The sequence below is a fragment of the Novosphingobium sp. Fuku2-ISO-50 genome, from assembly GCF_001519055.1.
Taxonomy (GTDB): domain Bacteria; phylum Pseudomonadota; class Alphaproteobacteria; order Sphingomonadales; family Sphingomonadaceae; genus Novosphingobium.
Genome location: NZ_KQ954291.1, coordinates 111780 through 198653, shown reverse-complemented (window position 1 = coordinate 198653; position 86874 = coordinate 111780). Strand labels below are relative to the sequence as shown.

The window sequence follows — 86874 nt, the reverse complement described above, 5'->3', positions numbered from 1 at the left end:
CCAGCGGTTTGTCGCATCTATTGACAGGTTATCCACAGTTACCACACAGGATACCCTGCAAGTTGTTCTCACAGGATCGTTGGACGCGGCAAAAAATGCCGCTCCAAACTCCGGCAAGACTAAAAGATTTAATTGGCTATTTGGAACCGCATGGCACTCATGCGAATCAGGCCAGCAAGTCCGCCCATTCGGGGTGGCGCTTGAACGCGGCGGCGACGTAGCTGCATTGCGGTTCGATCGTCAGGCCCTTGTCGCGGGCATGGGCGATCAGCGCGTCGACCAGCCGCCCGGCAACGCCGCGTCCGCCGATCGCCGCAGGGACCAGCGTGTGGTCCGCCACCATGACCGATCCGCGCATGCTATAGGTCAGTTGCCCGGTCGCCGCTTCGCCGGGCACAGTCGCGACGAATTCGCCGCCCTGCGCGGTCGCGTGATGCGTAATGGCCATGTCGGACATGATTCCCTCTCCTCGGCTCGACCGGCGCAGCTTGACCAGCGCATCGGGGCGCCCCATTCGATGCCCCCATGAAGTTCTTCTCCGACAACGCCGCCTCTGTCCACCCCCGCGTCTGGGCCGCGATGCAGGCCGCCGATGCGCCCGATGCCGGGTATGACGGCGATGCGCTGTCGCAACGGCTCGATGCGGCGTTTGGCGATCTGTTCGCCCGGCCCGTCGCCGCGCTGTGGGTCGCGACCGGAACGGCCGCCAATTGCCTCGCGCTGTCGGCGATGGTGCCGCCCTATGGCGCCGTCCTCTGCCATCGCGAGGCGCATATCGAAACCGACGAAGGCGGCGCGCCGGGGTTCTATACCCATGGCGCCAAGCTGATCCTCGCCGAAGGCGATGGCGCCAAGCTCACGCCCGCAACGATCACCGCCGCCCTCGCGCCGATTCGCAAGGATGTGCATCGGGTTCAGCCGCACGCGATCTCGATCACCCAGGCCACCGAATATGGCCGGGTCTACACCCCCGGCGAAGTCGCCGCGATCGGCGCGCTGGCGCGTGAACGCAATCTGTGGCTGCACATGGACGGCGCACGCTTTGCCAATGCCGTCGCCGCGCTGGACTGCCATCCCGCGGCCATGACCGTCGAGGCCGGAGTCGACGCCCTGAGCTTTGGCTGCGTCAAGAACGGGGGGATGAGCGCGGAGGCGATCGTGTTCTTTGCCGACGACCTTGCCGAAACCGTGCTTCACGCCCGCAAGCGCGCCGGGCACCTGCAATCAAAAGGGCGCTATCTTGCCGCGCAGATCCTTGCCCTGATCGAAGACGGCCTGTGGCTGGAAAACGCGCGCGCCGCCAATGCCGCCGCCGCCGAAATTGCCGCCGGCGCGGGCGACCGATTGCTCCAGCCGGTCGATGCCAACGAAGTGTTTCTGGTGCTGTCCCCGGCAGAAGCGGCGGCGCTGCGCAAGGCCGGGTTCGATTTCTACGACTGGACCGCGCCCGCAGGCGCCCCGGGCGCGGCGCGACTGGTGACGGCGTGGAACAGCAATCCCGCGCATGTCGCCGCGCTGGCGCGCGCCATCGCCGCGCTGTGAGCACACATAATCGGAGCAGCGATCCGCGCGTGATCGCCGCCTTTGTGGTGACCGCGCTGGTCTGGGGATCGACCTGGCTGGTTATCAAGGGGCAGATCGGCCCCGTTCCGCCCAGTTGGTCGGTGACCTGGCGCTTTGCCGGGGCCGCGCTGGGCATGTTTGCGCTGGGGCTGGTGCGCGGCGACATTCGCCTGGGCGCGCTGGTCCCCGAACGCCCGGTGCTGATCCACGCCGGGCTGATCGGGGTAAGCCTGTTTTGCGCCAATTTCCAGTTCGTCTATCGCGCCGAAAGCCATCTGACCTCGGGGCTTGTGGCGGTGGTTTTTGCGCTTCTGCTGCTGCCCAATGCGGTGTTTTCGCGGATCTTTCTCGGCACCCCGGTCACGCGCGGCTTTGCGCTCGGATCGGCCATCGCGCTGAGCGGGATCGTGCTGTTGATGATCGCCGAATATCGCACCGCGCCTGTCGGCAGCGATGTGCCGCTGGGCGCGGCGATGACCGGGCTGGCGCTGCTGTGCGCGTCGACGGGCAACGTGTTGCAGGCGGCGCAAGTCGTGCGGCGCGTGCCGGCGGCAATGCTGCTCGCCTGGGCGTTTCTGATCGGGGCCGTGGTCGATTTCGGCGTCGCCTGGGTGCTGTCGGGGCCGCCGGTGTTCGACTGGTCGCCCGTCTATATGGGCAGCGTCGCCTATCTTGCGCTGATCGGGTCGGTGCTGACGTTTCCGCTCTACAACTTGCTCTTGCGCGAAATGGGGCCGGGGCGCGCGGCCTATAACGGCGTGGTCGTGCCGGTCGTCGCGATGCTGTTGTCGACCGCGTTCGAAGGCTATCGCTGGACCGGGCTCAATCTGGGCGGTGCCGGGCTGGCGCTGATCGGGCTGGTCGTCGCGCTGAGATCGCGCAAGCCTTCGCGGTAGGTCGGAAAAGCAGGGCGCCAGCCGAGAATGCGCCGCGCCTTGCCATTGGCGATGCGGCGATTTTCGGTATAAAACGCACGCGCCATCGGCGACAGCCCCGCTTCATCGAGCGGCACGAGCGGCGGCGGTTCGATGCCCATCAGCCGGGCCGCCGCTTCGATCACCGCATTCTGGTCGCAAGGTTCGTCATCGGCCAGATTGTAGACCCCCGGCGGCCCCGCCATCCCGGCCATCACGCCCCCGGCAATGTCATCGACATGCACACGGCTGAACACTTGCCCCGGCGCGATCAGCCGCCGCGCGGTGCCGTCGCGCAGCCGGTCAAACGCGCTGCGCCCCGGGCCATAGATCCCCGGCAGGCGAAACACCCGCACCCGGCTGTCGAGCGCCTGCCAGCCGCGATCAGCCTCGCTGCGCGCGCTACGTCGGCCAAGCCCGATCGCGGCGCTTTCATCGACCCAGGCGCCGCCGCAATCGCCATAGACCCCGGTCGACGAGAGATAGCCGATCCAGCCCGCCCGCGCCGCGCGCAAGGCTTCGCCATAGTGGTCCAGTACCGGATCGCACCCGTCGCGCCCCGGCGGCACGCTCGACAGGACATGCGTCGCCGCGCCCAGCGCAGCCCCGACCGCCGCCCGATCGTCAAACGCGATCGTCCCGCCGCGCCCGGTGCCCGCGACCTGCCAGCCCAGCGCCGCCAGCCGCCGCGCCAGCACCCCCGCGCTATAACCCAGACCGAAAACGAACAGATTCACGCGGCTAGTGCCCGATGGGATCGGGCAGCGGCGGCGGCACGACTTCGGTCGCACCGGGGACATGGTCCTTTTTCCACTGCATCGCCTTATGGACCCGTGTCTGCCCCGAAGGATGATCGTAAAACAGCGCTTCTTCGAGCGGCGGCGGCGCGATCTTGCGATAAGTCGACAGCTTCATCGCGGCCAGGGCAAAGCCATCGGGCTCGCGCGCGGTTTCGAGGCCAAAGCTGTCGGCCTGGCTTTCCGCGACGCGCGTGACGGTATTGGACAACGGCAGGAACAGCAGCGAAAGCAGCGACAGGCCCCCGATCAACACCGGCAGCGCCGCCGGATCGTCCAGCCCGCGCAAGCCATGGCGTCGCCCGCCCAGCACAATCGCCGCCGGGCCCAGCCGGGCCAGCAACCACAGTTCCAGCCCGGTCAGAATCGTCATGGCCACGATCGCGCGCCACACATGGTGCAGCACATAATGGCCCATTTCGTGCCCGACCACGGCGGCGGCCTCGGCCACGCTTGTCCGTTTGACCAGATTGTCGGTCAGGCTGATCCGCACGGTCGGCCCGATTCCGGAGACATTGGCCGAAATCCGGTCGCTCTGGCGCGAGGCGTCGAACACCTGGATATGGTCCGCCGGGATATGGTTGGCCCCCGCCATGGCCACGATGCGGGTCCGCAAGGGGCCGGCGGGCAACTCCGAATAGGTGTTGAACAGCGGCATGACGAACACCGGCGTGAGCAGGCTGATCACCGCAACCATCGCACCGACCACCCCGGCCCCGACCAGCCACCAGCGACGCGGAAAGGCGCGCATCACCGCGTTGATCACGGTCAGCCCCGCACCACCGACAATCAGCGTCAGCAGCGCGGCAATCGCCTGATCCCCCAGCCAGCCGCCAAACGACTGATTCATGAGCCCAAAGCGCCGTTCGCGGAAAAAATCGATGATGATCGACCAGGGCAGTTCGAGCACCATCAGGCAGGCAAGGAACACCACCGCCACCGCCAGCATGACCACCCACGGGCGCCAGCCGCGCCGCCGCATCGCATCGCGCAGGCGCACCAGCACCCCGCTGCGCAGGATCAGCCAGGATACCAGCACGGTCATCAGCGCGGACACGGCATTGAGCCACACATGGCCGTCAAAATAGGCATCCGAGCGGGCCCGCGCCGCCGGGCCGAGCGCCGCGAGATAGAGCGCGGTCGCATGATCGACATCGAACGTCGCCGCGCGGGCGAGCGAAGGCAAAAAAGCGCCCGACATCGCCATCGCAGACCCAATCTTGCGCACGCTGGTCATCCCCACCCCCGGTTTGTCGTTCCGGGGCATGGGTGCGGCGGCAGTGCGCTGCAAGTCAAGCCGAAAGGCATTTGCCATTGGCCCATGCCGACAGAGCCCCTACATTGCCCCCATGAACGATATGTCCAGAACCCCCGCCGCCGCCCCCGCCACTGCCCCCGCCACCGCCACTGCCCAGCCGGAAGTGATCAACCGCCTCGATTACAGCCCGCCCGACTGGCTGGTTCCGCAGATCGCGCTCGATTTCGCACTGTCGCTCGATGCGGCGCGGGTGCGTTCGACGCTGTCGGTAACGCGCGCGGCCGACGGCGCGCCGCTGCGGCTCAACGGCGACGGCATCGCGGTCGCCACGCTGCTCGTCGATGGCCATGCGCACAACGCCTGGGAAATGGACGGCAAGGATCTCGTCATCACGCTGCCCGGCGATGCACACGAAGTGACGATCGAAACAGTGATCAATCCCGTCGCCAACACGCAGCTTTCGGGGCTCTATGCCTCGGGCGGGCTGCTGTGCACGCAATGCGAGGCCGAAGGTTTTCGCCGCATCACCTTCTTCCCCGACCGGCCTGACGTGCTCAGCCGCTATCATGTGCGGATGAGCGGGGACAAGGCGCAGTTTCCCGTGCTCTTGTCCAACGGCAATCCGGTCGCCACGGGCGAAGGCGGCGACGGGACGCATTGGGCCGAATGGAACGATCCCTGGCCCAAGCCTTCGTACCTGTTTGCGCTGGTCGCGGGCGATCTCGTCGCGCAGCGCGACAGCTTTGTCACCCGGTCGGGCCGCCATGTCGATCTGGCCATCTATGTCCGCCCCGGCGACGAAACGCGCACCGATCATGCCATGCGCAGCCTGATCGCCTCGATGGCGTGGGACGAACGCGTCTATGGCCGCGAATACGATCTCGACTTGTTCAACATCGTCGCCGTATCCGATTTCAACACCGGGGCGATGGAGAACAAGGGGCTCAACGTCTTTAACACCCGCTATATCCTGGCCGATCCCGAAACCGCCAACGACGGCGACTACGACGCGATCGAAGGCGTGGTGGCACACGAGTATTTTCATAACTGGTCGGGCAACCGGGTGACCTGCCGCGACTGGTTTCAGCTTTCGCTCAAGGAAGGCTTTACCGTCCTGCGCGATCAGCAGTTCAGCGCCGATCGCGGATCGGCCCCGGTCAAACGCATCGAAGACGTGCGCGTTTTGCGCGCGGCGCAGTTTCCCGAGGATTCGGGGCCGCTGGCGCACCCGATCCGCCCCGATTCCTATCAGGAAATCAGCAACTTCTACACTGCGACGGTCTATAACAAGGGCGCCGAAGTGATCCGCATGATGACCGTGCTGGCCGGGCCCGAACGGTTCCGGCGCGGCACCGATCTCTATTTCGAGCGCCACGACGGCGAGGCGGCGACGTGCGAGGATTTCGTGCGCGCAATCGAGGATGGCGCGCAGATCGACCTGACCCAGTTCCGCCGCTGGTACGAACAGGCCGGCACGCCGCGCGTCGATGTCGCCATCGCGCATCACGGCGATACCGTTACGCTGACACTGAAGCAGACCGTGCCGCCCACCCCCGGCCAGAGCGAAAAACAGCCGATGGTGATCCCGTTGCGCACCGCGCTGTTCGACCGTGCGACCGGGCGCCATCAGGGCGAACACCTGGTCGTGCTGACGCAAGCGGAACAGAGCTTTACATTCACCGGCCATGCCACGGCGCCGGTGCTGTCGATCAACCGGGGCTTTTCGGCGCCGGTCGCAATCGGCAACCCGGCGCCCGATGCCGATCTGGTGTTCCTTGCCGCCAACGATGACGATCCCTTTGCCCGCTATGAAGCGATGCAGCAGCTGGTCGTGCAGCACCTTGTCGCCGCTGTCACCGATCGCCTGAGCGAGGCGCAGCGCGCTGCCGGACGTGCGGCGATCGGCGAAGCCTTTGCCAAGGTTCTCGCCGATCCCGCGCTGGACGACCTGATGCGCGGCGAATTGATCATCCTGCCGGGCGAGGCCTATCTGGCCGAGCAATTGAGCCCGGTCGATCCCGGTCGCGTGCGCGCCGAGCGTGAAGCGCTCAAAGCCTGGCTCGGCGCGACATTGGCCGACGCCTGGCGCACATTGCACGATCGCACGTGCGCGGTGCCCTATAGCCTCGATGCCGCCGCACGCGGCGCGCGCAAGCTCAAGACGCAGGCGCTCGTCTATCTCGCCCCGGCAGACCCTGCCGAAACGATCCGCCGCGCCGCCGCGCAATATGCCGGTGCCGACAACATGACCGACCGGCAGGGCGCGCTGATGGTGCTGTGCGGGCTCGAAGGACCGGAACGCGAGGCCGCGCTGGCCGATTTCCACCAGCGCTTTGCCGACAATGCGCTGGTCATCGACAAGTGGTTCTCGTTGCAGGCGGGATCGCTTCACCCGAACGCGATCGCGCACGTCAAGGCTCTGGCGCGTCATGCCGACTTTACCCTGACCAACCCCAACCGCGTGCGCGCGCTTTACATGGCCTTTGCCGCCAATACCGCCGCGTTCCACGATACAGGCGGCGAAGGCTATCGCATGATCGCCGACCTGATCCTCGCGCTCGATCCGATCAACGGCAATGTCGCGGCGCGCTTTGTCCCGCCGCTGGGGCGCTGGCGCAAGATCGAACCGGCGCGCGCCGCGCTGATGCGGGGCGAACTCGAACGCATCGCCGCGCAGACCGCCCTGTCGCGCGACGTGCGCGAACAAGTGTCGAAGAGCCTGGGCTGATGCGCGAACCGGTCGAAGTGCTCACGCATCCGGCGCTGGCGGGCGCCGCGCACGGCTTTCTGGGTCGGCGCGGCGGGGTCAGCACGGGGCTGCATGCCGGGCTCAATGTCGGCTGGGGCAGCGAGGACGATCCCGCTGCCACGGCGGAAAACCGCGCCCGCGCCACGGCGGCGGTCCTGCCCGGCGCGCGGCTGACGTGCGCCTGGCAGATCCATTCGCCCGCCGTGGTGACCGTAACCGAGCCCTGGACCGATGACGCCCGGCCGCAGGCCGACGCGCTGGTGACCGACAGGCCCGGCGTGCTGCTCGGCATTCTGACGGCCGATTGCGCGCCGGTGCTGTTTCATGATCCCCATGCCGGGGTGATCGGCGCGGCACATGCCGGGTGGAAAGGCGCGTTGACCGGGGTAACCGATGCGACGCTCGCCGCGATGGAAGCGCTCGGTGCGTGCCGCGACCGCATTGCCGCCGTGGTCGGCCCGTGCATTGCGCAGAAAAGCTATGAAGTCGACGATGGCTTCGAACGCCGCTTCGTCGAAGCCGATCCCGCCAATGCCCGCTTCTTTCGCGCCGGGCGCGCGGGCCATGCCTGGTTCGATCTCGAAGGCTATGTCGCCGAACGCCTGCGCGCGGCGGGCGTCGGCACGGTCGCGATGCTCGGCGAGGACACCTATGCCCAAGCCGACCGCTTCTTTTCCTTCCGCCGCGCCACGCACCGTGGCGAGCCGGGATACGGGCGCGAAATTTCGCTGATCGGGTTGGGTTGACCGCCCCCGCGCAACACCCGCTCACCCTGAACCCGTCGCAGGGTGCGCGCGACATCAGCCCTTGCGCGCAACTTCATCCTTGATATTCGCCAAGACCAAGGAGCATCGCGCATCCTTCGACAGGCTCTGGATGAGCGGGTCTTTGCTGTTTTGGCAGTGAGCGTCAGAGCAGTCCGCGCGCGACGAAATCGATCTCAAGCGCCGATGCATCGCCGGTGAAATGGTGCGCCTGCCAGCCAAGGCCTTGCGCCGCCGCGATATTGGCAGCGTTGTCGTCGATGAACAGCATGCGCGCCGGATCGTGGCCGAATCGCTGTGCGGCAAGGTCAAAGATCGCGGCATCGGGCTTGGCGAGATGTTCTTCGCCCGAGACCACGATGTCGATCATGTGATCGAGAATCGGGAACGTCGGGCGGAATAGGGCAAAGGCATCCGCGCCGAAATTGGTGATCGAAAACTGCGGCACCTTGCGCTGCGCCAGCCGTTCGATCAGCGGATGCGTCCCCTCGATCGGCCCCGGCACCGACAGGAGCCAGTGCGTCTTGTAGCGTTCGATCAAGGCGCGATGTTCGGGATAGCGCGCGATTCGCTCGGCGATCAGCGCATCCATCGATTCGCCGGCGTCATGGCGGGCATGCCATGCTTCGCTGACCACGGTCGAGGTAAACGCGGCACGCTCTGCGTCGTCGGGGATGACGTCCTGCCAGATCCGCGGGAAATCCCACTGCACCAGCACGCGGCCAATGTCCCAGACCACGACATCGACACGGGCCATCATCGCGCTCCCAAAAACGACCAAAACCCCCGCCTTTGGGGCGGGGGTATCAGGATCCCGTGACGGGATTACGCGCCGAAAACGGCGCGTATCGGATCAGACCCCGAAGGATCAGCCCTGGCGCGCCTTGAAGCGACGCTGGGTCTTGTTGATCACATAGGTCCGGCCGCGGCGACGGATCACGCGGTTGTCGCGGTGGCGGTCCTTGAGCGACTTCAGGCTGTTGCGAATCTTCATGACGAATCCCTTTGCCCGATGCGACCGGGCTCGAAAACGGAAGAGCGGCGCCTAGATGCGGCACCGGCGAAAGTCAAGCTTCGGAGCGGATCTCGGTCAGCCGCCGTTCCCAGGCGAGCGCATGGGCGACAATCGTGTCGAGATCGGCATGGCGCGGCACCCACGGCAGCGTCGCCTTGATTCGCCGGTTGTCGGAAATCAGCGAGGCAGGATCGCCTGCGCGGCGCGGCCCCATCTGGCGAACGATCGTGCGGTTGGTCACGCGATCGACCGCATCGAGCACTTCGAGCACCGAGAAACCCCGGCCATAGCCGCAATTCATCGTCAGCGAGCGCGCCGGATCGGCAATCAGCGCTTCGAGCGCAAGGACATGCGCGGCGGCCAGATCGCTGACATGAATATAGTCGCGCACCCCCGTCCCGTCGGGCGTGTCGAAATCGGTGCCGAACACCGCGACATGATCGCGCTTGCCCAGCGCCGCCTCGACCGCGACCTTGATCAGATGCGTCGCCCCGGCGGTCGATTGCCCGGTGCGCGCCTGCGGATCGGCCCCGGCAACGTTGAAATAGCGCAGCGCGCCGTAATTGATCGGATGCGCCATGGCCGTGTCGGCCAGCATGATCTCGGTCATCAGCTTCGACATGCCATAAGGATTGATCGGCAGTTTGGCGCTATCCTCGCTGACCGGCGAAACCTCGGGATTGCCATAGGTCGCGGCCGTCGAGCTGAAAATGAAATGCGGCACGCCCGCCGCAACCGCCGCCGCGATCAGCGACCGGCTCTTGGCGGTGTTGTTATGATAGTATTTCAGCGGATTTTCGACCGATTCGGGGACGATGATCGAACCGGCAAAATGCATGATCGCGCGCGTGCCCTGTTCGGCAAATATCCTTGCCAGCAGCGCCTCATCGGCAATGTCGCCTTCGTAGAACGGCACATCGTCGGGCACGGCAAAGCGAAACCCGGTAACCAGACTGTCGATCACCGCGACCGGCCAACCGGCATCCTTGAGCGCAAGAACCGCGTGGCTGCCGATATAGCCGGCGCCACCGGTAACGAGAACGGGAACCTTGCTCATGCTGCGCGAATCACCCCTGTTGCCTGTGCATTTTGGCCTAGTGGATTGTTTTTGACATTTGCTTCCCGCCATCCGGATAGCACGGTCGCAAATGTCAGAATCGGACCACTAGCAGGCGTTACCATAGAAGGAATCCCCCTAAGCATCCGTTGTAGTGTGACAAGGTCCGGGCTTAAGATGCCGCCTGCCCCTTCAGGATGACACCGATCATGCGCCATTCCCGCCTGTTAATTCCTTTCGTCGCCGCGCTGACACTGATCGGGCCCGTGCAGGCGCAGCCGTTTCCCGGCGGCTGGGGCGGCCATCGCGGCGGGCCCTGGCAGGAAGGGGGCGATCGCGTCGCCACGCAGGGCAATGCAGAACCGTCGAAAAAGATCGATGTCGAAACTTTTCGCGCCGCCGATGCCGCCGACCTGCTGGGCAAAGGGCGGATCGTGGTGACCGATGCACCGCCGCCCGCCAACGCCATGGCAGACGACGATGATGCCAACCAGCCCCCTGCCGGGCCGGACGAGAAACTGCCGGTCTATGAAGCCGCCGTGATCGATCAACTGGCGGGCAAAGGCTATGACGTCGCCCATGTCAGCGATCCCGGGCAACTGGTCGAAGTGGCGATCAGCAGGGACATCGTCGTGCCCGAAGAAGCGCCGCACAAGCCGGTCAGCGGCGAAGTGAGCGTCGGCGTGAGCAACCGGGGCACATCTTATGGCATGGCGCTCGCCGTCGATCTGTCAAAGCCGCGCAAGGCGATCACCGCCACCCGGCTCGACGTGCGCATACGCGACAAGGCGACGCGCCGCGTGCTGTGGGAAGGCCATGCCCAGGGGCAGGCCCGCGTGACCGATGGCGGCGATGATGACACACGTATGGCCGGACGCCTGGCCGGGGCGTTGTTTGCCCGGTTCCCCCAGGGCAAGATCGTGCAGCCCGTGCCCGGCGCAAACCCGCTGACACCGCCCAACGGCGCCGGGGAGTAAACCGACGGAGCGGATTGCGCCGCGCGCGGCGTTCGCCATAGTGCCGCGCATGTCACGATTCGCCCTCTTGCTCGTTGCCGCCGCACTCGTCGGCACCCCGGCCCTTGCCGATCCGGTCAGCGTCACCCGCTTCATCGCCGCCGATGCCGCGCCGACGCATGGCACGTATGCCGTAACCACCACACCGGGCATCGATCCGACCTCGCTCGAACAGCGGCCCTGGCTCGACGCGGTGGCGCACAGCCTTGCCGGCCTCGGCTTTACGCCAAGCGCCGACACCAATCCCGACTTCGTCGTCGAAGTCCACGTCGAGCGCCAGACGCGGCATATCGACCGCGCGCATCCCCCGGTTTCGGTCGGCATGGCGGGCGAAAGCGGCACCTATCACTCCGGATTCGGCATGGGTGTCGGCTTTACGCTGGGCGGCGGGCCCAAAGACCTCGTGACGACACACCTCGTCGTCACCGTCCGCGAGCGCGCCAGCGGCCGCCCCTTGTGGGAAGGCCGCGCCGACAACACCGAAAACGCCCATGGCAAGCGCGGCGGAATCGACATCGCCGCGCCGCGCCTCGCACAGGCGGTGTTCACAGGCTTTCCCGGCAAGTCGGGCGAGACTATCACCGTCAAATGAGCACCGTCAAATGAGCGAAACCCCGATCCTGATCGATGCCGCCTTTGACAGCGGCAATATCGAAGTCCTGTCCATCGCGGGCACGAGCGCCACGCTGGCGATCCGTCACGATGCGCATTCGCCGTTTTTCCAGTGGTTTCATTTCCGCGTCGCGGGTGCGGCGGGGCGTATGCTGGAATTGCGGCTGACCGGGCTGGCTGCGGCGGCCTATCCCGACGGGTGGCGCGGCTATCGCGCGGCGTTCAGCGAAGACCGCCGGTTCTGGGGCCGCGCCGAAACGCATTACGATCCCGCGCTGGACGGCGGCACTTTGACCATCCGCCACTGCCCGGCGGGCGATCTGGTCTGGTTTGCCTATTTCGCGCCCTATTCATGGGAACGGCATCAGGATCTCATCGCACGCAGCGCCGCCGCGCCGGGGGTTGCGCATCGCGTGCTCGGCAACAGCCTCGATGGCCGCCCGATCGATTGCCTGACATTGGGCGAAGGCACGCGGCAGGTCTGGCTCTATGCGCGCCAGCATCCGGGCGAATCGATGGCGGAATGGTGGATGGAGGGCGCGCTCGCGCTGCTGACCGACCCTGCCGATCCGCATGGCCGCGCGCTGCGCCGGGCTTGCACGTTTCATCTGGTGCCCAATGCCAATCCCGACGGATCGGTGCGCGGGCATTTGCGCACCAATGCCGCCGGGATCAATCTCAACCGCGAATGGCATGCCCCCAGCCCGGAACGCTCGCCCGAAGTGCTGGCGATCCGCAACGCGATGGATGAGACCGGGGTTCACTTTGCGATCGACGTCCACGGCGACGAGGCGATCCCCCATGTCTTCATCGCCGGGTTCGAAGGCATCCCGTCGTGGCGCGAAGAGCAAGGCGCGGGCTATCGCCGCTATCGCGCGATTCTCGAACGCCGCACTCCCGATTTCCAGACCCGGCGCGGCTATCCCGAAGCGCGCGCCGGCACTGCCAATCTGACGATGTCGACCAATCAGGTCGCCGAGCGCTATGGCGCGGTAGCGATGACACTGGAAATGCCGTTCAAGGACAACGACGATTTGCCCTGCCCGGCGCAAGGCTGGAGCCCGGAACGCTCGGCCCTGCTTGCCCGCGCCTGCCTTCAGTCGCTGCATGAATGGTTGCTGGCGTAACAGCGTTTACGGGTTTTTAACCGCTTGCCGTGTAGAAAAGGCGCATGGTTCATGCCCTGCGCCTTTCCCCGGCCCTGTTCGAAGAAGCGCTGCGCTTTGCCGTGGTGATCGGCTGCGCCGCCGCGCTGATCGGCGCCGGCCGCTTCCTGCCGTTCTGACCTCTCAGAGAATCTCCAACACCTTTTCCTTGGGTCGGCACAAGCGCACGCCCTTGTCGGTTTCGACCAGCGGGCGTTCGATCAGCTTTGGCTCGGCGGCCATGGCGGCCAGCACGGTCGTATCATCGGCCTGGGGCAGCCCGCGCTCTTCGGCATCGGTGCCGCGCAGGCGCAGGCCCTGTTGCGGGGTGATCCCGGCATCGCGGTAAAGCTGCGCCAGCTTCGCGGCGCTGGGCGGGGTGGTCAGATATTCGATCACGATCACGTCCGCTCCGGCCTCGGTGAGGATGGCGAGCGTGTTGCGCGATGTGCCGCACTTGGGATTGTGCCAGATCGTGGCCTTCATGGGTGATTCCTTCAAAGTCCGGGAGTGGTTGCCGTGGCCGGAACGGGGACGCGCACGCCCTTTTCCTCGCCGCGCAGGATGCGCCCGGCGCGCTGGATCGTGCGCACCAGCCGGGGTTGCACGCCGCAGCGGCAGATATTGGTGATCGCGCCGGTAATGTCGGCCTCGGTCGGATTGACATTGCGCGCGAGCAAGGCGGCGGCGGCCATGATCAGGCCGGGGGTGCAAAACCCGCACTGAATCGCCTGTTCGGCGACGAAAGCCTGTTGCACCGGATGGTTGCGATCGCCCGACAGGCCCTCGATCGTGGTGACGCTGCGCCCTTCGGCCTCGCCCAGCGAAAGCGTGCAGGCGGGCATCGCCTGCCCGTCGACAATCACCATGCAGGCGCCGCATTCGCCCGTGCCGCAGCCATACTTCGTACCCGTCAGGTTCGCCGCATCGCGCAACGCCCAGAGCAACGGGGTATCCGCATCGAGCCGGAATTCGACCGGCTGATTGTTGACTACAAGGCGCGCCATGCCCGCGTGTCTAGAGCAACACGCGCTCAGGACCAATCGAGATTCAGGCCAGACGGAGCCGAGAATGGTGCTTTTTCGCGACCCGGAGCGCAGCGTACTTTAAAGTACGTGAGCACCGGAAGCGCGGAAAAGTGCCGTTCGCAGGCCCGTATGGGCTGAATATCGGTTGGTCCTGCTCAATCCCGCCAGCTGCGGTCGATTTGATCAATGCGGCGGACCCAGGCGGAAAAGTCGGTGCCGCCGGGCGCAGTTCCCGGCACCTGCACTTCACGCAAGTCGCGCTGGTGCACCGCGACCACATCATCGGAAATGTGAATCGCCGGGCGCCCCATAGACAGCGTCGCCACCTGAATCTCGCAGGCGCGTTGCAGTGCCCACATCTGCACGAACATCGACTGCAGCGTCGGCGCCAGCACCACCGGGCCATGATTGCGCAGCATCAGGATGTTCTTGTCACCCAGATTGGTCAGCAACCGCTCGCCCTCTTCGGCGCGCACCGTCACCCCTTCGAAATCGTGATAGGCCAGCCGCCCGATGAAATTGCAGGCGTAGAAATTGGTCGGCAGCAGCCCCTCTTCCAGGCTGCATACCGCCATCGACGCAGTGGTATGGACATGGCAGATCGCATTGGCCCAGTGCAGCTTGCGATGAAACAGCCCGTGCTGGGTAAAGCCCGCCTTGTTCACCGGATACTGGCTCGGCCCGATATTGTTGCCGTCGATGTCGATCTTGACGAGATTGCTGGCCGTGACCTCGCTGTAGAGCAGGCCATAGGGATTGATCAGAAACGCTCCGTCCTGATCGGGCACTTTGACCGAGATGTGGTTATAGACCGATTCAGACCAGCCAAGCAGGTCAAAGATCCGGTAGCACGCGGCCAGTTCCTGCCGCGCATGCCATTCGGAATCGCTGCATTCGATGTTGGGGCGGATCTGGGTGGCCATGGCATGCTCTCCTTTTATGATTGGTCAGACGGCGGCGGCAGCCTCCGGCACAAGCGCCATGGCAGGTTCTACCGCCATGTTGTCGATCAGCCGGGCCTTGCCGATATGCGCCGCGACCAGCAACCGCGCGGGTTGCCCCTTCCATTCGACAATATCGTCCAGCGTATCGGCTGTCCGCAACTCTGCATAGTCGATGCGCTGAAATCCCGCCGCCATGATCGCCCGGCGCAAGGCATCGAGCGCGCAGCCGACTGCCTCTCCGCCGAGAATCGCCCCGATCGCCGCGCGCATCGCCCGGTTGAGCGTGGCCGCCCGCGCGCGCTCTTCGGGCGAAAGATAGCGATTGCGGCTGCTCAGCGCCATGCCGTCCGCCTCGCGCACGGTGGGCACGCCAATGATCGCATCGACATGGGGAGAGGCAAGGTCGAGATCGCGCGCCATGCGGCGGATGATCGTCAACTGTTGCCAGTCCTTTTCGCCAAACAGCGCCACATCGGGGCGGACCTGGTTGAACAGTTTGAGCACCACGGTCGCCACGCCGTCGAAATGGCCGGGGCGATGCATCCCGCACAAAACGCGATCGAGCCCCGGCACGGTGACTGTCGTGGCAAAGCCGTCGGGATACATCTCCGCCACGGTCGGCGCCCACAGCAGATCGGCCCCCGCCTCGCGCAACAGGCGGCTGTCCTGCGCCAACTGACGCGGATAGGCGGACAAGTCCTCATTCGCGCCAAACTGCATCGGATTGACGAAAATCGACACCGCCACACGATCGGCAAGGCGTCGCGCCTGGCGCACCAGCGTCAGATGCCCTTCATGGAGCGCGCCCATCGTCGGCACCAGCGCCAGGGTTTTTTCCCCGGATTTGAGCGCCGTCAGGGCTTTTCCCAGCTCCGCGCGGGTCGAGACGGTTTGCATGGGCCTGGTCTCTCCTTTACCATGCGGCCAAGACGTGGACGGCCATGATCGGGCCCGGAAAGAACCGATTCCGGTTATGACCAATGGGTTGACGACCGGGGCTTGTGATCCGGTCCTTTGCGTTATAGCCGGAAATGCCTAGCCACGCACCTGGTCGCATTCAAGCGTCCGATTAAGTGCAACCGCCCAAGAAGGAAGTGACTGTGTCGAACGGCCCACACCGCATCGTTTTCGCCAACGAGAAAGGGGGCACGGGCAAATCGACCACAGCCGTGCATGTCGCCATCGCGCTTGCCTATCAGGGCGCGCGAGTCGCCGCGATCGACCTCGACAGCCGTCAGCGCACGCTGCACCGCTATCTCGAAAACCGTGGCGAAACCCAGCGCCGCCGCCAGATCGCGCTCCCCACGGCGCAGTTCACGGTGTTTGCCGGAGACAGTGTCGAAGAGCTCGACGCGCTGACCGAACAAATGGGCCAGGACGCCGATTTCGTGATTTTCGACACGCCGGGCCGCGACGATCCGCTGGCGCGCCATGTCGCCACCCGCGCCGATACGCTGGTCACCCCGCTCAACGACAGCTTCGTCGATTTCGACCTGATCGGCCAGGTCGATGCCGAAACCTTTCGCGTGCGTCGCCTGTCATTCTATGCAGAACTGATCTGGGAAGCGCGCAAGAAGCGCGCGATGTCGACGATCCGCGATGCCCGCCGCGAGATGGACTGGGTCGTCGTGCGCAACCGCACCGGCTATACCGAAGCGCGCAACCAGAAGCGCATCGATCAGGCGCTGACCGAATTGTCAAAGCGCGTGGGCTTTCGCATCGCCAGCGGCCTGTCCGAACGCGTGATCTATCGCGAACTGTTCCCCAGCGGGCTGACCTTGCTCGACAAGGGGCACCTCGGCGAACTCGGCACCAGCCATCTGGTCGCGCGGCAGGAACTGCGCACGCTGATCGCCGGGCTCAACCTGCCGGCAGCCAATGGCAGCGCCCAATTGGCGCTTGAAGGGGTGGCATGATCCTTCGCCTTACCGAGCTGGCGCTGCTCGGCAGCCTCGTGATCCGGTTCATGACCGGACAATGGCCGTGGGTGTGGTGGCAGGCGCGCGATCTGCGCAAGGCCGAAAAGCATGCGCGCGTGTTGCTCGGGCTGCCCCATGATGCCGCGCGCGAAGACATCATCGATGCCCATCGTCGCCTGATCACGCGGGTCCATCCCGATCGCGGCGGAAGCAACGAAGCGGTCTACGAGGCCAATGCTGCGCGCGATGTGCTGCTCGAACGGCTCGGCCCCAAAAATCGTGGCTGAACGGGTCGCACCTGCGACGGTGCGATGCGATCGGCACCGGTTCGACCCGAGCCTGCTGCGCGAATACGACATGCGCGGGGTCTGGGGCGAAACGCTCGGGCCGCGCGATGCCTATGCGCTGGGCCGCAGCTTTGCCACGCGCGTGCGCCGTGCCGGTGGCACATGCGTGGCGGTGGGCTACGACGGGCGGCTGAGTTCGCCCGCGCTCGAGGCGGCGCTGGTCATGGGGCTGGTCGAAGGCGGCGTCGATGTGCGACGCATCGGGCTCGCGCCCACGCCCTTGCTCTATTACGCGGTTGCCTCAGCCGGGGAAGTGGATGGCGGCATAGAGGTAACCGGCAGCCATAACCCCAAGAATCACAACGGCTTCAAGATGGATCTTGGAGGTCAGCCATTCTTTGGCAATGACATACTCGATCTCGGCCGGATCGCTGCCGAGGGCGACTGGAGTGTCGGCAGCGGAGCGATCGAGGACATCGACCTGGCCGCTGCCTATTGCACGCGCATCCTCCATGCGCTCGACGGGATAGACCCGGCCCGGATCGAACCCTTGCGCATCGGCTGGGATGCGGGCAACGGCGCCGCCGGGCCCCTGATCGAACGGCTGGTCGCGCAGCTCCCGGGGCAGCATGTCCTGTTTTACACCACTGTTGACGGCCATTTTCCACACCACCATCCCGACCCCACGGTCGCGGAAAACCTGGGCGACCTGATCGCGGCTGTCGCGCAAGGAGAGATCGACTTCGGTTTTGCTTTCGACGGCGATGGCGATCGGCTGGGCGTGGTCGACGGGCGCGGACGCATCCTGTGGGGCGATCAGCTCCTACTCATCCTGGCGCAGGACTTGATGGCGCGGCGGCCCGGATCGCTGATCATGGCGGATGTGAAGTCCAGCCAGATGGTGTTCGACACGGTGACCGCGCTCGGCGGAAAGGTGCTGATGGCCCCGACCGGGCATTCGTTGATCAAATCGGGAATGAAGCAATCCGGCGCCGTGCTGGCCGGGGAAATGACCGGGCATCTGTTCTTTGCCGATGATTACTACGGCTATGACGACGCGCTTTACGCCGCGCTGCGCCTGCTGGCCGCTTCGGCGCGACTCGGGCGCTCGCTGACCGCGCTGCGCGATGCCATGCCCGAGACGCATGCCACGCCCGATCTGCGTTTTGCCGTGCCGGGGGTCGATCCCTTTGCCGCCGTCGCACAAGTGACCGCGCTGTTGGCCGAGGCGGGCATGGCCTTTGACGCGACCGACGGCGCACGGGTCACAACGCCAGACGGCTGGTGGCTGCTGCGCGCGTCCAACACCCAGGCGATGCTGACCGCGCGCGCGGAAAGCCCGACCGCCGCCGGGCTCGACCGCCTGCTCGCCGATCTTGATGCGTGGCTCGCACGAATCGGCATTCATCGCTAGACCGGCCGGCGTGAACGCCGTCGACCTTCCCCCCGAAATCGCCGCGTGGTTTGCCGCGCGGGGGTGGAGACTGCGACGACATCAGGCAGATATGCTGGCGGTGGCGGCGCGCAGCGAGCATGCCTTGCTGGTCGCCGATACCGGGGCGGGCAAGACGCTCGCCGGGTTTCTGCCGACGCTCGCCGAATTTGCGCCGTCGCGGCTTGCCGGAGCACCTCCGCCCGATGGATTGCACACGCTTTACGTCTCGCCGTTGAAAGCGCTGGCGCATGATGTGAAGCGCAATTTGCTGGCTCCGGTGGACGAGATCGGGCTGCCGATCCGGATCGAGACGCGCAGCGGCGACACGCCGAGCGAGCGCAAGGCGCGCCAGCGCGCCCGGCCGCCGCATATCCTGCTGACGACGCCCGAATCGCTGTCGCTGCTGCTCAGCTATCCCGAAAGCGCAGAGCTGTTTGCCGGGTTGCGCCGCGTGGTCATCGACGAAGTCCACGCCTTTGCCAGCGGCAAGCGCGGCGATTTGCTGACGCTCGCATTGGCCCGGTTGCAGGCACTGAGCCCGACGATGCAGCGGGTTGCCCTCTCGGCAACACTCGGCGACCCCGAAAGCTATCGGCGCTGGCTGGCGCCGGGCGGCGATGCCTATGACGTTGCCCTGGTCGAAGGGGAGACAGGGGCCGCGCCCGAAGTCGAGATCCTCGAGCCGGTCGACAGCCGCGTGCCATGGGGCGGCCACGCCGGAACATGGGCGGTGCCCCAAGTCTATGACCTGATCCGCAAGGCGCGCACCACGCTGGTCTTTACCAACACACGTTTTCTCGCCGAATATCTGTTTCAAAAGCTGTGGGATGCCAACGAAGACACGCTGCCCATCGGCATCCATCACGGATCGCTCAGCCGCGAGGCGCGCGCCAAAGTCGAAGGCGCAATGGCGCGGGGCGAATTGCGCGCGCTGGTGTGTACGGCCAGCCTCGATCTCGGCGTCGATTGGGGTGACATCGATCTGGTCGTGCAGATGGGCGCGCCAAAGGGGTCGTCGCGTCTGTTGCAGCGTATCGGCCGTGCCAACCATCGGCTTGACAGGCCGAGCCGCGCCGTGCTGGTGCCGGGCAACCGCTTCGAATTCCTCGAAGCACTGGCCGCCTGCGATGCCGTCGCCGCAGGGCAGCGCGACGGCGATGATTTCCGTCCCGGCGGGCTCGACGTTCTGGCCCAGCACGTCATGGCCTGCGCTTGTGCCGGCCCCTTCGACGAGATCGCCTTGCTCGCCGAAGTCCGTTCAGCGTCGGCCTATGCCTGGCTTGACGACGAGGTGTGGCGCCGCGTCCTCGAATTCGTGGCGACAGGCGGCTATGCCTTGCGCGCCTATGACCGGTTTCGCCGCATCGTGCGCGATCCCAACGGGCATTGGCGCCTGGCCCATCCCGATCAGGCGGCGCGGCACCGGCTCAATGCCGGGATCATCGTCGATTCCGAAATGCTCGAAGTGCGTTTTCGCAACGGGCGCGCGCTCGGTAAAGTGGAAGAAGGCTTCGGCGCACAACTGGCACCGGGCAACACGTTCCGCTTTGCCGGATTGGATCTGGAGGTCGAAGCCTTGCGCGACAGTGCGATCGTCGTTCGCGCGGCAAAGAAGGCGGGGCAGATCCCCAGCTACATGGGCGCGCGCATGCCGCTAACCACGCATCTCGCCGATCGGGTACGCGGCCTGCTGACCGATCGGGCCGGCTGGGCACGCATGCCCGACGATGTGCGCGAATGGCTGGAAATGCAGGATTGGCGCAGCTGCATGCCCGGCCCGGACTCGCTGCTGGTCGAAAGCTTTCCCCATGCCGGGCGTGCCTATAGCGTATTCTACACGTTCGAGGGGTGGAACGCGAACCAGTCGCTCGGCATGCTGATCACCCGCCGCATGGAGCATGCCGGGCTGTCCCCGCTGGGCTTTGTCGCCAACGACTATGCCCTGGCCGTCTGGGGCTTGCGGGCGGCGCCCGATCCTGGCGTCTTGTTGTCGCCAACGATCCTTGCCGACGAATTCGACGACTGGGTGCAAAACTCCTATCTGCTTCGGCGCGCGTTCCGCGAAGTGGCGGTGATCTCCGGACTGGTCGAGCGCCAGCACCCCGGCCAACGAAAATCGGGTCGGCAAGTGACCTTTTCGACCGATCTGATCTACGATGTCCTGCGCAAATACGAACCGGGGCACTTGTTGATCGAGGCGGCCTGGGCCGATGCTCGGGCGCGCCTGACCGATCTGGGGCGACTCGCCGCCTTGCTTGAACGAGCCGCGCGCCAACTGGTCCATGTCGAGCTTGACCGGGTCAGTCCGTTGGCCGTGCCGGTGCTGGTGATGATCGGGCGTGAAAGCCTGCCGCTCGGTGCGGCGGATGAAGACCTGCTGATCGAGGCAGAAAGCCTTGGCGCGATGGCCATGCAGTCCGATCGTCCCTCAGCCGATCTTCCCCCGCCCGATCTTCCCCCGCCCGATCTTCCATAGCAAAAGGGGGGAACGGCACGCGGCCATTCCCCCCTTTCAGGCGCTTCCGCCGGACCGCTGTGCGTTGCGACACGCACCGGCGATCACTGTTTCGACATGGGCGCTGTTACTGTGCCTTGCCGAACGTGGCGTAGTTTTCGTTACCCACGAACCCGAACTTGGTCACCTTGGAATCGGTGATGATCTTGAGGATCTCGTTCGCAACCTCATAGTTGGCATAAGCCTCGGGCTGGAACTGAAGTTCCGGCTCGACGGGCAGCGCCTTGGTCGCCTGAAGCAGCGAGACGAGGTTGCCCTGAGTGATCGGCGAACCATTCCACAGGATCGTGTTGGCTGCCGTCAACACCAGCTTGTTCTTCACCGGGTTGACGATCGGGTTGTTGGTCGGGGGCGTCGCCTGAGGCAGGTTGACGCTCACCGAGTGGGTGGCCACGGGGATGGTGATGATGAACATGATGAGGAGAACGAGCATGACGTCGATCAACGGCGTCGTGTTCATTTCCATCATCGGCGAGCCATCGTCCTTGCCGCCGCTCATTGCCATGGGTGGTACTCCTTGATCCCTGGATCCCGCTGAGGCGATCCGATGGTGGTCAGGTCATCAGGCGCTATGGCCGTCAGCCTTAACCGTTCGGATCGACCGGGGTCGAGATGAAGCCGACCTTGGGATAACCCGCAGCCTGCACGTTATAGATGGCCCCCGCGATGCACTTCCACGGAACGTGGACGTCGCCGCGGATATGGACTTCGGGAACTTTTTCCGGGTCCATGTTGGCCGCGCCGCCTTCGCGCTTCACGATCGCATCAAGCCGCTCGAACGCTTGCTTGTAGAGTTCGCTGTTATCGACCGGCGTGGTGTTGTTGATATAGACGCGGCACTCGCCGGTCGGCGAAGAGCCGAGGTAGCCCGGCTGATTGGGGCTGCGACCGGCAGTATCGGTCGAAACCACCGCAAGCAGAAGGTTTTCCACTTTGTCCTGGGTCTCTTCAGACTTGAGGACGGGAACTTTCAGCTTTTCGACGGTCTGGATCGCCACCGGCACCGCAATGAGGAAGATGATCAGCAGCACGAGCATCACGTCCACGAGCGGCGTGGTATTGATGTCCGACATCGGGCGTTCTTCGCCGCCGCCGCCTACAGACATTGCCATTGGTTAAATCCTATCCGAGTTGCCCCGCGTGAAACTGGCGGATGGTCCGTTGCATCCCACGCGCGTTTCCGGACAGGGTCGACCCGACAGGACCGACCCCGGTGTAGAAACTTACTTCTTCGGCGCAGCAGCCGGGGCAGCCGGCTTGGCAGCGGGGGCAGCCGGGAGAACCGGCTTCACCGCACCGTGCGACGCAATGTTGGCGAGCACGTCGGTGCTGAACCCGGTCAGCAGCTCGGCGATACGCTTGTTGCGCGCCTGCAGGAAGTTGTAGGCAAGAACGGCGGGAACTGCGACGAGCAGACCGAGCGCGGTCATGATCAGCGCTTCACCAACCGGACCCGCGACCTTGTCGATCGAAGCCGAACCGGCGAGACCGATCGCGATCAGGGCGCGATAGATGCCGACCACCGTACCGAACAGACCGATGAACGGCGCCGTAGCACCGACGGTCGCGAGGAACGGCAGGCCGCCGGCGAGCTTCGCGTTGATCGAAGCTTCCGAACGAGCGAGCGAGCCATGCAGCCAGTCGTGCGCTTCGGTCTGGTCGACCAGCTTGGTGGTCTGGTCTTCAGCGAGGAGGCCGTCGTCGACGATCTGGCGCCAGGCGCTGTTCTTGTCGAGCTTCGTAACGCCTTCCTTGAGCGAGCCGGCGCGCCAGAACGGGGCGATCGCCTTGTACTGGCCGCTGATCTTCGACTGTTCGTAGAACTTGGTGAACAGGATGAAGAACGAGCCGAACGACATGATGCCAAGGATGGTCACGGTCGCGTAGGAAATGAAACCGCCGGCCTGAAGAGCTTCGACGAAGCCGAACTTGTTCTGCGGCGCAGCACCGGTCGCGGCCGCAGCGAGCGTCTGAATGAGCATTCCGATCTTCCTCTACAAGAATTCAATATGAAGGGTAATAATCTGGGCGATAGCGAGACTTCACGTCTCAGATAGGCTGGGCCCGGCAGGGCCGAAGGGGACCACGCGCAAGGTGCGCGATCAATCCTTCGGAATCTGCCAGCGGACCGAACTGGTATAGCTGCCCGTGGTCGGGTTTCCATCACCATCCGAGGCCGGAGTAAAGCGCGCGCGGCGCCGCATCAGGTCGCAGGTTGTCTTGTCCAGCTCGGCGCTGCCGCTGGACTTGGTGATTTCGCAGTTCGTGACTTTCCCGTCGGTGCCAACGCTCAGGTGGAAGCCGGTAACGCCTTCCTGGCCAAGCTGCAGAGCACGCGTTGGGTAATCGTTATCCGAAGCCCATTCGCCCGGACGTCCCTTCGGAGCAGCCCCCTTCGGCGTAAAGCGCGGAGGCGGCGGCGCAGGCGGCGCAGGCACAGCGACAGCAGGCGGCGGCGCCGGAGTCGGCGGCGGCGGTGTCGTCACGGTCTGAATCGCAGGCGCCGGGGCGTTAAACGAAATAGGTGGAGGCGGCGCCACAATCGGCGGAGGCGGAGGTGTATCCGTCTTCGGCGGCGGTGGCGGCGGCGGTGGCGGCGGTTTATCCGGGTCAATCTTGACCGCGGTTGTCACCTCCTTGATCTTCTTGAAGGCCGAGTACGCAAGGCCAGTGACCAGCGCGTAGCCGACAACAACATGAAGAAGAGCAACGATGATGAGCGCGGTGATCTTGTTACCGCTCATCTGTTGGTCAGCGTAAGCCATTCAGCTACTTTACTCCTGATCTTCCCCAAGAACCCCGGCGCAGAGAGATACCCCCACGCAAAAGCCCAAGACGGAGCCACGTGCGAAATCACCGTCCCGCACGCTTGGCCAATCCAGCGATATCATTCCACCCTGCCGGCAACCCGGTCCACCGACATCGGGCACAAGGGAGCCCGGCGGCGGCATTTGTCGAGCATTGGTTTATGGTTTGCCCGATCTGGGCCAAGCTTTAACGCCGAAGGCATGGGCGCGCAATTGCTTTATCGGTTCACATCTGATTCACCTGTGATCGCCTTCATGACACGCCTTGCGGGGCTGTCGCGAGGCCCGATTCGCCATCAGGATTGCCCATGCCCACGCCCCTTTGCCGCCCCTTTGCCACAGCTGCATCAAGGCTTGTGCTGACCCTGTTCGCGGCGGCTCATGCACATGCTGCGATCGCACAAAATGTCACGGATTCCGCGCCTTCTGCGGCTTTGCAGAGCATGCCTGCGGCACCCGTTGCGGCACCCGGCCCGATGGGCGAAACCGGGGGCCAAACTTATGCCGACATGGTCGATCTGGCGCTTGCCAGCCCGGTCGTGGCCAAGGCCGTGATCCACCGCCAAAGCAAGCTGAAACCGGAAGAGTCACCGGGTCTCGCACCGGGATTTGTCCGCCTTTATATCGAAGCGGATACCTCCGCGCTGCTGTTCGGGCCCGCGCTTGGCGAATCACTCCGCTTCCTTGCCGACGTCCGACTTGATGCAAATGGCAAGGTGCCAAAGCTCAACAAGTCACAGGTGTTGCTTTTTGGCAACGTCGTGCCCGGCAAGCCCGGCGAACTGCAACTGACCGCTGCGGACACGATGCTTGCATGGAGCGCGGATCTCGAAACACGGACCCGCGCGATCCTGACCGAGCTGGTCAGCCCCGATGCGCCGCCGCGAATCATCGGCTTGCGCGAAGCCCTGCACGTTCCCGGCAATCTGGTCGGCGAAGGCGAGACGCAGTTCTTCTTTGCCACCGATAATGCCAAGCCGGTGTCGATCTCGGTCGTGCGCCGTCCGGGCGAGGCGGCACGCTGGGGCGTCAGCTTCAGCGAAATCGTCGATCAGGCCGCCCAGCCGCCGCGCCCCGAAACGCTGGCCTGGTATCGGCTGGCGTGTTCGCTGCCGATCACCATTCCCGACAAGGCGGCGATTTCATCGACCGATGCCGACAAGCGGATTGCCACCGAGGACTACGCGCTGGTGCAGCAAGAGCTCGGCCCCTGCCGGCGCAATCGCCCCGGTCCCTGAGTGCGGGAAAGCCCGCACCGGTCCGCGGCAGACCGTTTCGGCGCAAAAAACCGGTTCCCGTTTCCTCGCCTCATGCTTTAAGGCTCGCCACCGGTAAAGGGCGGCAGCCGCCCTTGGCGAGGCGCGCTGACAGGCGCGCCCAATTGAGGATAACATGAGCGAACCTTTGCGCATCGCGCTGGCCGGCCTCGGTACTGTTGGTGGTGGAGTGGTCCGCCTGATCGAGGCCAATGCGGACCTGATTGCCCGCCGCGCCGGTCGGCCGATCGTGATCACCGCGATCAGCGCCCGCAACCGCTGGAAGAATCGCGGCTTTGACGCAAGCCGTTATGCCTGGGAAGACGATATGGTGATCCTGGGCGAACGCGGCGATGTCGATGTCGTGGTCGAACTTGTCGGCGGCGCCGATGGGCCCGCGCTGGCATTGGCGCGCACGACATTCGAAGCGGGCAAAGCGCTTGTCACTGCAAACAAGGCCATGATCGCCCACCACGGGATCGAACTGGCCAAACGGGCAGAGGCGGCACACTCCGCGCTGAAGTTCGAAGCGGCAGTGGCCGGCGGCATCCCGGTGATCAAGGGGCTGAAGGAAGGCGCGGCGGCCAACCATATCCACCGCGTCTACGGTATCCTCAACGGCACCTGCAATTACATCCTGTCGACAATGGAAGACACCGGCCGCGACTTCGCCGATGTCCTGTCCGAAGCGCAGGCCAAGGGCTTTGCCGAATCCGATCCGAGCTTTGACATCGACGGGGTCGATGCCGCGCACAAACTGTCGATCCTGTCATCGATCGCGTTCGGCACGGCGATCGATTTCGGCGGGGTGGCGATCACGGGCATCCGTCGCGTGCTGGCCGCCGACATCGCGCAGGCCGACGCATTGGGCTATTACATCCGCCTGATCGGGCTGGCCGATGTCGAAACCGGCCCCGATGGCAAACGCCGCCTGTTTCAGCGCGTGCATCCCCATCTCGTCCATCGCGATCATCCGCTGGCGCATGTCGACGGCGCGACCAATGCGGTCGTGTCCGAAGGCGATTTCGTCGGCCGCCTGCTGTTTCAGGGCGCGGGCGCGGGCGACGGGCCGACCGCGAGCGCGGTCGTCGCCGATCTGATCGACATCGCGCGCGGCGACATCGGTGCGCCGTTCTCGATCCCCGCTGCGGAGCTTGACCAGGCGACCCGCGCCGACAGCGGGCATCGCACCGGCAAGGCCTATCTGCGCTTCACCGTCGCCGACCGCCCCGGCACGCTCGCCGAAATCGCGGCGGCCATGCGCGATGCCGGGGTTTCGATCGAAAGCCTGATCCAGAAGGGCCGCGTCGAAGTCGGCGGCGAAGACCGCGCCCTGGTCTCGCTGGTCACGCATCATGGCCCCGAAAGCGCGATTGCCGAGGCGCTGCGCCTGCTCGACGGATCGCCCAGCCTCGCCGAAGCGCCGCTGGTAATGCATATCCTGCAAGAATAAGCGCGAAGCCGTTCGCGGCAATAGTCAATTGCCGCGAATTTCGCCCTTGCCGACCCGGTCTGCATCGGAGCCATCGGGCGCCGCAGGGAGCCCGCGGAAATCGATGTTCGGCAGCATCCCGGGCGGGCACCCGCCGAGGAAGCAACTGCCAAATTTGATGCTGTGGCCGGTGATCCGGTTGGACATGACGTCGGGCGCGCGGGGCAACCCGTCGCCCAGCGCTGTGGCCGCTTGCAATTCGCCCGGAATCGGCAGGCGATCCTTGGTATTGTCCTTCTTCTTGCCGCAGACGGTAATCCCGGCGACGACGCCTTCGTCCGCGCAGCGCGGCTCGCGCGGAGACACCAGCAAGCGTTCGGCCAGATTGGGCTCGTCCTTGGAACTGTCATCGTCGGCGTTTACAGGCAGCGACGGCGTCTTTGCGTTTGACGGTGCGGTTGATTGGGACACGTTTTGCTGCGTCCCGCTTGATTGTGCTTGGGCATTCGCCACCGGACAGACCAGCAACGACGCAACACAAAGGACGTGCGTCACTCTCGACAAAACCGTCATCCTCAGTCTAGGGCAGTGCATACGTCTGCACTACCATCTTCCACGCCCACCTCGACAGGGAACTACCGTGACCCAACCCATTGCACAACCCGCCCCATCCAAGGTTCTTGACCGTGTGCTCGTGCTCGAAATGGTGCGCGTAACCGAAGCGGCAGCGATCGGCGCGGCAAAGTTGATCGGGCGCGGCGATGAAAAGGCAGCCGACCACGCCGCCGTCGAAGCCATGCGCGCCGCGCTCAACGAGCTGTACATGGACGGCACCGTGGTGATCGGCGAAGGCGAACGCGACGAAGCGCCGATGCTGTTCATCGGCGAAAAGGTCGGCCTGGCGCCCGGCAAGGGCCCCAAGATCGACATCGCGCTCGACCCGCTCGAAGGCACCACGATCACCGCCAAGGCCGGTCCCAACGCGCTCGCCGTGCTCGCCGTTGCCGAAGAAGGCGGGCTGCTCAATGCACCCGACGTCTATATGGACAAGATCGCGGTCGGGCCGGGCTATCCGGCAGGGATCATCGATCTCGACAAATCGGTCACCGAAAACGTCAAGGCCGTGGCCGCCGCCAAGGGCGTGGAGCCGGGCGAGATCACCGTCTGCGTGCTCGACCGGACTCGCCACGACGACATCATCACCGAACTGCGCGGGCTGGGTTGCGGCATCATGCTGATTTCCGACGGCGACGTTGCCGGCGTCATCGCCACCACCGATGAAGAAACCGGCATCGACATGTACATCGGCCAGGGCGGCGCCCCCGAAGGCGTGCTCGCAGCAGCCGCGCTGCGCTGCGTCGGCGGCCAGTTCAAGGGCCGCCTCGTCTTCCGCAACGATGACGAACGCGCCCGCGCCAAGAAGTGGGGCATCACAGACCTCAACAAGCAATACGACCTGACCGAACTGGCCAAGGGCGATTGCATCTTCGCTGCGACCGGCGTCACCGACGGCTCGCTGCTCGCGGGCGTCAAGCGTCACAAATCGGGCATGCTGACCACCGAAAGCGTCGTCATGCGCGCAAGCTCGGGCACCGTGCGCTGGGTCAAGGGCGAACACCGCCGCCCCAAGGGCTGATCACGCCAGATCACGAATGACAAGACACCCGCCGGACTGGTTTCGGCGGGTGTTTTTGTTTGCCTGCGGCGGGCTTGGTTTTGCTTCCGGCGGGCATTCTTGGTGCCTCCGGCGGGCAAGGGCCATGCCCTTGCATCCCGTTATCTTGGCGTTGGTATCCTGCGCAAACGCACTGCCCGACTGGCAGGAATTGGAGGAAAGCAGACATTCCGGTCTTGGCGGCGATTGGCTAACTTTCCTATCAATAGAGCCGCATCAGCGAGGTTTGATTGGGCGTTTTCGGAATGTTAAGTTTTCTCCGCTAATCAAGCGATATGATTAGAGAAATACCCTCCCTGTATTTTCAGGCAACGCGAGCGAAAGCGGTTATCGGCGCGCTTATATTGGCTCCGTTCGGGTTGGTCGCTGCTTGCTTGTTTTACGTCACGATATACATTTTGCCTTCGGCGACGGCAGAAGGAAGCATGAGCGTCATAGGAATATTCAGTTTTCTCGTCGCGATAATCATAGTCGGGGCAATGACCATTGCAGTTTTGGGAGTTATCTTTCCCTCACAGATTGCAGTCTCAGCAGATGAAATCCGGTTTAAAAAACTGGGATTTTTTATGCGGACGTATAATTGGTCACAACTGGGACAGCCTTTTCTGACGGGAGATGATCTCGGTCGAGCGCGCCTTGGGATGGATGTGCTTGGGGCAAGAAGTAAGCTCATTTTCTCACCAGTGGACTATCGTTTAGATTCAGAGGAGATGCTGAAAATTATTCTGAATGCTAGGGATGGGAAATTGGCTGGCTCAGGTGAAATTGGATCAGCTAAAATCGGAAACATTGGCTGGAAAGTGGGCCTCATTTTCGTCGCTGTGATTATTTTGAAAGCCATCCAGTTCGCGCTTATTGCTCAGCACTAAAAACATCATTCGCCTCATCTTTCGGCATATACCAATATTGTGCGCATGGCAGGAATTCGGGCAACCGCGTCCCGAATGACGTTTTTTGGGGCGCAAGTTGCCATTTGACCAGAATGCGCGTTTGCAAACGCGGTATTCCGCAAGACTCTGGATCGACGCGCAGCCGGCAGGGCGCGTCAGAGGTTGCGTCGGGAGACTGTATTGCCGCTTTGCGCCAGGACGCAAGGCCGGCCTGGCGCGCAAACGAAGCCAGTTAACGGGATGCAAGGGCAATGGCCCTTGCCCGCCGGAGGCAGAATGCTCCCGCAGCCAAACAAAAACCCCCGCAGGACCGATCCTGCGGGGGTTTTCAGTTGTCTGGCAGAGCCGGAAACCCCTTCCCCGCACTGGGGAAGGGTATTCAGCCTCAGGCTTCGTCGCCCTTGAGCAGGTAATCTGCTGCATCGGCGTCGAGGCCGTGGGTTTCGCCTTCGACGGCGGCCAGCGGATCTTCACCGTACAGCGCCGCTTCGCGACCCTGCTTCAGTTCGGCGGCATGTTCCTCGGCTGCCGACGTGGGCGCGACCAGGGCCGTTTCGAAACGGCGTGTGGCGGCGCGCAGGGCGGCATCGCGGCTGGTGGCCACGACGCGCAGGCGGTTCATGCTGGCGCCGGTCCCGGCGGGGATCAGACGACCGACGATGACGTTTTCCTTGAGCCCGATCAGGCTGTCGCGCTTGCCTTCCACAGCCGCCTGGGTGAGCACGCGGGTGGTTTCCTGGAACGACGCGGCAGAGATGAACGAACGGGTCTGCAGGCTCGCCTTGGTGATGCCGAGCAGGACCGGCTTGCCTTCGGCCTTTTTCTGGTCGGGGGCGAGCTTGGCGTTGTATTCGTTCATTTCTTCAAAATCGAGCTGTTCGCCGGGCAGCAGGGTGGTGTCGCCGCCATCGGTGATTTCCACCTTTTGCAGCATCTGCCGGACGATCACTTCGATGTGCTTGTCGTTGATCTTCACGCCCTGGAGGCGATAGACTTCCTGGATTTCGGCGACGAGGTATTCGGCCAGCGCTTCGACCCCGAGCACTTCGAGGATGTCGTGCGGGTCGGGCGAGCCCGAGATCAGGTTGTCGCCCTTCTTGACGTAGTCGCCTTCCTGGACGTCGATCACCTTGGACTTGGGGATCAGGTATTCGACCGGATCGCCTTCTTCCGGGATGATCGCGATCTTGCGCTTCGCCTTGTAGTCGCGGACGAATTCGATCCGGCCGGAAATCTTGGCGATGATCGCGTTGTCCTTGGGACGGCGCGCTTCGAACAGTTCGGCAACACGCGGCAGACCGCCGGTGATGTCGCGCGTCTTGGCGGCTTCGCGGCTGGCACGGGCCAGCACGTCACCGGCTGTCACCATCTGTCCGTCTTCGACCGACAGGGTGGTGCCCGGCGCCATCAGATAGCGCGCGGCCTCGCCCGAATTTTCGTCGAGCAGAGTCAGGCGCGGGCGCAGATCTTCCTTTTTGGCGCGGCCACCGGCGCGGTTTTCGGTCACCACGCGCTGGGCGATCCCGGTCGCATCGTCGACCAGTTCGGTCAGCGTGCGGCCGTCGACCAGATCCTGATAGCGCACGATACCCGTCTTGTCGGTGATCACCGGGGTGGTGAACGGATCCCATTCGGCCAGGCGTTCGCCCAGTTTGATGGTGGCGCCGTTCTCGTTGATCAGGTGGGTACCGTAAGGCACGCGGTGGACTGCGCGCTCACGACCATCGCTGTCATAGACCGCGATTTCACCGTTGCGCGCGAGCGAAAGGCGACGCCCGCGGCTATCGGTGATGGTCGGGATGTCGCGATATTCGACGGTACCGTCGCACAGCGATTCGAGGTGCGACTGTTCGTTGACCTGCGCCGCGCCACCGATGTGGAACGTGCGCATGGTCAGCTGCGTACCCGGTTCGCCAATCGACTGCGCCGCGATGACGCCGACCGCTTCGCCGATATTGACCGGAGTCCCGCGGGCGAGATCCCGGCCATAGCACTTGCCGCACACGCCGACCGCGGATTCGCAGATCAGCGGCGAACGGATGCGCGCCGACTGAACGCCCGCTGCTTCGATCCGCGTGATCGCCGCTTCGTCGAGCAGGGTGTCCTTGGTGACGAGCACTTCGCCGGTCTTGGCCTCGATCATGTCTTCGGCCAGCGTGCGACCGAGGATACGTTCGCCAAGCGAAGCGATCGTCGAACCGCCCTGAACGATCGCGCGCATTTCAAGCGCGCGCTCGGTGCCGCAATCTTCCATCGTGACGACGCAATCCTGCGACACGTCGACCAGACGGCGGGTCAGGTAACCCGAGTTTGCCGTCTTGAGCGCGGTGTCGGCCAGACCCTTGCGGGCGCCATGGGTGGAGTTGAAGTATTCAAGGACGGTCAGGCCTTCCTTGAAGTTCGAGATGATCGGGGTTTCGATGATTTCGCCCGACGGCTTGGCCATGAGGCCGCGCATACCGGCAAGCTGCTTCATCTGCGCCGGCGAACCACGCGCGCCCGAATGGCTCATCATGTAGATCGCGTTGACCTGGCGTTCGCGGCCGTGTTCGTCGATCGGGCAGGCGCGCAGTTCGTCCATCATGGCCGCCGCGACCTGATCGCCGCAACGGCTCCAGGCGTCGATGACCTTGTTGTACTTTTCCTGCTGGGTGATCAGGCCGTCCTGATACTGCTGTTCGTAGTCGGCGACCAAAGCCTTGGTTTCGTCGACCAGCGCATCCTTGCTCGGCGGGATGATCATGTCATCCTTGCCGAACGAGATCCCGGCCTTGAACGCGTGACGGAAACCGAGCGACATGATCGCGTCGGCAAACAGCACGGTCTCTTTCTGGCCGGTGTGACGATAGACCTGATCGATGACGTCGGCGATTTCCTTCTTGGTCAACAGGCGGTTGACCAGTTCGAAGGGAACCGTGTGGCTTTTCGGCAGACATTCGCCCAGCAGCATGCGGCCCGGCGTGGTGTCATAGCGCTTGAGGTAGGTCTTGCCCGCTTCGTCGGTTTGCGGAACGCGCGCGACGATCTTGCTGTGCAGCGTGACCGCCCCGGCGTGGATCGCCTGGTGCACTTCGGCCATGTCGCCGAGCAGCATGCCTTCGCCCGGCTCGCCCTTGCGATCCATCGACAGGTAATAGAGCCCGAGCACCATGTCCTGCGAAGGCACGATGATCGGCTTCCCGTTGGCGGGCGAGAGGATGTTGTTCGTGCTCATCATCAGCACGCGCGCTTCGAGCTGGGCTTCCAGTGAAAGCGGCACGTGGACGGCCATCTGGTCACCGTCGAAGTCGGCGTTGAATGCCGAGCAGACGAGCGGGTGCAGCTGGATCGCCTTGCCTTCGATCAGCACGGGTTCGAACGCCTGGATGCCCAGACGGTGGAGCGTCGGCGCGCGGTTGAGCATGACCGGGTGTTCGCGGATCACTTCGTCCAGGATGTCCCAGACTTCCTTGCGTTCCTTTTCGACCCACTTCTTGGCCTGCTTCAGCGTCATCGACAGGCCCTTGGCGTCGAGCCGGGCGTAGATGAACGGCTTGAACAGTTCGAGCGCCATCTTCTTGGGCAGACCGCACTGGTGCAGCTTCAATTCCGGCCCGGTCACGATGACCGAACGGCCCGAATAGTCGACGCGCTTGCCGAGCAGGTTCTGGCGGAAGCGGCCCTGCTTGCCCTTGAGCATGTCGGACAGCGACTTGAGCGGGCGCTTGTTGGCGCCGGTGATGATACGGCCGCGACGACCGTTGTCGAACAATGCGTCGACCGCTTCCTGCAACATGCGCTTTTCGTTGCGCACGATGATGTCCGGCGCGCGCAATTCGATCAGGCGCTTCAGACGGTTGTTGCGGTTGATGACGCGGCGATAGAGATCGTTGAGATCCGAAGTCGCGAAACGGCCGCCGTCGAGCGGCACCAGCGGGCGCAGTTCGGGCGGAATGACCGGAACCACGTCGAGGATCATCCATTCGGGACGGTTGCCCGAATCGATGAACGATTCGACGACTTTCAGCCGCTTGATGATCTTCTTCGGCTTCAGTTCCGACTTCGTCTCGGACAAGTCCTTGAGCAGGTCTTCGCGTTCCTGGACAAGGTCGAGATCCATCAGCATGTGCTTGACGGCCTCGGCGCCGATTCCGGCCGAAAAGGCGTCTTCGCCATATTCGTCCTGCGCGTCGAGCAGTTCGTCTTCGGTCAGCAGCTGATAGCGTTCGAGCGGGGTGATGCCCGGCTCGATGACGACATAGCTTTCGAAGTAGAGAATGCGTTCAAGCTGCTTCAACTGCATGTCGAGCAGCAGGCCGATGCGGCTGGGCAGCGATTTCAGGAACCAGATGTGCGCGACGGGCGCGGCCAGTTCGATATGGCCCATGCGTTCGCGACGGACCTTGGTCACGGTCACTTCGACGCCGCACTTTTCGCAGACGACGCCCTTGTACTTCATGCGCTTGTACTTGCCGCACAGGCATTCGTAGTCCTTTACCGGACCGAAGATGCGTGCGCAGAACAGGCCGTCGCGTTCGGGCTTGAACGTGCGATAGTTGATGGTTTCCGGCTTCTTGATTTCGCCGAAGGACCAGGAACGGATGCGCTCGGGGCTGGCAAGGCCGATGCGGATCTGGTCGAAGCTTTCCGGCTTCGCGATCTGGTTGGTGAACTTGGTCAGGTCGTTCATTGCGTGTTCCTCGCTGGGAGGGAAATCTTTGGAATTCGGCGGCAAAGGAGCTGGCCGACGGGATCACCCCGCCGGCCCGCCGGTCATTCCGCTGCGTCGGCCAGGCTGTCGTCATCATCGTCAAACGATGACAATTCGACATTGAGGCCGAGACTGCGCATTTCCTTCACAAGCACGTTGAAGCTTTCGGGAATGCCGGCCTCGAACGTATCGTCGCCCTTGACGATCGCTTCGTAGACCTTGGTGCGGCCGACGACGTCGTCCGATTTCACCGTGAGCATTTCCTGCAGGGTATAGGCGGCGCCATAGGCCTGCAGGGCCCAGACTTCCATTTCCCCGAAGCGCTGGCCACCGAACTGCGCCTTGCCGCCCAGCGGCTGCTGGGTAACGAGGCTGTAGGGCCCGATCGAACGTGCGTGGATCTTGTCGTCGACAAGGTGGTGCAGCTTCAACATGTAGATGATGCCCACCGTGACCTTGCGGTCGAACGCTTCCCCGCTGCGCCCGTCATAGAGCGTGACCTGGCCCGATGTGTCGAGCCCGGCCTTGGCCAGCATCGCCGACACGTCGGGTTCGCGCGCGCCGTCGAACACCGGGGTTCCCATCGGCACGCCGGCCTTCAGGTTTTCCGCCAGTTCGACGATTTCGAGCACGTTGCGGTTTTCGATCTCGGCGTAATACTTTTCGCCGTAGATGTCCTTCAGCTTGTCGACCAGCGCAGTCGGCGGCGGAGCCACCGCCGGATCGGGATTGGCATGGCGCCAATCTTCGAGCGCTTCGCCGATCTGCTTGCCAAGGTTGCGCGCAGCCCAGCCGAGGTGCGTTTCGAAGATCTGCCCGACGTTCATGCGGCTCGGCACGCCCAGCGGGTTGAGCACGATGTCGACATGGGTGCCGTCGGCCAGGAACGGCATGTCTTCGACCGGCAGGATGCGGCTGATCACACCCTTGTTGCCGTGACGACCGGCCATCTTGTCACCCGGCTGCAGCTTGCGCTTCACCGCGACGAAGACCTTGACCATCTTGAGCACGCCGGGGGCGAGTTCGTCGCCCGCTTCGAGCTTGGCCTTGCGGTCTTCGAACTTTTCCTGGATCGCCTTGACGGTCGCATCGTACTGCGCCTTGACCGCTTCGAGCTGCGCCTGACGCGCATCGTCGGCCACCGCGAACTTCCACCATTCGTGACGTTCGACCTCGGCGAGCACTTGCTCGTCGATCTCGACGCCCTTCTTGACGCCCTTGGGCGCGGCAGCGGCGACGTGCCCGATCAGCATGTCGCGCAGGCGGTTGAACGTGGCGCGGTTCAGGATGCCGCGTTCGTCTTCGCGGTCCTTGGCGAGGCGTTCGATTTCCTCGGCCTGGATCGCGCGGGTACGGTCATCGACCTCGATCCCGTGACGGTTGAACACGCGCACTTCGACGATCGTGCCCGACACGCCCGGCGGCAGACGCAGCGAGGTGTCGCGCACATCGCTCGCCTTTTCGCCGAAGATCGCGCGGAGCAGCTTTTCTTCCGGCGTCATCGGCGATTCGCCCTTGGGCGTGATCTTGCCGACGAGGATGTCACCCGGATGCACTTCGGCGCCGATATAGACGATGCCCGCTTCGTCGAGGTTGCGCAGGGCTTCCTCGCCGACGTTGGGAATATCGCGGGTGATGTCTTCGGGCCCGAGCTTCGTGTCGCGGGCCATGACTTCGAATTCCTCGATGTGGATCGAGGTGAACACGTCGTCCTTCACGATCCGTTCGGAGATCAGGATCGAGTCTTCGTAGTTGTAGCCGTTCCAGGGCATGAACGCGACGAGCACGTTGCGGCCCAGCGCCAGCTCGCCAAGGTCCGTCGAAGGACCATCGGCGAGAATGCCGCCCTTTTCGACCAGCTCGCCCACTTTCACCAGCGGGCGCTGGTTGATGCAGGTGTTCTGGTTCGAACGCTGGAACTTTTGCAGGGTATAGATGTCGACGCCGGACTGGCCGGCCTCGATGTCGCCCGAGGCGCGGATGACGATACGCGTCGCATCGACCTGGTCGACGATACCGCCGCGCAGCGCGGAAATCGCGGCGCCCGAATCGCGCGCCACGGTTTCTTCCATGCCGGTGCCGACAAACGGTGCGTCGGCCTTGACCAGCGGCACCGCCTGGCGCTGCATGTTCGAGCCCATCAACGCGCGGTTGGCGTCATCGTTTTCCAGGAACGGAATGAGCGACGCGGCCACCGAGACGAGCTGTTTCGGGCTGACGTCCATCAGCGTGACCGTGTCGCGCGGAGCCATCACGAATTCGCCGTTCTGCCGCGCCGAAACGAGTTCTTCGGCAAACGAACCGTCGGGATTGAGGCCAGCCGAGGCCTGCGCCACGGTGTGCTTCTGCTCTTCCATCGCCGACAGATAGGTGACGTCGCTGGTCACCTTGCCGTCGATCACCTTGCGGTACGGGGTTTCGATGAAGCCGTACTTGTTGACGCGGGCAAACGTCGAGAGCGAGTTGATCAGACCGATGTTCGGCCCTTCGGGCGTTTCAATCGGGCAGATGCGGCCATAGTGCGTGGGGTGAACGTCGCGGACTTCGAAGCCGGCGCGTTCGCGAGTCAGACCGCCCGGCCCGAGCGCCGAAACGCGACGCTTGTGCGTCACTTCGGACAGCGGGTTGGTCTGATCCATGAACTGCGACAGCTGCGACGAGCCGAAGAATTCGCGCACCGCGGCCACCGCCGGCTTCGCATTGATCAGGTCGTTGGGCATGACCGTCGACACGTCGACCGAGCTCATGCGCTCCTTGACCGCGCGTTCCATGCGCAGAAGGCCGACGCGATACTGGTTTTCGAGCAATTCGCCGACCGAACGCACCCGGCGGTTGCCGAGGTTGTCGATGTCGTCGACTTCGCCCTTGCCGTCCTTCAGGTTCACCAGTTCCTTGACCACGGCGAGAATGTCGTCGGTGCGCAAGGTGGTGACGGTGTCGGGGCAATCGAGGCTGAGACGCATGTTGAGCTTCACGCGGCCGACCGCCGAAAGGTCATAGCGGTCGCCGTCGAAGAACAGGCCGTCGAACAGCGCTTCGGCGGTTTCGCGCGTCGGCGGTTCGCCGGGGCGCATGACGCGATAGATGTCGGCCAGCGCGTGATCGCGATCTTCGGCCTTGTCCGCCTTCATCGTGTTGCGGATCCACGGACCCGTGCTGACATGGTCGATGTCGAGCAGTTCGAGCCGGTCGATGCCCGCGCGGTCGAGCACTTCGAGGTTTTCAGGGGAAACTTCGTCGCCCGCTTCGATCCAGATGCGACCGGTCGATTCGTCGATCAGGTCGAGCGCGGAATAGCGGCCAAAGATTTCCTCGGTCGGGATCAGCAGCTGTTCGAGCCCGTCCTTGCCCGCCTTGTTGGCGGCGCGGGGGCTGATCTTGGTGCCCGCCGGGAAGATCACTTCGCCCGACTTCGCATCGACGATGTCGAACGTCGGCTTGGTGCCGCGCCATTGATCGAGCACAAACGGCACGCGCCAGCCGCCTTCGGCACGGACCCAGATCACTTTCTGATAGAAGTGGTCGAGGATCTGCTCGCCGTTGAGGCCCAGCGCATAAAGCAGGCTGGTGACCGGCAGCTTGCGCTTGCGGTCGATGCGGACGTTGACGATGTCCTTGGCGTCGAATTCGAAATCGAGCCACGAACCGCGATAGGGAATGACGCGCGCGGCAAACAGGTATTTGCCCGAGGAATGCGTCTTGCCGCGGTCGTGATCGAACAGCACGCCCGGCGAACGGTGCATCTGGCTGACGATGACGCGCTCGGTGCCGTTGATGAAAAAGGTGCCGTTGTCGGTCATGAGCGGAATGTCGCCCATGTAGACATCCTGCTCCTTGATATCGATGAGCGACTTGGTTTCGGTTTCGGCGTCGACTTCAAAAGTCGCCAGCTTCAGCGTCACTTTCATCGGCGCGGCATACGTGATCCCGCGCTGACGGCACTCGTTGACGTCGTATTTCGGCGATTCGAGGACGTAACCGTCCTTTTCCTTGATATCGAGGCTGGCGGTGCCCGCGAAATCCTGGATCGGGAAGACCGAGCGCAGCGTCTTTTCCAGACCCGAAACATAGCCGGTGGCCGGGTCCGAGCGCAGGAACTGTTCGTACGATTCGCGCTGGACCTCGATCAGGTTCGGCATCTGCACGACTTCGTGATTGTCGCCGAAGATCTTGCGGATACGCTTCTTCACGCCGGGGCGTGAGCCCGTGAAGACGGGGGGCTTGGTCGCCATAGGAGGGTCGTGCCTCTTTGCTCGAATCGCCGGAAAAACCGACAGAAATGTTGCCACGCGCGGCTGGTGGCACCATCAAACGGGAAAAGGCCGCAAGCCTGGCACGCACCCTTTCCCGATGGTAATCCATGGAAAAAAGATGGCACCGGCCGCAGCCTGCCGCGTCAGATGGATGACCTGCGTTTCCTTCCCTGGCCTTCCCCCGCGCATGGGAAAGCCTTGCTCGAAACGCTGGACTTGTTCCGTTACCTAGGCCTGCGTCGGGCGGTTGTCAAATGGGGGGCTCCCGCACCCAAATCGGCAATGTCAGTTCGCCCCAGCGTTTTCGGCCTGATGCCAAGTTTCCATAAACGCGGCGAATCCTTGACTCCGCCCGCGTTGCTGCTATTGGCCCGGCGCTGACCGGGGTTCGCCCCGATCATCCGTCCGAGACAGTTGGTGCCATCCTTCGATGGCTTAATCATCCAGCCTAGGCGGGGAAAAGAGTTTCAACGGCCCGTCGCTCCCTTGCGGATGCGTGGTGCCCGCGCCGGATTTCGGCGCTTCTCCTTCCCTTGTCGATACGGACCCGCCCGCAATGGCGCGCATTTTCGCGTGACCGGCGCGGACAAACGTAGCCGGCCGCGCGGGGGCAATCCCCAAGCGGTCACATGTGAAGGAGTAAGGCATGGATCGTTCGCAGAAAGCCGAATCGGTCGCCTATCTCAACGAGCTCTTCAACGAGGCCGGCGCGGTGGTCATCACCCGCAACCTCGGCTTGACGGTGGCGCAAACCACCGCTCTTCGCACGAAGATCCGCGAGGCAGGCGCGACCTACAAGGTGGCGAAGAACCGTCTTGCCAAGCTTGCCGTCCAGGACACGCCCTATGCGGGTATCGGTGATCTTTTCACCGGCCCGACTGCGGTTGCCACGTCCAGCGATCCCGTCGCCGCCGCCAAGGTGATCGTCGATTTCGCCAAGACCACCGACAAGATCGAAATCTTGGGTGGCGGGATGGGTTCGCTCGTTCTCGATGCCGACGGGATCAAGGCTTTGGCCACGATGCCCTCGCTCGACGAACTGCGCGCCAAGCTCATCGGCCTCATTCAGGCTCCGGCGACCAAGATCGCCCAGGTTGTCACCGCTCCGGCGGCCAAGCTGGCGCGTGTCTTTGCTGCCTATGCCGAAAAAGACGCCGCGTAAGACACCGTTCGCACGATTTTCGCCCGGGCAACCGGGCACCACATATCTCAGGAGTGAAACATCATGGCTGATATCGCCGCTCTCGTAGCTGAACTTTCGAAGCTGACCGTTCTCGAAGCCGCCGACCTTGCCAAGGCTCTCGAAGAAGCATGGGGCGTCAGCGCCGCCGCCGCCGTTGCGGTTGCCGCTGCTCCCGCCGAAGCCGCCGCTGCGGTTGAAGAAAAGACCGAATTCGACGTCATCCTGACCGGCGACGGCGGGAAGAAGATCCAGGTCATCAAGGAAGTGCGCGCGATCACGCAGCTCGGCCTGACCGAAGCCAAGGCGCTGGTCGAAGCCGCTCCGAAGGCTGTCAAGGAAGGCGTCTCGAAGGCTGAAGCCGAAGAGATCAAGAAGAAGATCGAAGAAGCCGGCGGCACCGTCGAAATCAAGTAATTCGGCTACGTCCGCCCTTACCGGGGCGGGTACGAATTATGCAAAAAGGGGCGGCTCCATCACGGGGGCGCCCCTTTTTTGTGCTGCGAAGCATGCGCGGGGGCAAACAGACGCAGTTCAGCAAAATAAATGTCTCTCCCCGCTGTCAGCCATCACCATACACGTCTATCAGCGCCAGCATGACCAACCACGGCGACCCCCAAGACATCGCCAATCGACCGGCTCCCGCAACGACAGGGAGTTTGTGGCAAAAGATCCGCAATCATCCGCTGGCCCGGGTCGGCCCCGGGCTGATTACCGGCGTCGCCGATGACGATCCCAGCGGAATCGGGACGTATTCGCAGGCCGGCGCGCAATTCGGCCTCAACATGCTGTGGACGATGCCGCTGTGCTATCCGCTGATGTCGGCGGTGCAACTGATGTGTGCGCAGATCGGCCGGGTCACCGGCAAGGGGCTGGCGGCCAATATCAAGGCGGCGTTTCCGCGGCCCGTCCTGCTCGGCGTGATCGCGCTGCTGCTGATCGCCAACACGCTCAACATCGCGGCGGACGTGGCGGCGATGGGCGAAGTCGGCGAACTGGTCACCGGGATCGACCGCCATGCGATGACGCTGCTGTTCGTGGGCGTCACGCTCGGGCTGCAGATCGGCGTCGCCTATCACCGCTATGTCGTCTATCTGAAATGGTTGACGATCTCGCTGCTGGCTTATGCGGCGGTGCTGTTCACGGTGCATGTTCCGTGGGGGCAAGTGGCCTTGCGCACGTTGTGGCCCCGGTTTTCGCTCGATTCGGCCTCTGCCGCGATGATTGTCGCCGTGTTCGGCACGACGATCAGCCCCTATCTGTTTTTCTGGCAGGCCTCCGAAGAAGTCGAGGACATGAGACGCGCAAAGGGGCATGCGTTGATCGGCGCCGATCCGGTCGTCGCGCGCAAGGAACTGCGCCGGATGAGCTGGGATACCTGGTCGGGCATGGGCTATTCAAACCTTTCGGCCTGGTTCGTGATTTTGGCGACCGCCGTCACGCTCCATGTCGCGGGCATCACCGACATCAACACCGCCGCCCAAGCGGCCAGCGCCTTGCGACCGCTTGCCGGGAACTTTGCCTTTGCCCTGTTTGCGGTCGGATTGCTGGGGGTCGGGTTGATCGGCGTGCCGGTGCTGGCCGGATCGGGCGCTTATGCTGCGGCCGAGGCGATGAACTGGCGCGAAGGGCTGGAAGGGGACGCCCGCAAGGAACCCCGCTTTTACGGCGTGATCGCGGTCAGCGTCCTGCTGGGCCTGGGCATTCAGTATTCCCCGATCAGCCCGATGAAAGCCCTGTTCTGGAGCGCGGTGATCAATGGCGTGGTGGCCGTGCCGCTGCTCGCGGTGATCTGCCTGCTGGTGGTGAAAAAGGCGATCATGGGCGAATATACCGCCAGCCGCTGGCTGGTCGGCATGGGCTGGGTCACCACGGCGATGATGGGGGCAGCCGCCGCCTGCATGCTGTTACCCGCCTAAGGCAAGGCTGTTGCGAAAACCACCGCGCCTGCGGCACTGACCAATCCCGCAAAGGCAAAGGCCCAGGAAAAGCTGCCCGTCGCATCGACGATCATCCCGGTGACGACCGGGCCGATGATCCCCGACAGACTGCCGATTGCGTTCTGCACCCCGATCCAGCCGGCGGCATCGCGCGCGCCCGCATGGATCTGGCCCAGCGCATAGACCATCGTCGGCAGGCAGCCGAGGAACAGTCCGGTGCCGATCAGCGCGGCAAGCAATTGGGCCTGTCCTTGGGCGAGGGCGATCGCGGCGACCCCCGCAACCGAGCCCAATTCGGCAACGACGCAAAGCCACCGCTTGACTGTCGCGGGGCGTCCGCCGCGCCGCACGAGCACATCGGCCAATTGCCCCCAGCCAAGCGAGGCAAGCGCCTGCGCGGCATACGTCGCGCTGGCAAACAAAGTCATCGTCGGGATCGACAGGCCGCGCGATTTGACGAGATAGAGCGGCAGCCAGATCGAAACGAAGAAAAAGCCATAGTTCGCCAGCGCATGGGCCATGCCCATCGCCCACAGCGTGCGCCGCGCGAGCAAAGCCCCAAGCCGCGAGGGCCGATCCGCCGCCGCAACCATCGGCGCAGGCAAGCGCGCCTGAAGCATGAGCCAGGGCAGCACCCAGGCGAGCGTCGCCGCGCCAAACGCGAAAAACACCATGCGCCAGCCATGCCGGGCAAGGATCATTCCCCCCGCCAGCGTGCCCAGCGCGGGCCCGAGCGCCAGCCCCACCGCGACAACCGCATTGGCCAGCCCGCGCCGCGCCATGGGGACATGGGCGGTGATCAGCTTTGACGTGCACGGAAACAGCGCCGCTTCGCCCAGCCCGAGCAGGAGACGCAAGGTCACCAGCATGGCAAGCCCCGAAGTCAGGCTGGTGAGCAAGGTCGAGGCCGCCCAGAGCGCGACCGAAATCGCCAGCACGCGCCCCGCCGGCCAGCGGTCGGCAAGCGCACCGATAAACGGCTGGGTCAGCCCATACGTCCAGAAAAAGGCCGAAACGGCGAGGCCGAAGCGCGTCGCCGAAAGTCCCAGCGCCTGGCTCATCAGCGGCGCGGCAATGCCGATGGCGCCGCGATCGACGAAATTGAACAGGACCGCCAGCGCCAGCATGGCGACCAGAGCGGGAACGAGCCGGCGATCCATGCTCCGGCCCTGCCCGATCGTCTGTACGTTCATGAACCCCGCCCCGCTGTCATGGCGGTGGGCTTAAAGACCGCAGCGCAACAAGTACAGAGGCGGGGAAGGCATGCCCTCCCCGCCCTGTCCGATCAGAAGAAGCCGAGCTTCTTGGGGCTGTAGCTGACCAGCATGTTCTTGGTCTGCTGATAATGGTCGAGCATCATCTTGTGCGTTTCGCGGCCAATGCCCGACTGCTTGTACCCGCCGAACGCGGCATGCGCGGGATAGGCGTGATAGCAGTTGGTCCACACCCGCCCGGCCTGGATCGCCCGGCCAAAGCGATAGCAGGTATTGGCATCGCGGCTCCACACCCCGGCGCCAAGGCCGAACGGGGTGTCATTGGCGATGGCAAGCGCTTCCTCGGCATTGCGGAAGGTCGTCGTCGAGACCACCGGGCCAAAGATTTCTTCCTGGAAGATGCGCATCTTGTTGTGGCCCTTGAACACCGTCGGCTGGATATAAAAGCCGCCGGCAAGTTCGCCGCCAAACGTCGCCGCCGCGCCCCCGGTCAGCACTTGCGCCCCTTCATCGCGCCCGATCTGCAGATAGCGCAGGATCTTTTCCTGCTGTTCGGCGCTGGCCTGCGCGCCGAGCATCGTGGCGGGATCGAGCGGGTTGCCCTGCACGATCTGGTTCACGCGGGCGATCGCGCGTTCCATGAAGCGGTCATAGATCGATTCGGCGATCAGCGCGCGGCTCGGGCAGGTGCAGACTTCGCCCTGATTGAGCGCGAACATGACAAAGCCTTCGATCGCCTTGTCGAAGAAATCGTCGTCATGCGCGGCAACGTCTTCAAAGAAGATGTTCGGGCTCTTGCCACCCAGTTCCAGCGTCACCGGAATGAGATTTTCGCTGGCATATTGCATGATCAGCCGACCGGTCGAGGTTTCGCCGGTGAACGCGATCTTGGCAATGCGCTTCGACGACGCCAGCGGCTTGCCCGCTTCAAGGCCAAATCCGTTGACGATGTTGAGCACGCCTGCCGGCAGGAGGTCGGCAATCAGTTCGGCCAGCACCAGAATCGAGGCCGGGGTCTGTTCGGCAGGCTTGAGCACGACGCAGTTGCCCGCAGCGATCGCCGGGGCCATTTTCCACGCGGCCATCAGGATCGGAAAGTTCCACGGAATGATCTGCCCGACAACGCCGAGCGGTTCGTGAAAGTGATAGCCGACGGTGTCGACGTCGATTTCCGAAATCGAGCCTTCCTGCGCACGGATACACCCGGCGAAATAGCGGAAATGGTCGATCGCCAGCGGAATGTCGGCGGCCATGGTTTCGCGGATCGGCTTGCCGTTGTCCCAGGTTTCGGCCGTCGCCAGCAATTCCAGATTGGCTTCAAGCTTGTCGGCGATGCGCAATAGCGCCAGCGCACGATCGCCCGGCGCGGTGTGGCCCCAGGCTTCGCGGGCGGCATGCGCGGCATCGAGCGCGAGATTGATGTCAGCTTCGTCCGAGCGGGCGACCTGGCACACGACTTTGCCGTTGATCGGCGAGACATTGTCGAAATAGCGACCGGCGACCGGCGCCACCCACTTGCCACCGATGAAATTGTCATAGCGCTTCGCAAAAGGCGAAACGAGCGCAGCTGTCTTGTCGGCTACCAGAGTGTTCATGGGGAGATCCTCTCGACTGCATGCCGGGCCCTGAATCGGCCGGCGTTTTGGTTGTTCCGTGATCGCGCCGCACGGTCCGGCAGGAAAGCCCCCCGATGCCGGTGACCCGCTGCGGCTGTATCATCGGCGAGACAGCCTTGTGAGCGGCACCGGCCTGCGGGCCATCAATGCAGGGCCATCAATGCAGGGACGGGGTCATCCCGACACGTTCCATGCGGCGATAGAATGTCGCGCGACCGATGCCGAGCAGACGCGCCGCCGCCGCGACATTGCCCCCCGATCGCGCCAGCGCCTGACGCAGCACGGCGCGTTCGGCATCGCCGAAACCGGCCTGTTCCGACGCTTCGCCCAGGACATGCGCCAGCGGCAAGGGGGCCAGCCCGCCGCGTGCGGCAAGGCCGAGCTGGCGGCGCGCAGTGCGGGTCGCCCCGATCACCAGGTCATCGCGATCGACCGCGAGCAGCGCGCTGCCTTGCGCCGTCGGCCCTTCGTGACCCGCGCCGACATAGACGATCCGCGAAGCGGCATAGCGGCTGCAAAAGAAATCGCGCTCGATCGAACGCGCCGCATCCTGCACCAGCGCGGCGACCATCCCCGCCACGGCTTCCGCCTGATCCGCACGCGCAGTCGACACATCGAGCGCGGCGACCAGCTTGCCGGTCGGGTCGAAAATCGGCGCATCCATGCACGAAACCCCGACATTGCGGCTGGCGAAATGTTCATCGCGCATGATCGTGACCGGGCGCGCCTCGACGAGGCAGGTGCCGATACCGTTGGTGCCCTCGGCCTGTTCGCTCCACGCGGCGCCGGGGACCAGCCCGACCGAATCGAACAGCGCGCGCTCAGCCGCTGTGGCGCGCGCTTCGAGCACGACGCCGTCGAGATCGGAAATGATCACACAGGCCCCGATCGCACCGACATTGCCGAACAATCGGTCGAGCGTCGGCCGCGCGGCGGCAAGCAGTTCGCCGTTGGCTTCGCGCAACCGGGCAATCTCGGCCGCATCGAAGCGTTCGCGTCGCCGTTCGGTCGCCGGATCGAGCTTGTGATGCAGCGCCGAGCGGCACCACGATGCCGCAACCGCCGAACGCGCCGCCGCCTGCCCCGAGGCAACGGTATCGAGCACGACCTCGCAATGATCCTTCGGCTGATTTCGTGAAGTCGCCATGGCGTCAAACCTCTCCGCCGCGGCATTGGACCTGCGAATCGGAATTCGCGGATGCTGCCTTCATGGGTTTTGCCGGGCGGCCTTAATCCTTGCCCGGCACCGCAAAATTGCAAGCGCCGTGCGACGAAGGGTGCCCGATACCTGTCCCATTAACGAGACAGGCGCCCAAAAGCCGTTCCCAAACCCCCTTCAGTGCAGCGTTTTGAGATAGGCGATGATCTGCCGCCGCTTTTCGGGATCGGGCTGCCCGGCATAGCCCATGCGCGTACCGGGAACGAGCGCGACCGGATTCGCCAGCCACTTGTCGAGCGTGGCATCGTCCCATGTCAGCCCCGACCCTTTCAGCGCCGGCGTGAAATCATAGCCGGGGACATCGCCGGCGCGCGTGCCATAGACCGCAAACAGGCTCGGCCCGACCACGGTCTGGCCCTTTTCGACCGAATGACACGAACGACAGATCCCGAATGCCCGCGGCGAGGCGCCGAAGGCCGCAACGGCAGATGCCCCACCAGCATCTGCGCCAGATGTCATGGCAGAGGCGGGGTCGGCGGGATCGCCGGCATCGACCGTGACGTCGGGCTGTGGTTCGCCGCAAGCGGCGAGCGGCATGGCCAGCGCAAGCGCAAGCCCCAGGCGTATCGATCCGATGGTCATATCCGACAAGGCTCCCGGTCAGATGATTCCATCTGACTTCAAATCCCTCTATGGCATCCGCACAATGTTTGAAAACCCGCCTCGCACCGTGTTCGATGAAGCGCGCGCCACGGTCAGCCTCGCCGCGCCGCTGGTCGCGGCAAACCTTTTGCAGATGGCCGTGTTTGCGCTCGACGTGGTGTTTGTCGCAAGGCTGGGGCCTTCGGCGCTGGCGGCATCATCGCTGGCGGTGTCGGTGTTCGGACTGTTGATCTGGAGCCTGACCGGGCTGGTCGGCGCGGCCTCGCCCCTGATCGCGGCCGAACTCGGCCGGCGCAGCCATGCCGTGCGCGAAGTGCGCCGGTCGGTGCGCATGGCCGGCTGGGCCGGGTTTGGCGCGGCGATCGCGGCCATGGCGGTCTGCACCATGCTCGGGCCGATCCTGACGCTGACCGGGCAGGAACCCAAAGTCGTCGCGCTGGCCGTCCCGTTCATGCACATCCTGATGTGGGCGGCGGTCCCGACCGTAATCGGCGCGCTGTTGCGGGGCACATTGGCGACACTGGGTCGGCCCGGTGTGGGCACGGCGGTCTCTGCGCTGGCGGTGCTGCTCAATGGAACGGGCAACTGGTTGCTGGTGTTTGGCCATTGCGGCCTGCCCGCGCTCGGCCTCGAAGGCGCCGCGCTTGCCAGCGTGACGACGAGCACGGTGACGATGCTGGTCTTTGCCGCGGTCATCCGGTTTGACCGTCGGCTGCACCGCTATCGCCTGCTCGGCCGCTGGTGGCGCGCGGATTGGGTGCGGCTTGCCGACGTGTTGCGCATCGGCCTGCCGATCATGGCGACGATCATTGCCGAAGCCGGGCTGTTCAACGGCGCGGCGTTTCTGATGGGGCGGATCGGGGAATTGCCGCTGGCGGCGCATACGCTGGCGCTGCAATTCGCCTCGATCACGTTTCAGGTGCCGTTTGGCATTGCCCAGGCGGCGACGATTCGCGTGGGCCGCGCCTATGGCGCGCGCGATCCGCACGGGATCATGTTGGCGGGCCGGGTCGGGCTGCTGACCGGAGTCGGTTTCATGTCGCTGGCGGCGGCCCTGCTGCTGTTTGCGCCGCGCGCGATCATCGCGCTCTATATCGACCCGTCCTTGCCCGCCAATGCGCCGCTCGTCGCGCTGGCGACCCGCTACATGGTCGTCGCCGCCGCATTCCAGCTGTTCGACGGGGCGCAGACGGTGGGCTCCGCCCTGCTGCGCGGGCTGCAGGACACGCGCGTACCGATGGCGATCGCGCTGTTCGGATATTGGGTTCCGGGGCTTGGCACGGCGATCTGGCTCGGGCTTTATACCCCGCTCGGCGGCGTCGGCGTGTGGATCGGGCTGCTGATCGGGCTGGTGGTGGTCGCCGCGCTGCTGATGGGGCGCTGGTTTCGGCGCGATGCGCTGGGGCTGGTGCCGCATGCCGCGCCCCATCCGATGCCCATCGCTGTCCCGGCGCGCGACGAATCTGTCATCGCCCCCTCTTGACGCCCCCCTTCGACGCACCCATATCCCGCCTGCTGGCACTCGGCAGCTCCGAGTGCCAGACAGTTTTGCAACACCGATCCGGCCCATTGCGGCCGATTGATGAATTGGAAGAGGGAGCAATCCATGTCATTCCGTCCGCTGCACGACCGCGTGCTCGTGCGCCGCGTCGAAGCCGAAGAAAAAACTGCCGGCGGGATCATCATCCCCGACAGCGCCAAGGAAAAGCCGGCTGAAGGCGAAATCGTCGCCGTTGGCACCGGTGCCCGCGCCGAAAACGGCACGATCACCCCGCTCGACGTGAAAGTCGGCGATCGCGTGCTGTTCGGCAAGTGGTCGGGCACCGAAGTCAAGGTTGCCGGCGAAGACCTGCTGATCATGAAGGAATCGGACATCCTCGGCGTCATCGGCTGAGCTTTTCCGACCCCTTAATCCCGAATTCAAAGGAATACGCACAATGGCTGCCAAGGAAGTCCGTTTTTCGCGCGACGCGCGCGAACGCATCCTCAAGGGTGTCGACATTCTCGCCGACGCGGTGAAAGTCACCCTCGGCCCCAAGGGCCGCAACGTCGTCATCGACAAGAGCTTTGGCGCGCCGCGCATCACCAAGGACGGTGTGACGGTTGCCAAGGAAATCGAACTCAAGGACAAGTTCGAAAACCTCGGCGCGCAGCTGCTGCGCGAAGTGGCTTCGAAAGCCAACGACAAGGCCGGTGACGGCACCACCACCGCGACCGTTCTCGCCCAGGCGATCGTTCGCGAAGGCCTGCGCTCCGTCGCCGCCGGGATCAACCCGATGGACCTGAAGCGCGGCATCGATCTCGCCGTGCTCAAGGTTGTCGAAAACCTCAAGGCGCGTTCGACCCCCGTCAGCGGCACTTCGGAAATCGGCCAGGTCGGCGTGATTTCGGCCAATGGTGACGTCGAAGTCGGCCAGAAGATCGCCGAAGCGATGGAAAAGGTCGGCAAGGAAGGCGTGATCACCGTCGAGGAAGCCAAGGGCCTCGAATTCGAGCTCGACGTCGTCGAAGGGATGCAGTTCGACCGCGGCTATCTGTCGCCGTACTTCATCACCAATCCCGAAAAGATGGTCGTGGAGCTGGAAAATCCCTATATCCTGATCCACGAAAAGAAGCTGTCGAGCCTGCAGACGCTGCTGCCGATCCTCGAAGCGGTGGTGCAGTCGGGTCGTCCGCTGCTGATCATCGCCGAAGACATCGAAGGCGAAGCGCTGGCCACTCTGGTGGTCAACAAGCTGCGCGGCGGGCTCAAGATCGCCGCCGTCAAGGCGCCGGGCTTTGGCGATCGTCGCAAGGCGATCCTGGGCGACATCGCCACGCTGACCGCCGGTGAGCTGATTTCCGAAGACCTCGGCATCAAGCTCGAAACCGTCACGCTCGGCATGCTCGGTCAGGCCAAGAAGGTCACCATCGACAAGGACAACACCACGATCGTCGACGGCGCCGGTTCGGCCGAAGACATCAAGGGCCGCGTCGATCAGATCAAGGCCCAGGTCGAAGTCACCACCAGCGACTATGACCGTGAAAAGCTGCAGGAACGTCTGGCGAAGCTCGCCGGCGGTGTTGCCGTGATCAAGGTTGGCGGCGCTTCGGAAGTCGAAGTGAAGGAACGCAAGGACCGCGTTGATGACGCGCTCCACGCGACCCGCGCTGCGGTCGAAGAAGGCATCGTTTCGGGCGGCGGCACGGCTCTGCTTTATGCCACCCGCGCTCTCGAAGGTCTGACCGGCGTCAACGAAGCCCAGACCCGCGGCATCGACATCATCCGTCGCGCGATCACTGCCCCGCTCAAGCAGATTGCTGAAAACGCGGGCTTTGACGGCGCCGTGGTTGCCGGCAAGCTGCTCGACCAGAGCGACGAAAGCATCGGCTTCAACGCTTCGACCGATGTCTATGAAAACCTGAAGGCTGCCGGCGTGATCGACCCGACCAAGGTCGTGCGCACCGCGCTGCAGGATGCGGCCTCGGTCGCTGGGCTCCTGATCACCACCGAAGCGGCGATCGTGGAACGTCCGGACGACAAGCCCGCCCCGGCCATGCCCGGCGGCATGGGCGGCATGGGCGGCATGGACTTCTAAGGTCCGCGCCAACCTGCCGAACGGTACAAGAAACAGGGCCGGAAAGGGGAAACCTTTCCGGCCCTTTTCTTTGATCTTTCGCGACAAAAAAAGGCCGGGCAACTCCGCTTGAGGAAGCTGCCCGGCCTTTCACGCGGCGGTGAGGGGACCGCCGAGAGGGGATCAGAAGCCGAGCCCGAAAGTCAGGAACCACTGACGCGGGGCGATCGGATAGGCCGAATAGCTGTTGGTCGCCGATCCGACCGAAATCGTCGAGGTGCCGGTGGCATCGGCGATATTGGTGACATTGAGGCTGAGATCGGCCTTGGCGACATGCAGCGCTTCGGCGGGCAGGTGTACCGTTACCCGCGCCGAAGCGAGGAAATACGACGGCACGCTGGTATCGTTGGTATAGGTCGCATAGCGCTTGCCGACATAATCGCCGATCGCCTGCAATTCGACCGGGCCGATATTGAGCGAGGCGACCGTCTTGTTCATCCAGGTCGGCGTGCCGGGGATGACTTTGCCGCACGTCGGCACAACGCCGCCCGTCACGGCATAGCCGCCGATGCAGCTGCCGGTCGCCGCGCCGATGCCGTAAGCGGTCGTGTTATAGTCGCTCTGATAAGTCGAGCGGTTCCACGATGCCGCGTTGTAGAGCGAGGCGTGCGGCCCGAAGTGCAGCGTAAAGGCGCCGTCGATGCCGTCGGTATGGACCGAGCCGACATTGACCAGGATCGAAGTGCCGCCGGTGATGCCGCTGCCGGCGATACCGCCCGGGTTGGTGCTGAGCGCCAGCTGGCGGTTGCTGAAGGCCACGTGGTAGTAATTGACCTGGGCCTCGATGCCCGAAAACACCGCGCTGTCAAAGTTGCGGCGAGTGCGCAGGCCGACTTCGTAGGTCCAGCTTTCTTCGGGTTTGCCCTGGCCGGCAAAAGCATCAAACGCGGCCTGGCCGCCGGCGGCCCACGGCGACAACCCGCCGCCGCCGAGATAGGTCATGTACTGGCGCAAGTTCTTCTGCACGTTGAGATAAAGCTGCTCGTGCGGCGTCAGGTCATATTTCGCGCCAAACGCCGGCAGGAACCAGCGCAGCGTATTGATCCGGCCCTGCGGCAGGCCGCCGACCGACAGGCCCGACAGCGATCCCTGCGCAGGCTGGATCGGATACCAGCCATTGGCCCATTGCGCGCTCGTCTTGAGCCCCGCTTCGATCGCCAGGCGCTCGGTCACGCGCCAGGCGTCCTGCAGATGGAGTTGCAGCTCTTCGACCCGCGCTTCGCCCTGATACTGCGTGAACAGCGGGTTGGTGGGGCGGATATATGGGCTGAAGCTGCCGGGATTCGTCACGTCGGCGCCATACCAGCGGCGCCATTGCGTTGCGCTGTTATGTTCGAACCAGCCGCCCAGTTCGATCTGATGCGCGCCAAGATCGAGATGGAGGCTGGACAGGAAACCTTCGCGCTCGATGCGATATTCGGTGGTGCGGATCACCAGCCCCGAACCGCCCGTCGCCGCGACCAGTGCAGCGCCAAGCGCGGCATTGGTGGCCGGGTTGCCGGTGGCAGCGCTGCCGTTGCTGTTGCCGCCGAAATGGGCATCGGTCGCATAGTTCGGGTCGAGATAGGCCTGAACCACGGTGATCGACTGGCCCACCGGCCCGGCGACGACGCCCACGCCGTCGTTATGGTGGAAATAGACCTGGTTCGACCAGGTCAGCTTGTCCGAGACATGCGCTTCGTACTTCAGATAGCCGAGATAGTCGGTGCGCTGCGCGTCGGAGTAATAGTTGTTGTAGTTGCCGCCCTGCGCCGCGGGCGTGTTGCCATAGGCATCAAGATACGACTGATAGGCCGAAAAGTTGGGATAGCCGTAAGGCCGGGTATACGGCGTATAGCCTTGCGCTGCAGTCGTCGCCGGAATGCGAAAAGTGGTCGCATCTTCGTTCGGCTCGGTCTTTTGCGAATAGTCGAAATAGGCGGTCAGCTTGCCCACGCTGTCGTCATGCACGAGCTTGGCATTGACCTGCCAGCCGCCCTGCACACCGTTGAAATCCCATGCGCGCGCGCGCTGGCGCGCCACCGCGATATAGGCGGTGGTGTTCTTGCCTTCGCCAAACGTACCCAGATCGAGGCGGCCATACGTGCGCGAAGTGCCGTAGCTGCCAACGGTTTCCGCCAGATCGAGCCCAAGCTTTGCCTTGGGATCGGCGGTAAAGGTCTCGATCGCGCCGCCCAGATTGCTGGTCGAGGCGGTGCCGAGATCGCCCGCGCCGGTCGAAACCACGACCCGGCCGACCGCTTCGGAAATCACCGCGCGCTGCGGCGACAGGCCGTTGTAATTGCCATAGTTCTGATCACCCAGCGGCAGACCGTCGAGCGTGTAGCCGAGCTGCTGGTAATTGAAGCCGTGAATGAAGATCTGGGCGTTCTGTTCGTTGTTGCCCCAGGGATCGGCGGAAATGTAGAGCACGCCGGGCAGCGTTTCGATCGCCTTCAAAGGCGAGACGCCGGGCAGGATCTTCTGAATTTCCGCCGCCGTGACGGCCGTGGCCGAACGTGTCGTCTTGGCCGTGACGACAATCGCTTCGCCCGCGTCTGCGGCAGGAGCGGCGGTCACCGGAGCTTCGTCGGCGCGGGCAAGGCCGGCTTGCGAAGCAACAATCAAGGCGGCGAGAGACAGCGACGCGCGAAGCGTCTGCGAAAAAGTCATGTCATGCTCCCTGGGGCAAAGGATGCGCCGTCTTGCGCGGCGAACCGGGCGATTAGGCAGCGGGCATGACAGGATGGCGACAGTTTGATTGCGATAACTGTCTTATTTAATGGAATAATATCAAATCAAGGCACGCTAGATGAAGCGTTCGAGCGCGTGCAACGCCAATCCGACCAGCCCGCCGACGAGCGTGCCGTTGATGCGGATGAACTGCAGATCGCGCCCCACCGCGCTTTCGATCCGGCGGGTGACCGTGCGCGCGTCCCAGCGGCGCACGGTTTCGGACACGATCCGCACAATGTCGTCGCCATGACGACTGGCGAGGCCGGTCAGCGAACGGCGGGCAAAGCGATTGACCATCGCACGCAAGGCGCCGTCTTCGCCCAGCGCGCGGCCAAACCCGGCCAGACCGGACATGCCCTCATGCACGCCCCCGGGCGCGCGCAACATCGCGATCAGGCCGGTGCGGCTGCGCTCCCACAAGGCATCGAGCCAGGCGGTAAAAGCGGGATTGGCCAGCGCCTCGGCCTTCAACCGGGCCACCCGCGCAGCCATCGCGGGATCGTGGACCAGATCGTCGGCAAGTTGCGTCAGCGTTTCATCGATCTTGCGCCGCAAGGGATGATCCGGATCGACCACGGTTTCGGCAAGCACCGCATAAAGCGCATCGAGCAAGGCATTGGCCAGCCGATCGTCAAGCCGCGTCCACCGCATCAGCGTGCCCGCGCGATCGCGGATCATGCCCCGGAGCACAGGCTCGTTGGCTTCGAGCAGTGTGCCGGCGCGGCGCAACAGGCCTTCGATGACCGGCATGTGCCGCCCGTCGGCCATCATCCCCGCCAGGATCTGACCAAGCAAGGGGGCCAGATCGATCCGGTCGATCTGCCCCTTGAGCAACGTCTTGACCGGACGGCCGACTTTGTCCGGATCGAGCGTTTCCAGAACGTCGGCGACCAGACTGGTCAGGCTGTCGCCGATCCGCCCCGGCACGATCGTGCCCGAATTGGCCAGATAGCCGCCCAGCACACCCGCCGCGTCAAAGCGATAGAGCCGCCGCGCGACCACCTGGGGAGTCAGGAAATTGGCGCGCAGGAAAGCGGCCATGCTGTCGGCGATGCGATCCTTGTTGGCGGGAATGATCGCGGTATGCGGGATCGGCAGGCCGAGCGGTCGGCGAAACAGCGCGGTTACCGCAAACCAGTCGGCAAGCCCGCCGACCATCGCCGCTTCGGCAAATGCGGCGGCATAGCCCCAGCCGGCCTCGCGCACGGCCAGATGGCGGGCCAGCACGAACAGCCCGGCCATCAGCACCAGCAGCGCCGTCGCGACCATGCGCATACGCCGACCGGGATCTGCCGGAAACAGCGCCACCGCTGCGCGGGGAGGTGGCCCCGGCGAGGCTTGCAGGGGTGTCACTCCGCCGGGTTCTGAGCCGCTTGCAATCGGGGCGGCGACGCCCCTTCGTGATGCCCATGCGACAGCACGCGCCGCGCCAGCCAGGGCCCAACCCGCTTTTCCATCCCGTCGGCCAGACTGAACCCGGCCGGTACGATCAGCAGCGTCAACAGCGTCGACAGCGACAACCCGCCCATCACCACGATCCCCATCGGCGCACGCCAGCCGCCATCGCCGCCCAGCGACAGCGCGGTCGGCACCATCCCGGCGACCATGGCCACCGTCGTCATCACGATCGGCTGCGCCCGTTTGTGCCCGGCTTCGATGATGGCCTCGTGCCTCGGCTTGCCCACGGCCATTTCCTCAAGCGCAAAGTCGATCAGCAGGATCGAGTTCTTGGCGACAATGCCGAACAGCATCAACATGCCGATGAACACCGGCAACGAGATCGGACTGCCCGTAATCGCCAACAGCACAAGACCGCCAAGCGGGGCCAGGAACAGCGAGGCCATGTTGACCAGCGGCGAAATGAAGCGGTGATAGAGCAGCACCAGCACCGAAAACACCAGCAGGATCCCCGCCCCGAGCGCCGCCCCGAAATTGCGCATCAGTTCCGCCTGAAACCGGTCTTCGCCGGCGGCGGTGTTGGACACCCCGTCGGGCAAATGGAGCATGATCGGCAGGCGATTGATCGCGTCCATCGCGGAGCCCTTTACCACGCCCGGCGGCAAATCGGCGCCGACGAACACGCGTCGGCTTTGATTATAGCGCTGGATCGAGGTCGGGCCTGACCCGAAACCGATCGTCGCGACGCGGGACAACGGAACCGAATCGCCGGACACGGTCGGCACCGGGAGGTTTTCCAGCGTGGTCAGATCGCGCCGCGATTCGGCCGGCAGCTTGACCCGGATCGGCACCTGACGGTCCGACAGCGAGAATTTCGCGCTGTTCTGGTTGATTTCGCCCTGTGTCGCGATGCGGATCACCTGGCTCAGGGTCTGTGTCGTCACCCCGAGCGAAGCGGCAAGGTCGAAATGCGGGGTGATCACGATTTCCGGCCGACGCAAATCGGCGCTGATGCGCGGGCCGACCACCTGTTTGAGCCCGGTCATCTGGGTGACGAGCGTTTGCGCGGTGCGCTGAAGCAAGTCGGGGTCGGATCCCGCCAGCATCACGCTGATCGCGCGGCCCGATCCGCTGCCCGGCCCTGCCCCGTTCTGGTTGGCAAAGCTGACCCGCGCATCAGCAACCTTTTGCAGCACGGGCGTCAGATCGCGTTCGAACCGGACAGACGTGCGATGGCGGTCGGGACGCAACTGGATATAAATCTGGCCTTTGGCTTCCTTTATGGCCTCCAGCGCGATTGCGACTTCCTGTTGATGCGCGATCAGGCCGAGCACTTCGTCGACTTTGGCCTCGGTCTGCGCAATCGTCGTGCCGGGCACCATCTCGATGTCGATTTCACTCTCGTTGACATCGGTATCGGGAAAAAACTGCGTGGGCAGCGCCGCCATCAGCACGAATGTCAGGACCAGCGCGCCAAAGCCGATGCCCATCATCCACAAGCGGTGATCGACCAGCCGCGCCCTGATGCGCAGCCGGATCCAGTTGAACCAGATCGCGAGGGGCCCGCCGCCGATTCGCGCCAGCGCGCTGCCGGCGATCATCGCCAGGATTGCGCCCAGCGCCCCGCCGGTCAGCGCCGCGACCGGTGCAACCGCCCCTGGCAGCGTCATCAGCGACAGCGGCTTGTAGATCGCCCTGAACGCGGCGACGAACACGCCTGTTGCAACAACGCCGATCAGCGCAGGCACCGCCGGATACCACCACGCGCTGCGCCGCGGCTCCAGACCGACGCGCCGCGCCGCCGCCTTGCCGGTATCGAGCGACCAGTGCAGCACCGCCATGTAGCGGTCCATCCAAACGCCGCCGCCATGTTCCTCTTCGCCCTTCGACGTCATGAAATAGGCGGCGACCATCGGTGTGATCATGCGCGCGACCAGCAGCGAGAACAGTACCGCGACAACCACGGTCATGCCGAAGTTCTTGAAAAACTGCCCCGAAACGCCGGGCATCAGCGCCACCGGCAGGAACACCGCGACGATCGAGAATGTCGTGGCAACCACCGCAAGGCCGATTTCGTCAGCAGCGTCGATCGCCGCCTGATACGGTGTCTTGCCCATGCGGATATGCCGCACGATGTTTTCGATCTCGACGATGGCATCATCGACCAGCACACCCGCCACCAGCCCGAGCGCAAGCAGCGACATCGTGTTGAGCGTAAAGCCCATCAGGCTCATCACCCAGAACGTCGGAATCGACGACAGCGGGATGGCCAGCGCCGAGACGATCGTCGAGCGCCAGTCGCGCAGGAAGAAGAACACGACGATAACCGCCAGCACCGCGCCTTCGACCATCGACGACATCGACGTGTGATACTGATCGCGAGTATAAGTCACGGAATTGAAAAGATTTTCGAAATGGACGCCGCCGGATTGATCCTTTTCGATCTTTTTCAGCTCTTTGACCGTCGCATCATAGACCGAAACGTCGGATTCGCCGCGCGCGCGGGCGATGCTGAAGGTCACCACCGGCTTGCCCTTGAACTTCGAGATCGAGGTGATCTCGCTATAGGCATCGCGCACGTCGGCGACATCGGCCAGTCGCACGGTATGGCCCGCCGCCAGCCCGACTTCGATCTGCGACAAATCGAACGCGGTGCGCGAATTGCCGAGCACTCGCACGGCCTGGCGCGATCCGGCGACTTCGGCGCGGCCGCCTGCGGCATTGATATTGACCTGCCGCAGCGCGGCGTTGATCTCGGTCGCGGTAATGCCCTGCGCCATCATCCGCGCCGGGTCGAGCGTAACGGTGATTTCGCGATCGACGCCGCCCAGCCGTTTCACTTCGGCCATGCCCGGTATCGTCAGCAGCCGCTTGGCCACGGTGTCATCGATAAACCACGACAGCTGTTCGATGGTCATGTCGTCGGCCGAGACCGCGAAATAGGCGATCGGCTCCGACGAGGTTTCGGCCTTGAACACTTGCGGTTCGAGAATGCCTTCGGGCAATTCGCCGCGCACCCGGTCAACCGCGTTCTTCACTTCATTGACCGCAGCGTTGATGTCCTGCCCGATCTTGAACTGGACCTGGGTGGTGGTCTGCCCTTCCTCGGCGGTGGACGTGATCGTGTCGACACCCGCGATGGTGCGAACGCTCGATTCGATTTTCTGGGTGATCTGGTTTTCGATCTCGGTCGGCGCAGCGCCCGGCTGCGTGATCGAGACGATGACCATCGGAAATTCGATGTCCGGCTGATTCTGGACTTTCATCATCGCGAACGAAAACACGCCCAGGATGGTCAGCCCGAAGAACAGCACGATCGGCACCACCGGGTTGCGGATCGACCACGCCGACAAGTTGCGAAAATTCATGGGGCTATCCTCGCCGCCCGGTCAGTGCGCCGCCGCAACGGCGCCACCCGGTCCTGTTATGGGCGGCCCCTTTACCGGCCGCACTTTGTCGCCCGGATTGAGGAACCCGCCAGCCCGCAGCACGATGCGTTCATTGCCGGCCAGTCCTTTGAGCACGGTAATCCCCGCCGGGGTGACATCGCCGGTTTCGACCGCGCGGCGCTCGACTTTGTCGCCCACCCCGACAACAAAGACAAAGGGGCCGTTGGCATCGGACAGGATCGCCGATTCGGGCAGGACCGGCGCGATCGTCGTCCCCGAACGCAATGTCGCAGTGGCAAATCCGCCGGGACGCAGCGCCTTGTCAAAAGGCAGTGCAATGCGCGCAATCCCCTGACGCGATGTCGCATCGATCGTCGGCGCCAATTGCCAGACATGCCCGGTATAATGCTGCGTCGTCCCCACCGGCACGATATCGGCGGGATCGCCGACCGCCATGCGCGCAAGATTGCTTTCCGACAGGCGCGCCTGCATTTCCAGCTCGCCGTCCTTGGCGATACGAAACAGCGTACCGCTGCCCGAGCTGACAATCTGGCCGGGTTCGACCTGCCGGGTCAGCACCAGCCCGGCTTCGGGCGCGACGACATTCAGACGCGCCGCGCTGGCGCGCAATTGGGCCAGCGTCGCGCGCGACACGCGCACTTGCGCCGCCGCGGCATCACGCGTGGCGACAAGCTGTTCGATGTCGGCATTGGAAATGAACCCGTTGGCGACAAGTTTGAGCGAGCGATCCAGCTTGCTTTGCGCCAGGCGGGCGTTGGCCTCTTCGACCTGAACATTGGCGGATTGGCTGGCGATCTGTTCGGCCTGCACCGACCGATCGACCACGGCAAGCACCTGACCTTTGGCGACCCAACTGCCCGCATCGACCAGCACCTGAACGACACGCCCGCCTTCGCCGGCAATGCCGACCGGCAAATCGCGCCGCGCAGCCAGCGCACCGCTGGCATTGACAGTGCCCTGTACGGAAATCCGGCCGGGAACGATCACCGTCACGGTCTGCGCACCGGCCTCGCCCTGCGCCGAGGCGACCGGCGCAAGAAACCGTTCGAGACCATACCATCCGGCGGCCAATGCCAGCGCCGCGCCGATACCGATGACCAGCAGGCGCCGCGATGGACCCGACGCCGACAGATCGGCATCGGCGCGAAGCGCTTCATCCGCCGCAGATTCGACTCCGGTGCTGAAATGCCCGGTATCGGCAAGCGCTGCAGACACACCAGACTCTGCGGACTTCACGGCTCCGGCTCTGCTCGTCATCGTATCCACCAAACACCCCAGTCGACCCGTCAAGTCGCCCACTTAAATCGACCGCCGCCCCGACTGTCGCGCACGAAAAAGGCCATAAAGCCAGACCGGTCAGAACAGAAATGCCGCATCGGCCCGACATGGATCATGCCTATAGCGCATGCCCACAGGCCACGCGATCCTTTCATGCCAAGCCATACCGATCCCGGCCAAGACATAGAGTGCGATCCGACAAGTTGCAATTCGCTGTCTACGAACGACTTGTCTGCGATCCGCCGCCGCCCCACGGCCCAGATCAAACACGACTCAAACACGACAGGACCGCCTGTCGTTGCCGACAGGCGGTCCTGCAAAGATCGGGCACGCGTACCGGCCATGCGCCGGCAAAATCGCGCGATCAATATTTCTGCTGGCGCTCGTAAAGTTCGCGATAATGCTGGATCCGCGTCACGCGCAGACCCTGCATTCCCGATCGATCGACCGCTCTTTGCCATGAGGCAAATTCTTCGAGCGTCAAATTATAGCGTTCGCAGACCTCATCGATGGTCAGCAAACCGCCGTTTACGGCAGCAACCACTTCCGCCTTGCGGCGCACGACCCAGCGGGTCGTCGTCGGCGGCGGCAGGCTGTCCAGGGTAAGTGGCTCACCCAGCGGCCCGATCACCTGGGCAGGCCGGATTTTCTGGTTTTCAATCATGACAGTTCTCGTCGGCTTGGCGCAGCGAGCAAGCGCTCAGCGAAGTTTGGCGGCTGTCGACAGATGTGCCTTGATTGTCTTTTCCATAGGTTGAAGAGGTTGGGTTAATGCAATCCTTACCCGCATCAAAGTGCTCCAGCATGCGGGCAGCGCCCCGGTGAAAACTGCCAGACTCTCGCTCGCCGGCCTCTCGCCCAGATGACATGGCCGCCCCTGCGCCGAGCACGACCTGGCCAAGCTGCCCCGCCTGCGCGCGACGCAAGTCCTGCGCTGCGACCAGACGGGCGCATAATTCGCTCCAGCCGAGCGGGCGCAAGGCCGCTTCGACAGCGTTCGCGTCAAAGGCGCGGGAATCGGTAAAACCCATGTCCATGAACCGGGCTTACCCCCAACGTGGATAAGGGACGGTAAAAGCCGCCTTTACCTGTAATTAGGCATCATTAAGCGCCGGCAACCTGTTCGCCGCCCCGGATCGCGTCCATCATCCGGCCATGGCGCGCCGGGGCAAAAACGCCTATGGCGCGGGGATGACTGCCCATTTCACCCCGTTTTCTGCCGATCTCCCCGTCGATCCGGCCGCTCTGTTCGACCTGCCAAGACCTGCAAAATCGTGCCGGATCGTGGTCGCGATGTCAGGCGGGGTCGACAGTTCGGTGGTCGCCGCGCTCGCTGCGGCCAGCGGAGCGGAAGTGATCGGCGTCACCTTGCAGCTTTACGATCATGGTGCCGCGACCGGGCGCAAGGGCGCCTGTTGCGCCGGCGACGACATCCGCGACGCGCGCGCCGTCGCCGATCGGCTCGGCTTTGCCCACTATGTTTTCGACCACGAATCCGATTTCCGCGAAGCGGTGGTCGACCGATTTGCCGACGATTACCTCGCCGGGCGAACCCCGATCCCCTGCATCCGCTGCAACATGGGGCCCAAATTCACCGACTTGTTGCGCATGGCGCGCGATCTGGGCGCCGATTGCCTGGCCACCGGGCACTATGTCCGCCGGATCGCCGATGAAACCGGCGTGACGCTCCACCGCGCGCTCGATCCGGCGCGCGACCAGTCCTATTTTCTTTACGGCACGACCGAGGAGCAGCTCGCCTTTTTACGCTTTCCCCTCGGCGGCATGCCCAAAAGCGATGTGCGCAAGATTGCCGCCGCAATGGCTTTGAGCGTTGCGGCCAAACCCGACAGCCAGGACATCTGTTTCGTTCCCGATGGCGATTATGCCCGTGTGGTCAGCGCGATCCGCCCCGAAGGCGCGGTGCCCGGCGACATCGTCCATGCCGCGACCGGCGCGGTGCTCGGCACGCACAAGGGCATCATCCATTATACCGTCGGCCAAAGGCGCGGACTGGAAATCGGCGGTCAGGCCGAACCGCTCTATGTCATCGCGCTCGATGCGCCGGGGCGCCGCGTTCTGGTCGGCCCGCGCGCAATGCTGGGCATTGCGGCTGCGCACATCGGCGAAACCAACCGGATCGGCCGCTTGCCCCACAGCGAGCCCCTGACCGCAAAAGTGCGTTCGCTGGCAAAACCCGTGCCGATCGTGCTCGAAGGCCCGCTGGGCGAAGGCGCGGCAACCACGATCCGCTTTGTCGCCCCGGAATACGGCGTCGCGCCGGGGCAGGCGGCCGTGATCTATGCAGGCGACCGCGTCGTCGGCGGCGGCTGGATCGAAGGCACCGAAAAGGCCTAGCGCGGGCCAGACCAAGGCTCGAGCTGGCATCCCCAGCCTTCGCGATAGGTCGCGGTCTGGCGTGCCAGCAGCGGATAGCTTGCCGTCACGCTGCGGGCAGCCGGGTCTTCGCTCAGGCTGACCCAGGCGACCGCGCCCTCCATGTCCTTGCGGCAATCGCCCAGACTGCGCCCGCCGAGATAGCGGCACGAACAGGCCACCCGCGCGCCATACGAGGCGCCGGTCTGCGCATAGCGCCGCGCCGGGGTCCAGACCCAGGCCAGACCGCCCACGACGATCAGCGCCAGCACGAGCCACAGCCCGCGACGCCAGCGCCGGCGCGGCTGGCCGGTATGCGCAATCGCAGCCGCCTGAACCGCAGCGAATTGGGGAGAACCTGAATCAGGATTGGTGTTTGTCATTGCCCGGCGGATCGAACTCGGTGAAGGGTCAGGGACGATGATTCCCGACCGGCTTGTCCTTATCGCTCCCCTCGCGCTGGTGCCAGCGCTGATCGCCTGTCATTCGGCACCGGCGCCGCCCCCGCTTGCCCCGGCGGCACTGGCTGCCGTCGTTGCCGACCCCGGCGATGCCGGTCGCGAGGCGCTGGCGCAGCGCATCGATGCCCTGTTTACCGCGCCCGACGCAGGCGAGACCCGCGCGCTGATCGTGTGGCACGAGGGCAAGCTGGTCGCCGAACGCTATGCACCGGGCTATGATCGCAATACCCGCTTCATCAGCTGGTCGATGGCCAAGTCGGTGACCGGAGTGCTGATCGGCATGCTGGTGTCCGACGGGCGCCTGCGGCTCGACGATCCCGCGCCGATCCCGCTGTGGCAGCGCCCCGGCGACCCGCGCGGCGAAATCACGCTGCGCCAGCTCCTGCAGATGCGATCCGGCCTGCGCCATGTCGAGGCGGGCAATCCGCCCTATGAATCCGACGAAGTGCGGATGTTGTTCCTCGATGGCCGCGACGACATGGCCCGCTATGCCGAGGCACAGCCGTTGCAATACGATGCCGGGAAGAAATGGGTCTATTCGACCAATACCAGTGTGATCCTGGCCGATCTTGCCGCGCGCGTCCTGGCGCCGGGCGGCAGTGCCGACATGCGGCGCCGGGCAGTGCTCGACTATCTGCGCACGCGTCTGTTCGATCCGGTGGGCATGCATTCGGCCGCGCCCGAATTCGACGCGGCCGGCACGATGGTCGGGGGCAGCGCGATCCATGCCACCGCGCGCGAGTGGGCGCTGTTCGGCGAATTTCTGCGCCATCGCGGCGTGGCGGGCGGGGTGCAGCTGGTGCCGCGCCAATGGATCGATTTCATGACTGCGCCTTCCCCGCGCGAGGCGCAATATGGTGCGCAGATCTGGCTGAACCGCCACGCGACAAGCGGCACCGCCTCGCTGTTTCCGGACAAGGGGCCCGCCGATCTGTTCGCCTGTGAAGGGCATTTGGGCCAATACGTGCTGGTTTCGCCCTCGCGCCGGCTGGTCGTGGTGCGCCTCGGCATGACGCCTGAGGATCACCTCGATCAGGTAACATCGCGCCTTGGCGACATCGTCGGCCTGTTTCGCTAGATTTTGGGCCCGCCTTGCGCCGCCAGGGCCGGGCTTTCGTCATCGGACCCCGCTGCCAGAAGATCCTGCGCGGCGAACGAAACTTCGTCGACCAGCCCTTCGGGATCGGGATGAATCAGGATCTCGGTCCCCGGGAATTCCTGCGAAAGCGCCGCCTCGACTTCATCCATCACGCGATGCGCCTCGGTCACGGTCATCGCCCCATCGACCCAGACGTGAAACTGCACGAAATCGCGATGGCCGCTGGTGCGCGTACGCAAATCGTGAATGCCCCTCAGCGCGGGGTGACGCGCCGCCACGGCCAGGAACCGCTCGCGCTTTTCCAACGGCCATTCGTGATCCATCAATTGTTCGATCGCATCTTGCGACGCGTTCCATGCGCCCCAGCCGAGCCATCCCGCAATGCCGAGCGCAAAGACCGCGTCGGCCCCCTGGACATGGCCCCAATGATCGATTGCGAGCGCCGCGATCACCGCCAGATTGAGCACCAGATCGGCACGGTAATGCACATGGTCGGTGGCGATCGCCAGACTCCGCGTCCGCCGGATGACATGATGCTGATAGGCAACCAGCGCCAAAGTCGCACCGATCGCCACGACCGAGACGGCAATTCCCGCGCCGGGATCTTCGACCCCGCCATGGCCGAACATCTGGCCCACCGCCCGAAACGCCAGGCCGATCGCCGACAGCGAAATCAGCACGACCTGGAACATGGCCGCCAGGGCCTCGGCCTTGCCATGGCCGAAACGGTGGTTGGCATCATCGGGAATCGCCGCGATCGATACCCCCAGCAGCGTCGACAGGCTGGCGACAAGATCGAGCCCGGTATCGGCAAGGCTGCCGAGCATGGCCAAAGACCCGGTCGAGATCGCCGCCCATATCTTGAGCGCGAGCAGCAACGTCGCCACCGCGATCGAGGCGAGCGCGGCGCGTCGGTTCAGGCGCCCGTGATGACGGGTGGCATGATGATGCGCGGAAACTGTCCGGGATCGGGTATCGGTCATCGCGCAAGCGTTTAGGGGTAGAGCATGGTGCTGGTCCAGCCACCATCTGCGCTCTGCACGAATCGGCGTCGTTCATGCAGGCGGAATTCGCGATCATGCCAGAATTCGATGGCTTCGGGCCGCACGCAATAGCCCGACCAGTGCGCCGGGCGCGGCACATTGCCATCGGGATAGAGCGCGCGCACCGCCGCGACCCGGTCGAGATAGACTTGCCGGTTTTCCAGCGGGCGCGACTGGTCCGAAGCAGCCGAACCCAGCCGCGATTCGGGATGGCGGCTGGCGAAATAGGCATCGGCCTCAGCCGGAGTCACTTCGCTGATCGGCCCTTCGATGCGAATCTGACGGCGCAGGCTTTTCCAGTGAAACAGCAGCGCGACATGGCCGTTGGCAGCCAGTTCGTGGCCTTTGCGGCTTTCGAAATTGGTGTAAAAAACAAAGCCGTCCGGCCCGTGCCCTTTCAACAGCACCATCCGCACCGAGGGCCGGCCATCGGGCGTTGCCGTCGCCAGCGCCATGGCGTTGGGATCGTTCGGCTCGGTAACCCGCGCCTCGGCAAACCAGTCTTCGAAAATGGCAAAGGGGTCGCCATGGGGAATGGTGTCGGCAGGTGCGGCTGGTTCGGACATGACAGGATGATTTCCGTTGGATTGACTGGTGGGGATGCTTTGGGCCCTGCGATCGTCATCGGCCATGACCATCGTCAACGACAGGCCGGTGCGTTTGGTTTAAGGGAAACCGGCCTGCCTGCCCAGCCGCCCCGATGGGAAAGCTTGCAGGAACAGGGTGGAGAACCTAGCTATCAGTACCATGGCAGACCCTTACACCACCCTCGGCGTCGATCGCAGCGCAAGCGAAAAGGACATCAAGGCCGCTTATCGCCGCCTTGCCAAGGAATTGCACCCCGATCGCAACAAGGACAACCCGCGCGCGACCGAACGCTTCGGCGAAGTGACCAACGCCTATGACTTCCTGTCCGACAAGGACAAGCGGGCGCAATACGATCGCGGCGAGATCGATGCCGATGGCAACCCCACCGCACCGTTCGGCTTTGGCCGTGGTGCCGGCGGAGGCCAGGGCGGTTTCCGCCACGACGGTTTCGAAGGCTTTTCGGGCGGCCCGGGCGAAGGCGCCGGGCCCGATCTGAGCGATCTGTTCGAAGGCCTCTTCGGCGGTCGCGGCGGGGCCGGTGGTGGTGGTGGCGGCGGCGGTTTCGGCGGGCGGCGCGGCCCCCCGCCGCGCGGGGCCAATGTGCCCTATCGGCTGGTCGTCCCGTTCATCGACGCCGCGACCCGTGCGCCGCAGCGAATCACGCTCCGCGACGGCAAGACGATCGACCTCAAGCTGCCCAGCGGACTTGAAAATGGTCAGCAGATGCGTCTCGGCGGCAAAGGCGATCCGGGCCCGGGCGGCTTTGGCGATGCGCTTGTCACGATCGAGATCGCAGCCCATCCGTTCTTTGAGCGCGACGAAGACAATATCCGCCTCGATGTGCCGATCACGCTCGACGAAGCGGTCGGCGGCGCGCGAATCAAGGTGCCGACGGTCGACGGGCCGGTCATGATGACCATTGCGCCGGGGACAACCGGCGGCAAGACTCTGCGGCTCAAGGGCAAGGGCTTCAGCCGCAAGGACGGCGAGCGCGGCGACCAGCTGGTCACGCTGCAGATCGACCTGCCCCCCGACGACGCCGATCTCAAGCAGCGACTCGAAGGCTGGCACGATACGCGCAATCCGCGCGCGCGTCTGGGCCTTTGAGCCATGACGCCCGGTCCTGATCCGGGCGATCCCGGCGCCCCCCACTCTCGCATCCCCGCCCAGCCCCGCATCCTGCGCGTCGCCGTACCCGAATCGCAGCTTGCCAGTCTGTCGCCCGAGGCGCGGCGACAACGCGCGCTGCGCTGGCATGATCATTTCGACGGAGCGCGGCTGAATTTCCGATCGCGGCTGCGCGCAGTGCGCGTCTTGCGCCGGGTCTGGGCCGGGGTTTTCAACGACGGCACCATCCACGCCGGCAATTTCGCCTACATGGTGCTGATTTCACTGTTTCCTTTCTGCATCACCGGGGCAGCATTGTTTTCGCTCGTCGGCCGGGCCAGTGCGCGCGAGGCAGCGCTGCGCACGGTGCTTTCCGCGCTGCCGGGCGATGTCGCGAGCGTGCTCGAACCGGTCGCGCACGGCGTGCTCGCCGCGCGCACCGGCTCGTTGTTGTGGATCGGCGGCGCAGTCGGCTTATGGACCGTCGGCAGCCTTGTCGAAACGATTCGCGACATGCTGCGCCGCGCCTACGGCACGCGCGTCACGCGCGCCTATTGGCGACGCAGACTTGCCTCAACCGGGCTGATCATCGCGTCTGTCATATTGATTTTAATGGCAATTACCGTGCAGGTCGCGCTCGGCGCGGCGCAGGAAACGCTGTTTGCGCTGGCGCCGCAGCTCGATGGCTGGATCACCGGGCTGGCGCTGTCGCGCTTTGCCCCGACCCCCTTGCTGTTCGGGGCGCTGTGGGTCTTGTTCATTACCTTGTGCCCCAGCGATTATCGCCCGCGGCGCTATCCCAAATGGCCCGGCGCGCTGTTCGTCACCGTCTGGTGGCAGGCCATCACCATCGCGCTGCCAAAGCTCATGCGCTATCTTTTTACCTACGATCTTACCTATGGAAGCCTTGCCGGAGTGATGATCGCGCTTTTCTTTTTCTGGCTGGTCGGCTTAGGGATGGTGGTAGGTGCCGAACTCAATGCCGCGCTGGCCGAAACGCCGGAGGAACGCGATCTGTTGGGCCAGGCTGATGACAAGCGAACATGAGGGCGCATGACCGGACTGATGGAGGGTAAGCGCGGCCTGATCATGGGCCTCGCCAATGACAAGTCGCTGGCTTGGGGAATTGCCAAGAGGCTGCGCGAGGCGGGCGCCGAGCTGGCGTTTTCGTATCAGGGCGATGCCCTGGAAAAGCGTGTGCGCCCCTTGGCGGCAAGCCTCGACAGCGATTTCCTGATCGAATGCGACGTGTCCGACATGGATGCGCTCGACACGGCCTTTGCAACGCTGGCGGAACGCTGGCCGACGATCGATTTTATCGTTCACGCGATCGGCTATTCGGACAAGAGCCAGCTGCGCGGGCGCTATTACGACACCACGCTCGACAATTTTCTGATGACCATGAACATCTCCGCCTACAGCCTGGTGGCGGTGACCAAGCGGGCGCTGCCGCTGATGTCGGCGGGCGGTTCGATCCTGACGCTGACGTATTACGGCGCGGAAAAGGTTGTGCCGCATTACAACGTGATGGGCGTCGCCAAGGCCGCGCTCGAAGCCAGCGTGAAATATCTCGCGAACGACTGCGGCCCCTCGGGGATCCGCGTCAACGCGATTTCCGCCGGCCCGATCAAGACTCTGGCGGCTAGCGGGATCGGCGATTTTCGCTATATCCTCAAATGGAACGAACTCAATTCGCCGCTCCGCCGCAATGTCACGATCGAGGATGTCGGGGGCGCAGGCCTCTATTTCCTGTCCGATCTCGCATCGGGCGTGACCGGCGAAGTACACCATGTCGACGCGGGCTATCACCTCGTCGGGATGAAGCAGGAAGACGCGCCCGACATCGCTTTGGGTTGATCGGACGCTTCCACGAAAAAGCCCCGGCGTCCATGCGGCGACCGGGGCTTTTTCGTGCGTTACTGGTGTCCGCCCTGTTCGACATCGGCCGGCGGCGCGGCCAGCGATCCCGGCGCGGGGCGAGCGCCGGCGGGCGGTGCATCGCCCTGGGTGCGCTCTTTGGCGAGCCGGGCGTCATATTCCTTTTCCAGCGATTCGACGCGCGCCTGTTCGGCGGCGGCATCGGCATCGACGCTTTCAAGGCGCTTTTCCCGCTCGGCTTCGATCAGCTTGCCGAAACGGACACTGCTCGACTGCTTGCGTTCGGCATAAGCGTTGTTGATGAGTTTCGCGAGACAGCCGGTATCGCCGCTGGCGCCCACCGGCGAGCACGAATTGGTGCCGAACGCGCCGACCGTTTCATAGGCCTTGACCCGGTCGGTCCAGGCCTGGTTCGAGCTTTGATTGGGGTTTTCGCGCAAGTCTTCGGGAATGCGAAAGCGCTCGCCTTCGTCCTTGCGCGCGCAGACGGTGATCTGGTCATCGGTCGATGCAGGGCAGGGATCCTTGCCATAGACGATCAACTGGTTGACCTTTTCGCCCCCCTTTTCAGCGGCGAGCGCAGGCAGCGGCGCGGCCATGGCGAATGCCGCAAGCGCGGCGCACGCGGCGGGTAGGATCAAACGGTTCATCACGGCAACCTCCGACTGGGATCGTCCCCCTATAGGGGCATCCACCCTTGAACGGTAGATGAAGTCCGATCCTTGGCCATAATCAATTAAACCGGCACTACAGCTTTGCCGAAAGCCGGATTGCCGCGCGACAGCCGAAGCGGATGGCATGGAACAACAGCGGATAGGCGGGTGCGCGCTCGGCCCCTGCGGCCAGCGCGGCGTCGCGGTGCTCGCGCTCGTCATCGCGGAATTCGCGGATCGTGTCGGCCAGCTCGGCGTCGTGATCGCCCAGTTCGTCAAGCTGCTGCGTATAATGCCGTTCAATCTCGGTCTCGATCGCGGCGGTGCAGGCCATCGCCGCCTCGGGCCCGATCAGCGCGGTTGCCGCGCCCAGCGCAAAGCCCGCCGCCGACCACAGCGGCTGCAACAGCGTCGGGCGCACGCCGCGCGCGACGATCATCGCATCAAACCGCGCGCGATGCGCCTCTTCCTGTTGCGCCATGTGCAGGATGTCTGCCGCATGGGGCGCGCGGTCGCCCATTACCGCCAATTGCCCGGCATAGATTCGCGTCGCGCCATATTCGCCGGCCTGATCGACCCGAATCATCGTATCGCGCTGTGTCTTGTCCATGAACCGTCCTTATCGACCGCGCCGGGCGAGCAGGCCGATCACAGCCGCAGCGCCCAGCGAGCCGATGAAGTTATACCCGGCCATGCTGATCCCGAACAGCGTCCAGGCGGGCACGTCGCAGCGGATCACCGGCGCGTTGAGAATGGCATCAAGCGCATCGCCGCCCGACAGCCGGATCGTTGAACACGTCGTGATCCCCTGCCACCAATGATATTCGACGCCCGCATGATAGCCGCCGATCAGCCCGCTGGCCGCAATTCCCGCAACCGCCAGCCAGAACAGCAGCCGCGAAGCACGCGGATCGCGCACCACAAGCGCCAGAAGCGCCGCAACGAATGCGGCGATATGGGCATAGCGCTGCCACCAGCACATTTCGCACGGTGCCAGCGCAAAGCCGTATTGCGCGACGAGCGCCGTCGCCATCGCGCCCGCCGGAACGAGCATGGCCAACAGGCGGGCGAGCGGCGAGACGGAAGGAGATGCTGTCATGTCAATGCTTTCGCGCGGCCAGCGCGGCAGGCGTGGTGCGACCGATGGTCTGCAGCGCATACCACAGCTGGAAATCGTCGATCCCCTTGGCCTTGAGCTCTTCGGGGGTCATCTTGAAACGTGGATCGGTGACAGCGTCCTTTTCCAGCTCCTTGTCGTCCTTGATCTCGTTGACGAGATGGCCGCGCAAGTCGCTTTCGCGATAGGACCGCGCCGCACGCTTGCGCAGATCCGGATCGGAAATCTGCGGCACGGCGATGTCCGGGCTGATCCCGCCTTCCTGCACCGAACGGCCCGAAGGCGTGTAATAGCGCGCGGTGGTCAGCTTGATCGCGGTATCCTTGCCCAGCGGGATCAGCGTCTGGACGCTGCCCTTGCCAAAGCTGCGCTGGCCCATGATCAGGCCGCGATGCTGATCCTGCAGCGCCCCGGCGACGATTTCCGATGCCGAAGCGGTGCCTTCATCGACCAGCACGACGATCGGAAGCCCGCGCGCGATGTCGCCCGGCGTCGCGTTGTAGACTTCGTTGTCGCGGGCATAGCGCCCTCGCTGCGAGACGATCGTGCCTTTATCGAGGAACAAGTCGGACAGCGCCACCGCCTCATCGAGCAAGCCGCCCGGATCGCCGCGCAAGTCGAGAATCAACCCCGCCGGATGGCCCCCCGTCGCCGCGCGGACTTTGGCCCAGGCGTCGTTGACCTGGGTGGCGACATTGGCGCTGAAGCTCGATACCGAAATCACGCCGATCCCGTTGACGACCTTGAAATCGACCGGCTGCAATTCGATGATCTGGCGCGTGATCATCACCTCGATCGGATCGTCGCGTCCGGCGCGATAGAGGGTAAGGCTGATCTTGGTGCCCGGTGCCCCGCGCATCTGATCGACCGCATCGTCGAGCGTGCCGCCATAGATCAGCTTGCCGTTGATATGCGTAATGAAATCGCCGGCCTTGATCCCGGCCTTGTCGGCGGGGCTGCCCTTGGTCGGGGCAATGACCTTGACCGCGCCGTCATCCATCGTGACGCTCAGCCCGAGCCCGCCATAGGAGCCTTCGGTCTGCGTCTTGAGATTGGTGAAATCGCGCGCGTCGAGATAGGCGCTGTGCGGATCGAGCGTCGCCAGCATGCCGTTGATCGCGCCCTTGAGCAGCTTGTCGTCGTCGACCGGATCGACATAGCTTTCCTTGATCCGGTCATAGACCGCGATCAACTTGCCGAATTCGGGGCCGGAGCGCGCGTCGATCGCGGCAAGGCCAGCCGTCGCAACCGGCACCAGCGCGATCGCGACGGCAAGGGCAGAAGCACGAAAGACAAGAGTGAGGCGTTTCGCCATGGGGAACTTTCGCTTGGGTTCGGTCGCAATTGCGGGGCGCTTTATCTCAGGCATGTAACCGCGCCGCGCGACGAATACCAGATGGCCGATGGGGGAAGGGTGTCGTGAAGCAGACGATCACGGGTGCAGAAATTCCATCGGGTTGACCGGCGCGCCGTCCTTGCGCAATTCGACCATCACGCGCGGATGGCCTGGCTCGGCCACGCCCAGCGGCGCGCCCTGAACCACCGCGTCACCCACCGCGACATCGATCCGCCCAAGCCCGGTGACCAGCGAGGACCACCCGCCATCATGCGCGATGATGACGATATGGGCATAGCCGCGATAGGGCCCGGCAAAGGCAATCCGCCCCGCCGCCGGGGCCACGACTTGCGCTCCGCCCGAGGGCGCCAGCACGATGCCGTGTTGCGGCCCGGTCGCGCCGGTCTCGCCAAAGCCGCTGAGCAGACGGCCGGTGACCGGCAGAATCCCGGTGAAATGGGCCAGCGGCGGCCCGCCATTGGTCTGTTCGACCATCAGCAGGCGCCCCGGAACCACGCCTGCCCCGCCGAGATTCGCCCCGCCGAAATTCAGGGGGCGCGGCATCGGACCGGGCAGCGCGGCCAGCCGCCCGGCCAGCGTATCGTCCTGTTCCAGTTGTGCGACCAGCGCGCCGAGATCGCGCGTCTGTTCGGCAAGCGCGAGCGCGCGATCGGCCTCGCGTCCGGCATTGCCCGTTGCCGCGCGCGAGGCGATGCGCTGGCGGCTTTCCATCGCGATCAGGTCTTTCTGGCGGGCGCCGAGGTCGCGTTGGCTTGTTTGCAGCCCGGCGGCCAGCGCCCGCGCCTGATCCTGCAATTGCCGCAAGTGCGCGATTTCGGCGCGCAGCGCGGCCGTGCGCTGCGCCACTTGCGGAAGCATGGTTTCGAGCGTGGCGCGCAGCCAGACGGTTTCGCGCAAGCTGTCGGCGCGCATCAGGCTGAACGCCAGCGGCCGCCGCGCGATCATCTGCAAGGCCGCAGTCAGCCGCACCAGCGGCTGTTCGCGCCGCCCGATCCCGGCGCGCAAATCGGCGCGTTCATGATCGATCACCGCAATGCGCGCATGGGCGAGCGCGATTTCCGCTTCGGCCTGCTGTATTTTCGCGGCAATTGCAGCGGCTTCGCGCGCGGTGCGGTCGGCGGCCTGCGTCGCAAGGGCGGCTTCGTGATCAAGCCGCGCGGCGCGGGACTGCGCATCGGCCAGCGCACGCGTCGCCTGCCCCAGCGCAGCGCCCGCCTCGCCCCGGCTGGCATAAGGCGCATCGAGCGCCAACGCACCGCCCGCCACGCAGATCAGCATGGCCGCCCCGGCCAGAACGGGACCGATCAGATTGGGGCCGATCGGACCGCGCCGCATCGCGCCGTCAGCCTTCACGATGATAAGGGTGGCCGGCAAGGATGCTGGTCGCGCGCCACAATTGTTCGACCAGCATGACCCGCGCCAACATGTGCGGCCAGGTCATCGGCCCAAAGCCGAGCAGCAAGTCGGCATTGCCGCGCAAGGCTTCGTCATGGCCATCTGCCGCGCCGATCAGAAAACGCGCCTCGCGCACCCCGTCATCGCGCCAGCGTTCGAGCACGCGCGCAAATTCGCCCGAGCCCAATTGACGCCCGCGTTCATCGAGCACGACCGTGCGGAGCGCGCCGGTCGGCACGGGCGGCAAAGTACCGCCCCGGTCGGGCAATTCGGTGATCCGCAAAGCGCCCAGCGGCCCGGTCGCCATGCGCCTGGCATAGCGTTCGACCAGATCCGCCTCGGGCGAGCGGCCGATCCTGCCCCGAGCGATGACGTGCAACTGCATCCTCAGGCCCTAGCCGAGTTTTGCCCCGACCAGAATCCCCGATTTTGACGTCAGGCCGCGCCCTGATCGCCGAATGCCCACATGCGTTCGAGATTGTAGAACGAGCGGACTTCGGGGCGGAACAGATGCACCACCACATCGCCGGCATCGACCAGCACCCAGTCGGCTGCCGGCAGGCCTTCGATGCGGACATGCCCAAAACCGGCGTGCTTGATGCGCTCGGCCAGCTTTTGCGCCATCGAGGCGACCTGCCGCGTCGAACGGCCCGAAGCGATCACCATGTAATCGGCAATGCTGCTTTTGCCTTCGAGCGGGATCGAGACGACTTCCTGCGCCTGATCATCGTCGAGCGAGCGCATCACGAGCTCGTGCAGCGTAGTCGGCTCTGGCAAAGGCACTTGGGGCAAAGGCACTTGGGCCGAAACAGGGGCAGAGTGGGGGGCGGCGCTGGCCTCGGCCAGAATCGGTTGGACATCGGTCATGGAGTGTCGATGGGCTCCGCAATTGAAAAAGGGGTGAAGGAAAAAAGGGGTGAAAGCGCGAAAACGGCCCCCGCCGAACAGGGCGAGAACCGGCAAGGGCGAACCCGACGAATCAGGACCGTCCCTTTCGCAGGGTTTGCCGAACCGGGTGTTTCGTCAGCATATCGCGCAGAGAACCGGCGGGAATGCGGCGATGCCAATCCGGGTCGGCGGCGCGAATGGCCGTGGCCGACAGAGGATCGGGATCGAAGCGCAACTGAAACAGCGCCGGAATACTCCGCCTTGCGCCAATTCCGTCTCTTGCCAATGAGCCATTGGCAAAACGATGATCCTGCCCGTGCCGCCGGCGCCAGCGGCGCAGCCAGACCATGGCGGGGCTCGCCATAGCGCCGGCATCATACCCCGGACGGGCGATAACTGCAATCGGCATCAATCGGGCGATCCCGCGCCAGTCACGCCAGCGGTGAAACTGCGCCAGATTGTCGCTCCCCATCAACCAGATAAAGCGATTGCGCGGGTATCGGCGCACGATGCCTTTCAAGGTATCGACGGTGTAGCGCGTGCCCAGTTCCGCCTCGATCGCGGTTACGCGAATCGGGCTCGTGCGGGCCGCGCGTCGCGCAGAGGCATAGCGCGCGGGCAGGCTCGCCATCCCTTCGGCCGGTTTCAGCACATTGCCCGGCGATACCAGCCACCACACTTCATCAAGCCCCAGCGCGGCGAGCGCGTGAAGGCTGATCCGGCGATGCGCGCCGTGTGCGGGATTGAAACTGCCGCCGAGCAGCCCGATCGTCTTGCCATGCCGAGCCAGAATGGCGTGCCTTCAGGGCCGGATCTGGCCGGTGCCGCGCACCAGCCACTTGTAGGTGGTCAACCCTTCGACCGCGACCGGGCCGCGCGCATGCAGCCGCCCGGTGGCAATGCCGATTTCCGCGCCCAGCCCGAATTCGCCGCCATCGGCAAACTGGCTCGACGCATTGAGCATCACGATCGCGCTGTCGACTTCCTGAAGGAAGCGTTCGGCAACGGCCGGATCGCCGGCGACAATCGCGTCTGTATGCCCGGACCCGTGCGCCGCGATATGCGCCAGCGCCGCGTCGAGCCCGTCGACCACTTTGACGGCAAGAATCGCGTCGAGATATTCGGTATCCCAGTCGGCATCGGTCGCAGGCAGGATGCGCGGATCGATCGCCTGCGCGCGCGGATCGCCGCGCAATTCGCATCCCGCATCGAGCAAGGGCTCGACCAGCCCGTGCGGATCGGGATAGCAGGCATCGATCAACAGGGTTTCCATCGCCCCGCAGATCCCGGTGCGCCGCAGCTTCGCATTGCGCACGATCGCCGCCGCCATCGCCGGATCGGCCGAGCGGTCGACAAACGTGTGATTGTTGCCGTCGAGATGCGCCAGCACCGGTACGCGCGCATCGGCCTGGACCCGCGCGACCAGGCTTTTACCGCCGCGCGGCACGATCATGTCGATCAGCCCTGCCGCACCGAGCATCGCGCCGACCGCCGCGCGATCCTGCGTCGGCAGCAATTGCACCGCCGCCGCCGGCACGCCGCCTTCGACCAGTCCTTCGATCAGCGCGGCATGGATCGCGCGATTCGAATGAACCGCCTCGCTCCCGCCGCGCAAAAGCACGGCATTGCCCGCGCGCACGCAAAGCGCGGCGGCATCGGCGGTTACATTGGGGCGGCTTTCATAGATGATGCCGATTACCCCGATCGGGATGCGCACGCGTTCGAGCACCATGCCGTTGGGCCGCGTACTGTGGTCGATCACCGCGCCGGTCGGATCGGGCAGCACCGCAACAGCGGCCACAGCGGCGGCAATCGATTCCAGTCGCCCGGCATCGAGCCGCAAGCGATCGAGCATGGCGCCCGACAGGCCATTGGCCTCGCCCGCCGCAATATCGCGCGCATTGGCCGCCAGCACTTCGGGCGCAGCGCGGCGCAGCGCCTCGGCCGCCAGCTTCAAGGCCCGTTCCTTGTCTGCCGCCGACATTCGCGCCAGCACGCCTTGCGCAAGTCGCGCCTCGCGAGCCAGCCGATGGACGAGATCGGTCACGCTTTCGGCCGCAGATTCGGCCGCATGTTCAAGGGTGGTTGCCATGCGCGGGGCCGTACCATGCCCGCGCCGACGTGTCAGCCCCCGGGCTCCTCGGTCCCGCGCTCCGAGTCGCGGCCCGCATTGCCGCTGAAGCGGGCCATATCGCCGATCATGGTTGCCGGTTTTTGTCCGGATCGGTTCGTTTGATCGCTCGCCGGGCACGGCCTGCCGATTCCCCGCCCCGATGCCAACCCCGTGCGCCTATGCGCGCGGTCGTATGGCGTTCGGCAGTCTCGCGGGGGCGGGACGCATGCCATGATCGCCAGGAACAAAGGGTCGCCCGTTTGCCAGGCCGGAATGACATGACTGCACGGACCCGCCCGGGTGCCGCGCCGGAGGGTGCTGTTGCGCGCCTGATGGACCGGTATGCCCAAGCCCGGACCTATCTGGCCGCGCGGCTGACACGCTGGTTTCCGACACGCGAATTTTTCATGCGCAGCGAAGGCCATGTCCGTTTCGTGCGCATTTCGACGCGTGTGCAGGCCGCCATCGCCGGCGGCATCGCCGCGCTGGTGCTGGTGTGGGTCGGCGTGCTGGGCTGGGCACTGGTCGGGCAGATGGCGTCCGGGGCCGACCATCACGCGCTGCTCGAACGCGAAGCGGCGGTGGCCGGCGCCGAAAGCCGCGTTGCGCGCTATCGCGCCAATCTCGACGCCGTGGCCGGCGATCTCAAGCGGCGGCAGGATTTCCTCGAAAAGGCGGTCCAGGGCGTCATCGGCCCAATCCCCGATTCGCTGCCCAAAGGCACGGTAAGCGACAGTTCGGGCGCAACCGCCAGGACCGTGCGCAAGATTTCGCAAGCCATGCCCGAAGCCACCGGCCTCGCCCGGATCGAAGCGCGCCAGATCGCCTTTGCCGAACGGCTGACCCGCTTTGCCGACGATCGCGCCAATGCCGCCAGCGGCGCGATCCGCAAAGTCGGGCTGAATCCGCAAAGCGTCGTGGCCGACGATGCGCGTGCGCAAGGCGGTCCGCTGATCCGGATCGGCGGCAATCTCGATCCGCGTTTCCTGCGCCTTGCCGCCAGCCTTGGCCGGATGAGCGCGATGAACACCGGCCTTGCCCATATCCCCAACACCATGCCCGCCAGTTTCGACACGATCTCATCGGGCTTTGGCGTGCGCAGCGATCCGATCGAAGGCGGCGCGGCGTTTCATCCAGGGCTTGATTTCAAAGGGCCCAAAGGCGCGCCGATCTTTGCCGCCGCCGCCGGCGCGGTCAGCTTTACCGGCGTGCGGCAGGGCTATGGCAACTGCGTCGAAATCAGCCACGGCCACGGCCTGATCACCCGCTATGCCCACATGTCGCGGATCATGGCCCGCATGGGCCAGCAAGTCACGCCCGGCACCCAAATCGGCGCCATCGGCAGCACCGGGCGCTCGACCGGGCCGCATTTGCATTTCGAAGTCCGCGTCAACGACCGACCGGTCAATCCGCGCCCGTTTCTGGAGGCCCCGTTCCCGCATGTTTTCCCGGAAAACCACGAGGCCGGAAAGGGTCCAGACCATGGCTAACCGCAGCAACGATCCGGGCTTTTCGGTGCTCGGCGCCGATCTCGTCCTGCGCGGCGCGTTGCACGCCGAGGCCGATCTGCACGTCGATGGCACGATCGAAGGCGATGTCGTGTGCAAATCGCTCGTCCAGGGCGAAGGCAGCACGATCACCGGATCGATCTCCGCGCAAAGCGTCCGCCTGGCCGGTACGGTCGAAGGCCCGGTCGAAGCGGCGCACGTAGTGATCCTGCGCAGCGCCACCCTGCGCGGCGACGTGCGCTATGACGCGCTGACCGTCGAACAAGGCGCCCACGTCGAAGGACACTTTGCCCGCCGCGACGGCGCCGGCAGCCCGGGTCTCGCCCTGATCGGCTGACGCCGAGCAATGTCCAAGGACCGTTTTCGGTTGGCAAACGCAATGTGAATAACATCTGCGCAGGGCTTGGGCCTTGCTGCAACGAGATGGTATCGTTCCCCATTCGTTCGAGCCAAGGAGCGTCACCAATGCCTGATCTAGAGCCTGTCCATCTTCATGAGGATAAGGCAACCGGCGACCGTTTTCTCATCTATGGCGATGGGATCGGCGTTCACGTCGAGGTGACCTACGAGGGCGATGGGCTGTGGATGACGCAGGCACAGATCGCTGGGCTCTACGGCAGAGATGTTTCCAACGTTTCCCGGCACATCGCGAGCATCCTTGAGGAAGGTGAGTTGGATGAGGCGACTTCTTTGCGGAAATCGCAAACATCTCTAGGACGCCCTGCAACACTCTATAGCTTAGATATGGTGATCTCCGTAGGCTACCGTGTAGCCTCGAAACAAGCCACACTGTTCCGCAAGTGGGCAACAGATAAGCTTGTCCAGTTCGCCACAAAGGGCTTTATCGTCGACGCGACTCGGCTGAAAAATCCGGCGAACAGAGACCGCATTGCAGAACTTAAAGAGATTATCCGTGACATTCGCTCAGACGAGGCGAATGTTTATCGGGAGCTTCGTTCAATTTGCGCCATGTGCCAAGACTATGACGGACAGTCTGATGAGTGGCACGAATTCTATCGGAACACGCAGGCGAAGATCGTCCATGCAGTGTGCTCTAACACACCCGCTGAGATCTTGAGGAACCGTGCCGATACTAATGAGCCCAATATGGGCCTCCGCTCATGGCCAAATGAGAACATCAGAAAGGCCGATGTCGGGATCTCAAAGAACTATCTGGGGGAATTGGAAGTCAAGGAATTGAATCGCCTTACGACGATCTTGCTGGATATCTTCGAGGATCAAATGGACATAGGCCGCCTTACAACCATGAACGAGGCTGAAGCTCTGTTGGAAGCTCAGTTGAAAGGCTTGGGGCGAAGCATCCTGCGAGGCGGCGGAAGGGTTTCCATGGCCGATGCAAAGAAGCACGCAGAAAGAGAATACGGGAAGTACAAGGCCGCCCAGAAGGAATTGCGTCATGCCGAGGCTGATCGGGCAATCGCAGAAATCAAAGCTACACAGAAAGTCCTGAAAGCGCCGAAAAAGAGTCGTTAGACTCAATATCCATCATATCTTCGCGCACTTGGCAGAAGGGCGATCCGACTGCCGGATCGCCCCCTTTTTTCATGGCGTCAAACCGTGGTTCAGCTGTCCGAGCGGCCCTCGGCGCGGCGCTGGGCGAGCCAGGCGGCGGCTTCGGCTTCCTGCGCGGCTTCGGCGGCGACGCGGCCCTGGGCCTGCCGTTCGGCGCGCAGTTCTTCGATCAGCGCATCGCGGTCGGAACCGAGGCGGCTGTCGCTGTGGTCTTCCTCTTCGACGCCCGAACGCTTGGCGGCCTTGGCGACAAGCGAATCGAGTTCACGCTGCGAACACAGGCCCAAAGTCACCGGATCCTTGGGATTGATGTTCGAGATGTTCCAATGGCTGCGATCGCGGATCGCGGCGATGGTGTTGCGCGTGGTGCCGATCAGCTTGCCGATCTGCGCGTCGGAAATTTCCGGATGATGGCGCAAGATCCAGGCAATGCCGTCGGGCTTGTCCTGGCGCTTGGACACCGGGGTATAACGCGGGCCCTTGGTGCGGTTGATCGACAGCGGGGCGCGCTGCATTTTCAGGCGATATTCCGGATTGGCCTGGCCGCGCTCGATTTCGAGCTGGGTCAATTCGCCCGAATGGACCGGATCGCGCCCGGTGTACTTCGCACCGGCCAGGTCATCGGCCATCGCCTGCACTTCGAGGATATGAAGGCCGCAGAATTCCGCGATCTGTTCGAAAGTCAGCGCGGTGCTGTCGACCAGCCACGACGCGGTCGCGTGTGGCATCAACGGATACGTGGGCTGCTGCTGGCTCACGAAAACCTCTTCTATGGAAAGCTGTGAAAACAATAAGGGCCGCCCCATGCAGGGCGGCCTCGACTCTGCCGATGTAGGCGAGGAGCGATCAAACGGCAAGCCCAAACAGGGATATTCCCGCAGGCTTCGCGCCTAATCGACATCCAGCACGATCTTGCCCACATGGCTGCCCTGTTCCATCCGTCGATGCGCGGCGGCGGCGTCTGCCAAGGGAAAGCTCACATCCATCACCGGGCGCAACAGCCCCTCGCCCACCAGCGGCCAGACCGCTTCGCGAATTTCCGACGCCAGCGCCGCCTTGAACGCATCGCTGCGCGCGCGCAGCGTCGATCCGGTCAGGACCAGCCGTCGGCGCATCACTTCGGCCATGTTGATTTGCGCACGCACCCCGCCCTGCACCGCGATGGTGACATGACGCCCATCATCGGCCAGACATTTGAGATTGCGCGGAACATAGTCGCCCGCAACCATGTCGAGCACGATCTCGACGCCGCGCTTGCCGGTAATCGCGGCGACTTCTTCAACGAAATCGGTGGTCTTGTAGTCGATCGCGTGATCGGCGCCGAGTTCGAGCGCGCGCGCGCACTTGTCCGCGCTGCCGCACGTGACGATCGTGGCCAGACCGAACAACCGCGCCAGCGCGATCGTCATCGTCCCGATTCCGCTGGTCCCGCCATGGACCAGAATCGTTTCGCCGTCGCGGGCATAGGCGCGTTCGAACACGTTGTGCCAGACGGTAAACAGCGCTTCGGGCAAGGCCGCCGCTTCGGCCAGCGACAATCCTTCGGGCACGGGCAGGCAATGGTCCGCCTCGGCCAGGCAAAAGGGCGCATAGCCGCCGCCATTGACGAGCGCCGCCACCGCCATGCCCGGCGCAGGATCGATCACCCCGTCACCTGCGGCAACGACATGCCCGGAAACCTCCAGCCCCGGAATGGGCGATGCGCCCGGCGGCGCGGGATAGAAACCCTGCCGCTGCACCACATCGGGCCGATTGACCCCGGCATGGGCGACGCGGATCAGCACTTGCCCCGGCCCGGGAACGGGCACGGGGATGTCTTCGCCGCGCAGCACTTCGGGCCCGCCCGGCGCGGCAATGCCAATTGCCACCATCGTCGCCGGCAAGCTCGCAAGCATTGAATTGAAATTCAGTGACACGGTTTGGCTCCCCCCGCCTGGGAATCCTTTCGTCCGCACTACCCACACGACAGGTTGACAGCAAGGACGAAGGCGCCACATTGTGCATTGCAATGGATTTAGATGATCGCCCGCGCCCGATCGGGGATCTGGCCAGTCAACTGGCAAGGGAATCGCTCGACCATCTTTCGGTCGATGAACTGGCCGCACGCATCGCCCTGCTCGAAGCGGAAATCGCCCGGACAGCCGCACACCGCGACCGCGCCCGTTCGCATCGCGCCGCCGCCGACGCCCTGTTTGGCAAAGCTTCGTTCGGCAAGGCATCCGCCCCGCCTTCGCGAAATCCTTCCGCATGATCGCCGCCGCCCTTCCCATGGCCGGGCGGCGTTCCCATATTGCCGGTTGCAATCGCGTCGCCGGTCCGCAGGCGATCCACACGAGACCCAGCGGCACGTATGACGATCCGGTCCTGCAAAACCGCGCACCTCGTGGTTTAGACCTGGTTAATCGCCAGGGCATAAACCAGGCTGTGCAGTCGTCCCCCACAGGGACTCCACCCGGCAGCCGGCCTTCGTGGCCGGGCCTGCCTTCCTGAAGAGCGCAGCTATGCCCAGTTTTGCCCAGAGCCTTGAAAAGACGCTACATGCCGCGCTCGCCAATGCTTCGGAGCGCAGCCACGAATATGCCACGCTCGAACATCTCCTGCTCGCGCTGATCGATGATCCCGACGCGTCGCAAGTGATGCAAGCCTGCGGGGTGGATCTTGGCGATCTTGGCGACGTCGTGCGCCAATATCTCGATCAGGAATACCAGTCGCTGAAAACCCAGGAAAAGGCTGATCCGCAGCCGACCGCCGGGTTCCAGCGGGTGATCCAGCGCGCGATCCTGCACGTCCAGTCATCGGGCAAGGACACCGTGACCGGCGCCAACGTGCTTGTCGCGCTGTTTTCCGAGCGCGATTCCTATGCCGTCTATTTCCTGCAGCAGCAGGACATGAGCCGGCTCGATGCCGTCAGCTATATCAGCCATGGCATCGGCAAGGGCGGGCGCCAGACCGACAGCCGCGCGCCCAAGGGTGCCGAAGAGGAAGCGCCCAAGCAGGAAGAGAAGCAGGACACCAAGGCCAACAAGAAGGAATCCGCGCTCGACCAGTTCTGCGTCAATCTCAATGAAAAGGCGCTGCTGGGCAAAGTCGATCCGCTGATCGGGCGCGGGCCCGAGGTCGATCGCACGATCCAGATCCTGTGCCGCCGGTCCAAGAACAACCCGCTCTATGTGGGCGATCCAGGCGTGGGCAAGACCGCCATCGCCGAAGGTCTTGCGCGCAAGATCGTCGAGGGCGAAGTGCCCGAAGTGCTGTCGAAAGCGGTGATCTATTCGCTCGACATGGGCAGCCTGCTGGCCGGTACGCGCTATCGCGGCGATTTCGAGGAACGGCTCAAGCAAGTCGTGAGCGAACTGGAAAAGATGCCGGACGCGATCCTGTTCATCGATGAAATCCACACCGTGATCGGCGCCGGCGCGACCAGCGGCGGGGCCATGGACGCCTCGAACCTGTTGAAACCGGCGCTATCGAGCGGCGCGATCCGCTGCATCGGCTCGACCACGTACAAGGAATTCCGCAACCACTTCGAAAAGGACCGCGCCCTGTTGCGCCGGTTCCAGAAGATCGACGTCAACGAACCCAGCGTCGAGGATACGATCAAGATCCTCAAAGGGCTGCGCACCGCGTTCGAGGAACACCACAAGGTCCGCTACACGCCCGAGGCGATCAAGAGCGCGGTCGAACTGTCGGCGCGCTATATCAACGACCGCAAGTTGCCCGACAAGGCGATCGACGTGATCGACGAAGTCGGCGCGATGCAGATGCTGGTGCCGCCCTCGAAGCGCAAAAAGACGATCACCGCGCGCGAGATCGAACAGGTTATCGCGACGATGGCACGCATCCCGCCCAAATCGGTCAGTTCCGATGACAAGCGGGTGCTCGAACATCTCGACCGCGATCTGAAGCGGCTGGTGTTCGGCCAGGACAAGGCGATCGAAGTCCTGTCCAGCGCCATGAAGCTGAGCCGCGCCGGGCTGCGCGATCCCGACAAGCCGATCGGCTCGTTCCTGTTTTCGGGACCGACCGGCGTCGGCAAGACCGAAGTCGCGCGCAGTCTGGCCAATATCATGGGCATTCCGCTGCAACGCTTCGACATGTCCGAATATATGGAGCGCCATTCGATCAGCCGCCTGATCGGCGCGCCTCCGGGCTATGTCGGGTTTGATCAGGGCGGGCTGCTGACCGATGCCATCGACCAGCAGCCGCATTGCGTGCTGCTTCTCGACGAAATCGAAAAGGCCCATCCCGACTTGTTCAACATCCTCTTGCAGGTGATGGACAACGGACGCCTGACCGATCACCACGGTAAGACCGTCGATTTCCGCAATGTGGTGCTGATCATGACCACCAATGCGGGCGCGTCGGACATGGCCAAGCAGGGGATCGGGTTTGGCGACGTGTCAAAGGAAGACGCGGGCGACGATGCGGTCAAGCGGATGTTCACTCCCGAATTCCGCAACCGGCTCGATGCCATCGTACCCTTTGGCTATCTGCCGCCCGAAGTCGTCAGCCGCGTGGTGGACAAGTTCATCCTCCAGCTCGAACTGCAACTGGCCGAGCAGAACGTGCATATCCAGTTCGACAGCGATGCGCGCGCCTGGCTGGCCCGGCGGGGCTATGACAAACTCTATGGCGCGCGTCCGATGGCGCGGGTCATCCAGGAAAAAGTCAAGAAACCGCTCGCCGAAGAACTGTTGTTCGGCAAGCTGGCCAATGGCGGCGAAGTCCATGTCAGCCTGAAGGGCGAAAGCGACGCCGACAGGACGCTGTCGTTCGAACTGACCCCGGCAGCGCCGAAACTGGTCAAGAAGAAAGCGCGCAAGGGCAAGGCCGATGGCACTGCCCCCGCGCCGAACACCGATGACGCGCCCAACACCGACGAGGCATAACGCGCCGATCATCATGAAAAAAGGGGTCGCAGCCATGCTGCGGCCCCTTTTTTCATGCCATGCCGCTTCATGTCCTGCCGCCTTGCGCCCGGCGCGGGCGAATCAATTCAGCTTGGCGAGGTCGGCTTTGACTTTGTCGAGCCGATCGGCAGTCAGCCGGTCGGGGGCAAACGGGGCCAGCATGGTCAGGCTCATGCTCTTGAACTGATCGAACTGCGGATGGCTGGTCAGCCCGGGCAGATCGGCTTCGAGCACGGCCTTGGTCCGCGGCTCGGCAACCAGCGTCTCGATCGGGGTGTCGAGCGTGAACTTGGTGGCCGGGGCGCTGACCGGCGCCGGATTGGCGGTCGGGGCGTCGGCCCGCACAGGCTGCGTCGCCGTCAAAGCGAGACCAAGCGCGGCAACGAGCGTCGAAATCGACTTCATGGGCAGTGTCATCCTTGTGGCAGGTCGGATCGGTTTCAGGGAAAAACTAGCATGGCCGCGCCGCTTGGGGGAGTGTGAATTGATCCGGGTCAAATGGCCTGGCCGCCAACCGCGCTAGCCTTGGCAGTCAGATCCCGTCTTTGAAGGACTATCCCTTTGGCCACCACTGCCGCCGACGCCGGCCTTTCGCCCTATGACCGCATCGGCGGGCTCGATGTACTGCGCCGGATCACCGAACGGTTCTACGACCTGATGGAGCAAGACCCGGCCTATGCCGCGCTTCGCGCGATGCATGCGCCCGACCTTGCACCCATGCGCGCGTCGCTGCCGCTGTTCCTTGCCGGATGGAGCGGGGGCCCGCGCGATTGGTGGGAAGCGAACCCGGGCAAATGCATGATGTCGATGCACGCCCCCTTTGCGATCACCCGGGATACGGCGCAGCAATGGGCCGATGCCATGGGCCGCGCGATCGCCGATGCCGCGCCCGCCGACCGCGAAATTGCCGAAGCCTTGTCCGACGTGCTGCAACGCATGGCGCTGGGCATGGCCAAGGACTGATCGACTCCCCGATCAGAGCGGAATCCGAAACAGCTTTTCGCGCGCAGTTGCGCCGCGCAACATTTCGAGCCGGCTCGGCGCGACTCCCAATGCCTCGGCCAGCAGCGCGAGCACCGCTGCGGTCGCTTTGCCATCCTCGGGCTTGACCCGCACTTTCACAAGCACGCGGCCATCGACGATGGTCACCGCCTCTTCGCGCGCGCCGGGGGTCACGCGCACGGCAAGGCGCCCCTCGTCATCGGCCAGCGCGCGAATCGCCGCAGCCGGCGGCAGATCAGTCTTTGCCCGTGCCATCGTTCAGCGCGGCCTTGTGCGCCTTTGCATTGAGGACGTAGTGCGCGACGCCGAGCTGCATTTCGGCCAGCGCCGCTTCGGTCAGATCGCGCATATAGGCCGCCGGACGCCCGCCCCACAGTTGCCGCGCGCCGATCCGTTTGCCCGGGGTCAGCAAGGCCCCTGCCGCCAACATCCCGTCGCTTTCGATCACGCAGCCGTTCATCACCGTCGTCGACAGCCCGACAAAGCCGCGATCGTGGATCGTGCAGCCATGGATCATCGCCATGTGCCCGATCAGCACATCGTCGCCGATCACGGTCGGAAAGCCTTCGGGCCGACGCGGGTCGGGGCTGTCGCAATGGATGACCGTCCCGTCCTGGATATTGCTGCGCGCGCCGATCACCACCCGGTTGACGTCACCCCGGATGACGCAGTTGTACCACACCGAAGCGTCCGCGCCGATTTCGACATCGCCGATAATGCGACATCCCGGCGCGATAAATGCGGAATCATGGATACGCGGGGTCTTGCCGCGAAACGGGATGATCGTGACATCGGGGCGCATCGTGCTGTCCTCTTCCCTCTTCAGGCGCCGAGCAGGCGTGCGGCGTGGAGCGCGTGATACGTCAAAACGCCCGAACATCCGGCTCGCTTGAACGCGGTCAAGGTTTCGAGCACCATCTTGTCGCGATCGGCTGCGCCCGCTGCCACCGCAGCCTCGATCATCGCGTATTCGCCGCTGACCTGATAGGCAAAGACCGGCACGCCAAACGCCTGTTTTACCCGGTAGGCAATGTCGAGATAGGGCAGGCCCGGCTTGACCATCACGCTGTCGGCACCTTCGGCAAGGTCGAGTTCGACTTCGCGCAAGGCTTCCTCGGCGTTGGCCGGGTCCATCTGATAGGTCTTCTTGTCGCCTTTGAGCAGGCCATGGCTGCCGACCGCATCGCGAAACGGACCATAAAAGGCGGACGCATATTTGGCGGCATAGGACATGATCTGGACATTGATATGCCCCGCCTCTTCCAGCGCGGCGCGGATCGCGGCAACGCGACCATCCATCATGTCGGACGGCGCGATGATGTCCGCGCCCGCTGCGGCCTGATTGAGGCTTTGCCCGACGAGCACTTCGACCGTCTCGTCGTTGACGACATAGCCTTCCTCGTCGATCAGCCCATCCTGCCCATGGCTGGTATAAGGATCGAGCGCGACATCGGTCAGCACGCCGATATCGTTGCCGCAGGCATCCTTGATCGCGCGGATCGCGCGGCACATCAGGTTGTCGGGATTGAGCGCTTCGCCACCGTCATGGCTGCGCCGTTCGGGCTGGGTATTGGGAAACAGCGCCAGCGCGGGTATCCCCGCCGCCACGGCCAGCTTTGCCTGCGCAGCGATGCGATCGACCGACCAGCGCGACACGCCGGGCAGCGAGGTAACCGGCGCCTCCAGATCGTGGCCTTCGGTCACGAATAGGGGCCAGATCAGATCGGCGGGAGTCACTTCGACTTCGCGATGGAGCGCGCGGCTCCAGGCCGAGGCACGGGTGCGACGCAAGCGCACATGAGGATAGCTGGTCATGGTCGGCTGTCATATCGACCAGGGGCCCAAGGCAAAAGGGTTTTCGCCGAAAACCTGTGTCGAATCTCAGCTTTTCGCGCCCAACCGGGGCAGCATCAGCAACTGGTGCATGCGCACGCGAAACGAGGTCAGTTCCTGCGGATTGACTTGGGCATGGTGCGGCACGAAGCGGATCGACAGCGGATCGACCGGCTGCCCGCCGCGATAGAGTTCGTAATGCAGGTGCGGCCCCGTCGACAGCCCGGTCGATCCGACATAGCCGATCACCTGCCCGCGCGTGACATGCATGCCGACGCCGACCGCGATCCGGCTCATGTGACCATAGCCGGTGTCGATCCCGCCGCCGTGCGCCAGCCGGACATAGTTGCCATGGCCGCCGTGCCAACCGGAATAGCTGACCACGCCGTCGGTCACGGCAAAGATCGGCGATCCATAAGTCGCGGCAAAGTCGACCCCGGCGTGCATGCGGACAAACCCGAGAATGGGATGGCGGCGCATGCCGAACCACGAGGTGATATTGCCTGAAACCGGCGCTGCGAGCAGGCCCGACCCTTGCTCCGCCGCGCCCGCCAGCGCTTCGGGCGTATAGAAATTGCCGTCATTGCCCCAGCGCATGACCTGCAGCAGCGGCTTGCCGTCGCGCAACACCCCGGCATAGAGCAGCTCGCCATCCTGCCCGGCGCCGCCGCTCGTCCCGTCGAGCGCCTTTTTGTGCGCCACGACCAGCTCGAACTGATCGGTCGGCGCAATCGCTTCGAACGGCAGATATTGGTCGATCGCCTGAAGATAGGCCTGCACCGTCTCGGGCTCCGCCCCTGCGGCACGTGCCGAGCGATAGAGGCTCGATCCCGCCGCACCGACCAGATGCACCGGCGTCGCATCGACCGGAATCGGTCGCCTGGTCAGAGCCAACCCACCGCCCTGACGGGCAATCGTGACATCAAGATCAAAGCGCGGGCGAAAGGACAGGGCGAGCAAGGGGCGCGGTTCGCCCGCAGCCGCGCGCGCGCCCAATGTCACGGCAAAGCGCGTGCCCGGCGTCGGCGTGCCCAGCGGCACCACCATGGCCTTGACGGCATCGGCATCACGGGCGGCGAGCCCAAGGCGCTGCAACATGTGCGCCAGATCATCGTTTTCGCCCAGCACCGCGCCCAGCGCGATCGTCGCGCGCTCGGGCACCGAATCGAGCCGCGCGACCATGTCCGTTGCGGCAAAATGACGCCCGGTCGCCCCGCCAGCGAACAAGGGGCGCACGGCCTGCGCATGAAGTTCGACCGCTTCACCATCACCGGGGACCGGCAACGGCGCCGCTTCGAAAGGCGCGAAGCCGGGCATGCAAATCAGCGATGGCAAAGCATAGAGGGTAAGCCGGGCAAGACCGCCAAACCAGCGGCGACTGCCCAATTCCGCGCGCAAGTCGACGGCAAGCGTACCCCCGGCCAGCCGCGCTTCGATCTTGCGGCAAAGCGCATCCCAGCGCCGCGCCAGCGGATGCGATCCATCGCGCAGCGAAGGCGGCGCGGCGATCTCGGCTTGCGGTTCAGGCTCTGCCCTGGGCAGCGGCGTCCGGCGCGCAGCCGGCTGCCCCGGCCGCGCCCGGCCAAAACTGCGCGCTTCGATCAGCGCGGTGTCCGAGCCGGCAAAGGCCATTGGCGTCGTCTTCCATCCTGCCGCAAACAAGGCGCAATCCCTGCACGCGCAAGGTTAAGGGCAGGTAAAACGACGTCGGAGAGTCAGCAGTCGAGCGCGAAAGGCCCCGCAGCGCGCGCTTCGAGCGCGGCATGGGCAGCGGCAGCCTCGGCCAGGGGAAACCGCCCGCCCAG

79 protein-coding genes (1 of these 79 cut by a window edge) are annotated in these 86874 nt (G+C 64.4%); 32 read left to right on the top strand and 47 right to left on the bottom strand.

The genetic code is table 11. The features are described from left to right. Window positions 1-166: 166 nt before the first annotated feature. Window positions 167-514 carry a GNAT family N-acetyltransferase gene (locus tag AQZ50_RS11405; RefSeq protein ID WP_369801411.1) on the bottom strand — a complete coding sequence of 116 codons (348 nt, stop codon included), beginning with the start codon at window positions 512-514 and terminating at the stop codon, window positions 167-169. Between the two features lie 11 nt (window positions 515-525). Here AQZ50_RS11405 and AQZ50_RS11400 point away from each other — a divergent pair, with 11 nt between their 5' ends. Together AQZ50_RS11400 and AQZ50_RS11395 are read left to right on the top strand one after the other, a co-directional pair. Further along, entirely contained in the window at window positions 526-1542 is a 1017-nt protein-coding gene (locus AQZ50_RS11400; RefSeq protein WP_067746563.1) for a threonine aldolase family protein, read from the top strand. Continuing rightward, complete coding sequence (locus tag AQZ50_RS11395; protein WP_067746562.1) at window positions 1539-2459, top strand: DMT family transporter; 921 nt, start codon at window positions 1539-1541, stop codon at window positions 2457-2459. Before AQZ50_RS11400 ends, AQZ50_RS11395 begins: the two co-directional genes overlap by 4 nt. On the opposite strand, the gene AQZ50_RS11390 is transcribed toward AQZ50_RS11395, so the two are convergent. Together AQZ50_RS11390 and AQZ50_RS11385 are read right to left on the bottom strand one after the other, a co-directional pair. Then, the gene (locus AQZ50_RS11390; RefSeq protein ID WP_369801413.1) at window positions 2369-3208 is read right to left on the bottom strand and encodes a Rossmann-fold NAD(P)-binding domain-containing protein; all 840 of its coding nucleotides are present in this window, start codon (window positions 3206-3208) and stop codon (window positions 2369-2371) included. The two genes, AQZ50_RS11395 and AQZ50_RS11390, sit on opposite strands and share 91 nt — an antisense overlap. 10 nt (window positions 3209-3218) lie before the next feature. Then, window positions 3219-4589, bottom strand: coding sequence for a M48 family metallopeptidase (locus AQZ50_RS11385; RefSeq protein WP_231730235.1), 1371 nt, complete (start codon window positions 4587-4589; stop codon window positions 3219-3221). 34 nt (window positions 4590-4623) lie between these two features. Here AQZ50_RS11385 and pepN point away from each other — a divergent pair, with 34 nt between their 5' ends. Then, window positions 4624-7260 (top strand): aminopeptidase N, encoded by a 2637-nt coding sequence (gene pepN / locus AQZ50_RS11380; protein WP_082703594.1) that lies wholly within the window; start codon window positions 4624-4626, stop codon window positions 7258-7260. Further along, the gene (gene pgeF, locus AQZ50_RS11375; RefSeq protein ID WP_067746560.1) at window positions 7260-8027 is read left to right on the top strand and encodes a peptidoglycan editing factor PgeF; all 768 of its coding nucleotides are present in this window, start codon (window positions 7260-7262) and stop codon (window positions 8025-8027) included. The genes pepN and pgeF overlap by 1 nt, the downstream gene beginning before the upstream one ends. A 163-nt stretch (window positions 8028-8190) precedes the next feature. On the opposite strand, the gene AQZ50_RS11370 is transcribed toward pgeF, so the two are convergent. From AQZ50_RS11370 to galE, 3 genes are all read right to left on the bottom strand, one after another. Further along, window positions 8191-8802, bottom strand: a complete 612-nt coding sequence (locus tag AQZ50_RS11370; protein WP_304437927.1) for an HAD-IA family hydrolase — start codon at window positions 8800-8802, stop codon at window positions 8191-8193. 111 nt (window positions 8803-8913) lie between these two features. Further along, window positions 8914-9039, bottom strand: coding sequence for a type B 50S ribosomal protein L36 (gene ykgO, locus AQZ50_RS11365; protein WP_008069451.1), 126 nt, complete (start codon window positions 9037-9039; stop codon window positions 8914-8916). A 73-nt stretch (window positions 9040-9112) separates the two neighbouring features. Beyond that, window positions 9113-10117: a UDP-glucose 4-epimerase GalE gene (gene galE / locus AQZ50_RS11360; RefSeq protein WP_067746558.1), complete on the bottom strand. Its 1005-nt coding sequence runs from the start codon at window positions 10115-10117 to the stop codon at window positions 9113-9115. Window positions 10118-10326: 209 nt separating this feature from the next. Between galE and AQZ50_RS11355 the strand changes: the two genes are divergently transcribed. Genes AQZ50_RS11355 through AQZ50_RS11345 form a run of 3 tightly spaced genes read left to right on the top strand, consistent with a single transcriptional unit; the run spans window position 10327 to window position 12872 of the window. Then, window positions 10327-11094 carry a DUF4136 domain-containing protein gene (locus AQZ50_RS11355; RefSeq protein ID WP_231730234.1) on the top strand — a complete coding sequence of 256 codons (768 nt, stop codon included), beginning with the start codon at window positions 10327-10329 and terminating at the stop codon, window positions 11092-11094. A gap of 49 nt (window positions 11095-11143) precedes the next feature. Further along, entirely contained in the window at window positions 11144-11725 is a 582-nt protein-coding gene (locus AQZ50_RS11350) for a DUF4136 domain-containing protein (RefSeq protein WP_067746557.1), read from the top strand. A gap of 10 nt (window positions 11726-11735) precedes the next feature. Next, window positions 11736-12872 carry a M14 family metallopeptidase gene (locus tag AQZ50_RS11345; protein WP_067746556.1) on the top strand — a complete coding sequence of 379 codons (1137 nt, stop codon included), beginning with the start codon at window positions 11736-11738 and terminating at the stop codon, window positions 12870-12872. A gap of 162 nt (window positions 12873-13034) precedes the next feature. On the opposite strand, the gene arsC is transcribed toward AQZ50_RS11345, so the two are convergent. The 4 genes from arsC to panC all read right to left on the bottom strand — a co-directional run bounded on the left by arsC (window position 13035) and on the right by panC (window position 15759). Then, window positions 13035-13376 (bottom strand): arsenate reductase (glutaredoxin), encoded by a 342-nt coding sequence (gene arsC, locus AQZ50_RS11340; RefSeq protein ID WP_067746555.1) that lies wholly within the window; start codon window positions 13374-13376, stop codon window positions 13035-13037. Window positions 13377-13387: 11 nt separating this feature from the next. Beyond that, window positions 13388-13897 carry a (2Fe-2S)-binding protein gene (locus AQZ50_RS11335; RefSeq protein ID WP_067746554.1) on the bottom strand — a complete coding sequence of 170 codons (510 nt, stop codon included), beginning with the start codon at window positions 13895-13897 and terminating at the stop codon, window positions 13388-13390. Window positions 13898-14073: 176 nt separating this feature from the next. Continuing rightward, complete coding sequence (locus AQZ50_RS11330) at window positions 14074-14841, bottom strand: class II aldolase/adducin family protein (protein WP_067746553.1); 768 nt, start codon at window positions 14839-14841, stop codon at window positions 14074-14076. A 24-nt stretch (window positions 14842-14865) separates the two neighbouring features. Next, window positions 14866-15759 carry a pantoate--beta-alanine ligase gene (panC, locus tag AQZ50_RS11325; protein WP_082703593.1) on the bottom strand — a complete coding sequence of 298 codons (894 nt, stop codon included), beginning with the start codon at window positions 15757-15759 and terminating at the stop codon, window positions 14866-14868. A 176-nt stretch (window positions 15760-15935) separates the two neighbouring features. Between panC and AQZ50_RS11320 the strand changes: the two genes are divergently transcribed. Genes AQZ50_RS11320 through AQZ50_RS11305 form a run of 4 tightly spaced genes read left to right on the top strand, consistent with a single transcriptional unit; the run spans window position 15936 to window position 20979 of the window. After that, on the top strand, window positions 15936-16778 hold the full coding sequence (locus AQZ50_RS11320) for a division plane positioning ATPase MipZ (RefSeq protein WP_067746552.1): 843 nt from the start codon (window positions 15936-15938) through the stop codon (window positions 16776-16778). Further along, on the top strand, window positions 16775-17068 hold the full coding sequence (locus AQZ50_RS11315; protein WP_067746551.1) for a J domain-containing protein: 294 nt from the start codon (window positions 16775-16777) through the stop codon (window positions 17066-17068). The genes AQZ50_RS11320 and AQZ50_RS11315 overlap by 4 nt, the downstream gene beginning before the upstream one ends. Beyond that, on the top strand, window positions 17061-18482 hold the full coding sequence (gene pgmG / locus AQZ50_RS11310; RefSeq protein WP_255354611.1) for a phosphoglucomutase/phosphomannomutase PgmG: 1422 nt from the start codon (window positions 17061-17063) through the stop codon (window positions 18480-18482). The genes AQZ50_RS11315 and pgmG overlap by 8 nt, the downstream gene beginning before the upstream one ends. Then, window positions 18448-20979 (top strand): ligase-associated DNA damage response DEXH box helicase, encoded by a 2532-nt coding sequence (locus AQZ50_RS11305; RefSeq protein WP_067746550.1) that lies wholly within the window; start codon window positions 18448-18450, stop codon window positions 20977-20979. Before pgmG ends, AQZ50_RS11305 begins: the two co-directional genes overlap by 35 nt. A 106-nt stretch (window positions 20980-21085) precedes the next feature. Here AQZ50_RS11305 and AQZ50_RS11300 read toward each other — a convergent pair whose 3' ends face one another. From AQZ50_RS11300 to AQZ50_RS11285, 4 genes are all read right to left on the bottom strand, one after another. Beyond that, window positions 21086-21523 carry an ExbD/TolR family protein gene (locus AQZ50_RS11300; RefSeq protein WP_067746549.1) on the bottom strand — a complete coding sequence of 146 codons (438 nt, stop codon included), beginning with the start codon at window positions 21521-21523 and terminating at the stop codon, window positions 21086-21088. Between the two features lie 79 nt (window positions 21524-21602). Then, window positions 21603-22130 carry an ExbD/TolR family protein gene (locus tag AQZ50_RS11295; protein WP_067746548.1) on the bottom strand — a complete coding sequence of 176 codons (528 nt, stop codon included), beginning with the start codon at window positions 22128-22130 and terminating at the stop codon, window positions 21603-21605. A 111-nt stretch (window positions 22131-22241) separates the two neighbouring features. After that, window positions 22242-23000 carry a MotA/TolQ/ExbB proton channel family protein gene (locus tag AQZ50_RS11290; RefSeq protein ID WP_067746547.1) on the bottom strand — a complete coding sequence of 253 codons (759 nt, stop codon included), beginning with the start codon at window positions 22998-23000 and terminating at the stop codon, window positions 22242-22244. A 120-nt stretch (window positions 23001-23120) separates the two neighbouring features. Then, the gene (locus tag AQZ50_RS11285; RefSeq protein ID WP_067746546.1) at window positions 23121-23783 is read right to left on the bottom strand and encodes an energy transducer TonB; all 663 of its coding nucleotides are present in this window, start codon (window positions 23781-23783) and stop codon (window positions 23121-23123) included. A 485-nt stretch (window positions 23784-24268) separates the two neighbouring features. Here AQZ50_RS11285 and AQZ50_RS11280 point away from each other — a divergent pair, with 485 nt between their 5' ends. Together AQZ50_RS11280 and AQZ50_RS11275 are read left to right on the top strand one after the other, a co-directional pair. Further along, window positions 24269-25063 carry a hypothetical protein gene (locus AQZ50_RS11280; RefSeq protein WP_067746594.1) on the top strand — a complete coding sequence of 265 codons (795 nt, stop codon included), beginning with the start codon at window positions 24269-24271 and terminating at the stop codon, window positions 25061-25063. A 154-nt stretch (window positions 25064-25217) separates the two neighbouring features. Further along, the gene (locus AQZ50_RS11275) at window positions 25218-26534 is read left to right on the top strand and encodes a homoserine dehydrogenase (RefSeq protein WP_067746545.1); all 1317 of its coding nucleotides are present in this window, start codon (window positions 25218-25220) and stop codon (window positions 26532-26534) included. 24 nt (window positions 26535-26558) lie between these two features. On the opposite strand, the gene AQZ50_RS11270 is transcribed toward AQZ50_RS11275, so the two are convergent. Then, a complete protein-coding gene (locus tag AQZ50_RS11270) occupies window positions 26559-26984 on the bottom strand; it encodes a hypothetical protein (protein WP_231730233.1) in 426 nt (141 codons plus the stop codon). A 169-nt stretch (window positions 26985-27153) separates the two neighbouring features. On the opposite strand from AQZ50_RS11270, the gene glpX reads away from it, so the two are divergent. After that, complete coding sequence (gene glpX / locus AQZ50_RS11265) at window positions 27154-28149, top strand: class II fructose-bisphosphatase (protein ID WP_255354610.1); 996 nt, start codon at window positions 27154-27156, stop codon at window positions 28147-28149. Window positions 28150-28613: 464 nt separating this feature from the next. After that, the gene (locus AQZ50_RS11260) at window positions 28614-29057 is read left to right on the top strand and encodes a hypothetical protein (protein WP_156427326.1); all 444 of its coding nucleotides are present in this window, start codon (window positions 28614-28616) and stop codon (window positions 29055-29057) included. A 406-nt stretch (window positions 29058-29463) separates the two neighbouring features. Here the strand turns inward: AQZ50_RS11260 and rpoC are convergent, their stop codons facing one another. Together rpoC and rpoB are read right to left on the bottom strand one after the other, a co-directional pair. Beyond that, window positions 29464-33747: a DNA-directed RNA polymerase subunit beta' gene (rpoC, locus tag AQZ50_RS11255; protein ID WP_067746543.1), complete on the bottom strand. Its 4284-nt coding sequence runs from the start codon at window positions 33745-33747 to the stop codon at window positions 29464-29466. Between the two features lie 83 nt (window positions 33748-33830). Continuing rightward, window positions 33831-38000 (bottom strand): DNA-directed RNA polymerase subunit beta, encoded by a 4170-nt coding sequence (rpoB, locus tag AQZ50_RS11250; RefSeq protein WP_067746542.1) that lies wholly within the window; start codon window positions 37998-38000, stop codon window positions 33831-33833. A 667-nt stretch (window positions 38001-38667) separates the two neighbouring features. Between rpoB and rplJ the strand changes: the two genes are divergently transcribed. From rplJ to AQZ50_RS11235, 3 genes are all read left to right on the top strand, one after another. After that, on the top strand, window positions 38668-39183 hold the full coding sequence (rplJ, locus tag AQZ50_RS11245; RefSeq protein WP_067746541.1) for a 50S ribosomal protein L10: 516 nt from the start codon (window positions 38668-38670) through the stop codon (window positions 39181-39183). A 63-nt stretch (window positions 39184-39246) separates the two neighbouring features. Next, a complete protein-coding gene (rplL, locus tag AQZ50_RS11240) occupies window positions 39247-39618 on the top strand; it encodes a 50S ribosomal protein L7/L12 (RefSeq protein ID WP_067746540.1) in 372 nt (123 codons plus the stop codon). A 179-nt stretch (window positions 39619-39797) separates the two neighbouring features. After that, complete coding sequence (locus tag AQZ50_RS11235; protein WP_082703591.1) at window positions 39798-41120, top strand: NRAMP family divalent metal transporter; 1323 nt, start codon at window positions 39798-39800, stop codon at window positions 41118-41120. On the opposite strand, the gene AQZ50_RS11230 is transcribed toward AQZ50_RS11235, so the two are convergent. The 4 genes from AQZ50_RS11230 to AQZ50_RS11215 form a co-directional block, all read right to left on the bottom strand. Beyond that, a complete protein-coding gene (locus AQZ50_RS11230) occupies window positions 41117-42334 on the bottom strand; it encodes an MFS transporter (protein ID WP_231730232.1) in 1218 nt (405 codons plus the stop codon). The genes AQZ50_RS11235 and AQZ50_RS11230 overlap by 4 nt on opposite strands. Window positions 42335-42426: 92 nt before the next feature. After that, window positions 42427-43950 carry an aldehyde dehydrogenase gene (adh, locus tag AQZ50_RS11225; RefSeq protein WP_067746539.1) on the bottom strand — a complete coding sequence of 508 codons (1524 nt, stop codon included), beginning with the start codon at window positions 43948-43950 and terminating at the stop codon, window positions 42427-42429. A gap of 178 nt (window positions 43951-44128) precedes the next feature. Continuing rightward, window positions 44129-45118 carry a helix-turn-helix domain-containing protein gene (locus AQZ50_RS11220; protein WP_067746538.1) on the bottom strand — a complete coding sequence of 330 codons (990 nt, stop codon included), beginning with the start codon at window positions 45116-45118 and terminating at the stop codon, window positions 44129-44131. A gap of 189 nt (window positions 45119-45307) precedes the next feature. Further along, window positions 45308-45772: a c-type cytochrome gene (locus tag AQZ50_RS11215; protein WP_082703590.1), complete on the bottom strand. Its 465-nt coding sequence runs from the start codon at window positions 45770-45772 to the stop codon at window positions 45308-45310. A gap of 64 nt (window positions 45773-45836) precedes the next feature. Between AQZ50_RS11215 and AQZ50_RS11210 the strand changes: the two genes are divergently transcribed. The 3 genes from AQZ50_RS11210 to groL all read left to right on the top strand — a co-directional run bounded on the left by AQZ50_RS11210 (window position 45837) and on the right by groL (window position 49371). Then, window positions 45837-47276 carry an MATE family efflux transporter gene (locus tag AQZ50_RS11210; RefSeq protein WP_067746537.1) on the top strand — a complete coding sequence of 480 codons (1440 nt, stop codon included), beginning with the start codon at window positions 45837-45839 and terminating at the stop codon, window positions 47274-47276. Between the two features lie 123 nt (window positions 47277-47399). Continuing rightward, window positions 47400-47687 (top strand): co-chaperone GroES, encoded by a 288-nt coding sequence (gene groES, locus AQZ50_RS11205; RefSeq protein WP_067746536.1) that lies wholly within the window; start codon window positions 47400-47402, stop codon window positions 47685-47687. A 43-nt stretch (window positions 47688-47730) separates the two neighbouring features. Further along, window positions 47731-49371 carry a chaperonin GroEL gene (gene groL / locus AQZ50_RS11200; protein ID WP_067746535.1) on the top strand — a complete coding sequence of 547 codons (1641 nt, stop codon included), beginning with the start codon at window positions 47731-47733 and terminating at the stop codon, window positions 49369-49371. Window positions 49372-49533: 162 nt separating this feature from the next. On the opposite strand, the gene AQZ50_RS11195 is transcribed toward groL, so the two are convergent. From AQZ50_RS11195 to AQZ50_RS11170, 6 genes are all read right to left on the bottom strand, one after another. Next, entirely contained in the window at window positions 49534-52062 is a 2529-nt protein-coding gene (locus AQZ50_RS11195; RefSeq protein WP_067746534.1) for a TonB-dependent receptor, read from the bottom strand. Window positions 52063-52197: 135 nt separating this feature from the next. After that, window positions 52198-53400, bottom strand: a complete 1203-nt coding sequence (locus tag AQZ50_RS11190) for a DUF445 domain-containing protein (protein ID WP_231730240.1) — start codon at window positions 53398-53400, stop codon at window positions 52198-52200. 74 nt (window positions 53401-53474) lie between these two features. Then, window positions 53475-56891, bottom strand: a complete 3417-nt coding sequence (locus tag AQZ50_RS11185) for an efflux RND transporter permease subunit (RefSeq protein ID WP_067746533.1) — start codon at window positions 56889-56891, stop codon at window positions 53475-53477. A gap of 21 nt (window positions 56892-56912) precedes the next feature. After that, a complete protein-coding gene (locus AQZ50_RS11180) occupies window positions 56913-58148 on the bottom strand; it encodes an efflux RND transporter periplasmic adaptor subunit (protein ID WP_067746532.1) in 1236 nt (411 codons plus the stop codon). Between the two features lie 427 nt (window positions 58149-58575). Beyond that, window positions 58576-58875 (bottom strand): CtrA inhibitor SciP, encoded by a 300-nt coding sequence (locus tag AQZ50_RS11175; protein ID WP_067746531.1) that lies wholly within the window; start codon window positions 58873-58875, stop codon window positions 58576-58578. After that, window positions 58868-59248, bottom strand: a complete 381-nt coding sequence (locus AQZ50_RS11170; protein ID WP_067746530.1) for a hypothetical protein — start codon at window positions 59246-59248, stop codon at window positions 58868-58870. Before AQZ50_RS11170 ends, AQZ50_RS11175 begins: the two co-directional genes overlap by 8 nt. A gap of 154 nt (window positions 59249-59402) precedes the next feature. On the opposite strand from AQZ50_RS11170, the gene mnmA reads away from it, so the two are divergent. Then, window positions 59403-60566 carry a tRNA 2-thiouridine(34) synthase MnmA gene (mnmA, locus tag AQZ50_RS11165; RefSeq protein WP_231730231.1) on the top strand — a complete coding sequence of 388 codons (1164 nt, stop codon included), beginning with the start codon at window positions 59403-59405 and terminating at the stop codon, window positions 60564-60566. On the opposite strand, the gene AQZ50_RS11160 is transcribed toward mnmA, so the two are convergent. Beyond that, complete coding sequence (locus AQZ50_RS11160; protein WP_231730230.1) at window positions 60563-60967, bottom strand: hypothetical protein; 405 nt, start codon at window positions 60965-60967, stop codon at window positions 60563-60565. The two genes, mnmA and AQZ50_RS11160, sit on opposite strands and share 4 nt — an antisense overlap. A gap of 37 nt (window positions 60968-61004) precedes the next feature. On the opposite strand from AQZ50_RS11160, the gene AQZ50_RS11155 reads away from it, so the two are divergent. Continuing rightward, on the top strand, window positions 61005-62123 hold the full coding sequence (locus tag AQZ50_RS11155; RefSeq protein ID WP_067746528.1) for a serine hydrolase domain-containing protein: 1119 nt from the start codon (window positions 61005-61007) through the stop codon (window positions 62121-62123). Here the strand turns inward: AQZ50_RS11155 and AQZ50_RS11150 are convergent. Both AQZ50_RS11150 and pdxH read right to left on the bottom strand, forming a co-directional pair. Further along, the gene (locus AQZ50_RS11150; RefSeq protein WP_067746527.1) at window positions 62120-63127 is read right to left on the bottom strand and encodes a cation diffusion facilitator family transporter; all 1008 of its coding nucleotides are present in this window, start codon (window positions 63125-63127) and stop codon (window positions 62120-62122) included. The two genes, AQZ50_RS11155 and AQZ50_RS11150, sit on opposite strands and share 4 nt — an antisense overlap. An 11-nt stretch (window positions 63128-63138) precedes the next feature. Further along, window positions 63139-63753: a pyridoxamine 5'-phosphate oxidase gene (gene pdxH, locus AQZ50_RS11145; protein WP_067746586.1), complete on the bottom strand. Its 615-nt coding sequence runs from the start codon at window positions 63751-63753 to the stop codon at window positions 63139-63141. A gap of 181 nt (window positions 63754-63934) precedes the next feature. Here pdxH and AQZ50_RS11140 point away from each other — a divergent pair, with 181 nt between their 5' ends. The 3 genes from AQZ50_RS11140 to fabI are packed head-to-tail and all read left to right on the top strand — an operon-like array spanning window position 63935 to window position 66739. Further along, a complete protein-coding gene (locus AQZ50_RS11140) occupies window positions 63935-64882 on the top strand; it encodes a DnaJ C-terminal domain-containing protein (protein WP_067746526.1) in 948 nt (315 codons plus the stop codon). Between the two features lie 3 nt (window positions 64883-64885). Continuing rightward, a complete protein-coding gene (locus AQZ50_RS11135) occupies window positions 64886-65929 on the top strand; it encodes a YihY/virulence factor BrkB family protein (RefSeq protein ID WP_082703589.1) in 1044 nt (347 codons plus the stop codon). Between the two features lie 6 nt (window positions 65930-65935). Next, on the top strand, window positions 65936-66739 hold the full coding sequence (gene fabI, locus AQZ50_RS11130; protein ID WP_067746525.1) for an enoyl-ACP reductase FabI: 804 nt from the start codon (window positions 65936-65938) through the stop codon (window positions 66737-66739). A 59-nt stretch (window positions 66740-66798) separates the two neighbouring features. Here the strand turns inward: fabI and AQZ50_RS11125 are convergent, their stop codons facing one another. The 9 genes from AQZ50_RS11125 to AQZ50_RS11085 all read right to left on the bottom strand — a co-directional run bounded on the left by AQZ50_RS11125 (window position 66799) and on the right by AQZ50_RS11085 (window position 74262). Further along, window positions 66799-67410, bottom strand: a complete 612-nt coding sequence (locus tag AQZ50_RS11125) for a hypothetical protein (RefSeq protein WP_067746524.1) — start codon at window positions 67408-67410, stop codon at window positions 66799-66801. Window positions 67411-67507: 97 nt separating this feature from the next. After that, window positions 67508-68023 carry a demethoxyubiquinone hydroxylase family protein gene (locus tag AQZ50_RS11120; protein ID WP_067746523.1) on the bottom strand — a complete coding sequence of 172 codons (516 nt, stop codon included), beginning with the start codon at window positions 68021-68023 and terminating at the stop codon, window positions 67508-67510. Window positions 68024-68032: 9 nt separating this feature from the next. Then, complete coding sequence (locus AQZ50_RS11115; RefSeq protein WP_067746522.1) at window positions 68033-68512, bottom strand: disulfide bond formation protein B; 480 nt, start codon at window positions 68510-68512, stop codon at window positions 68033-68035. Between the two features lies 1 nt (window position 68513). Beyond that, a complete protein-coding gene (locus tag AQZ50_RS11110; RefSeq protein ID WP_067746521.1) occupies window positions 68514-69845 on the bottom strand; it encodes a S41 family peptidase in 1332 nt (443 codons plus the stop codon). Window positions 69846-69962: 117 nt separating this feature from the next. Beyond that, the gene (locus AQZ50_RS11105) at window positions 69963-71222 is read right to left on the bottom strand and encodes a murein hydrolase activator EnvC family protein (protein ID WP_231730229.1); all 1260 of its coding nucleotides are present in this window, start codon (window positions 71220-71222) and stop codon (window positions 69963-69965) included. A gap of 7 nt (window positions 71223-71229) precedes the next feature. After that, a complete protein-coding gene (locus AQZ50_RS11100) occupies window positions 71230-71667 on the bottom strand; it encodes a 23S rRNA (pseudouridine(1915)-N(3))-methyltransferase RlmH (RefSeq protein WP_067746519.1) in 438 nt (145 codons plus the stop codon). A 50-nt stretch (window positions 71668-71717) separates the two neighbouring features. Beyond that, a complete protein-coding gene (gene rsfS / locus AQZ50_RS11095; RefSeq protein ID WP_067746517.1) occupies window positions 71718-72149 on the bottom strand; it encodes a ribosome silencing factor in 432 nt (143 codons plus the stop codon). A gap of 112 nt (window positions 72150-72261) precedes the next feature. Then, window positions 72262-72960 (bottom strand): nicotinate-nucleotide adenylyltransferase, encoded by a 699-nt coding sequence (locus tag AQZ50_RS11090; protein ID WP_082703588.1) that lies wholly within the window; start codon window positions 72958-72960, stop codon window positions 72262-72264. Window positions 72961-72972: 12 nt separating this feature from the next. Continuing rightward, window positions 72973-74262: a glutamate-5-semialdehyde dehydrogenase gene (locus AQZ50_RS11085; RefSeq protein WP_067746513.1), complete on the bottom strand. Its 1290-nt coding sequence runs from the start codon at window positions 74260-74262 to the stop codon at window positions 72973-72975. A gap of 299 nt (window positions 74263-74561) precedes the next feature. Between AQZ50_RS11085 and AQZ50_RS11080 the strand changes: the two genes are divergently transcribed. From AQZ50_RS11080 to rhuM, 3 genes are all read left to right on the top strand, one after another. After that, complete coding sequence (locus AQZ50_RS11080) at window positions 74562-75773, top strand: M23 family metallopeptidase (RefSeq protein WP_067746511.1); 1212 nt, start codon at window positions 74562-74564, stop codon at window positions 75771-75773. After that, the gene (locus tag AQZ50_RS11075; protein ID WP_067746509.1) at window positions 75766-76128 is read left to right on the top strand and encodes a bactofilin family protein; all 363 of its coding nucleotides are present in this window, start codon (window positions 75766-75768) and stop codon (window positions 76126-76128) included. Before AQZ50_RS11080 ends, AQZ50_RS11075 begins: the two co-directional genes overlap by 8 nt. Before the next feature lie 128 nt (window positions 76129-76256). Next, entirely contained in the window at window positions 76257-77285 is a 1029-nt protein-coding gene (gene rhuM, locus AQZ50_RS11070) for a RhuM family protein (RefSeq protein ID WP_067746507.1), read from the top strand. A gap of 89 nt (window positions 77286-77374) precedes the next feature. Here the strand turns inward: rhuM and AQZ50_RS11065 are convergent, their stop codons facing one another. Next, entirely contained in the window at window positions 77375-78052 is a 678-nt protein-coding gene (locus AQZ50_RS11065) for a DUF1013 domain-containing protein (RefSeq protein ID WP_231730238.1), read from the bottom strand. A 162-nt stretch (window positions 78053-78214) separates the two neighbouring features. Next, window positions 78215-79219, bottom strand: a complete 1005-nt coding sequence (locus AQZ50_RS11060; protein WP_067746502.1) for an NAD(P)H-quinone oxidoreductase — start codon at window positions 79217-79219, stop codon at window positions 78215-78217. A gap of 113 nt (window positions 79220-79332) precedes the next feature. Here AQZ50_RS11060 and AQZ50_RS11055 point away from each other — a divergent pair, with 113 nt between their 5' ends. Further along, window positions 79333-79575 (top strand): DUF1192 domain-containing protein, encoded by a 243-nt coding sequence (locus AQZ50_RS11055; RefSeq protein WP_067746500.1) that lies wholly within the window; start codon window positions 79333-79335, stop codon window positions 79573-79575. Between the two features lie 250 nt (window positions 79576-79825). Continuing rightward, a complete protein-coding gene (gene clpA, locus AQZ50_RS11050) occupies window positions 79826-82213 on the top strand; it encodes an ATP-dependent Clp protease ATP-binding subunit ClpA (RefSeq protein WP_067746497.1) in 2388 nt (795 codons plus the stop codon). Between the two features lie 102 nt (window positions 82214-82315). Here clpA and AQZ50_RS11045 read toward each other — a convergent pair whose 3' ends face one another. Continuing rightward, window positions 82316-82639 (bottom strand): hypothetical protein, encoded by a 324-nt coding sequence (locus AQZ50_RS11045; protein WP_156427325.1) that lies wholly within the window; start codon window positions 82637-82639, stop codon window positions 82316-82318. 156 nt (window positions 82640-82795) lie between these two features. Here AQZ50_RS11045 and AQZ50_RS11040 point away from each other — a divergent pair, with 156 nt between their 5' ends. Beyond that, complete coding sequence (locus AQZ50_RS11040; protein ID WP_067746495.1) at window positions 82796-83197, top strand: group II truncated hemoglobin; 402 nt, start codon at window positions 82796-82798, stop codon at window positions 83195-83197. A 12-nt stretch (window positions 83198-83209) separates the two neighbouring features. On the opposite strand, the gene AQZ50_RS11035 is transcribed toward AQZ50_RS11040, so the two are convergent. From AQZ50_RS11035 to AQZ50_RS11015, 5 genes are all read right to left on the bottom strand, one after another. Beyond that, window positions 83210-83491 (bottom strand): DUF167 domain-containing protein, encoded by a 282-nt coding sequence (locus tag AQZ50_RS11035; protein ID WP_067746493.1) that lies wholly within the window; start codon window positions 83489-83491, stop codon window positions 83210-83212. Further along, entirely contained in the window at window positions 83472-84038 is a 567-nt protein-coding gene (locus AQZ50_RS11030; RefSeq protein WP_067746491.1) for a gamma carbonic anhydrase family protein, read from the bottom strand. The genes AQZ50_RS11035 and AQZ50_RS11030 overlap by 20 nt, the downstream gene beginning before the upstream one ends. A 20-nt stretch (window positions 84039-84058) precedes the next feature. Continuing rightward, window positions 84059-85051: a porphobilinogen synthase gene (hemB, locus tag AQZ50_RS11025; protein ID WP_067746489.1), complete on the bottom strand. Its 993-nt coding sequence runs from the start codon at window positions 85049-85051 to the stop codon at window positions 84059-84061. Between the two features lie 66 nt (window positions 85052-85117). After that, a complete protein-coding gene (locus AQZ50_RS11020) occupies window positions 85118-86701 on the bottom strand; it encodes a M23 family metallopeptidase (RefSeq protein ID WP_067746487.1) in 1584 nt (527 codons plus the stop codon). An 83-nt stretch (window positions 86702-86784) separates the two neighbouring features. Further along, on the bottom strand, window positions 86785-86874 hold the 3' portion of the coding sequence (locus tag AQZ50_RS11015; RefSeq protein WP_067746485.1) for a quinone oxidoreductase family protein. It continues 891 nt past the right edge of the window; 90 of the gene's 981 nt are visible here — the last part of the coding sequence; the start codon falls outside the window, past its right edge; it ends in the stop codon at window positions 86785-86787.

Excerpts from the sequence above, each read along its gene's own strand:
- clpA (WP_067746497.1), top strand. The coding sequence starts at position 79,826 with ATGCCCAGTTTTGCCCAGAGCCTTGAAAAGACGCTACATGCCGCGCTC.
- AQZ50_RS11315 (WP_067746551.1), top strand. The coding sequence starts at position 16,775 with ATGATCCTTCGCCTTACCGAGCTGGCGCTGCTCGGCAGCCTCGTGATC.
- AQZ50_RS11065 (WP_231730238.1), bottom strand. The coding sequence starts at position 78,052 with ATGCCACACGCGACCGCGTCGTGGCTGGTCGACAGCACCGCGCTGACT.
- AQZ50_RS11110 (WP_067746521.1), bottom strand. The coding sequence starts at position 69,845 with ATGGCGAAACGCCTCACTCTTGTCTTTCGTGCTTCTGCCCTTGCCGTC.
- rpoC (WP_067746543.1), bottom strand. The coding sequence starts at position 33,747 with ATGAACGACCTGACCAAGTTCACCAACCAGATCGCGAAGCCGGAAAGC.
- pdxH (WP_067746586.1), bottom strand. The coding sequence starts at position 63,753 with ATGTCCGAACCAGCCGCACCTGCCGACACCATTCCCCATGGCGACCCC.
- AQZ50_RS11285 (WP_067746546.1), bottom strand. The coding sequence starts at position 23,783 with ATGGCTTACGCTGACCAACAGATGAGCGGTAACAAGATCACCGCGCTC.
- rhuM (WP_067746507.1), top strand. The coding sequence starts at position 76,257 with ATGCCTGATCTAGAGCCTGTCCATCTTCATGAGGATAAGGCAACCGGC.
- AQZ50_RS11190 (WP_231730240.1), bottom strand. The coding sequence starts at position 53,400 with ATGCGCATGGTCGCGACGGCGCTGCTGGTGCTGATGGCCGGGCTGTTC.
- panC (WP_082703593.1), bottom strand. The coding sequence starts at position 15,759 with ATGCAAACCGTCTCGACCCGCGCGGAGCTGGGAAAAGCCCTGACGGCG.
- galE (WP_067746558.1), bottom strand. The coding sequence starts at position 10,117 with ATGAGCAAGGTTCCCGTTCTCGTTACCGGTGGCGCCGGCTATATCGGC.
- AQZ50_RS11100 (WP_067746519.1), bottom strand. The coding sequence starts at position 71,667 with ATGCAGTTGCACGTCATCGCTCGGGGCAGGATCGGCCGCTCGCCCGAG.
- AQZ50_RS11125 (WP_067746524.1), bottom strand. The coding sequence starts at position 67,410 with ATGAACCGTTTGATCCTACCCGCCGCGTGCGCCGCGCTTGCGGCATTC.
- AQZ50_RS11220 (WP_067746538.1), bottom strand. The coding sequence starts at position 45,118 with ATGGCGACTTCACGAAATCAGCCGAAGGATCATTGCGAGGTCGTGCTC.
- AQZ50_RS11305 (WP_067746550.1), top strand. The coding sequence starts at position 18,448 with ATGCGTGGCTCGCACGAATCGGCATTCATCGCTAGACCGGCCGGCGTG.
- AQZ50_RS11385 (WP_231730235.1), bottom strand. The coding sequence starts at position 4,589 with ATGGCAAATGCCTTTCGGCTTGACTTGCAGCGCACTGCCGCCGCACCC.
- AQZ50_RS11280 (WP_067746594.1), top strand. The coding sequence starts at position 24,269 with ATGCCTGCGGCACCCGTTGCGGCACCCGGCCCGATGGGCGAAACCGGG.
- AQZ50_RS11400 (WP_067746563.1), top strand. The coding sequence starts at position 526 with ATGAAGTTCTTCTCCGACAACGCCGCCTCTGTCCACCCCCGCGTCTGG.
- AQZ50_RS11370 (WP_304437927.1), bottom strand. The coding sequence starts at position 8,802 with ATGGCCCGTGTCGATGTCGTGGTCTGGGACATTGGCCGCGTGCTGGTG.
- AQZ50_RS11355 (WP_231730234.1), top strand. The coding sequence starts at position 10,327 with ATGCGCCATTCCCGCCTGTTAATTCCTTTCGTCGCCGCGCTGACACTG.
- fabI (WP_067746525.1), top strand. The coding sequence starts at position 65,936 with ATGACCGGACTGATGGAGGGTAAGCGCGGCCTGATCATGGGCCTCGCC.
- AQZ50_RS11045 (WP_156427325.1), bottom strand. The coding sequence starts at position 82,639 with ATGAAGTCGATTTCGACGCTCGTTGCCGCGCTTGGTCTCGCTTTGACG.
- AQZ50_RS11120 (WP_067746523.1), bottom strand. The coding sequence starts at position 68,023 with ATGGACAAGACACAGCGCGATACGATGATTCGGGTCGATCAGGCCGGC.
- groES (WP_067746536.1), top strand. The coding sequence starts at position 47,400 with ATGTCATTCCGTCCGCTGCACGACCGCGTGCTCGTGCGCCGCGTCGAA.
- hemB (WP_067746489.1), bottom strand. The coding sequence starts at position 85,051 with ATGACCAGCTATCCTCATGTGCGCTTGCGTCGCACCCGTGCCTCGGCC.
- AQZ50_RS11405 (WP_369801411.1), bottom strand. The coding sequence starts at position 514 with ATGGGGCGCCCCGATGCGCTGGTCAAGCTGCGCCGGTCGAGCCGAGGA.
- AQZ50_RS11085 (WP_067746513.1), bottom strand. The coding sequence starts at position 74,262 with ATGGCAACCACCCTTGAACATGCGGCCGAATCTGCGGCCGAAAGCGTG.
- pgeF (WP_067746560.1), top strand. The coding sequence starts at position 7,260 with ATGCGCGAACCGGTCGAAGTGCTCACGCATCCGGCGCTGGCGGGCGCC.
- AQZ50_RS11295 (WP_067746548.1), bottom strand. The coding sequence starts at position 22,130 with ATGGCAATGTCTGTAGGCGGCGGCGGCGAAGAACGCCCGATGTCGGAC.
- arsC (WP_067746555.1), bottom strand. The coding sequence starts at position 13,376 with ATGAAGGCCACGATCTGGCACAATCCCAAGTGCGGCACATCGCGCAAC.
- adh (WP_067746539.1), bottom strand. The coding sequence starts at position 43,950 with ATGAACACTCTGGTAGCCGACAAGACAGCTGCGCTCGTTTCGCCTTTT.
- AQZ50_RS11140 (WP_067746526.1), top strand. The coding sequence starts at position 63,935 with ATGGCAGACCCTTACACCACCCTCGGCGTCGATCGCAGCGCAAGCGAA.
- AQZ50_RS11235 (WP_082703591.1), top strand. The coding sequence starts at position 39,798 with ATGACCAACCACGGCGACCCCCAAGACATCGCCAATCGACCGGCTCCC.
- AQZ50_RS11170 (WP_067746530.1), bottom strand. The coding sequence starts at position 59,248 with ATGGACATGGGTTTTACCGATTCCCGCGCCTTTGACGCGAACGCTGTC.
- AQZ50_RS11175 (WP_067746531.1), bottom strand. The coding sequence starts at position 58,875 with ATGATTGAAAACCAGAAAATCCGGCCTGCCCAGGTGATCGGGCCGCTG.
- AQZ50_RS11260 (WP_156427326.1), top strand. The coding sequence starts at position 28,614 with ATGAGCGTCATAGGAATATTCAGTTTTCTCGTCGCGATAATCATAGTC.
- AQZ50_RS11230 (WP_231730232.1), bottom strand. The coding sequence starts at position 42,334 with ATGAACGTACAGACGATCGGGCAGGGCCGGAGCATGGATCGCCGGCTC.
- AQZ50_RS11075 (WP_067746509.1), top strand. The coding sequence starts at position 75,766 with ATGGCTAACCGCAGCAACGATCCGGGCTTTTCGGTGCTCGGCGCCGAT.
- mnmA (WP_231730231.1), top strand. The coding sequence starts at position 59,403 with ATGACTGCCCATTTCACCCCGTTTTCTGCCGATCTCCCCGTCGATCCG.
- rpoB (WP_067746542.1), bottom strand. The coding sequence starts at position 38,000 with ATGGCGACCAAGCCCCCCGTCTTCACGGGCTCACGCCCCGGCGTGAAG.
- AQZ50_RS11210 (WP_067746537.1), top strand. The coding sequence starts at position 45,837 with ATGTTTGAAAACCCGCCTCGCACCGTGTTCGATGAAGCGCGCGCCACG.
- AQZ50_RS11135 (WP_082703589.1), top strand. The coding sequence starts at position 64,886 with ATGACGCCCGGTCCTGATCCGGGCGATCCCGGCGCCCCCCACTCTCGC.
- AQZ50_RS11105 (WP_231730229.1), bottom strand. The coding sequence starts at position 71,222 with ATGCGGCGCGGTCCGATCGGCCCCAATCTGATCGGTCCCGTTCTGGCC.
- AQZ50_RS11350 (WP_067746557.1), top strand. The coding sequence starts at position 11,144 with ATGTCACGATTCGCCCTCTTGCTCGTTGCCGCCGCACTCGTCGGCACC.
- AQZ50_RS11185 (WP_067746533.1), bottom strand. The coding sequence starts at position 56,891 with ATGAATTTTCGCAACTTGTCGGCGTGGTCGATCCGCAACCCGGTGGTG.
- AQZ50_RS11300 (WP_067746549.1), bottom strand. The coding sequence starts at position 21,523 with ATGGCAATGAGCGGCGGCAAGGACGATGGCTCGCCGATGATGGAAATG.
- AQZ50_RS11150 (WP_067746527.1), bottom strand. The coding sequence starts at position 63,127 with ATGACCGATACCCGATCCCGGACAGTTTCCGCGCATCATCATGCCACC.
- AQZ50_RS11030 (WP_067746491.1), bottom strand. The coding sequence starts at position 84,038 with ATGCGCCCCGATGTCACGATCATCCCGTTTCGCGGCAAGACCCCGCGT.
- rsfS (WP_067746517.1), bottom strand. The coding sequence starts at position 72,149 with ATGACCGATGTCCAACCGATTCTGGCCGAGGCCAGCGCCGCCCCCCAC.
- AQZ50_RS11080 (WP_067746511.1), top strand. The coding sequence starts at position 74,562 with ATGACTGCACGGACCCGCCCGGGTGCCGCGCCGGAGGGTGCTGTTGCG.
- AQZ50_RS11115 (WP_067746522.1), bottom strand. The coding sequence starts at position 68,512 with ATGACAGCATCTCCTTCCGTCTCGCCGCTCGCCCGCCTGTTGGCCATG.
- AQZ50_RS11345 (WP_067746556.1), top strand. The coding sequence starts at position 11,736 with ATGAGCGAAACCCCGATCCTGATCGATGCCGCCTTTGACAGCGGCAAT.
- ykgO (WP_008069451.1), bottom strand. The coding sequence starts at position 9,039 with ATGAAGATTCGCAACAGCCTGAAGTCGCTCAAGGACCGCCACCGCGAC.
- AQZ50_RS11290 (WP_067746547.1), bottom strand. The coding sequence starts at position 23,000 with ATGCTCATTCAGACGCTCGCTGCGGCCGCGACCGGTGCTGCGCCGCAG.
- AQZ50_RS11275 (WP_067746545.1), top strand. The coding sequence starts at position 25,218 with ATGAGCGAACCTTTGCGCATCGCGCTGGCCGGCCTCGGTACTGTTGGT.
- AQZ50_RS11215 (WP_082703590.1), bottom strand. The coding sequence starts at position 45,772 with ATGACCATCGGATCGATACGCCTGGGGCTTGCGCTTGCGCTGGCCATG.
- AQZ50_RS11060 (WP_067746502.1), bottom strand. The coding sequence starts at position 79,219 with ATGCTTGCGAGCTTGCCGGCGACGATGGTGGCAATTGGCATTGCCGCG.
- AQZ50_RS11160 (WP_231730230.1), bottom strand. The coding sequence starts at position 60,967 with ATGACAAACACCAATCCTGATTCAGGTTCTCCCCAATTCGCTGCGGTT.
- AQZ50_RS11020 (WP_067746487.1), bottom strand. The coding sequence starts at position 86,701 with ATGGCCTTTGCCGGCTCGGACACCGCGCTGATCGAAGCGCGCAGTTTT.
- pepN (WP_082703594.1), top strand. The coding sequence starts at position 4,624 with ATGAACGATATGTCCAGAACCCCCGCCGCCGCCCCCGCCACTGCCCCC.
- rplL (WP_067746540.1), top strand. The coding sequence starts at position 39,247 with ATGGCTGATATCGCCGCTCTCGTAGCTGAACTTTCGAAGCTGACCGTT.
- AQZ50_RS11330 (WP_067746553.1), bottom strand. The coding sequence starts at position 14,841 with ATGGCCACCCAGATCCGCCCCAACATCGAATGCAGCGATTCCGAATGG.
- AQZ50_RS11335 (WP_067746554.1), bottom strand. The coding sequence starts at position 13,897 with ATGGCGCGCCTTGTAGTCAACAATCAGCCGGTCGAATTCCGGCTCGAT.
- AQZ50_RS11195 (WP_067746534.1), bottom strand. The coding sequence starts at position 52,062 with ATGACTTTTTCGCAGACGCTTCGCGCGTCGCTGTCTCTCGCCGCCTTG.
- AQZ50_RS11055 (WP_067746500.1), top strand. The coding sequence starts at position 79,333 with ATGGATTTAGATGATCGCCCGCGCCCGATCGGGGATCTGGCCAGTCAA.
- rplJ (WP_067746541.1), top strand. The coding sequence starts at position 38,668 with ATGGATCGTTCGCAGAAAGCCGAATCGGTCGCCTATCTCAACGAGCTC.
- AQZ50_RS11155 (WP_067746528.1), top strand. The coding sequence starts at position 61,005 with ATGATTCCCGACCGGCTTGTCCTTATCGCTCCCCTCGCGCTGGTGCCA.
- AQZ50_RS11035 (WP_067746493.1), bottom strand. The coding sequence starts at position 83,491 with ATGGCACGGGCAAAGACTGATCTGCCGCCGGCTGCGGCGATTCGCGCG.
- groL (WP_067746535.1), top strand. The coding sequence starts at position 47,731 with ATGGCTGCCAAGGAAGTCCGTTTTTCGCGCGACGCGCGCGAACGCATC.